The 115,343-nt window shown below is 45.0% G+C and carries 97 protein-coding genes, 1 tRNA gene, 1 pseudogene and 1 other annotated feature (2 of these 100 running past the window's edge); of the genes and pseudogenes, 44 read left to right on the forward strand and 55 right to left on the reverse strand.

From position 1 onward, the window contains the following. Together serC and N5E84_RS07000 are read right to left on the reverse strand one after the other, a co-directional pair. Positions 1-260 carry the 5' portion of a 3-phosphoserine/phosphohydroxythreonine transaminase gene (gene serC / locus N5E84_RS06995; RefSeq protein WP_029388168.1) on the reverse strand. The gene continues 838 nt to the left of window position 1, outside the view, so the window shows 260 of its 1,098 coding nt (coding positions 1-260); the start codon lies at positions 258-260; its stop codon lies beyond the left edge, outside the window. Positions 261-403: 143 nt separating this feature from the next. After that, positions 404-1,663, reverse strand: a complete 1,260-nt coding sequence (locus N5E84_RS07000) for a DUF945 family protein (protein ID WP_019281974.1) — start codon at positions 1,661-1,663, stop codon at positions 404-406. Between the two features lie 174 nt (positions 1,664-1,837). On the opposite strand from N5E84_RS07000, the gene N5E84_RS07005 reads away from it, so the two are divergent. The 3 genes from N5E84_RS07005 to N5E84_RS07015 all read left to right on the forward strand — a co-directional run bounded on the left by N5E84_RS07005 (position 1,838) and on the right by N5E84_RS07015 (position 5,022). Then, entirely contained in the window at positions 1,838-3,763 is a 1,926-nt protein-coding gene (locus tag N5E84_RS07005) for an ATP-binding protein (protein WP_206499660.1), read from the forward strand. 30 nt (positions 3,764-3,793) lie between these two features. Further along, on the forward strand, positions 3,794-4,291 hold the full coding sequence (locus N5E84_RS07010; RefSeq protein WP_026028033.1) for a response regulator: 498 nt from the start codon (positions 3,794-3,796) through the stop codon (positions 4,289-4,291). Positions 4,292-4,473: 182 nt separating this feature from the next. After that, positions 4,474-5,022, forward strand: coding sequence for a hypothetical protein (locus N5E84_RS07015; protein WP_026028034.1), 549 nt, complete (start codon positions 4,474-4,476; stop codon positions 5,020-5,022). An 88-nt stretch (positions 5,023-5,110) separates the two neighbouring features. On the opposite strand, the gene N5E84_RS07020 is transcribed toward N5E84_RS07015, so the two are convergent. Continuing rightward, a complete protein-coding gene (locus N5E84_RS07020; RefSeq protein ID WP_013857112.1) occupies positions 5,111-5,704 on the reverse strand; it encodes a TfoX/Sxy family DNA transformation protein in 594 nt (197 codons plus the stop codon). 370 nt (positions 5,705-6,074) lie between these two features. Here N5E84_RS07020 and N5E84_RS07025 point away from each other — a divergent pair, with 370 nt between their 5' ends. The 5 genes from N5E84_RS07025 to N5E84_RS07045 all read left to right on the forward strand — a co-directional run bounded on the left by N5E84_RS07025 (position 6,075) and on the right by N5E84_RS07045 (position 11,432). After that, positions 6,075-6,995: an HDOD domain-containing protein gene (locus tag N5E84_RS07025; RefSeq protein ID WP_026028826.1), complete on the forward strand. Its 921-nt coding sequence runs from the start codon at positions 6,075-6,077 to the stop codon at positions 6,993-6,995. A 23-nt stretch (positions 6,996-7,018) separates the two neighbouring features. Next, positions 7,019-7,924, forward strand: coding sequence for a lysine exporter LysO family protein (locus N5E84_RS07030; RefSeq protein WP_017047741.1), 906 nt, complete (start codon positions 7,019-7,021; stop codon positions 7,922-7,924). 86 nt (positions 7,925-8,010) lie between these two features. Next, positions 8,011-8,523 (forward strand): hypothetical protein, encoded by a 513-nt coding sequence (locus N5E84_RS07035; protein ID WP_013857115.1) that lies wholly within the window; start codon positions 8,011-8,013, stop codon positions 8,521-8,523. Positions 8,524-8,622: 99 nt separating this feature from the next. Next, a complete protein-coding gene (gene panP / locus N5E84_RS07040; protein WP_019281975.1) occupies positions 8,623-10,266 on the forward strand; it encodes a pyridoxal-dependent aspartate 1-decarboxylase PanP in 1,644 nt (547 codons plus the stop codon). Positions 10,267-10,577: 311 nt separating this feature from the next. After that, positions 10,578-11,432 carry a MurR/RpiR family transcriptional regulator gene (locus tag N5E84_RS07045; RefSeq protein WP_010320194.1) on the forward strand — a complete coding sequence of 285 codons (855 nt, stop codon included), beginning with the start codon at positions 10,578-10,580 and terminating at the stop codon, positions 11,430-11,432. Between the two features lie 57 nt (positions 11,433-11,489). Here N5E84_RS07045 and N5E84_RS07050 read toward each other — a convergent pair whose 3' ends face one another. Beyond that, a complete protein-coding gene (locus N5E84_RS07050; protein WP_069211934.1) occupies positions 11,490-12,731 on the reverse strand; it encodes an iron-containing alcohol dehydrogenase in 1,242 nt (413 codons plus the stop codon). 294 nt (positions 12,732-13,025) lie between these two features. Between N5E84_RS07050 and N5E84_RS07055 the strand changes: the two genes are divergently transcribed. The 3 genes from N5E84_RS07055 (at position 13,026) to N5E84_RS07065 (ending at position 16,566) form a co-directional block, all read left to right on the forward strand. Next, entirely contained in the window at positions 13,026-13,292 is a 267-nt protein-coding gene (locus N5E84_RS07055) for a GrxA family glutaredoxin (RefSeq protein ID WP_010320195.1), read from the forward strand. A 185-nt stretch (positions 13,293-13,477) separates the two neighbouring features. Beyond that, a complete protein-coding gene (locus N5E84_RS07060) occupies positions 13,478-15,160 on the forward strand; it encodes an aspartate:alanine antiporter (RefSeq protein WP_013857120.1) in 1,683 nt (560 codons plus the stop codon). 302 nt (positions 15,161-15,462) lie between these two features. Beyond that, positions 15,463-16,566 (forward strand): phosphoribosylaminoimidazolesuccinocarboxamide synthase, encoded by a 1,104-nt coding sequence (locus N5E84_RS07065; RefSeq protein ID WP_017042032.1) that lies wholly within the window; start codon positions 15,463-15,465, stop codon positions 16,564-16,566. A gap of 50 nt (positions 16,567-16,616) precedes the next feature. Here the strand turns inward: N5E84_RS07065 and N5E84_RS07070 are convergent, their stop codons facing one another. Next, positions 16,617-16,994 (reverse strand): hypothetical protein, encoded by a 378-nt coding sequence (locus N5E84_RS07070; RefSeq protein WP_026028825.1) that lies wholly within the window; start codon positions 16,992-16,994, stop codon positions 16,617-16,619. A gap of 438 nt (positions 16,995-17,432) precedes the next feature. Here N5E84_RS07070 and N5E84_RS07075 point away from each other — a divergent pair, with 438 nt between their 5' ends. The 3 genes from N5E84_RS07075 (at position 17,433) to N5E84_RS07085 (ending at position 20,229) form a co-directional block, all read left to right on the forward strand. Then, positions 17,433-19,121 (forward strand): NAD-dependent malic enzyme, encoded by a 1,689-nt coding sequence (locus tag N5E84_RS07075; RefSeq protein ID WP_017044631.1) that lies wholly within the window; start codon positions 17,433-17,435, stop codon positions 19,119-19,121. A gap of 62 nt (positions 19,122-19,183) precedes the next feature. Continuing rightward, positions 19,184-19,507, forward strand: coding sequence for a DUF3392 domain-containing protein (locus N5E84_RS07080; RefSeq protein WP_017042030.1), 324 nt, complete (start codon positions 19,184-19,186; stop codon positions 19,505-19,507). Beyond that, a complete protein-coding gene (locus N5E84_RS07085; RefSeq protein ID WP_026028037.1) occupies positions 19,480-20,229 on the forward strand; it encodes a vancomycin high temperature exclusion protein in 750 nt (249 codons plus the stop codon). The genes N5E84_RS07080 and N5E84_RS07085 overlap by 28 nt, the downstream gene beginning before the upstream one ends. Positions 20,230-20,284: 55 nt before the next feature. Here the strand turns inward: N5E84_RS07085 and N5E84_RS07090 are convergent, their stop codons facing one another. After that, on the reverse strand, positions 20,285-21,523 hold the full coding sequence (locus N5E84_RS07090) for a cysteine desulfurase-like protein (protein WP_019281976.1): 1,239 nt from the start codon (positions 21,521-21,523) through the stop codon (positions 20,285-20,287). Further along, positions 21,498-22,154, reverse strand: coding sequence for a 2OG-Fe dioxygenase family protein (locus N5E84_RS07095; RefSeq protein WP_029388170.1), 657 nt, complete (start codon positions 22,152-22,154; stop codon positions 21,498-21,500). The genes N5E84_RS07090 and N5E84_RS07095 overlap by 26 nt, the downstream gene beginning before the upstream one ends. A gap of 520 nt (positions 22,155-22,674) precedes the next feature. On the opposite strand from N5E84_RS07095, the gene N5E84_RS07100 reads away from it, so the two are divergent. The 4 genes from N5E84_RS07100 (at position 22,675) to cydC (ending at position 29,437) form a co-directional block, all read left to right on the forward strand. Beyond that, positions 22,675-24,705: a sensor domain-containing diguanylate cyclase gene (locus N5E84_RS07100; protein ID WP_019281978.1), complete on the forward strand. Its 2,031-nt coding sequence runs from the start codon at positions 22,675-22,677 to the stop codon at positions 24,703-24,705. A gap of 133 nt (positions 24,706-24,838) precedes the next feature. Then, on the forward strand, positions 24,839-25,798 hold the full coding sequence (gene trxB / locus N5E84_RS07105; RefSeq protein WP_029388171.1) for a thioredoxin-disulfide reductase: 960 nt from the start codon (positions 24,839-24,841) through the stop codon (positions 25,796-25,798). A 137-nt stretch (positions 25,799-25,935) separates the two neighbouring features. Then, positions 25,936-27,723, forward strand: coding sequence for a heme ABC transporter permease/ATP-binding protein CydD (cydD, locus tag N5E84_RS07110; RefSeq protein ID WP_013857131.1), 1,788 nt, complete (start codon positions 25,936-25,938; stop codon positions 27,721-27,723). Continuing rightward, a complete protein-coding gene (gene cydC / locus N5E84_RS07115; protein WP_069211935.1) occupies positions 27,716-29,437 on the forward strand; it encodes a heme ABC transporter ATP-binding protein/permease CydC in 1,722 nt (573 codons plus the stop codon). The genes cydD and cydC overlap by 8 nt, the downstream gene beginning before the upstream one ends. A 98-nt stretch (positions 29,438-29,535) precedes the next feature. Here the strand turns inward: cydC and rluB are convergent, their stop codons facing one another. The 3 genes from rluB to rnm all read right to left on the reverse strand — a co-directional run bounded on the left by rluB (position 29,536) and on the right by rnm (position 32,187). Further along, entirely contained in the window at positions 29,536-30,579 is a 1,044-nt protein-coding gene (gene rluB, locus N5E84_RS07120) for a 23S rRNA pseudouridine(2605) synthase RluB (protein ID WP_019281980.1), read from the reverse strand. Positions 30,580-30,700: 121 nt separating this feature from the next. Then, positions 30,701-31,321 (reverse strand): L-threonylcarbamoyladenylate synthase, encoded by a 621-nt coding sequence (locus N5E84_RS07125; protein WP_013857139.1) that lies wholly within the window; start codon positions 31,319-31,321, stop codon positions 30,701-30,703. Continuing rightward, positions 31,318-32,187 (reverse strand): RNase RNM, encoded by an 870-nt coding sequence (rnm, locus tag N5E84_RS07130; RefSeq protein ID WP_019281981.1) that lies wholly within the window; start codon positions 32,185-32,187, stop codon positions 31,318-31,320. Before rnm ends, N5E84_RS07125 begins: the two co-directional genes overlap by 4 nt. 64 nt (positions 32,188-32,251) lie before the next feature. Here rnm and N5E84_RS07135 point away from each other — a divergent pair, with 64 nt between their 5' ends. The 13 genes from N5E84_RS07135 (at position 32,252) to N5E84_RS07195 (ending at position 43,332) form a co-directional block, all read left to right on the forward strand. Continuing rightward, on the forward strand, positions 32,252-32,389 hold the full coding sequence (locus tag N5E84_RS07135) for a hypothetical protein (RefSeq protein ID WP_010318233.1): 138 nt from the start codon (positions 32,252-32,254) through the stop codon (positions 32,387-32,389). Next, positions 32,336-32,438, forward strand: a sequence feature (Trp leader region). Its footprint overlaps the gene before it by 54 nt. 124 nt (positions 32,439-32,562) lie before the next feature. Beyond that, positions 32,563-34,128, forward strand: coding sequence for an anthranilate synthase component 1 (locus N5E84_RS07140; protein WP_029388172.1), 1,566 nt, complete (start codon positions 32,563-32,565; stop codon positions 34,126-34,128). 5 nt (positions 34,129-34,133) lie between these two features. After that, positions 34,134-34,724, forward strand: coding sequence for an aminodeoxychorismate/anthranilate synthase component II (locus N5E84_RS07145; protein ID WP_069211936.1), 591 nt, complete (start codon positions 34,134-34,136; stop codon positions 34,722-34,724). 20 nt (positions 34,725-34,744) lie between these two features. Continuing rightward, on the forward strand, positions 34,745-35,743 hold the full coding sequence (gene trpD / locus N5E84_RS07150) for an anthranilate phosphoribosyltransferase (RefSeq protein ID WP_013857143.1): 999 nt from the start codon (positions 34,745-34,747) through the stop codon (positions 35,741-35,743). Between the two features lie 5 nt (positions 35,744-35,748). Next, a complete protein-coding gene (gene trpCF, locus N5E84_RS07155) occupies positions 35,749-37,158 on the forward strand; it encodes a bifunctional indole-3-glycerol-phosphate synthase TrpC/phosphoribosylanthranilate isomerase TrpF (RefSeq protein ID WP_019281984.1) in 1,410 nt (469 codons plus the stop codon). Between the two features lie 131 nt (positions 37,159-37,289). After that, on the forward strand, positions 37,290-38,480 hold the full coding sequence (trpB, locus tag N5E84_RS07160; RefSeq protein WP_013857145.1) for a tryptophan synthase subunit beta: 1,191 nt from the start codon (positions 37,290-37,292) through the stop codon (positions 38,478-38,480). After that, the gene (trpA, locus tag N5E84_RS07165; protein ID WP_019281985.1) at positions 38,480-39,286 is read left to right on the forward strand and encodes a tryptophan synthase subunit alpha; all 807 of its coding nucleotides are present in this window, start codon (positions 38,480-38,482) and stop codon (positions 39,284-39,286) included. The genes trpB and trpA overlap by 1 nt, the downstream gene beginning before the upstream one ends. Before the next feature lie 326 nt (positions 39,287-39,612). Next, a complete protein-coding gene (locus N5E84_RS07170; protein ID WP_038171785.1) occupies positions 39,613-40,872 on the forward strand; it encodes a dicarboxylate/amino acid:cation symporter in 1,260 nt (419 codons plus the stop codon). 228 nt (positions 40,873-41,100) lie between these two features. After that, on the forward strand, positions 41,101-41,352 hold the full coding sequence (locus N5E84_RS07175; RefSeq protein WP_013857149.1) for a hypothetical protein: 252 nt from the start codon (positions 41,101-41,103) through the stop codon (positions 41,350-41,352). A 102-nt stretch (positions 41,353-41,454) separates the two neighbouring features. Beyond that, complete coding sequence (locus N5E84_RS07180) at positions 41,455-42,021, forward strand: septation protein A (RefSeq protein ID WP_017042013.1); 567 nt, start codon at positions 41,455-41,457, stop codon at positions 42,019-42,021. Positions 42,022-42,152: 131 nt separating this feature from the next. Continuing rightward, positions 42,153-42,554 (forward strand): acyl-CoA thioester hydrolase YciA, encoded by a 402-nt coding sequence (gene yciA, locus N5E84_RS07185; RefSeq protein ID WP_019281986.1) that lies wholly within the window; start codon positions 42,153-42,155, stop codon positions 42,552-42,554. 90 nt (positions 42,555-42,644) lie between these two features. Beyond that, on the forward strand, positions 42,645-42,941 hold the full coding sequence (locus tag N5E84_RS07190) for a YciI family protein (protein ID WP_013857153.1): 297 nt from the start codon (positions 42,645-42,647) through the stop codon (positions 42,939-42,941). A 1-nt stretch (position 42,942) separates the two neighbouring features. After that, positions 42,943-43,332: a GspS/AspS pilotin family protein gene (locus tag N5E84_RS07195; RefSeq protein WP_017049902.1), complete on the forward strand. Its 390-nt coding sequence runs from the start codon at positions 42,943-42,945 to the stop codon at positions 43,330-43,332. An 83-nt stretch (positions 43,333-43,415) separates the two neighbouring features. On the opposite strand, the gene metE is transcribed toward N5E84_RS07195, so the two are convergent. After that, positions 43,416-45,710, reverse strand: a complete 2,295-nt coding sequence (gene metE, locus N5E84_RS07200; protein WP_069211937.1) for a 5-methyltetrahydropteroyltriglutamate--homocysteine S-methyltransferase — start codon at positions 45,708-45,710, stop codon at positions 43,416-43,418. 311 nt (positions 45,711-46,021) lie between these two features. Between metE and metR the strand changes: the two genes are divergently transcribed. Continuing rightward, on the forward strand, positions 46,022-46,933 hold the full coding sequence (metR, locus tag N5E84_RS07205; protein ID WP_043004290.1) for an HTH-type transcriptional regulator MetR: 912 nt from the start codon (positions 46,022-46,024) through the stop codon (positions 46,931-46,933). 73 nt (positions 46,934-47,006) lie between these two features. Here the strand turns inward: metR and N5E84_RS07210 are convergent, their stop codons facing one another. From N5E84_RS07210 to N5E84_RS07220, 3 genes are all read right to left on the reverse strand, one after another. After that, positions 47,007-47,207 (reverse strand): DUF4250 domain-containing protein, encoded by a 201-nt coding sequence (locus N5E84_RS07210; protein WP_010316942.1) that lies wholly within the window; start codon positions 47,205-47,207, stop codon positions 47,007-47,009. Positions 47,208-47,276: 69 nt separating this feature from the next. Then, complete coding sequence (locus N5E84_RS07215; RefSeq protein WP_019281988.1) at positions 47,277-47,957, reverse strand: hypothetical protein; 681 nt, start codon at positions 47,955-47,957, stop codon at positions 47,277-47,279. 70 nt (positions 47,958-48,027) lie between these two features. Further along, positions 48,028-50,502, reverse strand: coding sequence for an EAL domain-containing protein (locus N5E84_RS07220; protein ID WP_019281989.1), 2,475 nt, complete (start codon positions 50,500-50,502; stop codon positions 48,028-48,030). A gap of 381 nt (positions 50,503-50,883) precedes the next feature. Between N5E84_RS07220 and N5E84_RS07225 the strand changes: the two genes are divergently transcribed. Both N5E84_RS07225 and N5E84_RS07230 read left to right on the forward strand, forming a co-directional pair. Further along, positions 50,884-52,518, forward strand: coding sequence for a S1 family peptidase (locus N5E84_RS07225; RefSeq protein WP_231494628.1), 1,635 nt, complete (start codon positions 50,884-50,886; stop codon positions 52,516-52,518). A gap of 213 nt (positions 52,519-52,731) precedes the next feature. After that, a complete protein-coding gene (locus tag N5E84_RS07230) occupies positions 52,732-55,026 on the forward strand; it encodes a YgiQ family radical SAM protein (RefSeq protein WP_069211942.1) in 2,295 nt (764 codons plus the stop codon). Between the two features lie 44 nt (positions 55,027-55,070). Here the strand turns inward: N5E84_RS07230 and N5E84_RS07235 are convergent, their stop codons facing one another. The 9 genes from N5E84_RS07235 to htpX all read right to left on the reverse strand — a co-directional run bounded on the left by N5E84_RS07235 (position 55,071) and on the right by htpX (position 62,220). After that, positions 55,071-55,598 carry a DUF3833 domain-containing protein gene (locus N5E84_RS07235; protein ID WP_013857161.1) on the reverse strand — a complete coding sequence of 176 codons (528 nt, stop codon included), beginning with the start codon at positions 55,596-55,598 and terminating at the stop codon, positions 55,071-55,073. Next, positions 55,595-56,173 carry a chalcone isomerase family protein gene (locus N5E84_RS07240; protein WP_019281991.1) on the reverse strand — a complete coding sequence of 193 codons (579 nt, stop codon included), beginning with the start codon at positions 56,171-56,173 and terminating at the stop codon, positions 55,595-55,597. Before N5E84_RS07240 ends, N5E84_RS07235 begins: the two co-directional genes overlap by 4 nt. Further along, positions 56,151-56,648: a DUF2878 domain-containing protein gene (locus N5E84_RS07245; protein WP_019281992.1), complete on the reverse strand. Its 498-nt coding sequence runs from the start codon at positions 56,646-56,648 to the stop codon at positions 56,151-56,153. Before N5E84_RS07245 ends, N5E84_RS07240 begins: the two co-directional genes overlap by 23 nt. Continuing rightward, positions 56,648-57,895: an SAM-dependent methyltransferase gene (locus N5E84_RS07250; protein ID WP_019281993.1), complete on the reverse strand. Its 1,248-nt coding sequence runs from the start codon at positions 57,893-57,895 to the stop codon at positions 56,648-56,650. Before N5E84_RS07250 ends, N5E84_RS07245 begins: the two co-directional genes overlap by 1 nt. Before the next feature lie 57 nt (positions 57,896-57,952). Further along, entirely contained in the window at positions 57,953-58,693 is a 741-nt protein-coding gene (locus tag N5E84_RS07255) for a DUF1365 domain-containing protein (protein ID WP_019281994.1), read from the reverse strand. Beyond that, complete coding sequence (locus tag N5E84_RS07260) at positions 58,693-59,967, reverse strand: NAD(P)/FAD-dependent oxidoreductase (protein ID WP_029388174.1); 1,275 nt, start codon at positions 59,965-59,967, stop codon at positions 58,693-58,695. Before N5E84_RS07260 ends, N5E84_RS07255 begins: the two co-directional genes overlap by 1 nt. A 30-nt stretch (positions 59,968-59,997) precedes the next feature. Next, entirely contained in the window at positions 59,998-60,720 is a 723-nt protein-coding gene (locus N5E84_RS07265) for an SDR family NAD(P)-dependent oxidoreductase (RefSeq protein ID WP_013857166.1), read from the reverse strand. After that, on the reverse strand, positions 60,717-61,136 hold the full coding sequence (locus N5E84_RS07270; protein ID WP_026028585.1) for a nuclear transport factor 2 family protein: 420 nt from the start codon (positions 61,134-61,136) through the stop codon (positions 60,717-60,719). Before N5E84_RS07270 ends, N5E84_RS07265 begins: the two co-directional genes overlap by 4 nt. A 220-nt stretch (positions 61,137-61,356) precedes the next feature. Next, the gene (gene htpX, locus N5E84_RS07275; protein ID WP_017044602.1) at positions 61,357-62,220 is read right to left on the reverse strand and encodes a protease HtpX; all 864 of its coding nucleotides are present in this window, start codon (positions 62,218-62,220) and stop codon (positions 61,357-61,359) included. Positions 62,221-62,526: 306 nt separating this feature from the next. Here htpX and N5E84_RS07280 point away from each other — a divergent pair, with 306 nt between their 5' ends. Continuing rightward, a complete protein-coding gene (locus N5E84_RS07280; protein WP_017041998.1) occupies positions 62,527-62,694 on the forward strand; it encodes a hypothetical protein in 168 nt (55 codons plus the stop codon). A 105-nt stretch (positions 62,695-62,799) separates the two neighbouring features. On the opposite strand, the gene N5E84_RS07285 is transcribed toward N5E84_RS07280, so the two are convergent. Beyond that, a complete protein-coding gene (locus N5E84_RS07285) occupies positions 62,800-65,685 on the reverse strand; it encodes a DNA translocase FtsK (protein ID WP_019281998.1) in 2,886 nt (961 codons plus the stop codon). 187 nt (positions 65,686-65,872) lie between these two features. Then, positions 65,873-66,367: a leucine-responsive transcriptional regulator Lrp gene (gene lrp / locus N5E84_RS07290; RefSeq protein ID WP_010317439.1), complete on the reverse strand. Its 495-nt coding sequence runs from the start codon at positions 66,365-66,367 to the stop codon at positions 65,873-65,875. Between the two features lie 156 nt (positions 66,368-66,523). On the opposite strand from lrp, the gene ald reads away from it, so the two are divergent. Then, positions 66,524-67,648 (forward strand): alanine dehydrogenase, encoded by a 1,125-nt coding sequence (gene ald / locus N5E84_RS07295; protein ID WP_019281999.1) that lies wholly within the window; start codon positions 66,524-66,526, stop codon positions 67,646-67,648. Positions 67,649-67,707: 59 nt separating this feature from the next. Here the strand turns inward: ald and N5E84_RS07300 are convergent, their stop codons facing one another. Together N5E84_RS07300 and cysB are read right to left on the reverse strand one after the other, a co-directional pair. Next, the gene (locus N5E84_RS07300; RefSeq protein WP_029388175.1) at positions 67,708-68,904 is read right to left on the reverse strand and encodes a methyltransferase; all 1,197 of its coding nucleotides are present in this window, start codon (positions 68,902-68,904) and stop codon (positions 67,708-67,710) included. 78 nt (positions 68,905-68,982) lie between these two features. After that, positions 68,983-69,957, reverse strand: coding sequence for an HTH-type transcriptional regulator CysB (cysB, locus tag N5E84_RS07305; protein WP_010317444.1), 975 nt, complete (start codon positions 69,955-69,957; stop codon positions 68,983-68,985). A 299-nt stretch (positions 69,958-70,256) separates the two neighbouring features. Here cysB and N5E84_RS07310 point away from each other — a divergent pair, with 299 nt between their 5' ends. Next, positions 70,257-71,021 carry a hypothetical protein gene (locus N5E84_RS07310; RefSeq protein WP_013857174.1) on the forward strand — a complete coding sequence of 255 codons (765 nt, stop codon included), beginning with the start codon at positions 70,257-70,259 and terminating at the stop codon, positions 71,019-71,021. A gap of 80 nt (positions 71,022-71,101) precedes the next feature. Here the strand turns inward: N5E84_RS07310 and pyrF are convergent, their stop codons facing one another. The 13 genes from pyrF to tig all read right to left on the reverse strand — a co-directional run bounded on the left by pyrF (position 71,102) and on the right by tig (position 85,259). Beyond that, the gene (gene pyrF / locus N5E84_RS07315) at positions 71,102-71,797 is read right to left on the reverse strand and encodes an orotidine-5'-phosphate decarboxylase (protein ID WP_043004292.1); all 696 of its coding nucleotides are present in this window, start codon (positions 71,795-71,797) and stop codon (positions 71,102-71,104) included. An 87-nt stretch (positions 71,798-71,884) separates the two neighbouring features. Next, on the reverse strand, positions 71,885-73,054 hold the full coding sequence (lapB, locus tag N5E84_RS07320) for a lipopolysaccharide assembly protein LapB (RefSeq protein ID WP_026028046.1): 1,170 nt from the start codon (positions 73,052-73,054) through the stop codon (positions 71,885-71,887). Positions 73,055-73,073: 19 nt separating this feature from the next. Continuing rightward, on the reverse strand, positions 73,074-73,349 hold the full coding sequence (locus tag N5E84_RS07325) for a LapA family protein (protein ID WP_017044598.1): 276 nt from the start codon (positions 73,347-73,349) through the stop codon (positions 73,074-73,076). A gap of 141 nt (positions 73,350-73,490) precedes the next feature. Then, positions 73,491-73,775 (reverse strand): integration host factor subunit beta, encoded by a 285-nt coding sequence (gene ihfB / locus N5E84_RS07330; RefSeq protein ID WP_010317449.1) that lies wholly within the window; start codon positions 73,773-73,775, stop codon positions 73,491-73,493. 75 nt (positions 73,776-73,850) lie between these two features. After that, positions 73,851-75,521, reverse strand: a complete 1,671-nt coding sequence (gene rpsA, locus N5E84_RS07335) for a 30S ribosomal protein S1 (protein ID WP_013857179.1) — start codon at positions 75,519-75,521, stop codon at positions 73,851-73,853. 103 nt (positions 75,522-75,624) lie between these two features. After that, entirely contained in the window at positions 75,625-76,305 is a 681-nt protein-coding gene (gene cmk / locus N5E84_RS07340) for a (d)CMP kinase (protein ID WP_013857180.1), read from the reverse strand. Positions 76,306-76,468: 163 nt separating this feature from the next. Further along, on the reverse strand, positions 76,469-76,768 hold the full coding sequence (locus N5E84_RS07345; protein WP_017044597.1) for a ComEA family DNA-binding protein: 300 nt from the start codon (positions 76,766-76,768) through the stop codon (positions 76,469-76,471). A gap of 136 nt (positions 76,769-76,904) precedes the next feature. Then, positions 76,905-78,764: a peptidylprolyl isomerase gene (ppiD, locus tag N5E84_RS07350; protein ID WP_019282002.1), complete on the reverse strand. Its 1,860-nt coding sequence runs from the start codon at positions 78,762-78,764 to the stop codon at positions 76,905-76,907. Between the two features lie 157 nt (positions 78,765-78,921). After that, complete coding sequence (locus N5E84_RS07355; RefSeq protein WP_026027116.1) at positions 78,922-79,194, reverse strand: HU family DNA-binding protein; 273 nt, start codon at positions 79,192-79,194, stop codon at positions 78,922-78,924. 195 nt (positions 79,195-79,389) lie between these two features. Further along, positions 79,390-81,741 (reverse strand): endopeptidase La, encoded by a 2,352-nt coding sequence (lon, locus tag N5E84_RS07360; RefSeq protein WP_013857184.1) that lies wholly within the window; start codon positions 81,739-81,741, stop codon positions 79,390-79,392. A gap of 120 nt (positions 81,742-81,861) precedes the next feature. Further along, positions 81,862-83,142 carry an ATP-dependent protease ATP-binding subunit ClpX gene (gene clpX, locus N5E84_RS07365; protein WP_013857185.1) on the reverse strand — a complete coding sequence of 427 codons (1,281 nt, stop codon included), beginning with the start codon at positions 83,140-83,142 and terminating at the stop codon, positions 81,862-81,864. An 83-nt stretch (positions 83,143-83,225) separates the two neighbouring features. Then, on the reverse strand, positions 83,226-83,852 hold the full coding sequence (gene clpP, locus N5E84_RS07370) for an ATP-dependent Clp endopeptidase proteolytic subunit ClpP (RefSeq protein WP_010317461.1): 627 nt from the start codon (positions 83,850-83,852) through the stop codon (positions 83,226-83,228). 105 nt (positions 83,853-83,957) lie between these two features. Beyond that, positions 83,958-85,259 carry a trigger factor gene (gene tig / locus N5E84_RS07375; protein ID WP_013857186.1) on the reverse strand — a complete coding sequence of 434 codons (1,302 nt, stop codon included), beginning with the start codon at positions 85,257-85,259 and terminating at the stop codon, positions 83,958-83,960. A 581-nt stretch (positions 85,260-85,840) separates the two neighbouring features. Here tig and N5E84_RS07380 point away from each other — a divergent pair. Continuing rightward, positions 85,841-87,628, forward strand: a complete 1,788-nt coding sequence (locus N5E84_RS07380; RefSeq protein ID WP_069211939.1) for a sensor histidine kinase — start codon at positions 85,841-85,843, stop codon at positions 87,626-87,628. A gap of 49 nt (positions 87,629-87,677) precedes the next feature. Further along, a complete protein-coding gene (locus N5E84_RS07385; RefSeq protein ID WP_069211940.1) occupies positions 87,678-89,018 on the forward strand; it encodes a sigma-54-dependent transcriptional regulator in 1,341 nt (446 codons plus the stop codon). A 49-nt stretch (positions 89,019-89,067) separates the two neighbouring features. Here the strand turns inward: N5E84_RS07385 and N5E84_RS07390 are convergent, their stop codons facing one another. The 7 genes from N5E84_RS07390 to N5E84_RS07420 all read right to left on the reverse strand — a co-directional run bounded on the left by N5E84_RS07390 (position 89,068) and on the right by N5E84_RS07420 (position 97,880). Beyond that, a complete protein-coding gene (locus N5E84_RS07390; RefSeq protein ID WP_019282004.1) occupies positions 89,068-90,429 on the reverse strand; it encodes a TRAP transporter large permease in 1,362 nt (453 codons plus the stop codon). 3 nt (positions 90,430-90,432) lie between these two features. Next, a complete protein-coding gene (locus tag N5E84_RS07395; RefSeq protein WP_026028632.1) occupies positions 90,433-91,119 on the reverse strand; it encodes a TRAP transporter small permease in 687 nt (228 codons plus the stop codon). Between the two features lie 133 nt (positions 91,120-91,252). Next, positions 91,253-92,248 (reverse strand): TRAP transporter substrate-binding protein, encoded by a 996-nt coding sequence (locus N5E84_RS07400; RefSeq protein ID WP_116285032.1) that lies wholly within the window; start codon positions 92,246-92,248, stop codon positions 91,253-91,255. Between the two features lie 458 nt (positions 92,249-92,706). Beyond that, positions 92,707-93,960 (reverse strand): ABC transporter substrate-binding protein, encoded by a 1,254-nt coding sequence (locus N5E84_RS07405; RefSeq protein WP_026028820.1) that lies wholly within the window; start codon positions 93,958-93,960, stop codon positions 92,707-92,709. A gap of 147 nt (positions 93,961-94,107) precedes the next feature. After that, entirely contained in the window at positions 94,108-95,562 is a 1,455-nt protein-coding gene (locus N5E84_RS07410; RefSeq protein ID WP_019282006.1) for an ATP-binding protein, read from the reverse strand. A 2-nt stretch (positions 95,563-95,564) separates the two neighbouring features. Next, on the reverse strand, positions 95,565-96,293 hold the full coding sequence (locus N5E84_RS07415) for a response regulator (RefSeq protein ID WP_029388179.1): 729 nt from the start codon (positions 96,291-96,293) through the stop codon (positions 95,565-95,567). A 117-nt stretch (positions 96,294-96,410) separates the two neighbouring features. Further along, positions 96,411-97,880, reverse strand: a complete 1,470-nt coding sequence (locus N5E84_RS07420) for a protein adenylyltransferase SelO (protein WP_019282008.1) — start codon at positions 97,878-97,880, stop codon at positions 96,411-96,413. Between the two features lie 123 nt (positions 97,881-98,003). Between N5E84_RS07420 and N5E84_RS07425 the strand changes: the two genes are divergently transcribed. Next, positions 98,004-99,371: an L-serine ammonia-lyase gene (locus tag N5E84_RS07425; RefSeq protein ID WP_029388180.1), complete on the forward strand. Its 1,368-nt coding sequence runs from the start codon at positions 98,004-98,006 to the stop codon at positions 99,369-99,371. Between the two features lie 47 nt (positions 99,372-99,418). On the opposite strand, the gene N5E84_RS07430 is transcribed toward N5E84_RS07425, so the two are convergent. Next, positions 99,419-100,192, reverse strand: coding sequence for a hypothetical protein (locus N5E84_RS07430; RefSeq protein WP_019282010.1), 774 nt, complete (start codon positions 100,190-100,192; stop codon positions 99,419-99,421). A gap of 324 nt (positions 100,193-100,516) precedes the next feature. Here N5E84_RS07430 and N5E84_RS07435 point away from each other — a divergent pair, with 324 nt between their 5' ends. Then, positions 100,517-101,755 carry a DEAD/DEAH box helicase gene (locus N5E84_RS07435; RefSeq protein WP_029388181.1) on the forward strand — a complete coding sequence of 413 codons (1,239 nt, stop codon included), beginning with the start codon at positions 100,517-100,519 and terminating at the stop codon, positions 101,753-101,755. Between the two features lie 197 nt (positions 101,756-101,952). After that, complete coding sequence (locus N5E84_RS07440; RefSeq protein WP_019282012.1) at positions 101,953-103,734, forward strand: alpha-amylase family protein; 1,782 nt, start codon at positions 101,953-101,955, stop codon at positions 103,732-103,734. Positions 103,735-103,831: 97 nt separating this feature from the next. On the opposite strand, the gene N5E84_RS07445 is transcribed toward N5E84_RS07440, so the two are convergent. From N5E84_RS07445 to N5E84_RS07455, 3 genes and pseudogenes are all read right to left on the reverse strand, one after another. Further along, the gene (locus tag N5E84_RS07445; protein ID WP_069211941.1) at positions 103,832-105,367 is read right to left on the reverse strand and encodes a BCCT family transporter; all 1,536 of its coding nucleotides are present in this window, start codon (positions 105,365-105,367) and stop codon (positions 103,832-103,834) included. After that, complete coding sequence (locus N5E84_RS07450) at positions 105,354-106,253, reverse strand: homocysteine S-methyltransferase family protein (RefSeq protein WP_010317152.1); 900 nt, start codon at positions 106,251-106,253, stop codon at positions 105,354-105,356. The genes N5E84_RS07445 and N5E84_RS07450 overlap by 14 nt, the downstream gene beginning before the upstream one ends. 202 nt (positions 106,254-106,455) lie before the next feature. Beyond that, a pseudogene (locus tag N5E84_RS07455) lies at positions 106,456-107,794 on the reverse strand (ferric reductase-like transmembrane domain-containing protein). A gap of 332 nt (positions 107,795-108,126) precedes the next feature. On the opposite strand from N5E84_RS07455, the gene N5E84_RS07460 reads away from it, so the two are divergent. Next, entirely contained in the window at positions 108,127-108,540 is a 414-nt protein-coding gene (locus tag N5E84_RS07460) for a VF530 family DNA-binding protein (protein WP_013857204.1), read from the forward strand. A 118-nt stretch (positions 108,541-108,658) separates the two neighbouring features. On the opposite strand, the gene N5E84_RS07465 is transcribed toward N5E84_RS07460, so the two are convergent. Together N5E84_RS07465 and N5E84_RS07470 are read right to left on the reverse strand one after the other, a co-directional pair. Beyond that, positions 108,659-109,765: a M23 family metallopeptidase gene (locus N5E84_RS07465; protein ID WP_029388182.1), complete on the reverse strand. Its 1,107-nt coding sequence runs from the start codon at positions 109,763-109,765 to the stop codon at positions 108,659-108,661. Between the two features lie 233 nt (positions 109,766-109,998). Beyond that, positions 109,999-110,075 (reverse strand) — tRNA-Arg (locus N5E84_RS07470). A gap of 201 nt (positions 110,076-110,276) precedes the next feature. On the opposite strand from N5E84_RS07470, the gene folD reads away from it, so the two are divergent. Next, a complete protein-coding gene (gene folD, locus N5E84_RS07475; protein ID WP_029388183.1) occupies positions 110,277-111,137 on the forward strand; it encodes a bifunctional methylenetetrahydrofolate dehydrogenase/methenyltetrahydrofolate cyclohydrolase FolD in 861 nt (286 codons plus the stop codon). Between the two features lie 105 nt (positions 111,138-111,242). Here the strand turns inward: folD and N5E84_RS07480 are convergent, their stop codons facing one another. Next, on the reverse strand, positions 111,243-113,783 hold the full coding sequence (locus tag N5E84_RS07480) for an Ig-like domain-containing protein (protein WP_029388184.1): 2,541 nt from the start codon (positions 113,781-113,783) through the stop codon (positions 111,243-111,245). Positions 113,784-114,161: 378 nt separating this feature from the next. After that, on the reverse strand, positions 114,162-115,343 hold the 3' portion of the coding sequence (locus tag N5E84_RS07485; RefSeq protein ID WP_019282015.1) for a NupC/NupG family nucleoside CNT transporter. The gene runs 24 nt beyond the window's last position; only the last 1,182 of its 1,206 coding nucleotides appear in the window; the start codon falls outside the window, past its right edge; the stop codon is at positions 114,162-114,164.

The raw sequence follows: 115,343 nt of genomic DNA on the forward strand, positions 1-115,343 counted from the left end.
GCCGCAAACTGAGCGCGCGCTCCACCCTGACAAAATAATACTTTGTAATTACTCGGGATATTAAGCAAATCTCGCAGATCTTGCTCCGCTTCTTGAGCAACATGAATAAAAGGTTTACTGCGATGACTAATTTCCATAACGGACGTGCCAAGCTCGTTCCAGTTAATAAACTCGGCTTGCGCTTTTTCCATCACGGCTTTAGGTAAGGCTGCTGGGCCTGCGCTGAAATTATAGACTGGGCCCGCTTGATTTGATTCCATGAGTTCCTTGCTCCTGCTATCGACAATTAATGTGATTAATACCACTTTTTGATGTGGATAAAAAGCGAGAAAAGAGCTTCTATCGGCTCTTTTCTCTTACTGATTGCTAAAACTCGCGAAATCGTTTGCTTGAGCGCCGTTCGCTATCGCATCAATGCCGGAAGTAATAGTGTCAATAGCGGCATTTGATTGCCATTTTCAAATTCCAAGTTGCCCTGTTTCAGTTCAGCTTGGAGTCGATATCCTTGATCGGTTTGCTGCATAATTTCCATCACAACAAGCTCATCAATACCTTGTTGGATAAAAGGAAAATCTTCAACCAGCTGGTTAGAAATGAAGGTATCAATGTGGCCGGTTAAGGCTGGTAAAATGGTACTCGGATCTTGCACCACATTATTTGTCCCTTCAGGAACCGCTATCTTCCAGTTTGATTCAAACTCACCTTGGCCAACTTTTAGCGCCATTTTATTCATCGATAGATAAAAACCTTTCTCGAATAATGATTGCACATAAGGTAGTGCTTGCTGAATGTCCTCATCAGAAAGTTCTGGGCTGTTTTGGTACAGCGTTGAAAGCTTCTCAAAAGCGTCACCATCTAAATCACCCAAGGTAAAATCAAGATTGAGGTCCTTCACCTCGCCTTCGCTATAAGTTAATTTATCCATCTCAATCAAGTGATTACTATCAAAACGAGAAGGCTCTCCTTTTAATACCGAATCAAAGGAATAACGCATGTTGTCCATACTCAGCGTATTTTCACCTAGGCCATCGACAAGATTAATTTTTGCTAACGCCAATGACTGTTGTCCTAGCCAGAAGCCTTTATCTTGTTTACCTATACCTTGACCAGTTAGCTGTGAAAGCATCATTTTTTCACCACTGGTAAAATCCAACTCAACAGAAGGAACATTCAGTTGATAAGTGATTTCACCTAGCACCGAAATATCACCTTTCAATGTGGCGGGCGTTGTCGAGAACGTCATCTCGCCATCTTCACTTTGGTAGTGCCAACTGTCTAGCGCCACAGTGTATTGAGTATTGCCATTCAACTGCGTGATACTGGTCATCGTCAATGGTAGATTTTCTTGATCAGCTATAACGGATGTTGCTGTTAAACTCAACAGGCCATGCTTAACCTCGCTATTGACTAAAACTTGGGTCGGTAAACCATCGGCAACCAACTGTTGTTTGAGCGTTTTATCTGCAATCTGATAGCGGGTTTGCACGGTTGATGAAAGGTAACCGCGCTTATAACTGACAATGTCCGCCTCGATTGAACCTGAAGAGATATTTGCAATACCGTTAGTGATCACCTTTTCACCGATTTGCCCGACAGCCAACGGCCAGCATGCTGCTAAGACGATAGCACCACCAACCGCACCAATGATTTTTAACTGTTTCATAGTGTTCTATTCCTGAAGATTTTACCCAGTCTACCGTAAACAATTGAAAATCAAAACATGGTGTTAGGTCAGAGTATTGCTAAGATGTGATGAGAAATTCTAAAACCTAGCTCTCAAACCCACTGCGTAATACTTGCTACAGTAGCCAAAACAGCGATGACAGTAGAGGCTTGTGTGAACCATTACGCACTACTTTGTTTAGACAATAACCCAATCAGCACAGAACAGTTGCGAGCTGAGTTAGCTCCGTTCGCCGCTAAATTTGATCTTCATACAGCGGACACCATAGATGAAGCTGAGCAAGCCCTAGAATATTTGCACGAACAGCAACAAACGATTGCATTGGTCATTGCCAGTCACCATGAGCAGTTTGATGGTGCGGATTTTTTGACTCAACTCGATAAATCAACCCACACGCGTTCAGCGCGGAAAGTGCTGATAAGCTGCGGACAAGATATTCAAGCCATTCTCAACGCCGTCAATGAGGGGCGATTAGATCACTGTCTCACTAAGCCACTACAAAATAACGTGCTCTATAAAACCGTCCAAAAAGAGCTCACGACCTACATCTTAGATCACGATAAAGACAACATTCTCAACTACAGCACAATACTTGATCAACAGCGCATCTTACGCGCGCACATCGATAATAAAATGCGCAGTTATCGAGATGGTTTTATCTCCGATTACCACAAGCTTTCTGATACAGAACTGGCTGAGCAAGTAATTGGTGCTTTACACCAATTTTTTGAAAATGAAGATGAAACTCGCGCCTGCCGTACATACTCCACTAATCACTTTCTTACCAAAGAGGGAGAAGAGAACCGCTTTCTTTGGTTCATCACTGAAGGTGAAGTGGCCTTGTATAAAAAAGATGATTTAGGGCAACAAAGAGAAGTGGTTCGCCACAAAAAAGGCAACATTGTTGGTGGTATGTCTTTTGTGACTGGTGAGAAATCTTTTTCTACTGCCGTCACCCTGACTAAAACCGATGTGATTAAACTAGACCGAGATGTGTTTGCAAAAGTCATGCATTCGGATTCTCGGCTATTGCCCCTATTTACTAACTTGCTGCTCCGCCATTTTAACCGCCGCTTACAACGCAGTATTAACACTAAATTGCAACTACAAAAAACGCTCGAATCACTTGAATCAGCTCATCAGCAATTAATCGAGCGGGAGAAAATGGCCATGCTCGGTCAGCTTGTTGCCGGTGTCGCTCATGAGCTAAACAATCCTATCGCCGCAATTTTACGTGGAACCGAAACATTGTCAGACAAGATTGAGCACTTAGTCCAAGAGACTGAACATAAAAATCTGCAACATAAAGGCAGCCAACTATTAAGGAATGCACTTTCAGCCAAACCTACTTCTACATCAGAAGAGCGGGAACGCGCTAAAGCCATAGAAAATGAAATTCATCATCGTTTGATCGCGAAAAAATTGGTCAAACTCAATCTAGATGATGATCTTGCGCTCCGACAATCGGCTAAACACGATCCCGAAAAAACGTTAGAAACACTGGAACAGTTAGAAAACTATTTCCTAACAGGTAGTACACTTCGTTCTATCAATGTTTGTGCACAACGCATCGCCGATATGGTACGAAGCCTCAAAGGGTATGCTCGCCCTGATGATGAAGCGCTGCACAAGGTCAATATTCATGAAGGTATTGAAGACACTCTGGTTATTTTCGAAAATCGTCTTAAGCGCCACAAAGTCGAGAAAGAGTATGCCGACTTACCTTTGATTACCTGTCAGCCGATTGCATTACAACAAGTATGGACAAACCTCATTTCCAACGCTATTGATGCCTTCCCAGCCAATGGCGTACTGCACATTGCAACCACATTAGCAAAACAGGGTAATCAATCTTTTGTGACCATCAGTTTCACGGATAATGGTTGTGGGATCCCGTACGAGCAGAAAGAGCGTATCTTCACATTAAATTACACGACGAAAAAAGAAGGTAACTTTGGACTCGGTATTGGGCTTTCTGTCTGCCAACAAATAGTCCACCAGCATCAAGGTTGGATCGATGTTCAATCTGAACAGGATAAATACACGACAATGACGGTATGGCTGCCAGTTAGTCGATAACTTGTCGTGCTGATGATTAAGGAGAATATCATGAACAAATTTTTGATCTTATGCGTGGACGATGAACGTGAAGTATTGGACAGCGTCATACAAGACCTCGACGAATTTGAAGAGTTTTTTATCTTAGAAGCCGCAGAGTCTGTTGCAGAGGCAAAAGAAGTGATTGCCGATCACCAAGCTCAAAATATCAAGCTGGCTTTAATTTTGTGCGATCACATTATGCCCGAACAAACAGGCATTAGTTTCTTAATTGAATTAAGCCGCAATGAAGAGACGCAACATACACGCAAAGTACTACTAACAGGCCAAGCAGGGCTAGAAGACACCGTAGAAGCGGTGAATCATGCCAGCCTACATTTTTATGTAGCCAAACCTTGGGATGGGAACAAACTTCGCGATGTTATCAAAGATCAATTAACACAATATATGATTGAAAACGAATCAGATTTAATGCCTTGGGCCAGAGTCTTGGATGCCGAGAAAATCTTCAATGCGATCGCACAAAACCGCATCAGTTTTGGTGAATAAAATATCCTAACGAAGAAATGGCACTCTCTTTGCTTATTTTTTGCGAAGACAACAAAAGAATGACACTTTTTAATGGCGACAATGTCAATCTATGCACTATGATGTCTAAATTCTTTAATGTCACCGCGGGTATTCCGCGACTGACCATGGAAATAAACTAAAAATATAGGTTTATAGTGACTATGCGTAAAACAATCATTGCAGCCGCTTTGCTGCTAGCCTCAGGCCAAACACTGGCAGAAATAGACCGAAATAGCCCATCCGTCATGAGCAATTTTAGTTACGACTATATCGAAGCTCGTATTGGAGCAAGTCCAGTCACCTTTGGTGCTGCGATGAGCAAATCAATTCACCCAAATGCACATGTTATTGGTCGTATAGACTCTGAGTTTGAAGGTGATTTTGACGCAGCCGCAGGTTTTGGCTTTCATGCTCCTATTAACAACTGGGCTGACTTCACGGGTGAAATGCTATTACGCGTCGTAGATACCCGCGATAATAAAAGCACCGATACCGGAATGGAATTAAACCTTGGCGTACGTCAATGGCTTGGACCACAGTTAGAAGTTGGTGGCAAAGGTGGCTTTGTTTCTATCGATGACAATGATGACTGGATTGCGTCTGTTTATGCCCGTTTTCATTCTACAGAACTTTTCTCTCTCGGTGCCGAGGCTCGCATCAATGATGCTTACGGCGATCAACTGATGTTTACGACTCGTTTTAAGTTCTAGGTGTAAGCTAAATACAATAAAAAGCCGAGACGTAAGACTCGGCTTTTTATTTGATAACTATTTATTTGATAACTGTGCTACAAAACTGTCAGCGTAATGAGCAGCTTTCTAATAATTGACGCTTGCGAGGCTCTTGCAGCAATTTCCAATGAATACCTTCGATCGCACCAGCAAACTTCCACAGTAGTTTTACATCGACGTCACTACCGTACGTTTTTCTCACTTTAGAAAATATCGTAGGAGCACCTAAGCGCATGAACGTTTCCACATCATTGATGCCCGCTTTTTTAACCATACGCTCTAACGTTAACTGCATGTTTGGTAAATCACGTAGTCGACGGCTTGCAGAGGATTTTTGAAAACTACGTTGCTCAACAGAATAGCGAATGGAACGTTCAATGATCGTATCTAGGCTCTCATGATTGCTCACAAAAAGCTCAGTAATATCATAATAATTAACGGTTGCTGTAGTCTGCTTTTTAACGTGTTTGTATTTTTCGCAGCCTAATTTTGTGAGTGCATCATCGAGCTCTTCACCTCCACGAATAAAAACAGACTCTTCACTAATCAGTGAATACATCGCTTCTTTTTGGAAAAGCCCAACACCGCCAAACATTGAACGCTTTTGAAATGCGCCAAATTTAATAACGTAATTGAAAAATGCATGCTCAATCATATCCATTGACCCTTAATCAAGTTCCCCGATTAATAGTGATCACCAGATAGCAGCGTATTTTTGCGAATAAAAAGAGTAAGTTAGTAACAAGCTTGTAGTAGTTTAGTATTAGCTTGCTTAATATGGGTACTATCATAGTTAACGATACAAAATAAGTCTGGGCATACATCACATCAATAGACATATCTCAGCAGAGTTATGAGATAGAAATCACATCATTGTGTTTATGAATAAATTTTTTTGACACATACGCTTTCCATTAACGTATTAAGATTAATGCATCAAGAAAACAAATTAATGCGATTGATGGTGAATTGATTGCTTATTTGGGTTAGCAGACGGTAAAATGCCTTCAGTACAGATTGAGCACAAATTTATGAATCATCTATCTTTTTACTGGCTTCCAGATCATCATCAAATGCTCATCCAAGGGTTAGAAAGTGAATTTTCTCAATTGGTTGAACACTCACTCAGCACAGGAAAAATTTCACTTCCTCCTATTCCGGATGTTGTTCTAAAAATACAGCGCTTATGCACATTAGAATCTACTGAAATTTCAGATGTCGCCGATTGTCTACTTGAAGATCCCGGACTGACTGCAATTGTAGTACGCGTAGCAAACTCTGTTGTCTTTAATCGTCGAAATATTACCTGTACGGATTTAGTCACGGCTGTATCACGCTTAGGCATACTACGAGTACGCGACATTGTAACAGCTCAAGCGATTGAGCAGTTAAAGCACTCCGTAAACTTAAGTAAAGAATGCAATAAAATATTGGTTAATAGCGCCGCCATATCGCGAGAGCTTGGCGCAACCATGGTGATGGTAACTCACGCATTTAAACAGCTAGAACCAAGCCGATATCAACATTTAGAGCAAGAAAAAGCCTTACTTGTCGGTCTACTTGCGGATATTGGCTTGTTTTGTCTTGTACACGAATATCATTTATATCTTGAGAAAGGCAACTATCTCGATCAAGACATCGCCCTACAGATTTTTCAGTCGCGATGTTCAAAAACCAGTCAGCTTGTGTTAAGAAGTTGGGGGTTCGACTCAGATTTCCTTGAAGTAGCAGGAAATCAATCTTTAGTCGCATCTTCTCACGAAGTCAGTTACCTTGATGTGGCACGTATTGCTCACCATCTTTTACTGTTTCGTCGTCAAGATGAAGAGATTGAAGAGCATGACGTCGAAATTAATGCGACCGGAGCTGAGGTGCTATACAACTTAAGTAACCTTAGTGAGCTTGAATTCAAATCAAAACTCAATGATGTGATCAACGCAAGCGGCTTCTAAACCCAAAATAATCAGAGGATGAGATGTTCTCAGGGATGTTATTTATTTTTGCCCCACTAATAGTGGGGTATCTATTTTCTATTGCCAATCAACAGTGGCTAGCAGCATTAAATAAAGCCACGTCTTGGTTAGTTTACGTCATTCTGTTTCTGATGGGTTTAAGCTTGGCAGCCCTCGATAACTTGGGCAGTAACCTACAGTTGATACTCAAATTTACCACCGTATTTTTCTTGATGATTGGTGCTTGCAACTTATTGGTCTTGCCTTTTATTGACAAATTTCTACCCATAAAAACCGATGCGAACCATTCAAAACTGCCACTATCTAGCATGGCGTTAGAATCCGTAAAGCTGATTGTGGTTGTCGGTGGAGGATTGGCGCTTGGGGTTGTATTAGGATTCGATTTAAGTTGGGTGAGCACCGCCAGTGAATGGATCTTGTTCGTATTACTTTTCTTTATTGGTATTCAGTTGAGAAATAGTGGTTTAACTCTACGACAAATTTTGCTCAATAAATACGGAATGGTCATCGCATTAGTCATTATATTGACCTCTTGGATTGGGGGGATCATTGCGGCCATGATTCTTGATATCCCAATTTATCGAGGACTAGCCATGGCTTCCGGTTTTGGATGGTATTCACTTGCCGGGATTTTAATGGGTGATGCTTTCGGCCCAGTCTATGGTGGTGCCTCTTTCATGATAGAGCTACTTAGAGAACTGGTTGCTTTAGTGATGATCCCCATGCTAATCCGAACCAAACCTTGCTCTGCCATCGGCTATGCTGGGGCAACCGCGATGGATTTCACCTTGCCCGTGATCCAGACAACTGGCGGGGTTCGTTGCGTACCGATCGCGATTGTCAGTGGGTTTATTCTCAGCCTACTGGTGCCTATTCTTATGCTGTTCTTTGTATCACTTGCAGGCTAGATCTCAGGAATCACTCTAGCCTTCATTTAAACTAACAATAGGGAGTAGAAAACTCCCACACAATAACAAAGCCCAAAGGAAGATTTATGAAACGTGTTCTCGTTGCCCTACTGCTCTCAACTTCAGCGAATGTTGCTCTCGCTGCTGATAACCAATGCTTATCCGAAAAATATGACGCTTATGTCGACGCGTCTCTCCATTGGTATAGTGATCTCGCAGACTTAACGACCGCGCAATATCCTGAACTTACTGAAGTTAGCCAATGGTTTCTGCAAGGACGCCAGCATCACTTTGAATTAAGCCGTGCGGCAGTCCATTATTACCTAAGCAACGATCCTTCGAAAGTCGCCACCTCGCAACCTGTAGAAGCTTGGTTAAAACTAGAACAGCACGACATTAAAGTATTGGCCTCACGCAGTGATGATCTCGGCCACATTGCTAAAATTACCTATGAAGATCGCCAAGCAAAGCCTAACGAAAAAAACTATGAATTACGTTCAGCTTTAGCCGAATTGCTCAGTCATCCGAAGCAGATCGAAGCTGCGTTGAATAAATATAACGATGCCATCGCCTTGATCGAAAAGAAAGTCTGTAACTAGTCGCCGCCTCTACTCTAGCCGAATTAAGACGGGACAACTGTCCCGTTTTCGTTTAGATTGTGCCGCTCGCATTCCATAAAATCAAAATAACGAAGCTGTATGGTATCAGAACAAAAAACTGCAAATGTGAGTTTCGAGAGCTTGTTACGGATCTTCACTGTGCCCGAAGGCCCCGATTCAACACTGACAAAAATAGACCAAGAGCTATCGCGCAATTTGAACCTCTTCTTGCGTGAACATATTGTCGCTGAAGAAAAACCACTCAAAGAGATCGAAAAAGATTTCTCTAATCCGGAAATTCCAGAGTCACCGGAGTTCGTTTCAGAACATACTCAGCATTTGTTGGATAATTTAGTCGCTCATTCAGTGCATACCTCGGCTCCTAGCTTTATTGGTCATATGACATCTGCACTGCCATATTTCTTGATGCCGTTATCAAAGATCATGATTGCGCTGAATCAAAACTTAGTCAAAATTGAAACGTCAAAAGCGTTTACACCGCTAGAACGGCAGGTTTTGGGTATGTTGCATCGTTTGATCTATCAAAAAAACGACGTTTTTTACAGCCAATGGATGCATAGCGCTAATCATTCGCTCGGTGCATTTTGCTCTGGCGGAACAATTGCCAATATCACGGCATTGTGGGTGGCTCGTAATAATGCTTTGAAAGCCGATGGTGATTTCCAAGGCGTCGAAAAAGAGGGGCTGTTTAAAGCCATGCGTCATTATGGTTACCACGGGTTAGCCATTTTAGTGTCTGATCGTGGCCATTACTCTTTAAAGAAAGCCGCTGACGTATTGGGTATCGGCCAAGAAGGCTTGGTTTGTGTAAAAACCGACCACAACAACCGCTTATGCCCACAAGATTTGAAAGCCCAAATGGCACACCTAAAAAGCCAGAAAATTAAAACTTTTGCGGTTGTTGGCGTCGCCGGAACGACAGAAACAGGCAACATTGATCCCTTAAGAGATATCGCCAATATTTGTCAGCAAGAAGGTTGTCATTTTCACGTAGACGCCGCTTGGGGCGGTGCAACATTAATGTCGAATAATCACCGACACTTACTCAATGGTATTGAGTTGGCTGACTCCGTCACAATTGATGCACATAAACAGCTCTACATCCCTATGGGTGCAGGCATGGTACTATTCAAAAAGCCTGATGCTATGCATTCAATCGAGCACCATGCGCAGTATATTTTGCGGAAAGGTTCAAAAGATCTAGGCAGCCATACGTTAGAAGGTTCTCGTTCAGGTATGGCCATGTTGGTGTACGCTAGCATGCACATTATTAGTCGCCCTGGCTACGAATTATTGATTGACCAAAGCCTAGCTAAAGCTCGCTATTTCGCCGATCTAATTAAAGAACAAGACGACTTTGAGCTGATTTCTGAACCCGAACTGTGTCTTTTAACCTATCGTTATATTCCTGCTTTTGTTCGCCAAGCACTGCAACAAGCCTTGCCCAATCAAAAAGCAGAACTGAACGCGTTGCTAAATGAAATCACCCAGTTTGTGCAGAAAAAACAAAGGGAAACGGGGCGTTCATTTGTCTCTCGAACCCGTTTAAACCCAGAACGCTGGGACAAGCTTGATACCATCGTATTCCGCGTGGTACTAGCCAACCCGCTAACAACACATGCTATCTTGCACTCGATATTAGATGAGCAGCGACATATTGCCACGCTAGCCCCTAATTTGATGGCCAAAATTGAGCTGCTTGCTCAAAGAATCATCAGCTAGAATCCCTGTAAGTTACAGCGAATTGAAAATTTATTTCTTTTTGCTGTAACTAATACATCATTAATGAGCTGGAAATTTCCATTAATCATCGATTTAAATCTAAATTCTGTAGTTTTCATGAAATTTTGTTTGAGGCTTGTCATGTTCTCATCAATTGTTAACTTGAATTGTTACGGAAATCTACATCCTAGGTTTATACTCATTGCATGGCGTTGGTTTAACTTACCTTTTTGGAAATGTGTTATTTCCAATCCCCCCAAAGGGCGACCGGGTAAAACCAACGAGTTGTTCTCTTCGCCCGCGTGAACACTATGAATACATTAGAAAAAATTCAAAAAAATCTGGAAAACTTTAGCAAGTCGGAACGTAAAGTCGCCGAAGTAATTATGGCTTCGCCCCAAACCGCGATTCACTCAAGTATTGCGACGCTCGCCAAAATGGCCGATGTCAGTGAACCAACGGTAAACCGCTTTTGTCGACGACTCGACACCAAAGGCTTTCCCGACTTTAAGCTTCATTTAGCGCAAAGCCTTGCTAACGGAACTCCGTACGTAAACCGAAATGTAGAAGAAGATGATGGCCCAGACGCCTACACCCATAAGATTTTCGAATCGACTATGGCGTGTTTGGATGTGGCTAAAAACAGCTTGGATCCAATGCAAATTAACCGTGCAGTTGACTTACTCACACAAGCAAAACGGATCTCTTTCTTCGGTTTAGGAGCCTCTTCTGCTGTAGCAAAAGATGCCCAAAACAAATTTATTCGCTTTAACATTCCGATCACTTGTTTTGAAGATATCGTGATGCAACGCATGAGTTGTATCAACTGTACCGATAATGACGTAATTGTTTTGATTTCGCATACAGGTCGTACTAAAAGCCAAGTGGAAATCGCCAATCTTGCGCGCGAAAATGGTGCGACTGTCATTGCGATTACGGCAAAAGATTCACCGCTGGACAAAGCAAGCTCGTTGTCGATCTCTCTTGACGTACCTGAAGATACTGACGTCTATATGCCCATGGCAAGCCGTGTGGTGCAAATGACGGTAATTGATGTACTGGCTACCGGTTTCACCCTGCGCCGTGGCTCTGGTTTTCGTGAAAATCTTAAACGCGTCAAGGATGTACTAAAAGACTCGCGCTACGATAAGCTGTCACAGTTCTAAGATAATCGCGATCCTAAAATAATCGTTAAAACGGAGCTCAATTGCTCCGTTTTTTTATCAACTTTGCTTGCTACTTTCAGGCGCGACTGGATCATGCCTAACTTCTACCTGATTGGATGAATTCGGTTGCCACTCCTCACACTCACCTTGGCACTCGCAAACTTGATTTAATATATGGATTAACCTTTCTTGTGTTAAAGGCAAAGGGTTACCTTTAATCGCGACCGACTTTAAAGCATCTAACGCCACGCGATCAAACGAGGTATTGCACACACCAAACTGGTTGAGTTTAGGCAGTTGCAACTTATCTAACATCATTTTCACCCACAGCACGCCATCTTCAACGTGAACATTTGTTCTGCCAGTCACGATTTGAGCGATTTTTTTATAACGTGTAAGTACATCATTTCGCCCTGCTTTTTGCGCTGATCGAATGTTTTCTCGCATAACATGAGGGGCCAAACGCGCCGTGATCACGCTGTGTGGGGCATCAAGTTTCCCTCCCAATGCCGATGCCAAGCCATGTGCAGCGCCAAGCTTTGCATTGGTAATTGCCATTCCTCCAAGCATTGCTGCAAAAGAGAGATCCGCTCGCGCTTTATGATCATCTTTTCGGCACGCTGGCAATATAGAACGACTGAGTTTGCGCAACCCCTCTTCACACACCATATCGGTGAGTGGATTGGGTTCACCACACACATAGGCTTCCATTAAATGCGTAAAAGCATCCATTGCGCCTCTGCCAGATGTGTAACTGTCGGTACCATAGGTCAACGTGGGGTCAACAATCGCAACATCTGCCAGCATATCTGGGCTGCGCAAGCTTACTTTTACTTTGTCTTGTCCCGATTTCAAGACGGCATTACGCGTGACTTCGGATCCCGTACTGGCGGTGGTTGGAATAGCAATAAATGGCAGCGGTTTTGTCTTTAACGGCACATTTCGGCCAACCACTTCCACATAATCATAAACGTTACCTTGGTTAGGAATGATTGCCGCGAGTGCCTTGCCCATATCAATCACACTACCGCCACCAATAGCAACGACCATGTCCGGTTGAAAACGTCGGCCTAAAATGGCCGTTTCCTCCACCATGGTAATATTAGGTTCACCAACAATAGCTACATGCTGATAGCGCATATTCTGCATTTTCAGGTATTGAACAATAGGGGAAGCTCGTTGTTGTTCTTTTCCCGAAACCAGCAGTACGCTATAACCATATTGGTTAAGAACAGAAAGTGAATTCAATAACGCTCCTTCTCCAAAAATGATCCGCGTCGCCGTCATAAATTGGAACATGAATAACTCCCTTTTCTCTCATCTAGATTAGCTCTGTTTAGAGTGCACCTATCGTTAAAAAAATTTTTTGATGCAGTGCAATGTGGAGCAAATAACCACATAAAAAACACAAGTTTATGCGGCATGTCACAGCCAAGCCATTGTTGAACTATTCCCAACACCATCGAGAGGTAAGCTTGCTTTGATTAAGGAATAAGTAATAGCTTTTACCTATTGAAGTAACTGGTGAATGCCACTTTATTTCCGACCTTGAATCGGGCATAGTTGCATGCAACAAGAATGAAGGAGAAAGCTATGTTCGTTGTTATTTTTGGCCGCCCTGGTTGCCCCTACTGTGTTCGCGCAAAAGAACACGCTGAAACATTGAAATTAAAACGCGATGATTTTAACTATCGTTATGTCGATATTCACGCGGAAGGCATCAGCAAAGCTGATTTAGAAAAGACAGTGGGTAAACCGGTTGAAACTGTGCCACAAATCTTTATTGATCAAGAACACATCGGTGGTTGCACTGATTTCGAAGCTTATGCGAAAGAACATTTAGGCTTATTCGACGAATAAAACCAAGAAACATAAAAACCCGCTGATTTTTAGCGGGTTTTTGCTATTTATAGATAAATGGCTCTTTCTCTCAAATTAGGTCAATGAAATGTCAATTGTCACAAATTTCACTTATCTTTTTGCAATATTCAGATACAATTCCCACACTTTACCTACCCCACTTGGCACACATAACGAGTTGAGCCGTGAATATCGACGTCGTACTTTTGCTTGATCAGAACCCTATTCTTCTTATTTTTGTTGTCTTAGCGATTGGCCTTGGTTTTGGCAAAATTCGTTTTGGTAGCTTACAACTGGGCAACTCTATTGGGGTGTTAATTACATCACTCATCATGGGGCACCTTGGTTTTTCCTTCAATGCTGAAGCCTTAACCATAGGTTTCATGCTGTTCATCTATTGTGTCGGCATTGAAGCTGGCCCTAACTTTTTTGGCATATTTTTCCGTGACGGAAAACATTATCTCATCTTAAGTTTAGTGGTGCTCATTACCGCCACTTGGATCACCTATTTTGGCAGTTATTATCTCGGCCTCGATTTTGGCTTAGCTGCTGGTATGATGGCAGGCGCATTAACCTCCACCCCCGTATTAGTAGGCGCACAAGATGCGTTAAACTCCGGGCTAGCCACCATTCCAAGAAATATGGATTTATCCCTTATTTTAGATAATGTTTCGGTGGGTTATGCGATGGCTTATCTAATTGGCCTTATCAGCATGATCATGTTTGCCAAGTTACTGCCTAAGCTGCAAAAACAAAACCTCTCTGATTCTGCTCAACAGATTGCTCAAGAGCGTGGTTTGGGTGGTAGCGGTCAACGCAAAGTCTATTTACCCATCATCCGTGCCTATCGTGTTGGTCAAGAGTTGATCAACTGGATTGATGGGCGCAATTTACGTGAGCTTGGTATTTATCGTCAAACGGGTTGTTATATTGAACGCATTCGACGTAATGGCATTCTTGCCCATCCTGACGGTGACGCCATCTTGCAAGAAGGGGATGAAATTGCACTGGTCGGCTTCCCTGACAGCCATGCAAGACTAGACCCTAGCTTTCGAAATGGCAAAGAGGTGTTTGATCGCAACTTACTTGATTTGCGCATCTCTGAAGAGGAAATCGTCGTAAAAAGTGACAGTATTGCCGGTAAACGCCTATCGGATCTGAATTTATCCGAATATGGTTGTTTCCTGAACCGAGTGATACGCGCACAAATTGAAATGCCAATGGACTTAGACATTGTGCTTGCCAAAGGCGATGTATTGCAAGTCAGTGGTGAAAAAAGCCGTGTTCAAGGCTTGGCCGATAAAATCGGTTTCATCTCTATCCATAGTCAAATGGCCGATTTACTCGCCTTCTGTAGCTTCTTTATTCTCGGCATTTTGTTTGGTTTGATCACCATGACCTTTGGACAAGTCTCCTTCGGTTTAGGCAACGCGGTTGGGCTACTGCTTTCTGGCATTATGCTTGGTTTTTTACGAGCCAACCACCCCACTTTCGGCTATGTACCGCAAGGGGCATTAAATATGGTGAAAGACCTAGGTTTGATGTTCTTTATGGTAGGCATTGGCTTAAGTGCTGGCGGAAAAATGTTCCAGCACCTCTCAGAAGTGGGCGTACAAGTGATCGGCCTTGCATTTTTAGTCAGCGTGGTGCCAGTCGTCTTTGCCTATTTGGTCGGTGCGTACATTTTGAAAATGAACCGCGCGCTTCTATTTGGTGCGATTATCGGTGCACGAACTTGCGCACCAGCGATGGATATCGTTAACGACTACGCAAAATCGACCATTCCCGCATTGGGTTATGCCGGCACCTATGCTATCGCCAATATACTGATGACACTGACAGGAACTATTTTAATTTTACTCAGCTAAACCTAATAATCCTCAGTGCTACTCGCCCAAAGTCACATGTGTGGCTTTTGGCGAGCCATCGCCCCTCTATTTACTTCGCTTTTATCTCAATGTTTGCCGCTTTATCGACTCAGAACTGCATCTTTTCTCCTGAATTCAACTCACCACTGCTTAATTTTTCAAACAAAAGGCAATCGTTTGCTTTTTGTCTGGCAGCAGAAAATAGTTCTGGTATGATGCGCACAGTTTATCGATATCCTTACTAGCGTTGAGCTAAGCGATATCTTCTCTGTATGACGTTTGAAAAAGATAGGAATGTCTAAATGAGCCTTGCTGATCAAATCCTTGCCGTCAATGACGACCTCCCAATTCGCACTCACCAACCTGTTCATAGCGGCAAAGTTCGCTCTGTTTATTGGCTAACTCCAGAAGATAGCCAGCGTTTGATCAAAGAAAAAGGTTACAACGTTGCTCCTGATGCACCTTTAGCCATTATGGTAATCAGTGACCGTATTTCCGCTTTTGATTGTATCTGGCATGCCGAAGGTGGCATCAAAGGTGTACCGGGTAAGGGCGCGGCATTGAACGCGATTTCAAACCACTGGTTTAAGCTATTTCAAGAGAGCGGGTTAGCCGATAGCCATATTTTAGATATTCCCCATCCTTTTGTATGGATTGTGCAAAAAGCCAAGCCAATCAAAATTGAAGCGATTTGTCGCCAGTATATTACCGGTTCAATGTGGCGTGCTTACGAAAAAGGTGAACGAGATTTTTGTGGTATTCAATTACCAGAAAGCTTGCAGAAAGATAAAAAACTGCCAGAACTGCTCATTACACCATCAACCAAAGGCATCTTAAAAGGCATTCCCGGTGTTCCAGAAGCCGATGATGTCAATATCTCACGTCATAATATTGAAGAGAATTTTGCCGCTTTTAACTTCAGTCGTGTCGAAGATATTGCCTTGTACGAAAAGCTATTAAAAGAAGGCTTCGGCGTCATTAGCCATGCACTCTGCCAAGTAGAGCAAATTTTCGTCGATACCAAGTTTGAGTTTGGTTATGTCACCGATGCCAACGGCGTTGAGAAACTCATTTATATGGATGAAGTGGGTACGCCGGACTCTTCTCGTATCTGGGACAGCGCTTCCTATCAGCAAGGACGTATTGTGGAAAATTCGAAAGAAGGTTTTCGTCAATTCTTGCTCAACTACTTCCCTGACCCAGATATTTTACTCAACAAAGAACGGATGGCTGAGCGAGAAGCGCTTGCACGTGATAATGCGCTGCCTTTGGCTGCATTAATGGATATTTCCAACACCTATCTTGCGATTGCAGAGAAAATTGTTGGCCAACCGATCGTATTAAGCCAAAATCCAAAGCAAGAGATCATTACGATCCTGCGTTCTCAATATGGCTTGATTGACTAGCACTCAACAATAACGGGGCATTAAATATGCCCCGTTATCTGTTTATCCCCTTACAGGGTGATAATAAATTCGTCTGGTTTTGTATTTTTTATCAAAGATTGGCTTTTATTTTGAATCAATTGGATCTGTTCAGAATCCAACGCATACGGCATTACTAATTTTAGCTCTTCAATCCCCTCTAATTTCGCCAATCTCACCAGTGAAATTAAATTCGCTTCATCACTACGGCGTGTTGATAACGACTTCAACGCCATTTCCCATAGGCGATCCTCTGGGCTTGATAATTCTTTAATGCTGTCTTTCCATACCGTACCAAAAATCGGTGCAAATGACGTCATAGCTTCGAGGAATGTCCATTTCTTATTACATGACGCGCCAAGAAATGTAGTGTAATCAAACACCACTCGTGTCCTTTCTTGTGTATTCATTTTGTCCCCCGACAAATTGGCACCACACTGTACTCAATATCATCCATGATTGTTCATATAGCAATAGGATATAAAAAAACAGTCTTTTATGCCTTAAAACCGAATGGATTGGCTATATCAAAACCAGGTTTGTAACAAGGCATAAACAGACTTACTGACATATGTGTCTGATTGATTAATATTTCAAACCGTGAACAAAAAGTCGCTTTATCACTTAAAGTGATCATCGCTCAACACTACTTTTGAAATCTCTGCTTAAGGAGACCAATAGACAAACATGTGTACATTGATGCCCTCAGCAATTAACACGGAGAATTCTACCGTTTTTATCGGCATTCTTCAGTATTCTGTGCCATGTGTCGCCGCTCGTCTATTTACAATCTCATGAGTAAACCGTTATCATTTTTGAGTTCCCTTCTACCCTAAAATAGGCCGACAATGAATAATGACAAACGCCCTCTTTATATTCCCTATGCGGGCCCCGCTCTACTCAGCACGCCTTTGCTCAATAAAGGCAGTGCATTTTGTGCTGAAGAGCGCAGTTCCTTCAACTTAGAAGGCCTGCTTCCTGAAACGACGGAAACGATACAAGAACAAGTTGTTCGCGCATACCAACAATACTGCAGCTTTGAAAGTGATATGGATAAGCATATCTATCTGCGTAATATCCAAGATACTAACGAAACCTTATTCTATCGTTTAGTGCAAAACCACATCACTGAGATGATGCCCATCATCTACACGCCAACGGTGGGTGCCGCGTGTGAAAACTTTTCAAATATTTATCGTCGCGGCCGCGGTCTGTTCATTTCCTTTCCGAATCGAGATCGCATCGATGACTTACTTAATAATGCAGCGAACCATAACGTAAAAGTTATCGTAGTGACCGATGGTGAACGCATTCTCGGCTTGGGTGACCAAGGAATTGGTGGCATGGGTATTCCTATCGGAAAACTGGCACTTTATACCGCATGTGGTGGTATTAGCCCTGCTTATACTTTACCGGTCGTGCTCGATGTTGGAACCAATAACCCACAGCGCTTGGCTGACCCGATGTACATGGGCTGGCGTCACCCTCGGATTACCGGGGCCGAATATGATGCATTTGTAGAAGAGTTCATCCAAGCGGTGCAACGTCGCTGGCCTGATGCATTGATCCAATTTGAAGATTTTGCGCAAAAGAACGCAATGCCACTATTAGAACGTTATAAAAACCGTATTTGTTGTTTTAACGATGACATTCAAGGCACTGCGGCGGTGACTGTAGGTTCGCTATTGGCCGCATGCAAAGCCGCAGGCAGTCAACTCTCCGAGCAACGTATCGCTTTTCTTGGTGCGGGCTCTGCAGGCTGTGGTATTGCCGAAGCAATCATCGCGCAAATGGTGTCAGAAGGTATTTCAGATGCTCAAGCTCGTTCTCAAGTCTATATGGTTGACCGCTGGGGTCTGCTGCAAGAAGGAATGCCTAACCTACTTGATTTCCAACAGCGCCTAGTGCAAAAAAACAAAGACACACATGATTGGAACACAGAAGGTAATGGTTTCTCATTATTGGAAGTAATGAAAAATGGCAAGCCAACGGTGTTGGTCGGTGTTTCTGGGGCTCCGGGATTATTCAGTGAAGAGATTATCACTGAGATGCACAAACACTGCCCACGCCCGATTATTTTCCCACTATCGAACCCAACCAGCCGTGTTGAAGCGACGCCCAATGACATTATCCGTTGGACCAACGGTGAAGCACTCGTCGCCACAGGCAGCCCGTTTGCTCCCGTGTTGCATAACGGTAAAACCTACCCAATTGCGCAATGCAACAATAGCTATATTTTCCCTGGTATCGGCTTAGGCGTACTGGCGGTCAATGCACGTCGAGTTACTGATGAGATGCTGATGGAATCAAGCCGCGCACTCGCCAACTGTTCACCTCTGGCGCTTAATGGGCATGGTGCGTTACTTCCACCACTGGAAGCCATTCACTCCGTTTCCAAGAAAATTGCGTTTGCGGTAGCGAAAAAAGCAATTGAGCAAGGCGTTGCACTGGAGATCCCAGATGATGTGTTAGAAACCGCCATTGAGCAGCATTTTTGGCAGCCAGTATACCGCCGCTACAAACGCACTGCTTTCTAAGCTACTACTCTGCTGTCCCCTAAGCTTCGGCTGATGTTTAGGGGCTTTTTCTGTGAGTCAATATGATGAACTTTTTAGCGCCCGCAGGGCATTACTTATCACCGTATTTAACGGAGATATCAACCGCATTGATCGCTTGTTTGCTCGTGATGCTCGGTGGGGAGATTAACGCCGCGATGCGCAAGCTAATGCGCAACCAACACTTTGTCGTTCGCACATTTACGTTTATATTGATTAACGCTTTCGGCTACGGTTTGGTGATCATCAAAGCGAGCCCTTACCTTGCTCGGACACTTTCGCAGTTAGAATCAGGCATGATGTTTAGCATTATTATGCTCTGCTTTATTGCTATCGGGATCTGGGCACAAAGGAACCGTCAAATTTAGTGTTAAAATTTTCATCTTCAAATCACTCTCGCCCTGTTTGGAAAAAGCGGGTTCACACGCTGCTTCGCTACGTGTCTGTACTGTTGTTCATTTCAAGCCTTTTTGTGCTTGGCATTGATCGCTGGGTCAGTTGGCAAGCCGAAAAACAAATCGTCACCGAGCAAAATCAAGTCGGTCAATTCCAAGTCGCTGTTGTACTTGGAACCAGTAAGTACTTGGGTAAAACGCTCAATGACTACTATACCCACCGAATTGAAGCCGCGATCGCTTTGTATGAGCAAGGCAAGGTAAAAGGGTTTTTACTCAGTGGTGATAATGCTCACCGTTCGTACAATGAACCGTGGACGATGAAACGCGATCTGCTGCGCGCTGGGATCCCGAGCGAACATATTTACTTAGATTATGCAGGGTTTCGTACTTTGGACTCCATTGTTCGCGCAAAACGTATCTTCGAAACCGACAATTTTTTGATCATTTCTCAACAATTTCATTGTGAGCGAGCACTCTTTATTGCCAACTACCATAACATTAATGCTCAGTGTTTAGCGGTTGCAGGGCCAACAACTCGTTCTGGTTTTAAAGTGAGGCTGCGTGAGGTCTTTGCTCGTACGAAAGCATTCTTAGATCTCTATATCACGAATACTCAACCTAAATTTTTAGGTCCCAAAGAGCCAATTGTGATCGAAGAGTTACCCTTAGAGCCAACCGAAGATGAAAGCTAAAAGAGGCACTGCGCCCCAGAAACCTTTCCTTCGACAGATTTCCGGGCCACTTTGGTTACGCTAATGTGGATAAGACATCAAACAAAGCGTCAATTTCACTGCGCGTGTTGTAGTGCATAAAACCGATACGGACAACTCCACCGCTGTTTTCAAGATCTAACTGACGCACTAAACCAAGCGCATAGAAATGCCCATTCCACACACAAATATTATGCTCGCCCAATGTTTTGGCCACAAATTCTGGGTGGTGATTAGCTAAGCGAATGGCAAAGGTCGGTGTACGTAGTTCACTGTTAGCCTTGGTCAGGCCATAGAGCTTAGCCGAACTCAATCCTTTAAGTTTATACAGAAAATACTCACTCAATTGGCGTTCATGCTGGTTGTATTGAATGAAACTATCGCTCAAACGTTCTCTTAACGAGCCACTCTCGTCTCCCCATTGCGCCAAATATTCCACTGCAGCAATCACGCCGGCCAAACCTTCAAAACTCTGTGTACCGGTTTCAAAACGTCCCGGACCAATATTGGTTGCTGGTTCAACTTTGTAGGGTTTAAGTGCATGTAACCACTGCGAAGCGATATAAGCGATACCAACGTGTGGACCAAAAAACTTATATGCCGAACAGGTTAAAAAATCACAGCCTAATTCTTGTACATCAATCAAATGGTGCGGAGCATAGTGAACGGCATCCACATACACCATCGCGCCGACTTGATGCGCCGCATCCACAATGCGTTTAACATCGACAATAGATCCTGTGGTATTCGAAGCATAAGTGACCGCGACCAGCTTTGTTTTAGGATTGAGCAATGACAGTAAGTGCTCAATATCCAAAGTACAATCTTGTTGGTTCACCTTTACCTGGTGCACTGTAACGTGCTTATCCTGCGCCGCTTGCTGCCAACTGGAGACATTGGAGTAATGGTCAAGCGCAGTAACAATCACTTCATCGCCCGCTTGCCAATCTCGGCTAATGGCTCGACTTAGCTGAAAAGTCAACGAGGTCATATTCGCGCCAAATACAATATTTCCTGATGACTCAGCGTTCAGAAGTGCTTGCACCGACTCACGAGCCTGCTGCATTAAATCAGTGGTGATTTGGCTTGAAAAATAGTGTCCGCCCAAATTAGAGTTAAAATGGCCCAGATATTCACTCATTTTTTCTATTACCGACTTAGGTACTTGCGAGCCACCTGGACCATCTAAGAAACTCACTGACTTACCATGATATTTTTGCGACAAAGCACTAAACTGCGTACGCACTTTTTCAGGAGTGAAGATCATTTCGGCCATCCTTAGCGGTTAACACAAAAACATCCATATGACCTTCTTGCCCATGCTCAATCGAGCGAATAGGGCAAGCGTTATGCCATAACTTACTGTCCGCGAGCATCGCAATCTCACCATTTTCTAACACTTTCCGAAAGAAAGGGGCTTCATGGCAGTCTTGATACAGCATAATTTCACCGCCGACGATGTTGTGGCGATTCACCCCCACCAACGCAATATGATCAAAACCATCTTGATGGACACCTTCTGGCGCGACTTGCGTCTCATCAAACACAGCAGCAATTCGGATCTGATGGATTTCAATCTCTTGCCCATTAGGCAGACCATTCATACTCACAAACACCTCGCACACTTCTCTCATCCCTTCACTTTGTAGCGTGGAGGGTAAAATAGGATCGAAATGACGCTTAATGTTGCCTTGAAAATGATTGATTTGATCGATTTGCATAAAGTCATGCTTGTCCAACGCCTCGACTTTCCCTTTGTTAAATTGAACCACAGAGTAGCGCCGTAAACGATACTGACCATCAGCATGCTCCGTATGTGGTAATTGCGCAAAGGAGGGAGCAAGTTGTTGAATCGCTTTTTGACTTAATTGCGTAATCTGTAAAGTGTTTTCGTGTACAGCTAACATCACCAGCTCCTTAATTAAATGATTGGACACATGAAATTAACAATTAATTTACATTAAGGATACGCACTAATATTGCACATTCAAGTAAAGATGAATGTTATATCTGTATGTGACTAGCAATATAAAATTTAATACTTAAATAATCACAAAAATAAGAATTAACATCCAATAGCGAGCATGACACATAGCGATTTTTAGACAAGCTCACTACTTCAAGGTTAATAAGCTTTTAAAAACAATGAATTACCAACATTAGGATGATGTAGGAATGGTATGTAGACCATGGGCGGGTTTAAAGGAAATATCAGTAACTAATTTATCAGCTCGATTCGACTAAATTTAGCAAGTATTAATCCATGAGCCATATAGCATCTCATTAACTCGAAATTAGCACCATTTAAGTAGTAAGCCATGCCAAAAATTAGACTAAAGTTAATACTAGATCATCAAACTAATTGATATATTTGACTATTAAGACTTAGTTGAAACATCGCTCAGCTGATAAGGAGATCCTCAACTCGTGAACTCTAGTATTAAAGTCACACTGTGGACTTTCATCGCATTAGGTTTCAGTGTAATCAATGCCTATGCGGCTATGGATCCTAAAGATAAATTTCTCCAAGCATTGGAGGGCATTGAGCAGATCACCTATTCACTACCGATCAAGGCAAAAGCACAAATTAGTGAACTAGAAGAAGACTACATCATATTGTCACAGCCTTCCGCTCTCGTTGTACGTTACTATTTGGCCAAAGCCACTGTATATGGGCTACTAGAGGAATATGATAGGAGCTTAGAAGCGGCACAATTAGGATTAAAGCGAACAGAACACACCAACGTTGAAACGCTCACTCTCAAACTAAGAGAGATTCAAGCTTTACGGCACCAAAAAGTCGACGTGTTGCCGAAACTTGACGCACTGTTAGTTGAAGCAGGAAACGATCACAATGCACAAATCGAATCAGAAGTATTACTAGCTAAAAGCCTCTATTACCAAGAGCAAGGCGAGTTTAAAAAATCGTACGCCGCAATAATGACCTCAATTGATACAGCAAAATCAATAGATAACAAAGAGTTAATGGAGAGAATATCTCACGGTCTAGGTCAAATACTGGTTCAGCTACAAGATTTTGATCGTTCACAGCTGTTACTTGAAAATTCCTACAGTTACTTCAAGCAGCGTAAAATGTCCTATAGCCAGTTGGTTAGCTTACTCGACATCTCTAAGTTGCAAGAGTCACGTAATCAAATCACGGCGGCGATCGAAACCTATAAAACAGCACTCAAGCTGGCACAAATACTGGGTGACGGGCGACATCGCTTTCGTATTAACATTGAACTTGCACGGCTTTATCGAGATACCAACAACCGTGATCAAATGCGCTTTTTCTTGAAAAAAGCGGAGGAACTGCAGTACCGAGAAAGCCAACCAGGCTACCTTGCCACTTTTCAGCTATTACAAACACAAGATCTATTGGAACAAAAACGCTACGGTGAAGTGATTGAATTTGTAGAACCACTCATTGCGCATATCAAACAAAGATCAAATCTACTTATTCAACAGATAGAGTTGTTAAAAGTGGCAGCACAGGCTTATGCTGGGCAAAATAACTACAAACAAGCCTATGAAACTTATGATTTTTATCATTTACGTTCGCTCACACTTCGCAATGTTGAACAGATAGAGAACTTACAGAGACAACAAATGTTGTTTGATCTTGAGCGTCTACAATATGAAAATCAGGATCTAAACTGGAACAACGTACTTCAAAAGCTAGAAATTGAAAACCATCAGAAAACGTTTCATCTATTAGGTGAAATCGTCTTTTTCCTTGCCCTTGCATTAATCGGATTATTGGTCATATTTATCTGGGCCAACCGCTCTCGCATCAAAATGGGCATGCTTGCCAAAACGGACACCTTGACTGGCTTGTATAATCGACGCTACATGGAAGAACGATTTGCAAAACATCAATCCAACTCTTACCAAAATAGTAGCGAAGCGCTTATTAAACTCGCACAACGGATTTTGATGTGGCAACAGACTTGGTTCAAAGGTCAATCTTCACCTAAAAAAAACGCCGAACCATTCGATTCAGCGCAATTAGACGAACAGATCCAACATAATGAAGATGCAAAACCGATTAGCCTTATTTTGACCGATATTGATTATTTTAAAGTCATTAATGACACTTATGGTCACGCCTTCGGCGATCAAGTATTAGTGGAAACTGCGGCTATCTTTAAGTCATCGGTACGCTCTTCCGATGTTGTCGCTCGCTACGGTGGGGAAGAGTTTCTCATCTTACTACCCGACACTGACTTAAGCGTCGCTAGCGAAATTGCCGAAACCTTACGCCGAAAAATTGAAGACCACGATTTTGTAACCGAATCACGAGAATCGGTATCCGTCACTTCGAGTTTTGGCGTGTTGAGCGCAACGAATACGGATTTAGATCTCCAAGCATTGTGTGAAGAAGTCGACCAACTGCTTTATGCGGCTAAAGCCAGCGGCCGAAATTGCTTAAAAACACGTTGGCTGACTTATTAGCCAAGTCCCATCATTGCTTAGTTTGGCTATATAACGATTATTTCTAAGCTAGCCCATGTAATCGCTTTAATTGACTCGAGATATTCCCTACAATCGTGTTAAATTTTCGAGCATTTTCGATACTGGAGTCCCCATGAGCAACGTGAAACATTGCAAACTTCTTATTCTTGGTTCTGGCCCGGCTGGTTATACGGCAGCCGTTTACGCCGCTCGCGCTAACCTTAATCCAGTTCTCGTTACCGGTATGCAGCAAGGTGGTCAGTTAACGACCACTACAGAAGTAGAAAACTGGCCAGGAGACGCCGAAGGCCTCACGGGCCCTGCTTTAATGGAGCGAATGAAAGAGCATGCCGAGCGCTTCGAAACCGAGATTGTGTTTGATCATATTAATGAAGTTGATTTTTCACAGCGGCCATTCCGCCTTAAAGGCGATAGTGCAGAATATAGCTGCGATGCTCTGATCATTTCAACAGGTGCATCCGCACGTTACCTAGGTTTAGGTTCAGAAGAAGCCTTTAAAGGACGAGGAGTTTCCGCTTGTGCTACTTGCGATGGTTTTTTCTATCGTAACCAAAAAGTTGCAGTAGTGGGCGGCGGCAATACCGCGGTGGAAGAAGCGCTTTATCTATCTAATATTGCGGCACAAGTTCACCTCATCCACCGCCGTGATTCGTTCCGCGCAGAAAAAATACTGATTAACCGTCTGATGGATAAAGTCGCAAGCGGCAATATAGTGCTACACACTGACCGTACCTTAGAGGAAGTCTTAGGTGATGAGACTGGCGTGACGGGTGTTCGTATGAAACACACCCAATCAGAAACGACAGAAGATCTGGACGTGATGGGCGTCTTTATCGCGATTGGTCACAAACCGAATACCGACATGTTTGCTGGTAAGCTAGAGATGAAAGAAGGCTATATCGTGGTCAGATCTGGCCTTGATGGTAATGCAACTCAAACTAGTATTGAAGGTGTGTTTGCTGCTGGTGATGTGATGGATCACAACTATCGCCAAGCGATCACTTCGGCAGGAACAGGTTGTATGGCCGCCTTAGATGCGGAACGTTACCTAGATAGCTTGAACGATAAGTAGGCTTGAACGACAAGTAAGCAAAAGGTTATTTTCCAGTTTTATAACAAAACCCTACAGCCCGGTGGTATATCCATCGGGCTTTATTTTGTATACTACCGCCCTTCCGTTTACATAATAATTCTCATTAAGCCTTCGAAATGGATAAGAAAAAGCAACGTAGCTTGAATAATTGGCTCAAACAGCAAAGTAAACTGGCAAAACGCTGGTTAATGATTGCTGTTGGCCTTGGCGTATTATCAAGTGTGTTTTTGCTGGCTCAGGCCGCACTCCTCGCCTCCATTCTGCATCAACTGATTATTGAACAAGTTGATAAAGCAGAGCTCATTCCCTATTTTCTTGGTTTGGTGGTGACGATTGCCGCACGTGCCGCGTGCGCATGGGGGCGTGAAATTGCGGGTTTTCGCTGCGGAGAGCAGATCCGCATTTATATCCGTCAGTTAATACTGGATAAAGTTCGCGAGTTGGGCCCTGCTTACATTAAAGGTAAGCCTGCCGGTGCATGGGCAACATTACTGCTTGAACAAGTCGAAAACATGCAGGACTTTTTTGCGCGCTATTTACCGCAGATGTCATTATCTGTGTTGATCCCGTTTATGATTTTGATTGTGGTCTTTCCCGTCAACTGGGCGGCGGGTTTGATTTTCTTAATCACCGCACCCTTAGTGCCGCTGTTTATGGCCTTAGTCGGTATGAAAGCAGCCGATGCTAATCGTAAAAATTTCAAAGCTCTGCAGCGGTTATCTGGTCACTTTTATGATCGCCTGCAGTCGATGACCACAATACGCCTATTCAACCGCACACAAGCCGAAGCCGATCAGCTTAAAGGCGCTTCTGAAGTCTTTCGCACTCGCACAATGGATGTATTGAAAATCGCCTTTCTATCATCAGCAGTGTTAGAATTTTTCACCTCGATATCGATCGCCATCACCGCCGTTTACTTTGGTTTTAGCTTTATTGGCGAGTTGAATTTCGGCTACTACGGTACAGCCGTAACTCTATTTTCCGGCCTATTTATCTTGATCCTTGCGCCTGAGTTTTATCAACCATTACGTGATTTGGGCACCTTTTATCACGCCAAACAACAAGCTGTCGGCGCGGCTGAAAGCATTGTCGAGTTTTTGGAAACAGACATCAGCAAAGTGAAATCAGGATCTATCTCGCTCGACGGTGCACAGCAGATTGACATTGTAGCGCAAGATCTCGAAGTGTTTAGTCCAGAAGGAAAACGCTTGGTCGGTCCAATTTCATTTACGTTAGATAACCATTCAACCACTGCGCTTGTCGGGCCAAGCGGCGCAGGTAAAACCAGCTTAGTAAACGCCATTTTAGGCTTCATGCCTTACCAAGGCAGTTTGAAAATTAATGGTATTGAACTGAGCGATCTTGAGCATACCAGCTGGCGTAAGCAGATCAGTTGGGTTGGGCAAAACCCACTATTGGTGCACGGAACCATCGTTGAGAATATCAGCCTCGGCAAGCATGACATGAGTGACGAAGCGCTTCATTCGGCTTTAGACAATGCCTATGCGGCTGAATTTGTCGACAAACATGGTTTGGATTACGCCATCACCGATCGATCCGGTGGATTATCTGTCGGACAAGCTCAGCGAATTGCACTTGCTCGAGCGCTGCTACAAAACGGCAATTTTTGGCTACTTGATGAACCAACCGCCAGCTTAGATGCACGCAGCGAACAGTTAGTGATGCAAGGTTTGAACCGCCAAATTCAACACCACACCGCTTTAATCGTGACGCACCAATTAGCACCATTAAAATCGGTGCAACAGATTTTGGTGATGCAAAATGGGGCGATAGTTCAAACAGGCGATTACAACACACTCAGCCAGCAAAAGGGCCTGTTTTCCGATATGTTACAAGCTAATCAAGCGCTTGATGAAGCCAATAAGGGGAACCTTGATGCGTGATCTCATCCCTTACCTTAAATTGTATAAAAAGCACTGGTTTGGTTTATCTCTCGGTATGCTGCTGGCCTTTTTAACCCTGTTTGCCTCGATTGGTCTACTGACCTTATCCGGCTGGTTTTTATCCGCAGCGGCCATTGCTGGCTTAACCATTGCTCGTGAAACATTTAACTACATGCTACCGGGCGCGTTTGTACGTGGGTTTGCCATGGGACGCACTGCAGGACGTTGGGGTGAGCGTGTTGTCAGCCATAATGCTACATTCAAGCTGCTGACGGATCTGCGTATTTTTTTCTTCCAAAAACTCGCGCCACTGATCCCAGGTCGTGTGTCAAACCTCAGAGACGCTGATTTACTCAACCGTCTAGTGGCAGATATCGATGCTATGGATCACGTCTATTTACGCTTAATCAGCCCAGTAACCGTGGGTGTACTGGGCATTAGTGCGTTAACGGCATTCTTATGTTGGTTCGACCCTGCCATTGGCTTAACCCTTGGTGCAATTCTTCTAACGCTACTACTCGTGTGGCCAGTCCTCTTTTATAAACTGGGTCAGCGTAATGGTGCCGAGCTCACCCAGCACAAGGCGGATTTGCGTATTGCAACGCTTGACTGGTTGCAAGGCTACAGTGAACTGACCCTGTTTGGTGCAGAAAACCGTTACCGTGAAGCGATTCTTAGCGCGCAGCAAAAATTGCTGGTCAATCAATTGGCTAACGCTCATTTTTCTGGCCTTGCACAAGCACTGCTCATGCTCGCTAATGGCTGGACGCTTGTGTTAGTGATCTGGCTTGCCGCCGATGGTGTGGCAGGTAATCAACCCGACCCGATGATTGCACTGGTGGCTTTTGCAACTGTGGCAAGTTTTGAACTGCTGATGCCGATTGCTGGTGCATTTCAACATTTAGGACAAACACTCACTTCTGCTCGCCGCCTCAACGATATTATTCTGGCTGAGCCTGAAGTCCAATTTCCTACCGCTTCAACTCAGCACTCAGGTCAATTCGATATTGAATTTTCAGACGTAACCTTTCACTATCCTGACAGCAGCCAAGATGTGCTACGCGGTGTCAACCTCCATATTCCCGCAGCGCATCGCGTTGCGATAGTGGGGCAAACAGGCTCTGGCAAATCGACCTTAATGCAACTGCTGTCACGCTATTGGGATCCACAGCAAGGTAGCGTGTCCATTGCAGGTACCCACTTAACAGCATGGAATGAGAGCGAACTTCGCCAAACCATCAGTGTGGTTAGCCAACGTGTAGATGTACTCAATGGCACGCTGCGAGACAACCTCGCGATGGCCAATCCAAGCGCAAACGATCAACAGTTAGCTCACGCCTTAACGCAAGTCGGTTTACATACTCTATTGGACGATCTAGGTTTGGACGCATGGCTGGGTGACGGCGGCCGTCAGCTCTCTGGTGGAGAGAAACGCCGCATTGGTATCGCGCGCGCGCTGCTCCACAACGGTTCAATTTTATTACTCGATGAACCCACGGAAGGCTTGGATAAACAAACCGAGCAGCAAATTCTAGCTCTATTTAAGCAGCATTTTGCGCATAAAACGGTCCTCTTTATTACGCACCGCTTGGTCGAGTTAGAAACAATGGATGCTATTTGCCTGATTGAACAAGGTGAAATCGTGGAATACGGTAGCCACCAAGCATTACTGGCCAAACAAGGCCGCTATTTCCAACTACAGCAAACCTTGTAATTCCGCATCTATTAGTGCGAACGATAATCTACAAAAGAAAAATCCCGAGCTTAGCTCGGGATTTTAATATCAATTAACAGGCAACGAGAAAGTTTCGCTTATCGACGTGGCGCTTTCACTTTACCAGTTTGAGGCCGACCAGTGCCGCGGCTACCATCGGCACCACTGTTACGGGTACTTGAAGCAGGCTTGCGACGGCCAGTAGTTGTGCCATTGGTTGTCGTACCGTTAGTTTTCTTACCATTCGTCGTTGTACCATTGGTCGTACGACTTTTAGGCTTGCCCGTCGTCGTTACGCGCTCTTCATGGCGCTTAACGGCACGGCGAATTTTTTGGCTACGCGCACGCTCACGAGTACGTGAAGTGTTGTCTTTGCTCAAATCTAGCATCGTCTCTTTTTCAGGACGCAGTTCAACCAATTCACGTAAATAGTTTACATCTTTAAGATCCAGTTCCATCCAACCGCCGCGTGGCAGTTTTTTGTCCAAATAGATCTCGCCATAACGAACGCGTTTCAAACGGCTCACTGTGGTATCTTGAGATTCCCAAAGACGACGAACTTCACGGTTACGGCCTTCGTTAATCGCGACGTAGAAAGTATGGTTCATACCTTCACCACCAGCGTAAACGATATCTTCAAAGCGTGCCAAGCCATCTTCTAGCTCAACCCCTTTAACGAGGTTACGCACTTTCTGTTCGTTCACTTCGCCAAAAACACGCACTAAATATTCGCGTTCTACTTGACGGCTTGGGTGCATAAGGCGATTCGCCAATTCACCATCGGTAGTAAAGAGAAGTAAGCCTGAGGTGTTGGCATCTAAGCGGCCAACTGAAATCCAACGCGAACCACGAATTTTAGGTAGACGATCAAATACCGTCCGACGACCTTCTGGATCATGACGGGTACAAAGCTCACCTTCCGGTTTGCAGTAGGCAAGCACTCGACAAATAACCTCTTCTGGCGCTTTAACGGAAACAGCATGTCCATCAATACGCACAACTGCGTTATCATCTTCTAGACGCTCGCCCAACATAGCTACCTTGCCATTAACACTGACACGTCCTGCTCTAATCAAAGCTTCTAACTCACGACGAGAACCATGACCAGCTCGTGCTAAAACTTTTTGTAACTTTTCGCTCATTTATCTACCTATGTGTCGTCTTCACAGACGTCGAATGAAAAAATGCGACCCCAAAATCGCGGCCGCATAGTATCTCAAATTCTACGCCAAAAAGCACTCGTTTTGATGGCCTACTCAAAAGCTATTCAAAAGGTGTTGGATCGCCCGCTCCCACGCGAGCAACCACCATCTCATCTTCACTGAAATCAATCACTGTCGTCGGCTGTTCACCTAAATAACCCCCGTTTAAAATGACATCCACGGCATGCTCAAGGCGATCCCGAATCTCTTCTGGATCCGATTCTGTATGGGTGTTGCCGGGCAAAATAAGTGAAGTGGACATTAGTGGCTCACCTAACGCTTCAAGTAAATCAAGTGCAATACGGTTATTAGGCACGCGGATACCGATCGTCTTACGCTTCGCATTCATCAACCGACGTGGCACTTCTTTGGTCCCTTTAAAAATAAACGTATAAGGGCCAGGTGTATTATTCTTTAGCAAGCGAAAAGCGGTATTATCCACACGCGCATAAAAAGAGAGCTCTGACAAATCACGGCACAGCAAGGTAAAATTATGCTTATCATCAAGGCGGCGAATTTGGCAAATACGCTCTAATGCTTGTTTATTTTCTAGTTGGCAGCCTAGTGCATAACCAGAATCCGTTGGGTACACAACAACTCCGCCATTGCGGATAATAGCAACCGCTTGAGTAATCAAGCGAGTCTGCGGGTTTTCTGGATGAACGTAAAAAAACTGGCTCATTGTAATTCCTCATTATTGAGTCTATCTACGGGGCTTAAACCCCAATCTTTCCAGACAGGATCGATGCCAGAAGGCAACCAAAGATTTCGCCCCAGTTCCATCCAAGGTGAGGGGTAATGAAAGTCACTGCCTTGAGAAGCTAATAGATTGTATTGTATGGCATAATCAGCCAAATTACGTCTTTCTTGTGGCGCTTGTTGTGGCTGTGCCACTTCCATAGCGTCACCACCCGCTTCTACAAACGCCGTTATTAAGCGCTTGAGCCACTTGGTCGTCAAGTCATATCGTCCAGGATGCGCTAATACCGCTTGGCCACCAGCGGCGTGTATTGCTTCAACGGCATCGGTCATCGAGCACCAACTTGGTGGTACATACCCGGGATTATCGCGGGTGAGAAACTTTTTGAACACCTGCTGCATGTTCTTCGCAAAACCCTGTTCAACCAGCCATTTTGCGAAATGCGCACGAGTAATCGGTGCTTCTCCGGCGATGGCTTGCACCTCTTCTAACACCCCTTCACGTGTCACTTTTTGCAATCGTTGTGCAATCAATTGTGCGCGCTGCACACGATGTGCCTTTTGCTGCTCAATTAACTGCTGCAGAGCTTGAGCGTTTGAGTCGATGTTGAGCCCAACAATATGAATATCTTTATTTTGCCAAACCGTGGAAATCTCGATGCCATCGATCAAGGTGATGGGTAATTGTTGCTGATTAATATAGTCATGAGCAATAGTTAATGCATCAGTCGTATCGTGATCAGTGATCGCCAATACCTCAATATCAAAGCTTAGCGCCCTATCGATTAACGCTTGCGGCGATAACCTGCCATCTGAAGAAGTGGTGTGGCTATGTAGATCAATTCTCATAATTTTATTTTGGCCATCTTTTAGGCTTGACTTTTTACTCTCGCACTAGTTAACTAGTACACAAATGCAAGGCACGTATTTGAGGTTGACCATGTTACAAGAATTTAACCAAAACCATAATCACAATTTAAGCGCAGCTTCATCTGAGCTCAATTGGTGGCACACTTGGACAAGTTCTTGGTGGGCAACCGTGTACTTTTAAAATAGAACACGAATTCACAAAGCCCGCCTCAATGAGCGGGCTTTTTATTTTGTCGAATAGCTCACATTACATTGCGCAATAAAACAGCGAAACCCCCAAAGCGAAGATTGGGTCTCTAAGAGGATTATGCGAGTATGGACGACAGGAACATTAAAATTCATCAAGGAGGTCTTGTGAATAAGACCATTGAAATTAAAAGCTTAGGCCAAATTGACGTAATCAATATGTCCGTGCCTTATACCCAAGATCCAACACGTCTATTTCATACGCTATGTGAGTCAAAAACAGATTGTTTGCTATTAGAATCCGCCGAGATCGACTCAAAACAGGATCTCAAAAGTCTATTATTGGTTGATGCTGCCGTGCGCATCACTTGCTTTGGTCACGTTGTCACTTTTCACGCATTGACAGACAATGGTCAACAGCTCATCGAACATCTACAGCGTAATATTAAAACGGATATTGAACATCAGTTACAACAAAATACCTTAACACTTCAATTTCAAGCACCATGTGACACGCTAGACGAAGATTCTCGCCTACGCGAAGCCTCTTCTTTTGATGCACTACGTCTCGTGCAGCACAGTTTCGATCTTCGTCATCACGATAAACATGCCCTCTTTCTAGGCGGTTTATTTGCCTACGATTTGGTGGCCAACTTCGAACCGCTAGGAAATGCCGATACGACTAATCAGTGTCCAGACTACGTTTTTTATATCGCAGAAACCTTGTTGGTGATTGACCATAAAACTGAGCATTGTCAGTTGCAAGCCAGTGTTTTTAACCCCACGCCAACAATGCGCGAAACATTAATTACTCGTTTACAAGAGATCGCGCAGCAATGTGCCGCACCCAAATTACTACCGCAAGCCAAAACCGTAGCTAACGTAAGCGTGACAACGAATATTTCTGACCAAGAGTTTTGCAAGACCGTTCAAGCGTTAAAAGAATTTGTCGTGAAAGGCGATGTTTTTCAGGTGGTCCCTTCTCGCCGATTTACTCTGCCTTGCCCTTCACCACTTGCTGCTTATAAAAAACTGAAAGAGAGCAATCCAAGCCCTTATATGTTTTATATGCAAGACGAACGCTTTACTCTGTTTGGCGCTTCTCCTGAAAGCGCATTGAAATACGCCACCGAAACCAACCAAATTGAGATTTACCCTATCGCAGGGACTCGCCGCCGTGGTAAACGCACCGATGGTTCAATTGATTTTGATTTAGATAGCCGCATTGAACTTGAGCTACGTTGCGACAAAAAAGAGAACGCTGAACACATGATGTTGGTCGACCTTGCGCGCAACGATGTCGCACGTATTGCACAAGCAGGAACGCGCCACGTCGCTGATTTATTGAAAGTGGATCGCTACAGTCACGTTATGCATTTGGTTTCTCGCGTGGTGGGTCAACTCCGAAGCGATCTCGATGCACTGCACGCTTACCAAGCGTGCATGAATATGGGCACACTCACTGGTGCGCCGAAGATTCGCGCCATGCAGCTTATCCGTAACGTGGAAAAAGCCCGCCGTGGCAGTTACGGTGGCGCGGTAGGCTATCTTACCGGGGAAGGCGATTTAGATACTTGCATTGTGATCCGCTCGGCTTATGTCGAACAGGGTATTGCGCAAGTTCAAGCGGGCGCTGGGGTCGTTTATGATTCAGACCCTCAATCGGAAGCCGACGAGACACGTGGTAAAGCACAAGCCGTGATCTCTGCAATTCAAGCCGCGCATCAGGAGTAGCAGACATGGCCAACATTATTTTTATCGATAACTTTGATTCCTTTACCTACAACCTTGTTGATCAATTCCGCTCACTCGGCCATACGGTGACGGTTTATCGCAACAACATCGCCGCACAGAGCATTGAACAAGCGGTCTTTCAATTGAATGAACCGCTGCTGCTGCTCTCCCCCGGACCGGGCGCGCCCGCAGACGCGGGATGCATGCCACAATTAATCCAACGCCTTAAGGGCAAAGTGCCGATCATTGGCATCTGTTTAGGTCACCAAGCGATTGTTGAAGCTTACGGCGGCACCGTCGCGGGTGCTGGCGAAATTATCCATGGCAAAATCTCGATGATGGAGCACCAAGATCACCGTATTTACCAACAGCTACCGTCACCACTAGCCATTGCTCGTTATCATTCCCTAGTGGCTACTGAAGTTCCGGATAGTTTAACCATCACGGCTGAGGTTGATGGGCTCGTGATGTCCGTGGTGCAAGAGCAAGATAAAGTGTGCGGCTTTCAATTTCATCCAGAGTCCATCATGACTACTCATGGTGCAGCATTGCTTGCCAATGCGATCGATTGGGCTTTAGAAAAAAGTACCCACTAACGGATTTATAGGGATATTTTATGGAAAACATCATTAATAAACTTTACGCGCAGCAGTCGCTCTCGCAAGCAGAAAGCCAGCAACTGTTTGATGTCATCATCCGTGGTGAACTCGACTCTATTTTGATGGCAGCGGTATTGACGGCACTGAAAATTAAAGGTGAAACACCCGATGAAATTGCTGGCGCAGCCAAAGCATTATTGGCTAACGCGGCCCCGTTTCCAAGGCCAGACTATGATTTTGCAGACATAGTCGGCACTGGTGGTGATGGCTCAAATACTTTTAATATTTCAACCACCGCAGCATTTGTTGCTGCTGCCTGTGGCGTAAAAATTGCCAAACATGGTAATCGTGGAGTATCGAGCAAATCAGGCTCTTCTGATCTACTGGATTCATTTGGTATTAACCTTGCGATGAGCGCTGAAAATACTCGCCAAGCCATCGATGACTTGGGCGTCGCTTTCCTATTTGCGCCGCAATATCATGGTGGCGTGCGTCATGCGATGCCCGTGCGCCAAACCATGAAAACGCGCACTATCTTCAATATATTAGGACCGCTAATTAACCCTGCTCGCCCCAACATTGAACTGATGGGTGTTTACAGTAAAGAACTGGTTCTGCCTATTGCCCAAACCATGTTACAAATGGGATTGAAACGTGCAGCGGTCGTTCATGGCAGTGGTTTAGATGAAGTGGCGATTCATGGTGAAACCTTAGTGGCTGAAATTCGTGATGGACACATCATCGAATACACCTTAACACCTAAAGATTTTGGTGTTGAAAGCTACCCACTCGAAGCTATTCAAGGTGGTGAGCCTGCGGAGAATCGCGCCATTATCACCAACCTGCTGACAGGGAAAGGCACGCCAGCGCAACTGGCTGCCGTCGCTGTTAATGTGGCGCTGCTGCTGCGTCTTTTTGGCCAAGAAGATCTCAAAGCCAATACACAACAGGCCATTAGTGTAATGAACTCGGGCAAAGCCTATCAGCTTGTCCAACAACTGGCACAAAGAGGTTAAGCCCCATGCCTGAGCAACTTTCTGACCACATTTCAACCCAGCATACTCAAATGGCTGAAGTGTTGGCCAAAATCGTCAATGACAAATATGAATGGGTCGAGCAGCGTAAAGCGCAGCAACCATTGGGCAGCTTCGAACATTTATTAACCGCATCGGATCGCTCGTTTTATGATGCGTTAAATACGGGTAAAACCGCTTTTATTTTGGAGTGTAAAAAAGCGTCCCCTTCCAAAGGACTCATTCGCCAAGATTTTGATTTGGATTATATCGCCTCGGTTTACCATCAATATGCAGACGCCATTTCAGTTTTGACTGATGAAAAATATTTCCAAGGCAACCTCGAATTTCTGCCACGCGTTCGCGCGCAAGTAAGCCAACCTGTGATTTGCAAAGACTTTATGGTTGATGTTTATCAGGTTTATTTGGCTCGTCACTACAGTGCAGATGCCATTTTATTGATGCTGTCGGTCCTTGATGATCAACACTATCAAACGCTAGCCAATGTGGCTCACCTACTGGGTATGGGTATTTTAACCGAAGTGAGCAATGAGGAAGAGCTGCACCGGGCAGTCGCCCTGCAAGCGAAAGTTATTGGCATTAATAACCGCAACTTGCGCGATCTCTCAACCGATCTAAATCGCACTAAACAGCTGGCACCTTTACTCCCAGAAGGAACCATGATCATCTCGGAGTCTGGCATTTATACCCACCAACAAGTACGTGAACTTTCACAATACGCCAACGGATTTTTAATCGGCAGCTCGTTAATGGCCGAAGAAAATTTAGAGCTAGCGGTACGCAAAGTGACGCTCGGCGAAAACAAAGTGTGCGGCTTAACTCATGCTGACGATGCGGCCAAAGCCTATCAAGCTGGAGCCGTATTTGGTGGCTTAATTTTTGTACCGCAATCCAAACGTTATGTCGACTTGGACAATGCACGTTTGACGATGAGCGGTGCGCCGCTGCGCTACGTGGGCGTGTTTCAAAATCACACTATTGAAGCCATTACGCAGATTGCTACGACGTTAAAACTCTTTGCGGTGCAACTGCATGGCGAAGAAGATCAAGCCTATGTTGACCAATTGAGAGCTCACTTAACTAGCCAGATTGAAATCTGGAAAGCTTATGGCGTGAGCGACTGCCTGCCGACCAAACTTGAGCGCCACATTGACCGTCACTTATTCGATGCCAAAGTAGGAACGCAATCTGGCGGCACTGGCCAACGTTTTGACTGGCAATTACTAACCGAGGTAAACGATGTCATGTTGGCGGGTGGCTTATCCCCTGAAAATGCTCAGCAAGCAGCAAACATCGGTTGTTTAGGGCTCGATCTCAATTCAGGTGTTGAGAGCGAACCGGGGAAAAAAGACTTACACAAGCTAACCCTAGCGTTCGACGCTATTCGGCAGTACTAACACTAAATCGATTCCCATTGGCTTGAAAAGAGAGTGACTCACCCAGCCGCAAGGTCAAGTAGCAAGGGATAACAACAGATTCATTACCGCTGAATCACTCAGCAGTAACACAGAGGCTAAGGATACGAATCATGGCAAAACTCGATGCCTATTTTGGCGAATACGGTGGTCAATACGTTCCACAAATTTTAGTACCAGCGCTTGACCAATTGGAACAAGCTTTTATTGATGCGCAGGAAGATCCTGAATTTCGTGCTGAATTCATGACGTTACTACAAGAGTATGCAGGTCGGCCAACGGCGCTAACTTTGACGCGAAACCTCACGAAAGGCACAAAAACCAAATTGTACTTAAAACGTGAAGACTTATTGCACGGTGGCGCACACAAAACTAACCAAGTACTTGGTCAGGCACTGCTTGCTAAGCGTATGGGTAAACATGAAATTATTGCCGAAACAGGCGCAGGGCAACATGGTGTTGCAACGGCGTTGGCCTGCGCACTACTGGGGCTAAAATGTCGCGTTTATATGGGCGCAAAAGATGTTGAACGCCAAAGCCCCAACGTGTTTCGTATGAAGCTGATGGGCGCAGAAGTGATCCCCGTTCATTCAGGATCAGCAACACTTAAAGATGCGTGCAATGAAGCGCTACGTGACTGGTCTGCCACCTATGAAACCACCCACTATTTATTAGGTACAGCAGCGGGTCCTCACCCATTTCCAACCATAGTCCGTGAATTTCAACGTATGATTGGCGAAGAAACGAAACTGCAAATTTTGGCTCGCGAAGGTCGTTTACCAGATGCGGTGCTTGCTTGTGTCGGCGGCGGTTCGAACGCGATTGGCATGTTTGCTGACTTTATTGAAGAAAAGAATGTCCGTTTGATTGGCATTGAGCCAGCAGGAAAAGGCATTCATACCCACCAGCATGGCGCGCCATTAAAGCACGGCAAGACAGGTATTTTCTTCGGTATGAAATCACCTTTGATGCAAGATGAAAACGGGCAAGTGGAAGAGTCTTACTCGGTGTCCGCTGGGCTTGACTTCCCTTCTGTTGGCCCTCAGCACGCTCATCTTTATGCGACAGGCCGCGCTGAGTACGAAAGCATTACCGATGACGAAGCACTCGATGCTTTCCAATCGATCGCACGTAACGAAGGCATTATTCCCGCGCTGGAATCATCACATGCGGTTGCTTACGCCGTGAAGATGGCGTATGCCGAGCCAGAAAAAGAGCAGTTATTGGTCGTAAATCTATCCGGTCGCGGCGATAAAGATATTTTCACCGTCCATAAACTATTAGAAGAGAAAGGAGCGCTGTAATGGATCGCTATCAAACCCTATTTCAGCGTTTAGCTGACAACAATCAAGGTGCGTTTGTTCCATTTGTGACCATCGGGGACCCAGATCCAGAGCAATCACTGCGCATCATGCAAACGCTAGTGGAAGCAGGAGCAGACGCATTAGAACTCGGTATCCCTTTCTCTGATCCGCTCGCTGATGGCCCTACCATCCAAGGGGCGAATATTCGTGCACTGGATGCAGGGACGACTCCAGATATCTGCTTTGAGTTGATCACCCAAATTCGCGCGCAATATCCTGACCTGCCTATCGGACTACTCATGTATGCCAACCTCGTTTATTCACGCGGCATCGAGAACTTCTACCAACGCTGTAAAAATGCAGGTGTAGATTCAGTATTGATCGCCGATGTTCCGACTAATGAAAGCCGTGAATTTGTCGCGGCGGCAGACAAATACGGGATTCAACCCATTTTCATCGCACCACCCACCGCCAGTGATGAGACCCTAGCAGCGGTCGCCAAACTTGGCCGTGGCTATACTTATCTACTGTCTCGATCCGGTGTGACAGGAGCAGAAACAAAAGCCAATATGCCAGTACATGCCTTGTTGGAAAGACTGAACCAATTTGATGCCCCACCCGCATTGCTTGGGTTTGGGATATCAGAACCTGAGCAAGTCAAACAGGCCATCAACGCCGGTGCCGCTGGCGCAATATCGGGATCCGCAGTGGTGAAAATTATTGAACAACGACTTAATCAGCCAGATGAAATGTTAACGACTCTCAGCCATTTCGTTTCCAGCATGAAAGCAGCGACGTTGAAATAAATTGGTTTACAGCAAAAACCAACCCGATCGATTTCTGAGTCAAACCAAGAAATCGATCTTTTTTTTAACATTTACGCCTCGCCAAATTCATTCATAAAACACAAATCAACCACTCATTGAATTGACAAAACAAATAGCAAACGTTTTCTTTTTGAAAAAACCACGTTTCATGTCAATGAACTATCAATAATCTTGTCAATTTACCTTGTTACCATATTGCTAAATGTAAAATATCCGTGTAAAAAGCTAGTCGAGATATTTATCCACCGATTGATATTTATGTAGTGGGTAACACTAGGAATTTACAATTAATTAGCACAGAGGTTATGGAAGTGTTAAACAAAAAGAGTTTGTTAAGCAACATTGGCGTGCAAGTCGTCATTGCAATGATCATTGGTACTGCCGTTGGTGCCATGATGGGACACGATGCGGCCGTCTTTTCGCCACTGGGTGTCATTTTTATCAACTTAATTAAGATGCTGGTGATCCCACTGGTGGCCGTTGCGCTTATTTCCGGTGCTGCGGGCCTTGGTAATAGCCACGCGGCGGGTAAAGTCGGTTTTGTCACACTCAGCTTTTTTGCGGTCACTTCCGCACTCGCCGTGACGCTGGCACTGGTAATGGGCGAAGTCTTCCAACCGGGTATCGGCGTCGATATTTCGGGCGTTGAAGGTATGTTTTCTGCCGAATACGCAGCAAAAGGTGAACTACCTACTTTTTGGGCAACCATTACGGGTATGATCCCAACCAACGTTTTCCAGTCACTGAATAATGCCAACATTCTACAAATTCTTGTTTTTTGCTTGTTCTTTGGCATTGCCATTTCTAAACAGAGCAAAGAAAAACGTGACCCGATCATCAATGGCGTAAACACTATTGTTGATGCCATGGTGTGGATGATCAACAAAGTGATGATCATCGCGCCTATCGGTGTATTCGGTTTGATGGCTGAAGCCGTCGGCACGTTTGGTTTTGGTGCATTGATGGTGGTATTTAAACTGTTTGTCGTTTATGTCGCGGCCATTTTAATTTTCGGCTTTATTGCTTACCCGCTGATGATTCAGGTCTTAACCAAGACTTCGGCTAAGAAATTTATCCTTGCGATGAAAAAGCCTCAAGCCGTAGCCCTTTCAACCGCTTCATCAATGGCGACACTCCCTGTCACTATGGATACCGTAGAACACGACCTTGGCGTACGCAACTCAACGGCCGCCTTTGTTCTGCCGTTAGGTGCCACCATCAACATGTCTGGCAACGCCATCTATTACGGTTTAGTTGCGATTTTCTTCGCCCAGCTATTCAATATTGATCTCTCGATGGGCGCTTACATTGCCATCATCGTAACAGCGACACTGGGCGCCGTCGGTCAGGCAGGTGTTCCTGGTCCTTCTTTCCTTGTAGTAGCCGTTTTGCTAGCGGCTGGAATTCCAATTGAAGGTTTACCACTACTCTTCGCCCTAGACCGTATCTTCGACATGATCCGTACCGCGCTCAACATCACAGGGGATGCCGCGTGTGCCGTTATTGTTGATGCTTTGATTGAAGAAGAAGCCACTGAGGCCTCATTGAAGCAGCAAAAAGCCTAACTCATCACAGAGCATCATTGATCCAATACAAGCCGCATCCTATGCGGCTTTCTTTTTGCATCGCAATTTGCAAAAAAAACAGTTCTCATACTAAAGTTAATCATTAAAGCGCCCTATGACTGACGATAAAGTTGGCATTGCGATTGCTATAATAAACGACACCTCTTTCGTGCCACATAGCAGCGGCAAACTTTTGGCGTTAGCACGAATCGACTTGGAGTATGAGTAATGGATATTGATCGTGATACTTATTATGGTTTGATTCACCACGGGATCCGAGAATTGGTTATCGATCGGATTGGCCATTTCAGTGAATTTGAATACCACCAATATCTAGGCTTAATTACTGGCAAAGATTCCTGTTTTTCAATGACAGATGAAGAATTGCAGATAGCTGTCGCCAATTTAAAAAGTGAAGGCTATTTAGAAGATATGAAACGAGCAATACCACAACTTGAAACCAGCGGCTGGGAACGCTGATCCATTTCTAGTTAATTTGTTTCGAATTGTCTCTTTCTATTTAGCTCTGACACGGTTTTGGTTAGACTGTGCTCAACGTTTAAATCGGAAGCATGAATACGAATGAAGCAACTTATTGATTTTATACCACTTATCATCTTTTTTGCCCTTTTCAAGATGTACGACATCTATGTCGCCACAGGGGCACTTATCGTAGCCAGTGCGGTACAGATTGCCCTGACCTACGCACTGTATAAGAAAGTTGAAAAAATGCAGATCATCACGTTTTTGATGGTGACTATCTTCGGTGGTATGACGATTTTCTTTCACGATGACAATTTCATTAAATGGAAAGTCACCATTGTTTACGTTGTTTTTGCCTTGGGCTTGACCATCAGCCACATCATGGGCAAATCAGCCATTAAAGGAATGCTTGGCAAAGAGCTAACCTTACCTGAACACGTATGGGCAAAAATCAACTGGGCATGGGTTTTCTTTTTCAGCGTTTGCGCTGTACTAAACATCTACATTGCATATCAACTGCCATTGGATGTTTGGGTCAACTTCAAAGTATTTGGCTTATTAGCCGCAACTTTTGTTTATACCTTATTAACGGGTGTTTTTATCTACAAACACCTGCCAAAAGAGAAGCAAGTTTCCGAGAGCAAACCCTCCTCGCACGAGCACTGATTACACTAACCTTCTCGCTAGGACTCATTCAGAGGACTCTTTGAGTGCAAAACAGGCTGTCTTTGGTATAATCCGTCCCTATTTTTCAGCGACCACTTTGGTCGCTGTTTTGTTGTTGTGGATGTCGAAAAATGAATCAGGAAAATAGCGCCCCAAGGGGCCAATTATTGCTACGCACCTTAGCCATGCCAGCAGATACTAACGCCAACGGTGACATTTTCGGTGGTTGGATCATGTCTCAACTCGACTTGGCTGGCGCAATTTTAGCCAAAGAGATCTCATTTGGTCGCGTTGTCACTGTATCTGTTTCTAGCATTACGTTTAAAAAACCCGTCAAGGTAGGTGATGTGGTGTGTTGTTATGGTGAATGCACCAAAATTGGCCACACTTCAATGTCCGTCAATCTTGAAGTATGGGTAAAACCCATCAAATACGACAGCGTGGGAGATCGTTTCCAAGTATGTGAAGCAACCTTCAATTATGTCGCCATTGATACCGATGGCCGCCCTCGACCGATTAAGCCTAGCAACTGATCACAGAAATTCAGTTTGGTTGCTTTCAATACGCGCCAGTTTCAGTACAGTAAGGCCTCGACTTTATTATCAAACAATAAGGATATCAATATGTGGTACGTTATTTTCTCTCAAGACGTAGAAAACTCGTTGGAAAAACGCATGAGTGTCCGGCCACAACATTTAGAGCGCTTACAAACCTTGCAAGATGAAGGTCGTCTATTAACTGCAGGGCCAATGCCAGCAATTGATTCGGAGAATCCAGCAGAAGCTGGGTTTACGGGGTCAACAGTCATCGCTGAGTTTGATTCGTTAAGACAAGCTCAAGCATGGGCGGATGCCGATCCTTATGTTGCTGCCGGTGTGTATCAACATGTTATCGTTAAACCCTTCAAGAAAGTGTTTTAAGATGAAAGTCATTCTCTGTGCTCTGTTGACAACGCTGGTACTGGTGGGTTGTAGCTCGAATGGTGATCAGCAAAAATATTTGGAAGCCGTAGCCAGTAATCGCGCGAATGTGATTAGTGCTGAGTTACCCTTAGAGTTTGGGCCTTTGTCCGTGATGCGTGCCAGTGCTAAAGGCAGTACGGTGGAAATTATGATGATTTACAATGAGGATCAAAAAGGAGCAAAGCCGATTGATCAAGTGTTGAAAACCAGCATCAATACCTACTGCTCGGATTCAACCACACGCGCTAACCTCGACCTCGGCTTAACTTATCGAATTAAAATGCGCAATACGCGGGGCCAACTTGTTGTGGACCAATTCATTAGTAAAGCAACTTGTTCGGCACAATAGTCCTCCCCTTATTAGTGATGACCACCACTTTATTCGTAAAAAACAGAGGCTTCATTTGAGGCCTCTGTCAAGATTAATGTGGCTTAACTTTGCTGGGGTTTAAGCTCTTTGCGCAGCGCTTTAGCTGCTGACACTAAGTTGGTCAGTGCTGCCTCCACTTCATTCCAATTGCGCGTTTTTAAGCCGCAATCAGGGTTAACCCATAATCTCTCTGCTGGAATTTTTTCCGCCGCTTTACGCAACAAACCTTCAATCCACTCTTGAGAGGGAATGTTTGGCGAGTGAATATCGTACACACCTGGGCCAATTTCATTCGGGTAGTTAAACTCTTCAAACGCTTTGAGCAGTTCCATATTCGAGCGAGAAGTTTCAATCGTAATCACATCGGCATCCAGTGCCGCTACTGAGTCAATGATTTCATTAAATTCGCTGTAACACATGTGAGTGTGGATCTGCGTTTCGGGTTTCGCACTCGCCGCCGCAATTTTAAATGCCTCAACCGCCCACGCCAGATATGCTTGATGGTCACGCTTCTTCAATGGCAACCCTTCACGAATCGCAGGTTCATCAATTTGGATGATGTTAATGCCCGCTTGCTGCAGGTCTGCCACTTCATCACGCAAAGCAAAAGCCAACTGCTGAGTGATGGTTTGACGAGAAACATCTTCACGAGGAAACGTCCAGCATAAAATCGTTACAGGTCCAGTCAACATTCCTTTCATTTGCTTCGCAGTCAATGATTGAGCATAAGTAGACCACTCCACCGTAATCGGTTTTTCACGTTCAATATCGGCCACCACGATAGCCGGTTTTACGCAGCGTGAACCGTAACTTTGCACCCAGCCAAATTGCGTAGTCTGGAAACCGGCTAAGTTTTCAGCAAAGTACTCCACCATGTCGTTACGCTCAGCTTCACCGTGCACTAACACATCGAGATCAAGTGCCTCTTGACGTTTTACTGCATCGGCAATGTGCCCTTTCAATGCATTGATATAATCAGCGTGTGCCAGTTTACCTTGGCGGTAAGCACTGCGCTGATGGCGGATCTCACTCGTTTGAGGGAATGAGCCTATGGTTGTCGTTGGCAAAAATGGCAACCCTAACACTTCAGCTTGGTGATGAGCGCGCTCTGAATAAGGTGCACTGCGCTCAGAGAGTGCCGCCGTTATGCTGTTGACTCTCGCCTGTACATGCGGTTTATTAACGTGAGTTGCCGTTTTACGTGCAAGTATCGGTTGGCTATAAGTTTCACAGGCCAGAATCGCCGCGTCATCACCGTCCAGTGCCTTACCAAGTAAAGCAACTTCTGTCACTTTTTGTTTGGCAAATGCAAACCAACTTTGTACTTCATCACTGAGCTGCTGCTCAAGATCTAAATCGACCGGGCTATGCAAGAGTGAACACGAGCTCGCAATCCACAGACGATCCCCCAGTTGCTGCTTCACTGGCTGTAAACGAGCCAATAACGTCGCAAGATCGGCGCGCCACACATTGCGTCCATTGACCACACCTGCCGAAAGTACCCAATTTTTTGGCAATTTCTCTAGTACCGCGTTCAATTGATCGGCAGAAGCGGAGAGATCGATGTGCAATCCATTTACTGGTAGCTCAATGATTTTATCGAGCGTATCAAGCACCGAATCAAAATAAGTAGTCAGTAACAGTTTTGCATCACCAGCGATCACTTGATAAGCCAACTTAAATGCATCTTGCCACTTTGGTTCTAGCTCTAACGCTAAAATAGGCTCATCGATTTGTACCCATTCCACTCCTTGTTTAGCAAGCTTAGCTAAAATTGCTTGATAAGCGGTCAATAAACGAGGCAGTAAGGTCAGGCGATCAAATCCCTCTTCGACCTCTTTACCCAAGTAGAGGTAGCTCAGCGGGCCAAGCAGTACAGGCTTAACTTGGTGGCCTGCTTTCGACGCTTCATTGACTTCCTCAAACAGTTGGGGCCAGCTGACTTCGAACGTATCGTCTTGGCTGAACTCCGGCACAAGGTAGTGATAATTGGTATTAAACCATTTAGTCATATCAGAAGCTGCACTTCCGCTACAGCCGCAACCCGCTTGTGATTGACCACGTCCAACGCGAAAGAGTGTATCTAAATCAGGAAAGCCGTTTTTATGGCGTTTAGGAACGTGTCCAAGGAGCAATGTGGTTGTGAGTACGTGATCGTACCAAGCGAAATCGCCTACGGTTGAAAAACTCAGACCCGCTTGTTGCTGCTCAGCCCAGTTTTTCTGACGAATGTCATGCCCTACTTGCAGTAACTGCGCTTGATCGCTTTCGCCACGCCAATATTTTTCTAACGCAAATTTCAGTTCGCGTTTTTCACCAATGCGTGGATAACCTAAGATGTGAGTCGTCGTTGTCATGTCCCTAGTCCTTTTGCTGTTGATCGTGTCTGATTCTTTATCGCATTAGATAAAGATGTCTGGATGGCCAGACTATCCATCTAAACTGACCCACAGACAAGGTGCAATTATTCAACTTGTTTATTAAAAAAATTCATGTTGATTGCAGAGAGCTTTAATTGACATCAGGATAAATAGACGTCTAGATGTTTACAGCTCCATATTAAAAGCGTAACTTAGCTCAGAACAGCAGAATGGTCACCGTGTTGATGCGACCCACGATATTGGTATCAACCACCGTTCTCTCAAAGGAATGAAGGAAAATAATGGCAATGATTGAACTTAAGCATCTGAAGACTTTAGTTTCTTTAAGGGACAGCGGCTCACTCACCTCAACAGCTACCGCGCTCCATTTGACGCAATCGGCCCTTTCACATCAGATTAAAGATCTCGAAACACGCATTGGCGGGCCACTGTTTCTACGTAAAACTCGCCCAGTGAAATTTACCTCAGAAGGAGAGATCCTACTGAAACTGGCTGACGAGATCCTGCCAAAGCTGGCCAGAGCTGAAAATGATTTAGCCAGTTTGAAAGAAGACGTCAATGGGCGCTTACACATGGCGATTGAATGTCACTCTTGCTTTCAATGGTTGATGCCAGCGCTGCGCGAATATCAGCTTGCTTGGCCAAGTGTGACGTTAGATTTTTCGTCCGGCTTTGGCTTTGAACCTTTATCCGCATTGCTGGCCGGCGAACTTGATTTGGTCATCACTTCCGATATTTTGCCTCGCTCAGAGGTACATTACGAACCACTCTTTGATTTTGAAATGCGCCTTATCACCTCTACAACTCACCCGCTTGCGGGAAAATCGGTGATTGAACCAGAGGATCTCGCCTCACAAACGATACTCACTTACCCCGTACAAAAGCAGCGTTTGGATGTGGTGAAACACTTTCTACAACCTGCTAGTGTTGAACCCGCGAAGTGGAAACAAGCCGACAACACTTTGATGCTAGTACAAATGGTCTCTGCTGGATTAGGTGTGGCAGCACTGCCAAATTGGGCCATCAGCGAGTTCTCTAGGCAGGGGCTTATTACCAGCAAGCCACTAGGGAAAGGTTTATGGCGTCGACTATTTGCCGCAACACGCCACAGCGAAAAAGATCGCCACTATTTACAAGCTTTTTTTGCCACCGCGCGCCAACAATGCAAAAGCCACCTTGACGGGATCAAGATGGCTTAAACTATTCGTCGTGTCGACATGGCTATTTGAATGACAGTGTGGTTGGTTAACTGTCACTGCACGCTGCTTAGCACTAGCGTTGGTTCGCTTTAAATTGGTTGGTCAGTGGGTCGTATTGGTAACCTAAAACATCCAGCTTACCGACTACATTTTCTCTATCCATTTCATACATACTGGCAAGCTCTTCGAAGCTGTCACACTCTAAGCGTAGCTTCTCATTGACGATGCCAAGTAATATATTGCTATCAAAACGGCTGACGTTACTCAAATCCATGGCTCACTCCTATAGCAAAGAGACCACTAAAGACTAGCGGTAAAATTCGCACTAAAGAGTGACCCAGGTCTAGAGATTAAACAAACCTTGAAAACAAATACTGGCTGCCAGCATCAATAACAAGGCTGCCGTTAATTGAATTTTCTCAGCGCTTTTGGCAAACAAGATATGCAAGCACCACACGATAATACCTGCAATCATGAAACCGAATGTCGTTAGTAACGGCAATGTTGCTTGAGCCAACGTTTCGTCATCTAACCCGTACGCGTGCGGCACAACGCATAAAGCGATCCCCATCGAGCAGAGAATGCCCACAACGGGTAGAACTCGATGGAAAGCTTGTAAACGCGAGCGCGCTATCGTTAGTAGAAGGTGCGAGAAACTCGCGCCCAACAAACCAACCAACAGCAACATGGCGATAGAAGCTGACCAATGACCCTGCTCTGATATCTGAATCGCGACATAAGCCAAGGCAAGGCCATTCGCCAAATACAGTGCCCATAACGGGCCTTCATCTCGAGTTTTCTTGGTTTGAACTTGTGAATAGAAATAGAAGATGGAAAAGACGACCAAAAAGGCTTCAATTTTTAGTGAAGCCACTGCCAACCAAAGCACACCAATGGCTGGCAATACGCGATGAATACGGCCACGTTGTCCAGGACAAATATCCCCTTTGACCAGCACTAACGTCAGTAAGATTTGCGCACCGAGCAGCATGGGTGAAAAAACAGAAAGTAAGGTTTGAATCATAATCTAAACATCATCTGGAAACATCTGGGCGCGATAATAGCAAAGAGTAAGCGCGGATGCCCAGAGAAGGTTACTGACTTTCGGCCAAATACCTCAGCACGTCCGCTTGAGTCAATAAGCCTTTGTAACGAGTGTTATCGACCAGTACCCATGGAAACGCATGTCCTTTTTCGATCAAATTCACCACTTGATTCAGCTCGGTGTACGCGTCAAGCTGAGTGAAATGAAATTTCATGATCTGATTCACGGGCTTACGCCATACGGCCGCTTCACGCGTGGTTTCAAGATCGGTCCCCATGTTCGGCGTCAGATATAAATTGAGTGAGGCTACATCGACGATGCCGACACACTCTCCTTGATTGACGACTGGCAGCACATCAACTTTAGTCGCTTTAATATACTGATAAGCAAGAGAGATTGGCTCACTGGGATCCAGATGTGGTTTCCCCTCTTTGAACAGATTGAGCAAACAGTTGGGCTTTCGCTCTTGTTCCACTTTAGCGCCTGAATACACAAAACGGTTACGATACTCCTTGGCCCGAACCAGTTCCTTAAGCGGTAGTGGTTTTGAAAAAATATAGCCTTGTATGTAGTCAATGCCCAATGATTTAAGCCCCCAAACCTCATGCTCTGTTTCCACCCCTTCAGCAACCACTTTCACGCCGAGTGTGTGCGACAGCTCAGTGATCATTTTAACAATGCTGTACTTATTGCTGTTGACCTGAATGTCCGTGACAAACTCGCGATCTATTTTTAAATAATCAAAATTGCAATCACTGAGGTAGGTAAAAGAGGAATAACCCGTACCAAAATCATCAATCGCAACCGTTACGCCACGCGATCGAAGAGCATTGAGGGCATCAACCTGATGAGATTGGCTATCAAAATAGGCGCTTTCAGTTAGCTCAATGGTGACTGATTGAGGCGTATCCGTGTAGCGATCAATGATCTCCATGGTATTGGTTAAAATCTGCGTCGCATCCATTTTGGTATTGAAAGAGCGGTTGATTGTTACCCCAACACCTTGGCCAAACAAGGTTTTTATCTTTGGTAAATCTTGCAAAGACAAGATACTGACACAACGATCAAGCTCGGCAATCAAATCCAGATCTTCCGCGATACCAATCATTTCTTGCGTGGTAAAAGGTAAATCGGGCACAGGCTTAAAACGGCATAACGCTTCGAATTTCGCAATGTTCCATGTTTTAGTATCGACAATCGGTTGGTAGTGTATCTCCAAGTCCTTCTGCGCAATCGCTTTAGCGACTCTGTCTTCCAAGTTTTTTCTACGTTTCACTTGTTGATGTATTTCACTGTGATAGAAACTGATGTTACGCGCTTCCCCTGCATGTTGTTCAAGCATTGCTTGCATCGCATGCGTCACCATTCGAGCTGGCGTTTTTGCATCGAACCCTAAAACAGACACACCAATTCGGCCATTAATAATCGCGGCGTGCGAGCTCGATTCGTTCTTTAACTCTTTCATAAAGCGACGGATCGCATGTTGAATGAGGCGAAAGTCGGTAGTTTTTTTGCACTCTGAACAGCTCAAACTGACCAAATAAATATCTTTTCCCACATAGCCCACCAGCTTTACTTCTTTACTGCGCGCCAAAAAGCTAGAAAGCATCAAAGTTTCTGTATGATGTAGCCCTGATTCAAACGCAGGTTGAAAAGCCAAAACAATTTGTGTTTGGCCTTTGGGGTACTCCATGCAATATGTTTCGAGCAAGGCTTTAAACTTTTGTTCGGTGGGTAGTTGCGTCAAAAGATCGATATCCCCGAGCGCCGTATCGGCTACGCGATGAAGATTATCGGCTAAATCGAGCGTCATCCCTACAAAGAAAACTCGGCCATCTTGCAGTACGATTTTTTGAATCGTTAATTCTTGTGGTGCAACCAGCCCAGATGCCCGACGATTGAGAATGACACCGCTCCAATGATCTTTGGTGTTGATGTCATGCCACATCGATTGGTAAAACTCTTTGGAATGCTTGCCTGCATTAAATAGGTTGGCTTTTAATCCAAGTAGCTCATTTTGTTTGAAACCTGAATGCTGCTCAAAATAGTGGTTACAAGCCAAAACCCGCGTTTGATCGTCGGTTAGGATCAAACCATGATGTGTATTATCAAACACTCCTTCAAAAAGCTTGGCCACCTCTTGCAATGATTCCAGTTTGAGCAGCGGTCGAATCGTACCTTGCAACTGCGTGAGAGAGGTACGCTCGATAAAAATCTCCACATAAGTTAACGCCTGATCCGAAATAACAAGGTTGCAATTTAAGGCATGGCTTTTGCCACTTTCAATCACATACTTGAAGCAGCGCTTCATCTCTGCAGCTTTGCTCGGCGTCATATAACGCAATAATTCTTGAATATTGGCTATCGAAACACGGGAATGAAGTAACGCATTCGCCGCTTTCAGATCACAAATAAATTCGGAAGTCGTTAGGTTAAACGACCAATCAATCGCATCATATCGAGCCACTGGCGGTTCTCGAAGGTCTGCCTTTTCTCGTAGCTCTTGAGACTTCACCTGTGCCATATAGACTCCAACTCATTCAAATGATTTACCATTAATGGCTACAGCATAGAGCAAAACTTAATCACAAGCCGTGAGTTAGCACTAATGATGTAAATGCAGTTGCTTATTTATTATTTTAGGCCAGACAAGCCATATAAAAAACGCCGAACATCAATACACCTCAAAAGGAGTAGCCTAGAACTATCGTAATCGAAAGAAAATAACGAACATAAAATGACCAATACGTTCGTTTTATAAGCTACTGAAATACATTAACTTGCCTTATTTGATTAATATATCTTGTCGATATGATAATTATTACTGATTGACGAGATTCACTAGCCCCTACATGGTACCGTTCCCACACCCAAGAGGTGCTGGAAAAACTAATCCGAGGTACTCATGAACAAACCCCTTTTTTCAGTCGCGCTAGGAGCGCTTCTGTTTACATCTTTTCAGTTCAGTGCTTCTGGAACGGAATCCGGAATATCAACTAGAATCATCAATGGAACCCCTGCTGACGCGGGTAACTTTCCCTTTATGGTTGCCTTACACTATTCAACTCTTAAAAGCTCTTTTTGTGGTGGCAGCTACTTGGGTGATAAGTATGTACTTACCGCCGCTCACTGCGTAGCAGGAAAAAACCCGCTCAATGCAGAGGATATTGAAGTGACGGTTGGAGCGTATGACTTACGTACTAATGCTGGTCGCCGGGTAAAAGTCAAACAAATCTATTATCATGAAGCTTATGATGATGAAACTCATGCTGACTATAACGAAAGATCCAACGACATCGCCATTCTTGAATTAGAAAACTCATTACCAATACAAGCAGTCACTCGCCCTAATACTGGTGCACTTGATACGCTAGCCGCTGGCACGGCTTTAGAGATAATTGGCTTTGGGGCAACGAGTTACAGCCAACTGTTGAATAAATCGAGCAATCCTTCTCAAATCTTGCGTAAAGCCGAAATATCGTTAATTGGTACTGCACAGTGCAGAACTTTGGGTGGCGGCTATTTAGATATACAAAATGATGCTTTTTGTGCGAGCAGTTACCCGCAAGATACCTGCCAAGGTGATAGCGGTGGCCCCGTTTTTATCAATGACGGCGGTAATTTTATTCAATATGGTGTCGTTAGTTGGGGGCGTGGTTGCGGCTTACAAGACGCGGCTGGCGTTTATGCCAAAGTCGACCATTTTAATGATTGGCTGACTCAAAGAACATCAAAGGTTTCTTTCCGACAATCTCAACACAAAAACGAGATTAAGTATGGGCTTCATACCCATCGCTTTAATTTTGTAAACGGCTCTGATGAGATTATTACCGCAAACAACGTCACACTGTCTCCAGCTTCTGCAAATATCACAGCCGAAAACTGTTCACAAGGCTTGGCTCCGAGTAGCCAATGTTATGTTGATGTTTCTTATACCATTGATTCAATGATACCTGCTGATGTGCGCTTAGAGATTGACACTAACAGCCCACTAAATTTAGGAACCGTCACCTCGTCACTAAAGCTCAATACGGTTCTACAACCTGCTTCAAAATCACTAGAGGGGTTAATTACCGTACCCAATAGCAGTCTTAGTGTGAATGTAAACCCTTGGCTAGAAGAAGATGGTTGGCTACGTTCTGCCATTATGAACGATAAAGCGAGATCGGTTTTGTTTCTTGAAAACGTCCCTAAAGGAAAAGTAAGTTTTGATTTCCAAGTCTCCTCTACTTTTATTTATGATTCCTTAATTGTGAAAGTGAACGGTAGCACTTACATAATCGAAGATGGTGAACGTAGTGGCAGCAGAACGTTATATTTGAATGAAGAAGTCAACGATATCCGCTTTGAATACGTAAAGACATCAAGCACACCAACCGGCAGTGATGCGGCTTACATCAAAAATTTGAAATATGAAAAGCCTTACTCCTTTACCTTACCCCCACTTTCAGGAGGTTCAGGCGGCGGTAGTACTGGTGGAATGACTTTATTGTCAATGCTGGCCGCCTTATTGATTCGACGTCGTTACTTGAGCCACTAACTCTTGTCTAAAGGTCAACCCGTTTTATTACTGGTTGACCTTTTTACTATTGGTGCATCCTTTTTATCACATATCACTTAGTATCTCTCCGACACACTTACCGCTCACTTTATTAATAATTTTCTTTATAAATAGAACGCAAAGCCAATGTTCCGCTAGATACTACCAGTGCAAGTCGTTATAATGCGCGGCTCATTAATCAGAGGTCAAAATATGCACAGCAACGTCACTCCCATTCATCAATATAAAAAATACTGGGCAGAGTGCTTTGGAACCGCACCTTTCCTGCCAACCAGTAAAAAGGAGATGGATGCCCTAGGATGGGACAGCTGTGACATCGTGATCGTCACGGGTGACGCTTATGTGGATCACCCCAGTTTTGGTATGGCGATCATTGGCCGTTTACTCGAAGCGCAAGGCTTTCGCGTTGGGATCATTGCCCAGCCGCAATGGCAAAATAAAGACGCTTTCATGGCGCTGGGAAAACCTAACCTGTTTTTTGGCATCACGGCCGGAAATATGGATTCGATGATCAACCGCTACACCTCTGACAAAAAATTACGTCATGATGATGCGTACACACCCAATAATGAAGGTGGCAAACGTCCAGATCGCGCCACACTTGTCTATTCGCAGCGTTGTCGTGAGGCTTATAAAGATGTGCCACTGGTACTCGGTGGTATTGAAGCAAGTTTGCGCCGCGTTGCCCATTATGATTATTGGTCAGACAAAGTGCGTCGTTCTGTGCTGTTTGATGCCAAAGCTGACATACTGCTGTTTGGTAACGCAGAGCGCGCATTGGTTGAAGTAGCGCACCGCTTAGCCAATGGCGATAACATCGCTGATATGACCAATATTCGCGGCACGGCCGTGAACCTGGCCGCTGAGCCTGAACATTACACCATCATTGACTCATCACGTATTGAGAAACCGGGTAAAGCGTTTGTTCCCGTGAACCCTTACGCGGTGGAAACGCAGTGTGAAACCAATCAAGAAAAAGAAGCCGAAGCAAAGCCAATAACCATTCGTCCTTCTCGCCATGATGCCGCCACAACAGCGGTTCGTTTGCCTGCTTTTGAAAAGCTCAATAATGACCGGATTTTATACGCGCATGCAAGCCGTGTACTGCATTTAGAAACCAACCCCTACTCTGGCCGGGCGCTGATCCAGCGTCATGGCGACCGTGAGTTGTGGGTCAACCAAGCCCCGATCCCACTCACCACAGAAGAGATGGATTACGTGTTTGGCCTGAGCTACGCACGCGTGCCTCACCCTATGTATGGCAAAAGTAAAATTCCTGCTTATGACATGATCAAAACCTCGGTTAATATCATGCGCGGCTGCTTTGGTGGTTGTTCATTCTGCTCGATTACCGAACATGAAGGGCGCATTATCCAAAACCGTTCAAAAGAGTCGATTTTGAATGAGATGGAAGAGATCCGCGATAAAGTTCCCGGCTTTACTGGAACCATTTCGGATTTGGGTGGGCCAACGGCGAACATGTACCGTTTAGGTTGTAGTGATCCTAAAGCTGAGATGAACTGCCGCCGCCCATCGTGTGTTTTCCCCGGAATTTGCCATAAGCTCAATACCGACCACAAACATACGATTGATCTCTATCGTGAAGCGCGCAAAGTCAAAGGCATTAAAAAAGTGATGATCGCCTCTGGTGTGCGTTATGACTTGGCGATTGAATCTCCTGAATATGTGCGTGAATTGGTCACGCATCACGTAGGAGGCTATCTCAAGATCGCCCCAGAACATACCGAGAAGAATCCGCTCGATCTGATGATGAAACCGGGTATGGGCACCTATAATCGCTTCAAAGAGATGTTTGAGAAGTACAGTGCTGAAGCAGGTAAGAAACAGTACCTCATCCCGTACTTTATTTCCGCGCATCCCGGTACGGAAGATGAAGATATGCTCAATTTGGCACTGTGGCTAAAATCAAACAATTTTGAGTGTGATCAGGTGCAGAACTTCTATCCATCGCCAATGTGTAATGCAACCGCGATGTATTACTCAGAGACTAACCCGCTCAAACGTGTGAAATACAAAAAACGTGAAGAAGTGACTGTCGCGAAGGGAGAGCGTCAACGCAGGCTGCACAAAGCGCTGTTACGCTACCATGACCCATTAAACTGGCCGATTATCCGTGAAGCCTTGATCAACATGGGTAAAAAGCATTTGATTGGTGATAAACCTAACTGCTTAGTGCCTGCGAATGATGTGGATGCACTCACGCCTGCGCAGCGTCGTAAATCTGGCCGTCACGGAGCGAACCGTTTTGCGACCAAACACACCAAAACTCAGCCGGGTTTTGATGCTCTTAACCCGCGTAAAGAGAACGCTACTTCACCAAACAAACCACGCGCTAGCAGCGCGGCAGACAACGGTAAGAAAAACCAAGGCGGCGCATCTAAACCTGCGCACTCTCGCCCGACAAGTAAAGGCAAACCGTTTGCTCAAGCCTCTAAGCCAAGAGCGCCACGCGCAGAACAGAGATAATTCCAAAGCCATATGATCAGCACAATAAGGCTCCTTACGGAGCCTTATTGTTTTTCAAAGAACAGCGTTAGTTTACCGACCTCGATACCAAATTTTTTAATTTTAGTCAGGTTAAACACCCGCTTTTCATCTTGCCGGTAAAGCCAGTCGTCAAAGGTAACGGTTAGCGTAGAATCACCATAAGGTAAGGAAAAATCATATTGCCAGCGCAAGACGTTACCTACTTCTTCACCTTGGGCTTGGCCTAATACATCATCCGCTTGACCGATATATTTTCCATCAGCAAAACGTTCAATCACCCATACTCTTTGGCTTTTTTCACCATCATCAAAATTGAAGTCTTCAACCAAAGTGAGTTTATTCCCCTCAACTGTTCCGTCGATGGCAACCTCGAAACGACGCGTTTGCATCCCCGTATAATCTTGCACCATCCCCCATGCGAACGTTCGACCAGAGAAGTATTCAAATAGATCAAACTTAGGTTGCGTGGATTGGTATTGAGTGAGATCAGCGCTGCACCCCACTAACCAAAGTAGAAGTAACAGATAACTGCGTCTGGCTATCGCTTTCATGGTTGCATTCCTATCAATTGTTTGCGTAAGTGTGGGTATTGCGTCTGTGGCGACAGCCATATCGCGAGAAAGGCGTCATTTAACGCTTCGTCGACTACTGTACCAACCTGAGCTTGAACACCATTCTTAGGATGAAAAATAAAAGCGCCCTGCTGCCCATCGGAGGTGTAAATCAAGCGGTCGCCCTCAGTAACGCTGGGAAAAATGGACGATAGGTGCACCAACCATGGTGCAATTTGTTGCTCGGCTAATTTGAGTTTTTGCCACTGCTCTGCGGTCGATTCCACCAGCTGTTTACTACTGATGTCGCGCTGATATTCAATTTCAAGCGCCAAGGGATGGGGCGATAAATCGCTTCCTTGCTCGTACTGCCCTGATGGGGTACGCAGCTGCGAGGAATAAATATCTAGCCATAACCAGCTTAAATTCGCTTGGCCAATCACTGGCCAAGTTTGCCACTCGGTCAGTTTATCGTCGGCCACCGCCGCAAAAGCGTTATTCACCAAGCTGTGAAAGGCAATCACTATCAGTAACAGGTTGAATTTTCTTAGCCTATTTCTCTTTGCTAACATCATCGCTAAATATCCTAAGTATCAATGCACCGATCATCACCCACTGCAGCCACAAGATGGCCATAGTCAAACCCAATGGCCAATCAAAATGTACAGCGCCTAAACGTTCTGCCGCCCAATAACTTAAACTACCTAACACGCCGACCACCAAACAAATGAGTTTGGATGGATAACGTTTCATCAGCACCACTAAATGGGAGGCATACCAAGAAAAAGCGCCCCACAACACCATTAACCAAATGGGAAAGTCATTGGTCGCAAAGCGTAATAATCCGAAATACTGATTAAGGGCATCGATAACAATACCCACTATGGTTAACGCAATCACCCTTTCCAAAGGATAAGAGAACTGCCGCAAGGAAAACATCAATGCGGCTAACATCATGGCCAATGCCAACCACTGCAAACGTTCTGTCCCCAACACAGCAACAAACCAGATCGCTTGAAACCAAAGAGAGACAGCAAACAGCGTTTTCATTACATCGGCCTTTGCAAGGTCATATGTACGGTACTGATGGATTTTGCTAAAAAACCACCCTCGCAGTAGCAGAAATAGTAACGCCACATACGCGTGAATCGCTCATCATACCCGAGTTGTGAAACTTGATGTTTTGCGACCTCAAAACGGTGACGCCAATGGGCAAGGGTATGCGCATAGTCAGGACCAAGATCAAACAGGTTGCGAACCACTAAATCACTGTGCTGTGTCGCCGCCGTTGTCAATGCAGTAATTGAGGGTAAAAAACCGCCGGGGAAAATGTATTTCTGAATGAAATCGACATTATTGCTGTAATAATCATAACGTTGATCAGCAATGGTAATGGCTTGAATCGCCATCAAACCATTGGGTTTTAGTAGTGACTGGCACTTTTCAATATAAGAGTCGAGGTACTCTTTACCGACCGCTTCGATCATCTCTATCGAGACTAATTTATCGTACTGACCTTGTAGCAGGCGGTAATCTTGCTTAAGCAAGGTGATTTGACTCTCCAGCCCCTGCCGCTCTATTTGCTGTGCGGTGTAGTAATGCTGCTCTTCAGAAATGGTCGTCGTCGTGACCTGACAGCCGTAAGTTTTGGCCATGTAAATCGCCATCGCACCCCAACCGGTGCCAATCTCAATCACGTGGTCGCTTGCTTTGAGTTGCAACTGCTGGCACAAACGTTCCATTTTATTAACTTGCGCCTGCTCTAACGTTTCATCCGGATGCAGAAACAACGCGCTGGAATAGAGCATATTGCTGTCTAAAAAGGTGTGGTAGAGATCATTACCTAGATCGTAGTGGGCATGAATATTCTCTTTGGCTTTATCGATTGAATTTCGGTTGAGCCAGTGGCTGACTTTATAAAAAAGTTTGGTCAACACACTACTGCGAGCTTCAATACCATCTAATGCACTGACATTACGAGCCATCAGTTCCATTAGGCTAGTCAAATTCGGGCTATCCCACCAACCATCCATGTAAGCTTCACCCGCTGCAATACTACCCCCTTTTAATAAACGAGCATAAAAATGAGGGTGATGTATTTCAATAGTTGCATGGGGTTGATGCTCTTTAAGTACGCCAAAAGTCTCCTGACTGGACGCGCCTTCATTGGAAAAGGTTTCAATGATGGTTAAAGTGCCTACGTCTAAACGCTGTAGACAGCGAAAAATGAAGCTTCTTGCACTCTTTTGCAACCCTGTCAGTTGCTTGGGCAATGCGAGAGTTTGTGAATTAAGCATTGAGCCTTCTCCTTGTTATTGTTATTTAGACACTGTCTCTGTATAGATCTTGCGTATTTATGAATGTGGGTTGGAGTAGAAAGGTGCTCCTTTAAGCCACAGCTTTAAAGCATGCCAGTAAATACCGATTGTCACTTTTACGGCCATCACGGGTGTTTTGATCAATAACTTGAGTAAATTTTTTGAATTAAATGGTTGTGCCTTCATCGATAAAGTCGCATCGAAAACTTTACCTTCTTTGTGACATTCCAAATGCACACTCAATGACGAACCAAGCGGCTTCAACTTCCAATGATATTGCTGATCAATAGGATTGAAGGGAGAAACATGAAACGCCTTTTGATGACGCCACTGTTGCTGCTCTTCTCCCGCTTGTGCTTTCACCGCGTAGTAGTGCCGTTGATTCCAAGGTGTATTACTCACTTCGGCCAACAAATATTGCCATTCACCTTGTTGATCATAAAGATAATAGAAATTAACCGGGCTGAAATAGATTCCTAAATAACGAAGGTGACATACTGCCATCACCTTTCCAGAGCAGCGGTCGCCCGTCAGCTCATGAACTTTATCTTGTATGCACTGTTTTAAATCCCCTTCACCAAGATAATCGGCGCGCTGAAAACGCGCCCAGTGCCACCATTTTTCGCCAAACCCCCAAACTGAATCACTCAGTTGATCCAGTTCATCGAGATCAATACACGGCATAAACAATGGATAATTGAGCGCATGTTCAATCGGAGTAAAGCGTCGATGACGTACCATGCCAACCATCAAACAACTGTTGGGCTCCGTCTCCATCACGCCGCGCCTTTTAACTGCTGCGCTTGCGCTTCAAGCTGTGTCACCACATCCAGCGCACTGGTCACGCCATCTTCATGAAAACCATTGCGCCAATAAGCGCCACAGTACCAAGTGTTATTCACACCGTTGACTTCAGGCTTGCGTTGCTGAGCCGCGATAGATTGCGTGGTAAATACCGGGTGGTGATAAGTAAACTGTCGTAAAACTTTCTCATCAGCAATGCGGTCACCGCTGTTGAGCGATACACAAAAAGTATGAGCGCCTTTAATATGCTGCAAGATATTCATATTGTAGGTCAGCGCTGGTAAACGCGACTCTTGATCTGGACTGCCATCAAGCCAATAGTTCCAAGCTGCCCAAGCGGCTTTTCGCTTAGGCAGCAGTGATGTGTCGGTATGTAAAGTGACTTCATTGGCTTGATAGTGCATTACGCCGAGCACTTCTTGCTCAGCCTCTGTCGGTTGCTCTAACATACCTAATGCCTGATCGCTGTGACATGCAAAAATTACATGATCAAAGTGGTGTGATTGCCCATTAACAACGAGCTCGACACCCGACGAGCTGCGTTTGACTTGTGTAACTGGGCTATCAAGATGAATCTTATCTTTAAAACCTTGCGTTAAGGGTTCGATGTACGCACGCGATCCGCCTTCAACCACATACCATTGTGGTCGGTTAGTGATCTCTAGCAGGCCATGGTTGAGGAAGAAACGCAAAAAGAAACTTAACGGAAAAACCCGCATATCAGCCAAGGAAGATGACCAAATCGCCGCTCCCATCGGTAAAATATAATTTTCACAAAAATAGTCAGAAAATTGGTGCTCAAATAAGAAATCACCTAAGGTTTGCATCGATTGATGCGCTTGTTCTGCTTGCTGTTTCGCTAACCGATTGAAGCGAATGATTTCAAAAATAAAGCGATAAAAGACAGGGTTTAACCAGTTCCGCTTTTGTGCAAACAGCGTAGTTGCAGTATGACCGTTATATTCCAGCCCATTCGCATCATTACGCACACTGAAGCTCATTTGAGTCGGAATGCCTTTTACGCCAATTTCATTCATCATTGCGATGAAATTTGGGTAGGTCCGGTCGTTGTACACGATAAAACCAGTATCAACCGCGTGATTTTGACCATCGAGCTCAATATCGACGGTGGCGGTATGCCCACCAATGTAATGATTGGCTTCAAACACGGTAACATCATGATGTTTATGCAAATAATAACCGCATGTTAAACCGGAAATACCGCTACCAATAATGGCGATTTTCATACTCAATTCCTTTAATTACAAAACAGCTCGTTATTTAAGTAATGCCGCAACCAATTTGCCTTGCCATGCGTAAGGTAAGCTGCCAATCAAACGTAATAAGCTCGTAAAACGGGCCGGAAAATAGAGGGTGGTTTTGCCTTTTTCCAACCCACGGCGAATCGCCTGCGATGCATACTCGGCACTGACCATCATTGGCATCGAAAAACTATTTTTATCAGTCAAAGGCGTGGCAACAAACCCAGGATAGATCATCGTCACAGCAACACCTTGCGCTCGCCAATCTTGCATGAGCGAGCGTGCTAGGTAACTAACCGCCGCTTTAGAAGCGCCATAGGCTTCTGCTCTTGGCAGCGCGATTTCACTGGCGATGGAACCAACGATCGCCACACGGTGGTTAGCAACAAAGTGATGCTGTATCGCCTCAATGCAATGAGCTAAACCCAAAACGTTTACGTCAAACACACGCTTAAACCGGAGTGAATCCATTTGACCATGATCGATGTATTCGCAATCGCCAGCGTTGAGGATCCACAGTGAAGGAGTAAAAGGCAGTTGCGATAAAGCCGATTTCGTTTGCTCAAAATCGGTAATATCAAACGCAATACCTTGGATCTGCGGATACTCTTGATGCATTTGATTAAGCTTGGCTTGGTTACGCCCACAAGCAATAACTTGCCAACCCGTTTTTGCATAATCAACAGCTAGCTGATAACCAATACCAGAAGTGGCTCCCGTGATAAGTACACTCTTCATTGCCCTAACCTCTGTTTGATCGAACGAATAACACTTCCCAGCAGCGGAATGTGTTCATAGAGCATTTCTCCCAAGTCGAAGTAATCACGGTGATAAATGACTTGGTTGTCTTGAAACTTGAGATGGCTCATCCCTTGCACTTGTATAAGTTTTCCACGAGCTAGCCGAGGATGCTGCAAAGACATAGTCCATGTGAGAAAGCCGCAGTCACCGACTTGCTGGTGATCATGGATGGTAAAATCACAACGCTCTACGTTCTGATACAAACGAGCAAAATAATCCGATAGCGCACGCCAACCTTCTATTCGATGAGCGGCATCCTCAAAAAGGACATTGTCGTGATAAACCTGACGTAATAAAGGCAAGTTCTCTTTGTTGAGTTGACGATAAACTTGAGCAACCGATTCGACATCCATTGTACGTTTCCATAAGTTATACAAAAACTTCACATGTACAAAATAGTACAAGTCACTTAGTTATACAAAATATTTCTTGTATAACTTTGTATCTTTTCAATGCATACGTGGTTGCAAGGAATTAAGATCAAAAAAGAAAATAAAGACCAAAATTCCAATAGTTACGACGATCAAAAAGGCCAGCGTAATTCGCTGGCCTTCTCTTTTTAGTTAGCTTAGATTAACTATTGCGCAAAGCGGCGATGCGTTTATCAAGCGGCGGGTGACTCATCAATAATTCCGTCATTGAACGTTTACCGTTGATACCAAAAGCCATCATGGAACCTTCTAATTGAGATTCTTGCCCCATTTTTAAACGCTCTAACGCCGCAATCATCTTGTGTTTACCCACAAGCTTTGCTGCACCTGCGTCGGCGTGGAATTCGCGATGACGGCTATACCACATCGTAATAAAGCTCGCGAGGAAGCCAAATACCAATTCCAGCACCATAGAGATGCCAAAATAAACCATCATATTGCTACCGCCACCCTCTTCTGAATCACGAGACGAGACGATGTTTGCGATAAAGCGCGATAAGAAAATAACGAAGGTGTTAACCACTCCTTGCATTAAAGTCATCGTAACCATATCGCCATTGGCAATGTGGCTCACTTCATGCGCCAATACCGCTTCGGCCTCGTCACGCGTCATGCTGTGCAATAGCCCCGTTGAAACAGCGACGAGAGAATCATCACGTTTAGCGCCGGTTGCAAAAGCGTTGATGTCCGGTGAATCATAAATTGCCACCGTTGGCATGCCAATGCCCGCCTGCTGAGCTTGACGACTCACAGTTTGCAATAACCAATGCTCAGTTTCGTTACGTGGACTTTCAATCACCATTCCACCTACCGAGCGCAGAGCCATGCTCTTTGACATCAATAATGAAATAAATGAGCCGCCAAAACCAAACAACGCGGCCATGACGAGCAAGCCAGATAAACTGCCCGGCTGCATCCCCGTCACAGCATAAACAATATTTAATACAAGGCTAAGAACCAGAACCACCGCAAGGTTGGTTGCTAGAAATAACATGACTCGCTTCATTACTTATCTCCGAATGAAAAGCTTATTATGAGTGTAGGCTGCAAGCGACGCTAGCATGAACCTACACAATTTTTCATATACATATAGTCTAAGATTTGAAAAACAAGGTTAAGCGATAAATTGAAACATTTAATGTCTGACACCGAGTTTTCTAAAATCTGTTGCTGGACAGCAAGATGGTTAACCTACCCTTACAGTACGTGATGGGCAATTGAACGCATAAGACTTTGGTCGTATTGAGAGTCCCAGCTAAAGTGACTACATTGCATGGGCAACAGACATTTTCGACTGACAAAGGACAGCATCATGGCTGAAACGAGCAACTATCAAATGGCGATCGATTTACTGTGTTGCCACTTAGGTCTCTCTGAAGATGAAGCTAAACAACAATTGGGAATTGGCAGTACACCATCCGCGCAGCAACAAATATCTGACACGCAACAAGCACTGATGGGGCTGATGCAAGAAAAATAGCCGTTAGCAAGGCTGGCGAGAGTTTATGCTAGCTAAATTGAAACAGCGCCGCTCATGGCATTATGGGTGGCGCTGTTTTGTTTGTATTGCCTACAATGACCGTGATTAATCTCGCGGCGGCGCTGGCGATAGTACTTCGCGATTACCATTATGACCGGGAGCGCTCACAATACCTTGTGCTTCCAACTGCTCTACAATTCTTGCTGCACGGTTGTAACCGATTTTAAATCGGCGTTGCACTCCTGAAACTGAACCTCGACGCGTTTCCACTACATGTTCAACCACTTGATCAAATAGCGGATCCACTTCTTCATCACTTTCCATCTTCTCACCGGGTAGCAAGGCTTCTGGTCCTTGGTCACCATAAGTGATCTCTTCTATGTAGTTAGGCTTACCGCGTGCTTTCCAGTTGTTTACCACCGCATGCACATCTTCATCCGAGGCAAACGCACCGTGAACCCGGATCGTGTGGCTAGAACCCGGTGGTAGATAGAGCATATCGCCCATACCGAGCAGTGATTCTGCACCACTTTGGTCCAAAATAGTTCTTGAGTCGGTTTTAGTCGAAACGGTAAACGCAACGCGGGTCGGAATATTCGCTTTGATTAAACCGGTGATCACATCAACCGATGGGCGCTGAGTGGCCAAAATAAGGTGAATACCCGCAGCACGAGCCTTTTGTGCCAAACGCGCGATCAACTCTTCTACTTTTTTACCCACCACCATCATCAGATCAGCAAATTCATCAACAACCACGACAATGTAAGGCAGTTTTTCCAGCAGTGGCGGTTCACTCTCCATACTGTCCCCTTCTCTCCACAAAGGATCGTGGATAGGGTGACCAGCAGCAGCGGCCATTTTTAGCTTATCATTGAAGCCTTTGATGTTACGCACACCAAGCACAGACATTAATTTATAACGACGTTCCATTTCACCCACACACCAACGTAAAGCATTTGATGCGTCTTTCATGTCAGTCACGACTTCAGCTAACAGGTGAGGAATGCCCTCGTAGATCGATAGCTCTAACATTTTCGGGTCAATCATAATAAAACGAACGTCTTCTGGGCTCGCTTTATAAAGCATGCTGAGGATCATCACGTTGACCCCAACTGACTTACCTGAACCTGTTGTACCAGCCACCAACACGTGCGGCATTTTGGCTAAATCCGCGACCAGTGCTTCACCTGCAATGTCTTGCCCTAAAACGATGGTCGTCGGTGATTTTGCTTCTTGGAATTGACGACTTTTTATAACATCTGACAAATAGACGGTTTGACGACTCATGTTTGGCAGTTCAAGGCCAACATAAGGTTTGCCAGGGATCACTTCAACCACCCTCACCGCCATCGCCGACAAAGAACGCGCCAAATCCATCGATAGGCTAGAAATACGGCTCACTTTTACGCCTGGAGCTAAATCTAGTTCAAAACGAGTGATAACCGGCCCCGGAAAGATATCAACCACTTGCGCTTGGATTTTGTAATCCGCGAGTTTAGATTCAACCAAACGAGCAACCTCCTCTAATGCCTCTCGGTCAATAAAGTGTTCACGCTTTTCTGGGTGATACAGAAGTTCTAACGTCGGTAGTGGCTCCGTCGGTTTAGGCAGGTTAGTTTCTTTTTGCATTAAAAATGGATTTTGCTTGGCCGCCATATTGGCCTGAGCCGAAGACACCATGTTCTGAAAAGCCGTCACATCGCTATCTTGCTGGCCTAACGGTGGCTCGTCATCTTCTGACATCACATCAAGATCAGCAGCCAACGCTTGATCTGATTCATCTTCATCCAGCACATCCAAATTGGAAATAACCGGTTCAACACGCGACACATCAAGATCAACTTCTGTCATCGTAAGCGACGGATCGCTTACCTCTTCGTCCTCTGCCCATGCATATTGCTGAGCCTCTTGACTGGCATCGAGGTCGGCACTGGCTAATGCTTGGTGCTCATTAGCTCTTTCATCTACCCAGTTTGCCGATGAAAGAGCAAGGTCATCCTCTTCCAACGCAACAGATTCTAACTCTTCAATCGTTGCACTAAGTTGCTTGCTGCGATCAAATGGCACTTCATCTGAGTGAGTTTCACTGAATTCAGGAGAAGTGTTAGCCTGAGTTTTGGCCGCTGGCATGTGAATATTAAAACGTCTTGGCGAGTGAGTCTGTTCCAGCTCTTCTTCAACCTCTACCGCAGGCGTGTATTGCTCGGCCCCAAACGCATCGAGGGCTGATTTGACATATTCTCCATTTGGCGAACTAGACTCAACAACGGCTAAGTCTGCGGATGATGATTCAAGCGGCGACAATTCCATTGGCGACAAAACGGGCGCAATATCTTCATCTTTCTCACCACGTAATCGATTGATCAACGCAACGCCAAGAGAAATACTCATCGTGCCTAACCATTCCACGATGCTTAGCCAGGAGATACCCGTTAGCAGCGTAAAACCAGCGCCCCATAAAAAGAGCAAGACTAAGGTTGAGCCTAGTAAATTAAGCGTTGGCAGCGCCAAACTGGTTAAGACATCCCCAATCACACCACCAGATGAAAAATACCAAATATCGTCAAAGTTGATGTCCGCAAGGCCACAACTGGTCAAAATCAAGATAGTTAAGCCGAGTAAACGCGTTCCCCACAGCACAAAATCAAGGGGTTCATTCTCTTCTCTTTTACGCAGAAAAACCCATGCTAGCACAGTAATCATGAGCGGTATTGGGTAGGCCAGCGATCCAAAAATAAAGAACAAGGTATCGGCAATCCATGCGCCAATAATACCGCCTGCATTTTCAATATCGCCTCCCCACGCGGTTTGTGACCATGAAGGATCGGCGGGACTAAATGTTAATAAAGCGATGGAAAGAAGCACAGAGGCAAGCACAGCGACAATAAGCCCGCACTCTTTCAGACGTTGCGATCCATTGAGGCGTGAAGACTGAGGCTCTTCGCTGGTCTTAATAATGGTCTCAACTTTATTTTGGTTCTCTTTGAACATAAACCTAGATTCTGATTAACGCCAACACTCAAGGTTTATTGCGGCTTGATGTGTTGGTTTGGGTGAAAACAGTCCGAGCGGCAAAAGCCGCTCGGTTTGTTGTGTGATTTAACCACATCAAGGTTAAAAACCCAATTGGCGAACGTCAGAATGTGGAAAGAAGTACCACTATTCAGACAATCTGGCGTTATCGAGTTTTGATAACCAACTGGTTACTTTGCTTCACTTCTTCCATTACAACATAAGTGCGAGTGTCATTGACTCCGGGCAAACGCAATAGCGTATCACCCAACAATTTACGATACGCCCCCATGTCAGAGACTCGAGTTTTGAGAAGATAGTCAAAATCACCCGAAACAAGATGGCATTCTTGAATGTCATCCAGTTTTTGAACCGCAGTATTAAACTGTTCAAACACATCAGGTGCACCGCGATTCAATGTAATTTCCACAAATACCAACAGCGAAGCATCAAGATATTGTGGATTCAACAACGCGGTATAACCGGTAATGAAACCTTGACGCTCTAAACGACGTACACGCTCTAAACAGGGGGTTGGAGATAAACCCACTCGTTTTGATAATTCTACATTCGAAATACGACCATCTTTCTGCAATTCATTCAAAATATTGCGATCGATACGGTCTAAATCCTTGGACGGCCTTTTATAGTTGTCTGCCATTTTTTATTCCACCTTATTACTTCCTTGCAAAAATATATACTACAACTTTTTAATATTCAGTATCAAATTTTACACATTCACATCTATACTAGTCACAAATTCGAAACAACAACCCTACATATAGTTATAACAACCAAAAAAACCTAAGGAGTCAGGATGATCATTGGAGTTCCTAAAGAAATCAAAAACCACGAATATCGTGTGGGCATGATTCCCGCAAGCGTGCGCGAACTTGTCTCACACGGTCACCAAGTTTATGTTGAAACAAATGCCGGTTCCGGCATCGGCTTTTCAGACGATGATTACATCGCTGTAGGCGCATCCATTCTTCCTACTGCTTCTAACATTTTTGCGAAAGCAGAAATGATTGTTAAGGTCAAAGAACCTCAGGCTGCTGAACGAGCAATGCTCCGCGAAGGCCAAATTTTATTTACCTATTTACATCTAGCTCCAGATTTTCCACAAACTGAGGAGCTAATCAAGAGCAAAGCTGTCTGTATAGCCTACGAGACTGTAACAGATAATATGGGTCGCTTGCCACTATTAGCACCAATGTCTGAAGTCGCTGGTCGAATGTCTATTCAATCAGGTGCGCAGTGTTTAGAAAAATCACACGCGGGCTGTGGTTTGTTACTGGGTGGTGTACCCGGAGTCGCACCAGCAAAAGTGGTGGTGATTGGCGGCGGCGTAGTCGGTGCCAACGCAGCCAGAATTGCCGTCGGAATGCGTGCAGATGTGACGATTCTCGACCGAAGTGTTGATATGCTGCGTAAACTCGATGAAGAATTCCAAGGTCACGCCAAAGTCGTGTATTCAACAAAGGATGCGATTGAAAAATACGTCCTCGAAGCCGATTTAGTAATAGGCGCAGTACTGATCCCCGGAGCAGCAGCTCCTAAACTCGTTACTAAAGAGCTGATTTCTAGAATGAAACCTGGCTCTGCGGTCGTTGATGTGGCAATTGACCAAGGCGGCTGCTTTGAAACCTCACATGCTACCACTCATGATGACCCGACCTATATCGTTGATGACGTCGTTCATTACTGCGTCGCAAACATGCCAGGCGCTGTGGCTCGCACATCAACTTTCGCCTTGAATAACGCTACGTTGCCTTACATTGTTAAACTGGCCAATAAAGGTTATCAACGTGCATTATTAGAGGATAAAGGATTCCTAGAAGGTTTAAACGTGATACACGGTAAAGTCACCTGTAAAGAGGTCGCCGAGAGTTTCAACCTTGAATATCTTGACCCATCTGAAGCTATCGCTCTGTTTAACTAACGATAACAATTTGCGGTAAAGCTCTCAATTCTTAGCCAAGTGCGTCATGCGCTTGGCTTTCATTTTTTAAAAGCGTGAACCAATATATTGCGTGGCGTTACTTTCCTAGCGCAAAACTGCTCAATCTGCACCTCATAGCCTTGCTCTTGAAGATAAAGTGCCTTATCCAATACCAACCAAAGCTCAATCATGCGGCGAAATGCCTGTTGTACTAAGCCTATCCTTTCCATCTGCCAAAAACGCTGCTCGCCTTTACGTTCATAAGCAGGCCAATCCACTTCTGGTAATGCGATGCCTTTTTGTGCCGCCGCCCAATAACAAAAAGCTAAAAATCCTTCGGCTAGTTGTGATTTTTTGAGGCTCGGAATTGGGCAATATTGATGATGCCCAAGCTCAGATCTTAGCAACAAATCAAAACCCAAACGAAACGTCATTTCTTGCAAACGATGACGGCGAACCCGCTCTCCCCCCGTAACGGTTTCTTGTAGCGGAATACGCAGCTCTTCTTTGGACAAGGCAAGAGAAGAAGTACGACCGTAGCTGGACATGGGTTGGTAGCTATCGGCTTTGATTAAATGGTAGCAACATGGTGAAAACGTAATCGCAGGCAAGCGATGAGCAACGGAATATTCGAGTAGGCGAACATGGAGATCACCACAGGCATGTAAAGCGACGGCATGCTGATTGGTATTGAAAACGCCAAACGCTTGCGGCTCAAAAGCGTCCCCTTGAATAAATTGCATCGGAAGATCATGTTCATCGGCGCATGCTTGTCCTGCATGGCAGAGCTGCGACTGATATTCAAAACTAGTGACTTTTTGTTTTGACTGCGCTGCGATAATTCGACCTAAAAAGCCTTTACCCGCGCACCACTCTAGCCATGCCGTTCCTGAATGCCTAGAGAGGAGTGATTCGCTCATTAAACGAATTTGTTCTAGCTTTCTGCCAGGGATCCCCTGCTCTAAGTAAGGGCTGAGTGCTTGCTGAGTATTACGAGGGGCATCTTGAAGCCTAATCATGATATCCGCTTCTTTTAACCCCTCGATATACGGATGAAGTTGCTCAATGAGCGCTTGCGGCGATGACTTTAAGCTATCGATACTGTCCAAAGATAGCGTTTGCAACCACTGATCCAGCCTATGATCTGAATGTTTCCAAGGTGAACTGTCTAAGCCACTATGATGAAAGGGCTCAAATCGCCAAAAACGTTGGTTTTCAATTAAAAAAGCATCGATATGTTTGAAAAGCGCGCGCATACATCCCCCTAGAAAGGCCAATTCTAGGAGGTGATGGTTTAATTAGGAAGTGTTTCGTTTTAAATGATCAAAATTTGCTTAACGAACTGGCAATTCAATGTCTTTAAACATCTCTTCTATTTCGATATTCGATTTTAACGAGGTAGCCCGTTCGACGACAGGGCGAGTAAGATGAGGCGCGAAACGTTCCATAAAGTCAAACATATAAGAGCGCAGGAATGTACCTCGGCGAAACCCAATGCTAGTCGTGCTCGCACCAAAAAGATGGCTGGCATCAATCGCGATAAGATCGGTGTCGCGTGATTTATCTATCGCCATACTTGCGATAACACCCACCCCAATTCCCATCCGGACATAAGTTTTTATCACATCCGCATCGGTGGCGGTAAAGACAACTCGCGGCGTTAACCCTACGCGATTAAATGCAGTGTCTAACTCTGAACGGCCAGTAAAACCAAACACGTAAGTGACCAATGGATACGCGGCTAAATCCTCAATCGTTACTCGTTCTTTTTTTGCAAGAGCATGATCTTTGGGAACAACAATGGAGCGGTTCCAGTGATAACAAGGCAGCATGATGGCATCTTGGTACAGATGAAGCGCTTCTGTTGCTATCGCAAAATTAGCGGTGCCTTTTGCAACCGCTTCCGACATCTGACTTGGAGTGCCTTGGTGCATGTGTAGCGACACTTTCGGATAACGCGCAGTGAATCCTTTGATTACATCAGGTAACGCGTAGCGAGCTTGTGTATGAGTCGTTGAAATATTCAGCGTACCCATCTCAGGGTGCGTATGCTCCCCTGCCACGGCCTTAATGCTTTCCACACGTGAAAGGATCTCTTGTGAGATACGAATAATATCTTCACCTGCACCCGTGACTTGTGTCAGGTGCTTACCGCTACGCTCAAAAATTTGAATACCCAATTCATCTTCGAGTAAACGAACCTGTTTACTAATGCCTGGCTGAGAGGTATAAAGGCTTTCCGCAGTTGCTGAGACATTCAGGTTGTGATTAACCACTTCAACAATATATTTTAACTGCTGTAACTTCATTATTGGCCCCGTAATCCATTATCAAAGATCCAGATCTTTCAATCATAGTTTATAATTATTAGTTATAACGCTTAACACTCTCAATTCAAAGCTTGATGATTCAAGAGCGAAGAAAAAAGTAAGTATTTTGCGTAGCTGACTAAATTTTTGCCAACTATCGCCCAATCTAAGCAATAAAAGGCAGTTTTTAGGGGTCAAAACAGGAATAATAAAAATAGTCAATTTGAAGGTGTAGTGATAACTAAGGATCGTGTATTCTTAATTGCTAGCCACTGAATTCTAATAAAGATACGGATTATATGAATATAGGTTTAATCATTGCTCTTGTAGCAGTCTTGCTGGTGTTAGTCCTTGGCTATAACATCATGCTTCAATACAAAGTAAAGGTCGAGTCAGCTAAAAAGCAGGAGTCGACTCGATATATCGCCATTATTGATGCGACAGAAGACCTTATCGGCAACGCACACCACATGCCGTTTAGTAAAGAACTCTTAGTGTGTTTAAATACCCGTATCCTTGATGCCCTACTTAGTATGTATGAGCTTGACCCGAAAAATAAGCAGTTGGCACAACGCATTGAGCATATGAAAGGGCAAATTAAGCATTTACAAGAAAACCACCCAGGTGGTGACAGTACAACGTTTAAAGTACCCACCAGCGATAAACAAGCTTTGATTATGCTTAAACTAGTGAAACGTTTAAGAGACACGATTCGTAGTGAGCACAATAAAGGACGTTTTGAAACACAATCTTACGTCGCTGAAAATGCGCGTCTAGAAACAATACAAATTCGAATCAACATTGAAAATGTTGTTAAGCGGGCAAATGATTCGATCGTTCGTGGGCAACCCGGAACTGCGATTCAGCTATTGCGTAAAGGGATCGATGTTCTGAGCTCAAAAAATGATGCTTATTCCAATCAAGCTCGTGAAAAACTTCAGTCAATGTATGATGACTTAGAAAAACGACGCCAAACAAAAAGTGCAACCGATCTTCAACAAATTGAAGATAACGAGAGAAATAGTGATATGGAAGCACTGTTTGGTGAAAAGAAAAAATGGTAGCCCATTATTTTTGATTAGGAAGTATTTTTAAGGTCGCATAAGCGACCTTTTTCATACAACAACGTAAAGAAAACATTAATTTAAATTAACGTATCATTTATCGCTTTTAGGACTTCATCCGGTCTTGTTGCCTGAGTAATTGGGCGACCGATGACTAGATAATCTGAACCAGCTTTTATGGCCTCACTCGGAGTCATAATACGTCTTTGGTCTCCTGTTGCAGAACCAACAGGACGAATCCCTGGCGTAACTAATTTAAACTCTTGACCAAGATGGCTCTTAAGCATGTGCGCTTCTTGAGCTGAGCATACCACTCCATCTAACCCTGCATTTTGAGTTAGGCTAGCCAGACGCATTACATGCTCTTTAGGCGCAACATCGATGCCAATACCACGAAGATCAGGTTGTTCCATACTGGTTAGTACTGTGACAGCAATAAGTAGTGGTCTATCGTTGCCATAAGGTTCAAGAATCTGGCGAGACGCCGACATCATTCTCTCCCCACCACTGGCATGAACATTCACCATCCATACGCCAAGCTCAGCCGCCGCACGTACGGCTTTAGAGCACGTGTTGGGAATATCATGAAACTTTAGGTCTAAGAATACCGAAAAACCTCTTTTGTGTAGCTCACGCACAAAATCGGGACCAAACAGGGTAAACATCTCCTTACCCACTTTTAATCGACAGCTGCTGGGGTCAATTTTATCAACAAAAGCTAACGCTTCCGCTTGTTGCTCATAATCCAACGCGACAATTACTCTCTGGTCTTTCATTTTCACTCCTAAAATAATTAAGCTAAAAAAATGCAGCTTTCATAAGCTGCAGTTTTCGAGTCGATCAGTAACTCCAGTACATGAACTCTATTCACCATCCAAACCACGGATAGGTTTAATTGAACCCCAATTCTTACATGATGGGCAGTGCCAGTAGAGAGAATGAGTTGAGAAACCACACTTTCTGCATCGGTAGTGAGGTTTTACTTTTAGTTGCTCACCTACCAATTTTTGCAAGGTCGACAAGCTCTCTTTCGCTCGACCTTCCTCCGCTTCGATGAGATGGTAGTCAATTAAACGGTAGAAGCCCTTCATGGTCGGATTTTTAACCAATTGCCGTGTCAAAAGTTCCTGTGCTGCTCCAGCACCATCATGTTGTGCCACCAACTGTGCGAGCATCAGTTCAGCTGACACTCCAGCTTCATTGATAATGCACTCGCGTAAAAACTCAACAAGTTCACCCTCTTTCCCAATATGGTGATAGCACTCAGCAAGCGTAGGCAATACCTCGCCGATAAAATCAATGTCCTGCTCCAAGACCATTTGCATATACTGGATTGTATGACGGTAGTCATCATTTTCAAGATACAGCTTACCTAAAGAGATCGTTGCGCGTACACATTTCGGATCTTCAGACAGCGCTTTTTTAAGATATTGAATCGCTTTGCTATCGCGTCCTTCAGCCTTCTCTTGCATTGCAAGTTCACACCAAAAATGGGCTATAACACTGTGCATCCTTTTTCTGCCTAATTTTACCAACGCATAAGCGTAATCGATAGCTTTATGCCACTCTCGAGTCTGTTGGTAAATAGAAACCAATTGTTGCAACGCCGCTTCTTTGTGTTCGGGCTCTTCAATCAGTTGTTCAAATATTTTTTCAGCGCGGTCGAGAAAACCTGCCACCATATAATCTTTTGCCAATTGTTGTAAGGCGAGATTTTTTTGGTCAATAGTAAGACTTGAACGAGATATGAGATTTTGATGGATGCGGATAGCACGATCAACCTCTCCTCTTGAACGGAATAAGTTGCCCAGCGCTAAGTGGGTGTCAATCGTTTCATTGTCTACTTGGAGTAGCTCGATAAAATGGTCAACGGCCTTATCTGATTGATCAGAAAGCAATAAGTTAAGACCCGTCACATACTGACGAGAAATTTGGTGAGAGTGTTTCTGCTTGTCTTGCTGAGCACTACGATTTCCCATATACCAGCCGTAGGCGGCGGCAATCGGTAATAGCAAGAAGAGAATTTCTAACATCAAGTCAGCCTTTATTTCACTACGCTTTACTTGTTACAGAGCTGTTCTCTGCTGTTTGCTTTTTCAGTTGCTTATTCAACTTTCTAACTTGCAACTGAGACTTGAAGTAGAAGCTACTGCCAAGCAAACAAGCAAGTAAAAAACCAGAGACAAAGACAGTGCCAAGTAAAGTAGACAGGTGAAATTCGCCTTGAGCGATCAAATAGTTAAACGTCACAACTGCTTGATTTTGAGCCCCTAATGCTAAAGCAATCAAAAAAAGTGCAAGAATTAGAACGATTTTTATAATTTTCATATGCCACTACCTATCCAGTATTGATCTGGTCTGATTATGCAGGAAAATGGCCTTACAAACCATGTCTATTATGGATTCCTTTCTTAAAAAAACGGCATACTTAAACTGTATGCCGTTTTTTAGAATACTCTCTAAATCGCTTTAGATATTCTCATTAACTCGCTCACGTAACTCTTTACCTGGCTTGAAATGAGGGACGAATTTGCCATCCAACACCACTTTATCACCGGTTTTAGGATTACGACCTACTCTAGGCTCACGATAGTGCAAAGAGAAACTACCAAATCCGCGAATTTCGATTCGCTCTCCGCTTTCTAAAGTTGATGCCATATGTTCAAGAATATCTTTCACAGCGTCTTCAATTTCTTTAGCAGATAGGTGCGTTTTCTCAGCACAGAGTCTTTCTATCAATTCAGACTTAGTCATAGTTTCCCTCATTACTTATCAAAGTAGGCACTAACTGAAAAAAAGGAGCCTTACGGCCCCTTTTAGCGAGTTAGATTATTCGCCTTTAGCAGCCTTGAATGCATCAGCCATAGCATTACCAAACGCACCTTCATCAGCTTTGTTCAGAGTAGCCATTGCTTCTTGCTCATCAGCTTCATCTTTAGCTTTGATAGATAGGTTGATTACGCGGTTTTTACGGTCTACACCAGTAAATTTCGCTTCAACGCTGTCACCAACGCTTAGGACTAGAGACGCATCTTCAATACGGTCACGAGATGCTTCAGAAGCACGGATGTAACCTTCAACGCCGTCTACAAGTTCAATTGTAGCACCTTTCGCGTCAACTGCAGTAACAGTACCGTTAACTAGAGTACCTTTTTTGTTATCAGCAACATATGCGTTGAACGGGTCGTTTTCCATTTGCTTAACGCCAAGAGAAATACGCTCACGCTCTGCATCTACTGCTAGAACAACTGCAGAGATTTCATCGCCTTTCTTGTAATCACGTACCGCTTCTTCTCCAGGAACGTTCCAAGAGATGTCAGATAGGTGAACTAGACCGTCGATGCCGCCGTCTAGACCGATGAAGATACCGAAGTCAGTGATAGACTTGATCTTACCAGTAACTTTGTCGCCTTTAGCTTGCGCTTCAGCGAATGACTGCCATGGGTTAGCTTTACACTGTTTAAGACCTAGAGAGATACGACGACGCTCTTCGTCGATATCAAGAACCATAACCTCAACTTCGTCGCCAACATTAACAACTTTAGATGGGTGGATGTTCTTGTTAGTCCAATCCATTTCAGAAACGTGTACTAGACCTTCAACGCCTTCTTCGATTTCAACGAAGCAGCCGTAGTCAGTTAGATTTGTTACACGGCCAGATAGTTTATGACCTTCTGGGTAACGCTTAGCGATAGCTACCCATGGATCTTCGCCAAGTTGCTTAAGACCTAGTGATACGCGAGTACGATCACGATCAAACTTAAGAACTTTAACTAGGATTTCGTCACCAACGTTAACGATTTCTGATGGGTGTTTAACGCGTTTCCAAGCCATATCTGTGATATGTAGAAGACCATCAACACCACCAAGGTCAACGAATGCGCCGTAGTCAGTAAGGTTCTTAACGATACCTTTAACTTCAGTGCCTTCTTGTAGAGTTTCAAGAAGTTCGTCACGTTCAACGCTGCTTTCTGATTCGATAACAGCACGACGAGAAACAACAACGTTGTTACGTTTCTGGTCTAGTTTGATAACTTTGAACTCTAGCTCTTTGTTTTCTAGGTGAGTAGTGTCACGGATAGGACGCACGTCAACAAGAGAGCCTGGAAGGAAAGCACGGATACCGTTTAGTTCAACAGTGAAGCCACCTTTAACTTTACCATTGATAATACCAATAACAGTTTCAGCTTCTTCGTAAGCTTTCTCAAGAACGATCCAAGCTTCATGACGCTTAGCTTTCTCACGAGAAAGTTGAGTTTCACCGAAACCATCTTCAACAGCGTCTAGAGCAACGTCTACTTCAGAACCAACTTCAACTTCAAGTTCGCCAGCAGCGTTCTTGAACTGTTCAGCAGGGATAGCAGACTCAGACTTAAGACCAGCGTCAACAAGAACGAAACCATTCTCGATAGCGACTACAGTACCTTTAACGATTGTACCTTGTTGAAATTGTGTTTCGTTTAAAAACTCTTCAAAGAGTTGAGCAAAAGATTCAGTCATTTATTTAATCTTCAATAATTAAACTTCCATGGGTATCCTACCGCATGGGGTTATTAAATTCGCCAGTCATCATCCTTGCGACCGACGCTCTTACCTAGCAGAACTACTCTGCCAGCTTAGATTCTACATATTGTAATGCTTCTTCTACAACTTCGTCGATAGACATTGAGGTTGAGTCAAGCAATAGCGCATCCTCTGCAGGGCGTAATGGGGCCACTGGGCGGTTACGATCTCGGTCGTCACGCTCTTGGATCTCGCTTAAAAGGGCGTCAAATTTAACATCTAGCCCTTTGAGTTGCAACTGCTTAAAGCGACGTTGGGCTCGCTCTTGCGCACTGGCATCGAGGAATATTTTCACTTCTGCTTGAGGAAACACAACTGTGCCCATATCACGTCCATCAGCAACCAGTCCCTGCCCTTTCGCAAAGGCTCGTTGGCGACGTAATAATGCCTCACGAACTCTAGGCAATGCCGCTACTTTTGATGCCGCCATTCCTGTCTCTTCTTTGCGCAATTCTTTCGATACGTCCTCACCTTCAAGAATCACTCTAACCAAGTCGCCTTCTGCGATAAATTGGACATCTAAATGTGTCGCCAGAGGAACAAGCGCTTCTTCCGACTCCGTATCCACACCGTGGTGAATCGCCGCCAATGCAAGAACGCGGTAAATAGCTCCAGAATCGAGCAAATGAAAGCCTAATTTCTTAGCCAACAACATACAAAGAGTGCCTTTACCTGCACCACTTGGTCCATCTACGGTAATTACCGGAGTGTGAGAGGACATGATTTACTCCACTTAGTTTTTATGCGGCTTGCTTGCTCGCTTTTGTCGGCGACAAATTATAGTGCTTATCCGTTACAGGCGCTAGGAAGGAATGGTGATATGACTGAAATTTCACAGTGATACAAGCGTCGCTTTTAGGGGGCGACGCTTTTGATAGAGACTTTTATAAAATGATACGCTCAGCGTTTTGCCTGACAGTAGCGGCACCAATGCCTTTCACCAAGCTCAGATCTTCTTTGGTTTTAAAATCGCCATTTTGTTGACGATATTCAACAATCGCTTGTGCTTTTTTAAGTCCAATACCTTTCAACAAAGTAGCAATTTCCTCAGCGGAAGCCTGATTTATATTAACCGTAATTTCAATGCCTTGGTGCGTTTCTACCACCTTTTCTTCTGCTAATGTCGGTGAAAGAGGCAATACGATACTTAGAAGTAACAACCCGAGTTTTGTTTTCAATTTCATATGAACATTTCCTTGTTTATTAATGGGTACCAATATTAATTGAGCTTGGAAATGAGAGGGAATCAAAAAGGTAGAAATTGAAATGGGCTGCATAAGCAGCCCATTTTGAGTTTCATATCAATTACATTACTAGCCTTTATTGGCTCACAACATAATATTCAATGTCTGTATTTTTACGCAAAGTTGTAAGTATCGCAGCCAAATCACGTTGGCTACCGATGCGCTCTAACTGAGCCGTAATTTGATCGTTGTACTGAGGTGTGACTTTAGCCTCAACCTTATGTAGTTCAACAAGAACAATATCACCGTTCATTGCTTTCGCTTGACCGTAAACCACACTATCTGTAGCGGGTTTAGGGAGAGAAAACACCGTACTCGCCAATGGAGAGCTACGATCAATCATTTCCAACTCAGCAAATTTTAACCCACGCTGTTCCAATAAGGATTGGTCACCTTGCTTTAGCGTATCAATCAATTTTGTGGCTAACTCAATCGCTTGTTGTTCGCCTTTGACTTTAGAAAGCTGAGTAACCACTTGCTCTTTCACTTCAGCCAAAGGAAGAACTATTTGTTCCCGAGCATCATCAACACGAACAACGATAACATGTTCTGGGGCAACTTCTAATACCTCAGAATTGAGCCTATCTTCTTTTACCTCTGGGCTTAGAATAGCTTGAAGAACAGCTGGATTTTTAAGAATTTCAGGCGCATCTTGCTGAGAAATAAAATCGGTTTTCTGAATCTTAGCTGAGATAGCGTTTGCTGCTTCATCCAGAGAGTCAGGTGATTCAAATGCCACTTTTTCTAGCTTAGTCTGCAACTCATAAAACTGATCTGCGGCCTTTTGGTCTACCATTTCAGCTTTGATTTCAGAGGCAACCTGTGCGTAGGGCTGTGCGATAGGGGCTTTAACATCATCAAGACGGATAATGTGATAGCCAAATTCAGATTTGACCAACCCTGTGATATCCCCTATCTGTTCGATAGCAAAGGCTGCTTGTTCAAAAGCTGGGTCCATCACATCATGTTCAATCCAACCTAGCGAACCACCCTCTTCTGCGCTTCCTACGTCTTCTGATTTTTCTTTCGCTAAAGTCGCGAAATCAGCGCCAGCATTCAGTTCATCGAGAATCGCCTGCGCTTTAGTTTTATCATCACCTTGAACCAAAATATGGCTTACTTTACGCTGTGCTTGAGTGGAGTATTTGTCTAAATGCTCTTGGTAGTACTGCTCGGCCTGTTCATCAGACACTACAATTTGGTCTTTCAATTGTTGGGCAGAAAGCTCGATATAAGCCACTTTAACCTGCTCTGGACGGGTATAGCGCTCTGCATTTTGTTGATAATATTGAGTAATTTCTTCATCACTCAACTCAACATTTTTAGCAAAGTCGCTGAGTGACAATGTGAGCGCACGGATATCACGGGTTTGAGAGATCAGTTCACTTTGCTGATTAACCTCACCCTGCAACGTAAATTCACTACCTTGGATAGCACTAAGTAACTGGTTACGGATAAGATCACGACGTAGATATTCTGCAAAGCTTTCAGCAGAGAAACCTGCACGGCGAAGAGCCGCTTGATAGATTTCTTGGTCAAACTTACCGCCAGTCTGGAATTGGGGCATGTCTAAAATCATTTTACGAACCTGATCATCGCTCACTCGTAAACCTAGTGATTGTGCATGCTGCTCCAACAATAAATCGTTAACCATACGATCAAGCACTGACTTACGAAATGACTCGACATACTGAGGATCAGCGAGCAAGTTAGCAAAATAATCCCCTAATTGGGATTGCATGCGATTGCGCTCGTTCTGGTACGCTTGTTCAAATTCACCACGGCCAATCTCACTATTGCCAACTTTAGCCGCAGCATTACTGCCACCGCTGACCAAGTAGCTACCGACACCTGCGAATACGAATGATAAGATAATCATTCCTAGAATAATTTTCACCGCGATGCTGTTCACGCCTTCGCGTAATCGATCCATCATAATCTAACTGCTCTCCGGATAAGAAGCTTCACACTTCAGCCTAAAAATTGAATAGCGCGATAATATCAGAAAAAGAAATGCGCATCAGTAGGATGCGCATAATTTCAAAAGGTTCGAATTAATTTTGCGCTTAAGCCGCAAAAAATAACGATTTTGATTAGTTGCAAGCGTCTTTAAGCGCTTTGCCTGCTTTGAAAGCAGGTACTTTTGCTTCTGCGATTTGGATCTCTTCACCCGTTTTAGGGTTACGACCCGTGCGCGCTGCACGAGTGCGAACGCTAAATGTACCAAAGCCAACAAGCGCTACTTGATCGCCAGATTGAAGAGTGCCACTAACGGCTTCGATGAATGCATCAAGAGCACGGCCTGCCGATGCTTTAGAGATGTCAGCGTTTTCTGCGATTTTTTCTACTAATTGTGTTTTATTCACTGTGATTCCCCTTTGCGTCACCCATTATTATTTTTTAACGGTGACTTTTCGTTCCATTAAGTTCCCAAACTAGCTTGAAGCCTTATTACATCTGGGCTGCAAGCTATAGGGGCTTACGTTAGCGCCCAAAAAAAACGCTGACAAGCCTTTTTAAGCCTATCAGCGTGATCTTTTACTTATTTTTGCTGCACATCACTATTTTTTAGCTTCAAATTCAACCCCAGAAGGGTCTCGTTCAAGTGCGATCTTCAAAACTTCATCAATCCATTGAACGGGAATGACTTTTAGATCAGCAATCACATTTGCAGGGATCTCTTCCAAATCACGCTCATTCTCTTTTGGGATCAATACGGTGGTGATACCACCACGATGTGCTGCGAGCAGTTTTTCTTTCAAACCGCCGATAGGTAATACTTCACCACGCAACGTTATCTCACCCGTCATCGCGACTTCCGCTTTCACAGGATTACCCGTCAAGCTAGAGACAAGCGCCGTACACATAGCAATACCCGCGCTTGGGCCATCTTTTGGTGTTGCGCCTTCTGGCACGTGAACGTGAATGTCACGCTTTTCATAGAAATCAGCGTTAATCCCTAATTTCTCGGCGCGTGCGCGAACCACAGTCATCGCAGCTTGAATGGATTCTTGCATCACCTCGCCCAGAGAACCAGTTTGCGTCAACTTGCCTTTGCCAGGCATTGATTCGGTTTCAATAGTCAGCAAATCACCGCCTACTTCTGTCCATGCTAAACCCGTAACTTGGCCAATTTGGTTACTGTCGTCGGCTTTGCCAAAATCACAACGTTGCACACCTAGAAACTCTTTTAAATTCTCTTGGTTGGCTACCACGGTTTTTATGTCTTTATTCAACAAGATTTTCTTCACCGCTTTACGGCAAATTTTTGAAATCTCTCGCTCTAAGCTTCGTACGCCCGCCTCACGTGTGTAATAACGGATAATACCAATAATGGCTGAATCTTCGATAACAATTTCATGAGGCTTCAAACCATTCCGCTCAACTTGCTTAGTCACTAGATGGCGTTTAGCAATATTCAGCTTTTCGTCTTCTGTATATCCGGAAAGGCGGATAACTTCCATACGGTCAAGCAGCGGACCTGGGATGTTCATTGAGTTTGATGTCGCAACAAACATGACATCAGACAAGTCATAGTCCACTTCTAAATAGTGATCGTTAAAGGTGCTATTTTGTTCAGGGTCAAGCACCTCCAACAATGCGGAAGATGGGTCACCACGCATATCTGAAGACATTTTGTCGATTTCATCAAGCAGGAACAGTGGGTTTTTCACACCAACTTTCGCCATTTTTTGAATCAACTTACCCGGAAGAGAACCGATGTAAGTACGGCGGTGACCACGAATTTCTGCTTCATCACGCACTCCACCTAACGCCATACGGGTATATTGTCGACCTGTTGCCGCCGCTATCGAGCGGCCAAGAGACGTTTTACCAACGCCCGGGGGACCAACAAGACACAAAATTGGCCCTTTCAGCTTGTTGATACGACTTTGTACCGCGAGGTATTCTAAAATACGCTCTTTGACACGATCTAAACCGTAGTGATCGGCATTTAAAATCTCTTCAGCTTTTGCCAAATCTTTCTTAACTTTTGAACGTTTTGCCCAAGGAACATTGACCATCCAATCAATATAGCTACGCACAACGGTTGCTTCTGCAGACATTGGAGACATCATCTTCAATTTCTGCAGCTCTTGTTCCGTTTTTTGGCGCGCTTCCTGCGGCATTTTGGAATCGTCAATCTTCTTCTTCAGCATTTCAAATTCATCAGGTGCGTCATCCATCTCACCTAATTCTTTCTGAATCGCTTTCATCTGCTCGTTGAGGTAATACTCACGCTGAGATTTTTCCATCTGCTTTTTAACACGACCACGAATGCGTTTTTCAACCTGTAATAGGTCGATCTCCGCTTCCATTTGTCCCATTAAAAATTCCAAACGTTCACTGACATCAACAATTTCGAGAACTTTTTGTTTTTCAATCAATTTCAATGGCATGTGAGCGGCGATGGTATCAGCCAAACGCGCTGCTTCATCAATCCCATTTAACGACGTTAATACTTCAGGCGGGATTTTCTTATTGAGTTTGATAAAACCATCAAATTGGTTGATTGCGCTGCGAACGACGACTTCCTGCTCTTTATCATCCAACTCAGGAGTGACAAGATACTGCGCTTCTGCGGAGAAAAATTCACGCTCGATGAAGCGATCAATTTTCGCTCGCTGTTGGCCTTCAACCAACACTTTCACGGTACCGTCAGGTAATTTCAGAAGTTGTAAAATCGTTGCAACTGTCCCGACTTCAAAAAGATCTTCAATTTTCGGTTCGTCGGTTTCCGCTTGCTTTTGTGCCACAAGTAACACTTGCTTGTTGTTATCCATCGCCGCTTCAAGGCATTGGATGGATTTTTCTCTGCCAACAAACAAAGGAATGACCATGTGAGGATAAACCACCACGTCACGTAGAGGTAGTACGGGGATCTCGATACGCTCGGAACGTTCCAAGTTCATATTATTCTCTCTTCCGCTTCAACTGATTACCGAGTATATGGGGGCTAACTCACTGGATTCAATAACAGAATAAAAAAAAGGAGGTATTTGCTACCTCCTTTAAATATTTCTGATTGAGATTTACTCTGCGCCAGCCGCTTGGCTCTCATTTCCGCTGTAAATTAGTAGCGGTTGTGATTCACCATTAATGACTGATTCATCGATAACCACTTTGCTGACATCGTTTACCGATGGCAGTTCATACATGGTTTCGAGTAGTACACCTTCCAATATTGAGCGTAAACCACGTGCGCCCGTTTTGCGGTTCATTGCTTTTTTTGCAATGGCGCGCAATGCGTCTTCACGAAACTCTAGGTCAACGTTCTCTAACTCAAACAAGGCTGCGTACTGTTTCGTCAGCGCGTTTTTCGGCTCACACAAGATTTGAATCAATGCTTCTTCATCCAGCTCTGTCAAGGTAGCCGTTACGGGAAGACGACCGATAAATTCAGGGATCAACCCATATTTTACCAAATCTTCAGGCTCTACTTGATTGAACAACTCACCGATAGTTTTGGTTTCATCTTTAGAGCGAACTTCCGCACCAAAGCCAATACCTGAACCTGTCGCAACACGTTGTTCAATCACTTTATCTAGGCCCGCAAATGCACCACCACAGATAAAGAGGATTTTGGATGTGTCTACCTGTAAAAACTCTTGTTGTGGATGCTTACGGCCACCTTGCGGCGGAACCGAAGCGATAGTGCCTTCCACCAATTTCAACAGCGCTTGCTGAACCCCTTCACCTGAGACATCTCGGGTAATTGAAGGATTTTCTGCTTTACGAGAAATCTTATCAATTTCATCGATGTAGACGATACCACGTTCCGCTTTTGCAACGTCATAATCACATTTTTGCAGCAGCTTTTGGATGATGTTTTCAACATCTTCGCCGACATAACCTGCTTCAGTTAATGTGGTGGCGTCTGCCATTGTGAAAGGTACGTCTAGGAAACGAGCTAATGTTTCTGCAAGCAGTGTTTTACCACTACCTGTTGGGCCAATAAGAAGAATATTACTCTTACCTAACTCAACCCCATCGCTCGTTTTATCACCGTTTCGTAAACGCTTGTAGTGATTATATACGGCCACTGCGAGCACTTTTTTTGCATGTTCCTGGCCAATCACATAGTCATCAAGATGTTCACGGATCTTATGCGGCGTAGGTAACGCCTCAGATTCCTTTTTTGGCAGAACATCCTTAATCTCTTCACGAATGATGTCGTTACATAAATCAACGCATTCATCACAGATGTAAACAGAAGGACCGGCGATCAGCTTGCGAACTTCGTGCTGGCTTTTGCCACAGAAAGAGCAATACAACAGTTTACTACTACCGCTCTCTTTGCTTTTGTCTGTCATTCGCTAACCTCTTAGCCTTTACTTTTAATCGTTTGAGTGTAACTCAAATTACGCCAAAATGCGTTAAACAATTCTGAGAACTGTTATTCGCCGCGGTGACGCAAGACTGCATCGACTAAACCGTATTCCACAGCTTGGTCAGCAGACATAAAGTTATCACGGTCGGTATCACGCTCGATAACTTCAAGCGGTTGGCCTGTATGCTCAGCAAGCAATTTGTTGAGTTTTTGCTTGATGGTAAGGATCTCTTGAGCATGGATCTGGATATCCGAAGCTTGGCCTTGGAAACCACCTAACGGCTGATGAATCATCACGCGTGAGTTAGGTAACACATAACGTTTCCCCGGAGCGCCACCAGCCAATAGGAATGCTCCCATTGAACAAGCTTGGCCCATACAAACAGTGCTAACATTCGGCTTGATGAACTGCATGGTGTCATAAATTGACATACCAGCAGTCACACTGCCTCCTGGCGAGTTGATGTAGAGGAAAATATCTTTATCAGGGTTTTCCGATTCTAAAAACAACAGCTGCGCTACAACAAGGTTAGCCATGTGATCTTCAACTTGACCCGTTAAGAAAATCACTCGTTCTTTGAGTAGGCGAGAATAAATATCGTATGAGCGCTCACCGCGGGAAGTCTGCTCAACCACCATGGGTACTAGCGCGTCAAAAATTGGCGACATTGCGTTTTTTTCTTGGTAGCTCATATTGTTATGTCCCTAAAATAAATGGCCCGAATGATGGGTATCACACGGACCATTGTTAGCAGAATAGTTAACCTGTAGTCAACCACCTACGCTACATATTGCTTATTAAGCAGGTTGCTGGTTCATTAGCTCATTGAAGCTAACAGCCTTTTCAGAAACCTGTGCTTTAGCAATGATCGCGTCGATTGCTTGCTCTTCTAGAGCAAGGTTACGCATGTTGTTCATCATTTGCTGATTTTGAGAATAGTATGCCATTACTTCAGCTGGATCTTCGTACGCTGTTGCCATCTCTTCGATCAATGCTTTCACTTTATCTTCGTCAGCTTTTAGCTCTTCAGACTTGATCACTTCACCAAGAAGTAGGCCAACCACTACGCGACGTTTTGCTTGTTCTTCAAACAATTCACGTGGTAGTTGAGCGGCCGCTTCTGGGTTACCGCCAAAGCGTTGCGCAGCTTGTTGACGCAGTACGTCGATCTCTTGATCGATCAGTGCAGAAGGAACATTGATATCGTTCTCTTTTACTAGACCTTCAATCGCTTGCTCTTTAATGCGGTTTTTTACTGCTTGCTTAAGTTCACGTTCCATATTCTTGCGAACTTCAGCTTTCAGCGCTTCAACGCCACCTTCAGCGACACCAAATTTGGCAACGAACTCGTCGTTTAACTCTGGTAATTCACGCACTTCAACTTTGTTGATTTTAATTGCGAATTTCGCCGCTTTACCTTTTAGATTTTCCGCGTGGTAATCTTCAGGGAAGTTAACGTCGATTTCAAATTCCATACCTTTGGTTTTGCCAACGATACCGTCTTCAAAACCAGGGATCATGCGACCTGCACCCATTTCTAGAGGGAAGTTTTCAGCTTTACCGCCTTCAAACTCAACGCCATCAATAGAACCAACGAAATCGATCGTCGCGCGCGAACCCGCTTCCGCAGCTGCGTCTACTTCTTTCCACGTTGCTTGTTGCTTGCGTAACGTTTCTAGCATCTCAGCAACGTCTTCTTCCTTCACTTCAACCGCTGGTTTTTCAACAGTGATGTTTTCTAGACCTTTTAACTCAACTTCTGGATATACTTCAAAAGTTGCATTGAAAACAAGGTCTTGGCCTTCTTCGATAGAAACTGGTGCGAATGTTGGTGCGCCTGCTGGGTTGATTTTCTCTTTTACGATAGCTTCAATGAAGTGGCGTTGCATCACTTCGCCCATGACGTCTTGACGTACCGCTTTACCGTACATTTGCGCAACCATTTTCAAAGGCACTTTGCCTTTGCGGAAACCATCGAAACGACGATTCTTAGCGATATTGCGTAGCTCTTTTGTAACTGCATCTTCGATGTTAGCAGCAGGAACAGTAATATTCAGACGGCGCTCTAGGCCTTCTAGCGTTTCAACAGTAACTTGCATTATTTATAAACCTCAAAACTGGCCCAGTATTTCTGAGCAATATGAGCCGCAACTTAGGCGATGCCTTGTGCTTGGCTGCATCCTTGTGTTGTGCTCTATCCGAACACTTATATTAAAACCAGCATCAACATTGGCCAAAAGACCCAATATTGGACTAATAAGCGATATCTTTAGAGACTCTAATGCATCACAAAAGGTATCTCTGATTAGTCTCAGGACAGAAAATTTAGACGCGACATTCTACCGACCAGAATCAGTGCTGTCGAGCCAATCACCGCAGAGAGATGATTCCGTACCCTAAATTGCTTTCTAAGTGCTAAAAATTCCACCAACGTGAAAAAGCACAGTTTTGAAATGGGGACAATAAAGGCTTTTTCAAGGGAATCGAGGCTTTTTTTACCCCAAAAGCGTAAAAAGAGATCTTGCTCCTGTTTTGCACCCCACAATTGCGCTCTTTTTAAACATCACCCAAAGGAAAACCAGTAGAATTATGAGTCAATGCTGGGAGCATTATCACTTGCAAAAATGGATATCTCTCGCAAAAGAACTGCCCTTGTCGCGCCGCTGAACATGGAGAAAGGATGCTACATATTCGCCGAGTAAACCTTATTTTTGTAACGTTATTCCTTTTGTCTACCGCGGCTGGGGCGCATTTTGTTTGGCGGCACAACTACCAAAGTTTATTGATTGAACATCAAGCTCAGCTAGAGCGATTCTCTAGCCACATCACCACAAAACTTGATAAATATGCACATATCCCAAGATTGCTAGCCAAAGATAAAGAACTCATTGACGCTTTACACAGCCCCAGCAATAGCGCCCAAATTGAAATCACTAATCGCTATTTAGAACAGGTCAATGAAGTAATTCAAGCCGCTGACACCTACCTCATCGACCAATATGGCAACACGATCGCAGCAAGTAACTGGCACCTCACTCATTCATTTATTGGCCGAAACTTCGCTTGGCGACCTTACTTTAAAACGGCCATAACTGGGCAAGAGAGCCAATATTTTGCGTTAGGATCAACATCGGGGCAACGAGGATATTACTACTCCTACCCTATCGTTTATGCCGCGGATGTCATTGGCGTAGTGGTAGTGAAGATGGATCTTTCCGCGATTGAGGAAAACTGGCAGAGCAAACAAAGCTATTTTGTCGCCACCGACGACAACAACATTATTTTCATGTCCAGCCAACCGGAGTGGCTGTTTAAAAGTGTTGCCATGCTGAGCGAGAGCGATCGAATTGCGGTTCAAAATAGCCGCCAATATCTTGATACCTCCATTCGCTCACTCGGATTGATCGGCGATTTCAGCGCATCCGTTGCCGAATGGGAAAATCCTTATCAAACTTGGATTAAAGGCGATTTCATCGTTTCAACCAAACCGCTGCCCAGTATCGGGCTCAACATTCGGGTTTTATCGCCCAAAATAAACATTTTCTGGGATAGCTTTGGATTTACTCTGATCAACAGCATGCTGTTTTCCATCGTCTACTTAGGGCTATTACTGGTTCATCACCGCCAGCTCAAACAGCGCCAAATCGAACAGTTACAGTCTGAAGCAAAACAAAAATTAGAGTTTCTGGTGATGGAGCGAACCTCTGCACTGCACGCGGAAATTGCGGAGCGAAGTAAAACAGAGAGCATGTTACGCCAAACTCAAGATGAATTGATTCAAGCAGCGAAACTGGCTGTGCTTGGGCAAATGTCCGCCAGTATTAGTCACGAGCTGAATAATCCACTGGCCGCTATCCGCAGTTTTGCCGACAATGGGCGGCGTTTTTTAGCCAATGGTAAGCCGGAACGGACCGATGACAACTTGACTCGCATTTCAGCGCTCACCGAACGCATGGCTAAAATCAGTGAACAGCTCAAATCGTTTGCGCGAAAAAGTAACACCGATGAGAAAGTGAACGCGCAATTATTACCGATTATTTTGTCGACAAAAGAGTTGATGCAACCGCAATTTAAATCGAATTTGATTCAGTTTGAAATGGAATTACCCGCGATGGATCTTTGGGTGCGTGTCAATCCAATCCAACTAGAACAAGTCTTGATTAACTTGCTAACCAACGCGATGCAGGCCCTTGAGGAACAACATCAAAAATGTGTTCGTTTGAGCACTCAGTGCAAGGCCTCTCAAGTGTTGATCCATATTGATGATAACGGCCCGGGAATTACACAAGAAAAAATAGCCCATCTTTTCGAACCGTTTTTCACCACGAAAAAAAATGGCTTAGGCTTAGGCTTGTCGATTTCACAGCAGATAATACAAAGCATGGACGGTGAGTTAACGATAGCCAGTTCACCGCAGTGTGGGGCGCGATTTTCAGTCTCTCTACCGATCGTTACGCCAAGCGCGTGATTTACAGACAAAGTATGGTTTAAAGATAAAAAGCAGTTAAGGACAACCAATGTGTGATGTATTTTTTATCGATGATGAGGCGGATATCCGTATCGCCATTGCGCAAAGTTTCGAGCTCGCCGACCTCACAGCGCGGTTATTTTCCAGTGCGGAAGAAGCCTTACTGGCGGCCAAAGCCGACGGGCTGCCTCTTGTGGTGGTGAGTGATATTTGCTTACCTGGCCTCAGCGGCCAGAGCTTACTCAACTCGATTCATCATCAAGATGCTGAGGTCCCTGTTATTTTGATCACAGGACATGGCGATATTTCGATGGCCGTACAAGCGATGCACGATGGCGCATACGATTTTATCGAAAAACCTTTTGCTACTGAACGCTTGATAGAAACCATCCACCGCGCGATAGAAAAACGCCACTTAACGTTAGAAAATCAGCAGCTAAAACGCAGCTTAAAAGCGAGCCAAACTCTTGGACCACGCATTATCGGTAATACTGGCAACATCCAAGCGTTAAGGGACACCATCACTCATGTCGCCGACACTCAGGCTGATATTCTACTGTTTGGCGAAACTGGCACAGGAAAGGAGCTGGTTGCTCGATCGTTACATGAGCAGAGTTCTCGCCGCGAGCTCAATTTCGTCGCACTGAACTGCGGCGCAGTGCCTGAAAATTTGATAGAAAGTGAACTTTACGGCCATGAAAAAGGCGCCTTTACTGGCGCTGAAACCAAACGCATTGGCAAATTTGAACATGCACAAGGCGGCACCTTATTTCTGGACGAGATTGAATCAATGCCGATGCAGGCACAAATTCGTTTATTACGCGTATTGCAAGAAAGAGTCATTGAACGAGTTGGGTCCAATACCTTGATTCCTCTGGACATTCGAGTCATCGCCGCAACAAAAGTCGATTTAAAGCAAGCAGCTCAAGCAGGCACCTTTCGTCAAGATCTCTACTATCGCTTAAACATTGTCACATTAGATATTCCACCACTTCGCCAACGTAAAGAGGATATTCCTGCGCTTTTCCATCATTTTTTGTTAGTGGCCGCGGCTCGTTACGGTAAAGCGGCAACCGCACTCTCTCAACCTGAAATGCAGCGCTTAATCAGCCATGACTGGCCGGGAAACGTGCGCGAACTACGCAACGCCGCAGAGCGCTATGTGCTATTGGGGAAACTGGCTCAGTTAGGCGACAACGAGCCATCACAAAAATTACCCACCCATTTAGTCGACCAAGTGGCCGAATTTGAAAAATCAGTGATTGAACAAGCATTGATTGAGTGTGGTGGGCGTATCAATGAAACAATGGAAAGACTCAACGTACCGCGTAAAACGTTGTACGACAAAATGCAGCGTTACGGATTAGACAAAGAGCTCTATAAAATATAGAGCTCTAATAACATGCCGCAGCCATAGAAATTTCAGGTCAGCATTTTGGTTACTTAGTGATGATTTCCGGCCCCATTAAGGTGGTTGGTAACCAAGTGGAAATCCAAGGCACGTAGGTCACAATCATCAAAAATAGGAACATAATCGCCACCCACGGTAGCGCCGCTTTCACCACATTCATCATCGACATTTTGGCTACCCCTGCGGTGACAAACAAGTTTAACCCGACGGGCGGTGTGATCATCCCTATTTCCATGTTCACCACCATCATGATCCCAAGGTGAATGGGGTCAATACCGAGTGCGATGGCGATGGGGAAGACCAATGGAGCAACAATGATCAGCAGCCCTGATGGCTCCATAAACTGACCACCAAGTAGCAGTAATATGTTGACTACAATCAAAAATGTTATAGGCCCGAGACCGGCAGAAAGCATCGATTCAGCAATAATTTGCGGAATGCGCTCTTCGGTCAGAACATGTTTCAATATCAATGCATTGGCGATAATAAACAGCAGCATGATGGTCAGTTTGCCTGCATCAAACAAAGTCGCTTGCGTATCTTTATGGAAAAAGGCTTGCACAATTTTGACCAAGGCTGGTTTGGTATTTTCTTTGTCGGCGAACGGCCCCATATCTTTGTAAACAAAATTGGCAATCAAGAAAGCGTATACCGCTGCCACCGCAGCCGCTTCGGTTGGCGTAAAGATACCACCGTAAATCCCGCCGAGAATAATCACCACCAGCAACAAACCCCAGCTGGCATCTTTGGCGGCGAAGATCGCTTCTTTCCAACCCACAAAAGGTTGTTTCGGCAGGTTTTTAATTCGTGCAAAAATGTAGATAGCAACAATCAGCATCAAACCCGCTAATAAACCGGGGATCACACCGCCTAAAAACATGCGCCCTACCGATACATCAGTGGCAGCGGCGTACACGACCATTACAATCGAAGGTGGGATCAAGATGCCCAATGTACCAGCATTACAAATAACCCCCACAGCAAACTCTTTGCTGTAGCCATTTTTGACCATTCCAGCAATAACAATACTGCCGATCGCCACCACTGTCGCCGGTGAAGAACCTGACAGCGCTGCAAACATCATACAGGCCACTACCGAAGCAATCGCCAGCCCTCCCCGAAACCAACCCACCATAGCGATAGCGAAACGGATAATGCGTTTTGCCACACCTCCGGTTGACATAAAGCTGGAAGCCAAAATAAAAAATGGAATCGCAAGCAAAGTGTAATGGCCTTCAAAAGCGTTAAACAAGGTTTGAGCCACTGACGCTAAAGAAGTATCGGAGTGCCAAAGTAGGAACAGAACGCTGGATAATCCGAGCGAGATAGCAATGGGTACACCGACTAACATAAAGCCGATGACCATAACAAACAGCAGTAAAATATCCATGAATTAACGCTCCTTGCGAGAATCAATAGGCGGGGTCGCTTCGCGGTTCGGCTCTAACATGGTCTCGCTCACTTGTGCCATTTCCGCTTTGAGCGCTTCAAGATCTTCCTCGGCTTCATGGCCAGAAATCATTCTGTCTAACTTACCGCTGAGAATTTGATAGGCGATTTGTAAAAAGCGAAAAGTGAGTAATCCCATCCCGATAGGCAATGCCATGTATGGAATAAAGCGCGGCATTTTTTCATAGCGCTCCCCTTCATTGAGCCAATCGGAGAGAAATTGCAGCATTTCCGGCATAGGAATATCGTCGGTTTCATACCAAGCACGCTCAGTCGCAAACGGATACCAGTAATTCCACGAACCGATGAGCAGTAAAATAGAAAAGGTTAAACAACAAGCCACCGCGACTAGTGCAGACACTTTTCGCATGGTTGCAGGCACCATATTAATGACCACATCAACTCCGATGTGAAAGTGTTTCTTTACCCCATAGGACGCACCAACCAGTACCATCCATGCAAACATGAACACGGTTAATTCCAATGCCCATAAAATGTTGCCGTTAAAAACATAGCGATAAACAACGTTAACGAACGTTAATAAGGTCATCGAGCCCAAGAAGAATGCAATCAGCATTTCTTCAATCGCATCGGTAAATCGGCCGACTTTAGAGAAAAAAGAGTGTTCCATGTGATACATCGCTCTCATAGTAATTATCGGAATTGACTCAAGGTCACCGCACGGCTTCAGGTTAGTTATCAATGAGACGAGCAATAAACGCGTTGAGTCCAACCCCACCACGCAAGGTGGGGTTGGAGGCTGATTATTTGTTTGAAGCCAGCGCTGCCTCAATCAAATCTGAACCGATGTCTTTTTCAAATTTCTGCCACACAGGCTTCAGCGTTGTAACCCATTGCTGGCGCTGTTCAGGTGTGAGAGTGCGGATCACGCCTCCGGCTTCCAACACGTATTGTCTATTTTGGAGCTCGACTTTATTTGATTCCGCATTACGCGCTTCAGTGACTTCTTTTAAAATGGTCGCGAACTGGTCACGCACGTCGACTGGTAGGCTGTCCCACCACTTGCTCGATGTCACCACTAGGTAGTCCAAAATGCCGTGATCGGTTTCGGTAATGCCATCTTGCACTTCAAAGAATTTCTTACCGTAAATGTTGGACCATGTATTTTCTTGACCATCAATAACTTTAGTTTGCAAACCGCCATACACTTCTGCAAAAGACATTTTTTGCGGGTTTGCACCAAGCTGCTCAAACTGAGCCACCAGTACATCAGATGCTTGCACGCGGAACTTTAATCCTTTTGCATCCACTGGAACGAGTAGAGGTTTATTGGCTGACATCTGTTTCATACCGTTATGCCAAAACTCCAACCCTTTCACACCACGACGTTTCATTGAATTCTTTAGTTTTTCACCGTCAGCCGAGCTTTGGAAACGGTCAACTGCGTCCACATCCTCAAATAGGAATGGCAGGTCAAAAATACGGAATTTTTTGGTGAATTTTTCAAATTTTGATAATGAAGGCGCCGCTAGCTGCACATCGCCGTTGAGCATGGCTTCCAATACTTTGTCGTCATCGTATAAGGTTGAATTAGGGAAAACTTGTAGGCAAGCCTTACCATTCATCTCCTTATTAACACGCTCTTCAAGCAGCGAAGCCGCAATGCCTTTAGGGTGCTTATCTGTATTCGTGACGTGGCTAAACTTAATGACGATTTCGCCGGGGTCGCAATTTGCGGCCGCATTAAAACTGGTTACAGCAAGAATGGAAGCGGTCAGCAAAGTCAGTGGCTTTAACATTATTATTCTCCTTGATTGAACATATCAGCCCCATCAATGGGTGCTGGTTGTTTTCTATAAGGCAATTAACAAGCCAACATGACACATTTCATTAACAAGCCAGTAACCATAAGGTGTCGCCAACTATTCAGTTAACAACAACCCATAGAATCTTATGATAGAAAGCAAAAATGGGTAGAAAATGACCCAAGGAATATGAATTTTGGGTGAGAAATGACACCCAGCTAAATCCATCAAAGGGCGGCGATGAGAATGACAAAAAAATGTGAAACAGGAAGGAAGCGCACCCTCCGCCCAAACAGCAAGCCTAGTTTGGGCACTCCCCCCGAGCTCTTTATCGGAGAGCGCGCTAATTGGTTAGAACCGACAGATTATGTTAGTAGCACACAGAAAGTGGTGTGCTACAAGAAGAGGGTGAGCAGGCAGGCTAAAAAACCTACCCACTCTGGGGGTTAGGGCTACATCGCAGCTTTCACCGCTTTCGCTAGTTTTTGTGCTGCTTGTTTTGGATCCGCTTTCGGATCATTGAAGAAGTTCGTTACGACATCAAAAATCGCGCCTTGGGCATAGCTAGTTGTCGACATACCATGGGCAATACTGGGCACAAGGTTGTTGGACTTAGCCGTCGCTTTAAAGGCCGCCATTGAGTCCAACGCGCACTGGTCAAATTTTGACATATTCATATCTGTGCGTACCGGGATCGAGCCTTTGTTGAGGTTAAATACCTCTTGGAATTGAGGATCTAATATCGTAGCGGCTAACGCTTTTTGCGCCTGCTTATTGTCTGCATCAGTTAGCTCAAAAAAGACAAAACTATCGACATTATGGATAAATTGATCGGCCGTACCTGGCGCGGCCACGCACAGGTAATCTTTACCCGCAACTTTGCCCGCTGCGGTAAACTCCCCTTTTGCCCAGTCGCCCATGATCTGCATCGCCGCTTCACCATTTATCACCATTGAAGTCGCAACGTTCCAATCACGGCCTGGAGAGTTAACATCAATGTAGTCATGAACTTTTTTAAACTGGCTGAACACGTCAACCATTTTGTCGCCCGCGAGCACAGCCATATCGAGCTCAACAAACGCTTTCACGTAATCTTGTGAGCCAAGAACGCTCAACGCCACCGTTTCAAAAACCGTCGCGTCTTGCCAAGGTTGGCCACCGTGCGCCAGTGGCACATAACCCGCGGCTTTGATCTTATCGCCCGCAACAAAAAACTCGTCTAACGTGGTTGGCACTTTAGCACCCACTTTAGCCAGTACCGCAGGGTTAACCCACAACCAGTTGACGCGATGCACGTTAACTGGCACGGCCACATACTGGCCATTCCACTTCATGACATTGGTGATCATCGGTGGTACGACTTCATCCCAACCCCCCTGTTTGGCTACGTCATTAAGGTTCGTGAGAAAACCAAGCCCCGCCCATTCTTGAATATCGTGTCCTTTAATTTGAGCCGCCGACGGTGGGTTACCCGACACCGCGCGCGTTTTCAATACCGTCATGGCACTTTCACCACCACCACCTGCGACAGCGAAATCTTTCCAACTATGGCCTTGCTGCTCCAACATTTCGGTGAGCACTGCTATCGACTTGGCTTCACCACCGGAAGTCCACCAATGGAGTACTTCCACTTCACCAGCGTGAGTCGAAGGGATGAAAGAGACAGAGAGGAAAGATAAAGCAAGCAGAGTGTTATGAAATTTCATCATCATCTTCCTTGGTTTTGATTCGGCAAACCTGATTCGCAAACTTTTATTAACCATTAAAGTGCTGATCGTTTACCTACTAGTCTAATCAAAGAAAATTTTTTTCGTTGAAACAAACCGTAATTTTAACGTAACGAAAGCGTTACACTACACCGCTAACGTAGGTGGGATAAAGACTTGTGCTTCCAGACCACCATGAGCTGGATTGCGTAAAATGAGATCTCCGCCGTGTCCATGTAAAATACTTCGGCATATTCCAAGGCCAAGACCGTGGCCTTGGTCATCATCGGCAAGGCGAAAATAGGGCTCAAAGACAGCTTCTAATTTATCTATCGGGATCCCCGGGCCTTGGTCTTGAATGGTGATAACCACCCACTCTGGATTTTCTTCCAACTTCACCCACACTTGCTGACCATACTTCACGCCATTGCCAATCAAGTTTGTCAATACTCGTTGAATAGCTAGAGGCTTAGCGATTATCGGTTCAAGCTGTGTAGGCGTAAAATGGACCACTTGGCGAGTTAAGTTGTACCCTTCAACAATCGTCTGAATCATCTCATTGAGATCAATACTGCTGTTATTTTCGTGTAAATCGGTATCTCGCACGCACTGCAATGCCCCTTTAACCATCATCTCTAGCTCATCGAGATCGCGGTTAAATTTTTCGCGCTTAACATCGCTTTCGAGCAATTCAGCCCTTAGGCGTAAGCGGGTGATGGGTGTTTTTAAATCATGAGAGATGGCAGAAAACAGATGCTCTCTATCGGCCACGTAACGTCGAATTCGTTGCTGCATACGATTGAATGCGCGGGTCGCCGTGATCAATTCTGTCGCCCCCTCTTCACGCAAGGGACGCTGGGCAATATCCATACTCATCTCATTCGCCGCTTTGGCTAAATTTCTCAGTGGCCGAACTTGGCGGCGCATAAGCAAGTAGGTCAACGCTAACAAAATGGTGGTGGAAAAAAAGAGAAATAAGATCTGCTCTTTTCTTAGTAGAGTGTCATCCAATTTCACGTATGGAGCGGGAAGTAGCGCCGCCACGTAAACCCATTCATGGCTTGATAGTTCGATTTGCACCACCAGCACTGGCGGGTTTAGCGGTTCAAGTGTGAGTGTATGGTAGGCCCAGGACTTGGGTAAGTCGCTGAGAAAAATATCGTTTTTTAGTAACCGCAAATATTCTGGTTTGGTAAATTCAACTTGAATACTCTCAACGTTATTGAGCTTTTGTTGCAACACTTCCCTCACCGCGTCGACTGAAGCTCGCTTGAGCGGCGTATCGATAATCGGCTCCACAGTCAATGGCTCTTTATTGAATGAGACAAAAAAACGGGTTCCCCCCATATTGCGAATTTGATCCAGCACGATATGCCGATACTTGACGGGTAGTGATTGAAAAAAGGTCACGGTGGAAGCAAACATACCAGCCATGCTAGAAGAAACGGAACTGATCCCTTCCAACTCTTTTTGTTTAGATTGACTGTACCAAATCGCCGTTGCAATGCCCTGCGCTATCACCACCGCCAACAAAGTCAGCAGCAGTGTTCGTGAGACAAGAGAGTTGGGTTTTAAGCGTGAAAAGAGACGTCTTAGCGTCATTTTTAATGGCCGTAACTGACCGGAACGGCCAGAATATAGCCGTTGCCACGCATAGTTTTAATGTAGTGAGGGTATTTTGCACTATCACCCAATCGCTGACGTAAACGGCTAAGTTGCACGTCGATACCTCGCTCAAAAGGGAGCGCTTCACGTCCACGAGTAGCAAATGAGATGGTATCGCGATCAAGCACTTCCTTAGGCCGGGTTAAAAACAGCATCAGTAGTGCAAAATCACTGCCCGACAAGTCATGCTCATCGGCACGCTCTAGATGTGTAATTCGGTGTGACAAGGTATCGAGTTGCCAATCACCAAACGTAATTTGTTTGGGCAACGCATCGGTTATTTTTTCATCATTGACTTGTACCCGGCGCAGCAAAGCCTTGATGCGCGCCATTAACTGACGAGGGTTAAAAGGTTTCGCCACATAATCATCCGCACCAATTTCTAAACCAATGATTTGGTCAGTTTCATCAGAAACCGCGGTCAACATAATAATAGGAACGTTCGAATGACGACGGATTTTTTGGCATAAAGTAAAACCATCGTCTCCGGGCATCATCACATCCAACAAAATAAGATCGGGATAACTGTTACGTTCCAAATAGGCTAATAGCTCGATGCCATCCGCGGTGGTGACGATATCAAAACCAGACTTCGTCAAGTACTCATCTAATAATTGCCGAATCTCTTCGTCATCATCCACGACTAGAATGCGCGTTCTTGCCTGCATGTCCACTATCCATATTTTCAACTGATCGGCCTAGTGTAGCTATAGGTCATTTTTTTGATTATTGATATTTATGTAAAGTTTGAATTCTGTCTAGATAGAGATCACAAAATGCGTTACTTATGAGGAACAACTGATTTCCATTTTTTTCCCCCATTCAGGAGGAAGCTGGGCAAAATGACTCTTTTCCGGCTGCTCGGCATATGGGTTGGCTAACAATTGTGCTAATTGGTGCACTTGTTGGTAATCACCTTGTTCTGCCTTATCGATCGCTTGTTGAGCCAAATAATTACGCAAAATATATTTCGGATTCACTTTTCTCATCTCTGCGCAGCGCTGCTCAATCGAAATCGCGTTCCCCGAACTGTCGATTTCTCGCTCACAACGAGCCAGATACTGTTCAAGCCAAACTTGTGCCGCGCCGCGGTCAATGAAGAGATCCAATACAGGTTGCTCCCCTTCGTGATCCAAATTGGATAATTGCCGGAAAAAACGAGTGTAGTCGGTGTGATTTTTGGTTAATAACTCAAACATTTGCTCAAACAACACCGAATCACCGGGTAGAGAGGTCAGCAACCCCAGTTTACGACGCATTTGCTGGCTAAAATAACGGCCGAGCTGCGCTTCAAACTGAGCGAGAGCCGCTTCCAGATCGCTTCTTTCCACTAACGGTGACAATGCATGTGCTAAAGCGGACAGGTTCCACAACGCCACGCGCGGCTGCTGATCAAACGCGTAGCGGCCTTGATAATCGGAGTGATTGCCAATATAAGTCGGTTCATAATCGTCGAGAAAAGCAAAAGGACCGTAGTCAAAGGTTTGACCGAGGATAGACATGTTGTCGGTATTCATTACGCCATGAGCAAATCCAACCGCTTGCCAATCGGCAATCATCTTAGCGGTGCGATCAACAATGTGACTAAACATGGCCGCATAAGGTTTTTCTTGTGTAAGGCAATCAGGGTAATGCCACTCAATCACTTTATCAGCCAGCTGTTTTTGTTCTGCTAATTGGTTGGTATAGAAAAAATGTTCAAAATGGCCAAAGCGAATATGGCTCTGCGCTACACGTACTAGCAGCGCACCTCGCTCTTGTTTTTCTCGATAAACAGGCGTGTCACTGCTCATCATCGCTAATGCTCTTGTGGTCGCAATCCCAAGACCCGTCATCGCCTCACTACACAAGTATTCGCGAATAGTGGAGCGCAGTACGGCGCGGCCATCCCCCATACGCGAATAAGGCGTAAGCCCTGCACCTTTCAAATGCAGATCATACACTTCACCCGTTTTACTCTCGATTTCGGCCAACAGTAACCCACGGCCATCACCTAAATCAGGGTTATAAATACCAAATTGATGGCCCGCGTATTTCATCGCTAATGGCTTAAATTGCGCGGGAATAACTTGGCCAGACAGGCCGTGCAGTAGCTCATCATTAGGTTGTGCTGGTAAAGACAAATCGCCAGCCAGTGAGGCATTCCAAGCAACCCAACGCACATTGTCTAAAGGCGCTGGGTTCACTTGAGAATAAAAAGCCGAGGGTAATTCACCATAGCGAGTGTGCAGTGTTACTTCATCCCAAATCGACATGCGAAGTCCTCATAATATGGTTTTTGGTTAGACTTTTGCACGTTAGCAAATACTTGAGCTCTAGACTAGGGTATTATTAGGCAAAGTTGTCACCTATTACAGGTCACATTCAAGGTGAAGTCGATGTTATCCATTTTTGATATTTTTAAAATTGGTGTGGGCCCTTCTAGCTCACACACCAATGGGCCAATGATTGCGGGCTATCAATTTAGCCAAATCATTGCTGATTTAACGCAAGTGGCAAGAGTGCAGATTGACCTTTACGGTTCATTATCACTTACAGGACGTGGCCACCACACGGATCGCGCCGTGATATTAGGCCTGCTGGGCAATAAGCCTGACACCATCAAAATCACCAGCGCCAATCAAGCGCTAGCGCATGCTATTGAACACGGCGAGCTTAATTTAGCGGGAAAACAGCTCATTCCATTCCAGCTAAAAACAGACCTCCTCTTCCAAAATACTAATCTTCCCTTGCATGAAAATGGCATGACGATTACCGCTTTGGGAGCGCAAGGAGAAACGTTAGCCTTTGAAACTTACTACTCAGTGGGAGGCGGCTTTGTTGCTACTGCCAAAGAGTTAGAACACGGTAGTGCAAATGCACCCGTGGAGGTCGAATTTCCTTTTACTTCTGCTGATGAATTACTCTTTAAAGCCGAAAAACATGGCTTAAGTTTAGGCAGTCTCGTTTTGCGCAATGAAATAGCGTTTCATGATCTTGAAACGATTAACCACAAAGCCGATCAAATTTGGAAAGTGATGTCACTCTGTATGCAGCGCGGCTTTGAAACGGAAGGCATTCTCGAAGGTGGATTGCATGTCACGCGCCGCGCACCAGCACTGCTCAAAAAGCTGGAAGCTAACGCGGCGATTGAGAGTGACCCAATGGAGATCATGGACTGGATTAACCTGTTTGCTTTCGCGGTCAGTGAAGAAAATGCAGCGGGAGGGCAAGTGGTCACCTCGCCAACCAATGGCGCGGCAGGAGTGATACCCGCCGTATTAATGTATTACCACCGCTTTATCCGAGAGCTTGACACTAAGCAGTTGAAAGATTTTCTCGCCGTGGCTGGCGCTATTGGTATTTTGTACAAAACCAATGCTTCTATTTCGGGGGCCGAAGTAGGCTGTCAAGGGGAGATTGGAGTCTCTTCCTCAATGGCAGCGGCAGGGTTGACCGCGCTAAGAGGTGGCAGCAACGAACAAATTTGCATGGCGGCTGAAATTGCCATGGAGCATTCATTGGGTATGACATGCGACCCAATGGGTGGCTTAGTTCAAGTCCCTTGTATCGAACGCAATGCAATGGGAGCCGTGAAAGCGATTAACGCTTCACGCATGGCCCTAAAACGGACCAGCAAATGCTTAATTTCTCTAGATAAAGTGATTGAGACCATGTACCAGACGGGGAAAGATATGAATCGGAAATATCGAGAAACCTCGTTAGGCGGCTTAGCGTTAATCCACCTATCACCACCTTGTGAATAGTAATACCGTTCAATCCTCATCAAGCCCTGTGTGAATACAGGGCTTGTTTAAGCGGTAAATTCAGGAATGCGTAACTCTTGGTTCTGGGTAATCGCTTCTCGCTGCACAATCCACTGAAAGCTGAGCGACAACACACAAATCTCAACCGCACAAACCACTAACCAGACGAGTGACAATAGTAATGTCAATGGCAGAAAATGCAGATTAAACAAGGGCTGTAGTAGTGCGTTGATAAGCATGGGGATCACACCTATCAGCACAAATAGTGCTTTGGCGTGGGGCTTTGACATTTGCCACGCGACACTCAAACCTCTAGGTTGATGATCTAGTGCTGTTGCTGGCAAAACTAATGACCAGCGGGAGATAAACCAGCCAATAGGCAGCATTGCGGCATAGGTACAAAGCTGGATTAACCACATTGGCATAGTCACTATATTTGCCAGCGAGCCAATGATAAACATGGGTATGATTAGAATGGCAAACAGCATAGCGCCTAACGCGGCCCACCATCCAATAAAGCGCAATTCACGCGAACTTAAGTAAAAAATCGTGCTCAAACGGCAAGATTTTTCACCCAACAGAACCAAACGATGCAAGCGCACTGTCGCCATCGCCGCCGTTACCGTATAAAGCACATAAACAATGACATTCGTTAATGTGAACAACTGTTGTGGATCATCAAAATCAACAACACCAATCGTGAAATAGAGATTCACCACCAAAAAAGGTGAAGATTGCAGCATGAGAGTCAGCCAATTTTTTTGGACTAATTTTAACGCACTCACCACAGTATACTGGATCGGTAGCTGCTGATATTCCATGAATCTATTCCCTGACAAATAAGTAAGGTTAATATATCGAAAATAGATCCCACTTGTTCTAAAAGCTCTGTGATGCCAATCCAACTCCCTGCACTCATTGATAACAATCTTATTGGTATCTCAGAATAGCGACTCGGCAACGAGGTGCTATTCTGAATAAAGAGACAATCGCTGACACTGAGGTATCTCACCGCATTTGAAGAGTTCATGCTAGAATGCGCCGAATTTGCGATGAGTTGCACTCAAAGTATTAGGGCGTAGCGCCTTACGATGAGAAAGCCATCGCTTGCTAACTGTTTTGACTTTTTAACTCTGAGAGCCCGCATGCCATTTTCCAACCTAGGATTGAGCGATCCAATCTTAAAAGCCGTTCACGAACTCGGCTATTCTGCCCCAACACCGATTCAAGAACAGGCAATCCCTGCCATTTTGACGGGTAAAAATGTCATTGCGGCAGCGCAAACCGGCACGGGTAAAACCGCTAGCTTTGTACTGCCCATTTTGCAGATGCTTAGTCAAGGAACAACTCAGCGCGCCAAACGTGTTCGTGCATTAATTTTAGCGCCCACGCGCGAACTGGCTCTGCAAGTGGAAGAGAACGTCACTCAATACGCCAAGTATCTGCCCTTAACCTGCCTTGCGATGTACGGCGGTGTCGATTCGCAAAAACAAAAACAACGCTTGATTGAAGGGGTGGATATTTTGATCGCCACGCCGGGGCGCTTGCTTGATATGTATGGCCAACGCGCCGTTCATTTTGATGAGCTTGAAGTGTTGGTGATGGATGAAGCTGACCGCATGCTCGACATGGGTTTCATTGAAGACATCAATAAAATTGTTGATCGCCTACCACTAAACCGTCAGAACTTGCTGTTTTCGGCGACCCTTTCTCGCCCAGTGCGCGAGTTGGCCAAATCAGCCATTAATGATCCGATTGAAATTGATGTCGCTGGTTACAACCGCACGCCAAATCAAATTGAGCAGTGGATTATCACTGTCGATAAAGATCAAAAATCTGCACTACTGAGCCATTTGATTACTGAAAACCAATGGCAACAGGCGATGATTTTCATCGAAACCAAACACGGTGCGGCAAAGCTGGCGAGCCAACTGGAAAAGCGTGGCATTGCGGCAGAGGCGTTTCACAGTGGCCGTAGCCAAGAAGTTCGTGAAAAATTATTAGCCGATTTCAAAGCAGGTAAACTGCAATTTTTGATTGCAACGGGCGTTGCCGCGCGCGGTATTGATATTGATAACTTAGAAAGAGTGGTGAATTACGACTTGCCTTATCCTGCGGAGAACTACATTCACCGTATTGGACGAACCGGTCGTGCTGGTGCAACCGGTGAAGCAATTTCTCTCGTATCACGCGATGATTTTAAAAACTTGTGCATGATTGAAAGCCGCTTAGGACATTTGCTTGTGCGTAAAGAAATTGAAGGTTTCACACCGAAAAAAGACGTGCCTATTTCCATTTTAAATTACCACTTGAAAAAGCGTGATAACGAGCACTCAAGTGTACCGCGTCGTAGCCCTCGCCCTAAACAAGAAAAACGCTCATAAGCATAATGCTTCTTTACAAATCCCACCGCCCGGTGGGATTTTGTTGACTAAACCATTCCCGCATCACACTTTTACGCCTTCTTTCTCTCTACGCCCCAAAATCACGACTCAAGGATGATTCTGTCTTCATCAACTTCTATTAGCCTGCAACTCATCTCCTATTTCTCGCATCCCATCATCGCTTAGGTTGACACGTTATGGCTTACAACAAATACACTATCTATCAAGTTTTCACGCGCTTATTCGGTAATACAAACCGTTGCAACACACCTTGGGCAACGAAAGAACAAAATGGCGTCGGTAAATTAAGTGACTTCACTGACGATGCACTCAATGCAATTAATCAACTTGGGATCACTCATATTTGGTATACCGGTGTCTTACATCACGCACTGGTGGGTGATTACCGTGCATGGGGAATAGAGAATGATCACCCAAGTGTTGTCAAAGGTAGAGCGGGCTCGCCTTACGCCATTAAAGACTACTATTCGATAAACCCTGATTTAGCCGACGACCCAGCTCAGCGTAATCACGAATTTGAAGCCTTGATTAAGCGTACACACCAAGCGGGCATGAAAGTCATCATCGACATTGTCCCTAACCACGTGGCGCGCCAATATCAAGGGCTCAATAACCCTGTCGGAGTCAATGATTTTGGTGAAAATGATGATACCAGTATGCAATACGCCAGGGACAATAACTTCTATTACCTACCCGACACCCCCTTTAAACTGCCAGATATGCACACCTCATTACTACCGTTGGGCGGTGAATGCCACCCAGATTTAGCCACCCCGTTTTACGAACACCCAGCAAAATGGACAGGCAATGGATCTCGTTTAGCCAAGCCGAACATCGATGATTGGTATGAAACCGTCAAAATAAACTACGGCATCAAACCTGATGGAAGCAAAGATTTTGCCGAACTTCCGCAGCAATACCGTTTTCTATCTCACTTTGAACACGCCGTTTTCTGGCAAGACAAAAGTGTCCCGGATTCATGGCGTAAATTTCGGGATATCGCCCTTTATTGGATCGATAAAGGCGTGGATGGCTTTCGTTATGATATGGCCGAAATGGTACCGATTGAATTTTGGAGCTATCTCAACTCGGCAATTAAACTACACAACCCCGATGCTTTTTTAATGGCAGAGGTGTATCAGCCAGATTTATACCGCGATTATATCCAGCTCGGCAAAATGGACTATCTGTACGACAAAGTTGACCTTTACGATTGTCTCAAAGCCATCATACAAGGACACGGTTCAACTAAAGAGATTGGGCGTATTGAATATCAACTGCGCGACATTGAGCATCACATGCTGCATTTCTTGGAAAACCATGACGAGCAGAGAATTGCCTCGCCTGAATTTGCAGGGGAAGCACATAAAGCACGCCCAGCCATGTTGATTTCAGCCTGTTTATCCAGCTCACCGACCTTGCTTTATTTTGGGCAAGAAGTGGGCGAACCGGGAGCGGAACATGCCGGCTTTGGCCAGCCTTCTCGCACCTCTATTTTTGACTATATCGGTGTTCCACAACACCAAAAATGGATGAATAACGGCGCATTTGATGGTGGCCAATTAAACGAGAGCGAGAAGCAGCTGCGCCATTTCTACTCAACATTACTGAATTTAGTCAAACAGAGCCCCGCACTGACCGGTGAATATCATGATCTGTACGCCGCCAATGTTGAACACTTCTCCGACCAACAAGATTACTTATTTGCCTTTGCTCGCTCTAACCCGTCACAAAAGCTGATCATCGCGGCGAACTTCAGTGCCACAAGTGGCAAAACCGTAAAACTGCATTTACCTAAAGCATTGACCACTTATTGGCAGTTAACCTGTGGTGAGCACACTCTATTCGACCCGCTAAATCAACAAACGCTGACGCTCTTCGTCAACGAACAAGAGAGCTATGTGATGATCGACTTCACCCCACTTTCGACCCATTTCATGGTTCTCAATAATATTTAAACCTCAAAGAGAGTCATTGGTCTTATTTCAATACAACAAGCCAGCATCTTCATCGTGCTGGCTTGTTTTGCTAAACGCTATAAGGTTAAGGCTTGCTTTAAGTGACTTTCATTAACACGGGTTCTTGATCAGATTCCCGCTCATGCTGATTGGGCAAAATACCTAAAGTATGTAAAAAGGTTTTGAGCATGATGGCGTAAATGAACATCATAGGAAGGCCTGCGACCACACAAAGCGACTTAATGGTTTCAATCCCTCCCCCAGCCAAAAATACACTTAAACTGATCAGCCCAATCGCACAGGCCCAAAGTAATTTTACTCGGTTATCGGGATCACCATTCAAAGCCAATTCATTGGTGGTGAGCATCGCCGTCGCAACACTCGCACTGGACATAGTGGTCAGCATCAATAAAAACTGAATGAGCAAAAATAGCCCAAGCACCCCATTTCCCCCAGGCAAGGTTTTTATCAATGAAACCACTGCGTAGGTTAAGCCACCTTCCGCCATCCAGCCCTGAACGGGTAAACCGCCCAACATTTGAGCCCACACCGCATAGCCACCAAAAATGGAGATAAAAAATGCGCAGCCCAAAGCGCCCATCGAGATGGTGTACAAAACTACTTCACGAATCGTTCGTCCACGAGAAATTCGCGTGATGAATAGGCCCATCATAATCAAGTACGCATAATACCAAAACCAATAGTACTGAGTCCAGCCTTGTGCAAAACCACTTTGCTGAACAGGGTCTGTCCACAATGACATTCTAAAGAAATTATCCAACATCACGCCCAATGAGTCAGTGAAACTATTAAGAATGAAAGAAGGTTGAGTCGCCAATAATACAAACAGGGCAAACAACACCGCCATGCTGACTGTCCAGTTAGAAATCGCGTTGATGCCTTGGTTAAAACCAACCCCCATCACAGCCACTAACGCAGCCACAAAAAGCACAATGATTGCGCCTTGTAAGCCAAGGCTATTCTCAATCTGTAACAGCTCTGCCACACCGGTGCTGACCAAGGTCACAGTTAAGGCCAGCGAGCTAGCAAACGCGGCCAACGTACCAAAAATCGACAATAGATCGATACTTTTTGCCACCAAAGGATGGTCACCCACTACCGAAGAACACAAACTGGAAACTTTTAACGTGCGCTTTTTTTGTACATAAAATGCGTAAGCAAACGGAATCGCTGGAAAGCAGTAAATCGCCCAGCCTGTAATGCCCCAATGAAAAATAGAGTAGGTAACGGCCCATGCCGCAGCAGGATAACTATTGGGCTCAGCAAATAACGGCGGCGATTGTAAGTAATACATCGGTTCACCTATCGCCCAGTAAATGAGTGACGCCCCGACGCCAGCGGTAAAAATCATCCCGCCGTAAGAAAAATTACTGTATTCGGTTTTTTCTTCACCTAAACGAATACGGCCGTATTTCGAACACGCCAGCCACAGTAAAAAAACCACTAACGCCAAACTTGCCATCTGTACTAACCAGCCAAACCAGTGGCTCACCCAGCCCATAGCTTGCGCCGCCATCGCTTGAGAGGTGGCTGGATAAAGCGCAGATACCGTTAACAAAACAAGCACTAACGCAATCGCAGGAAAAGCCAATCCATAATTAAGATTTTTCAAAACTGCGCCTCCATTCATAAAGTGCTTGAATATGGCGAGGGGTGATGCCACAACATCCGCCGATCACGGTTGCACCGAGGGCATACCACTGCTTGGCAAATGCGAGATAATCTTCTGCACTAAACTCACGCATGGCTTGTACGGTTTCGTTGGCAGCGTGATCCGATTTAATCGGCGTAAAACTGTTTGCATAAACGCCGATTTCAATCTTTTGCGCTCGGCCTTCCAACACGGTTTTCGCCTGTTGAATGGCATCAGCCATCACCTCAGGTATTGAGCAGTTAAAGAAAATGCCCGCCCCACCCGCAGAGCAGATTTGTTCTGCCGCTTCAGAGACCGACTGCCCAGAACGCAATTGTGCGATATTAGTGTCATCTTTCAGAGTCAGTGCGTAATAGCAAGGCTTGGTTGATGAGGCAAACACCGATTGAATCATGCTCAACTCTTCTAAACTGGCAATCGTCTCCGCCAACCAGACGTCCACATAAGGATCTTGTGCTTGATACAAAGTGAGTGAAATCGCTCGCGCGACTTCGGCTTGAAAGAGATCAGGCCGATAGCTTCCCATCGCCGGTGGCATAGAACCCGCCACTAAAATCGGACGTTCTGACTGTTGTGCTACTTCCGCAGCAATCTGCGCGGCTAAGCTCGCTAACCTTGCACCATCGGTTTGATATAGTGACTCGCCCAAGTGAAAAGGGACACACGCATAGCTATTCACCGTGATGATGTCGGCACCGCTATCAATAAATCCTTGGTGAGCTAAACGAACATGTTGTGGAGATTCAATCAGCGCTTGCGCGCTCCAAAGTGGCTGAGAAAAAGGGGCGCCAATTCTTTTTAATTCACGCCCCATACCACCATCAAGAAGAGTTAATTTGCTCATAATATCGTATCCATAATGCTTTATTGGTCAGTGCCATTGAAACATTCTGTGAGCAAAATCATAGTGAATAACATTGAAGTGCAATATGAATTTTATTCAAGTAAGTAACTTGATTTATCTATTCTTTTTCGCAAGGCCACTATCTGTTATTCATGCTGTCATTCGTAAAAAACATTGGGCTTGGTCATTTCACAAACCATCCTTAACGCATCATAAACAACTCTTCATGGAACTGAGTTTCAACGTCTACATGGTAAGGCTTCAACGCCTGTTTTAAAGTCCGTGAAAAGGCAACAGGGCCACAAAAGAAAAACTCAAAACCGCTTAAATCACCACACTGGCGAGCAATAGTCTCGGCAGACAAATGCGGCGCAATGCTTGAATCAATCACGGTGAGGGAGACACCTGCACGCAATGCTTTCTGCTTAAGCTCATCACACAGGGCTTGCTCTGCATGGTGGCAGCAGAAAAACAGATAAGTAGCCGGATGCGCTTTTACCGTGTGTAAATAATCTAACCCAGCCATAAATGGAGCGATGCCGACACCGCCACCAATCCAGACTTGTGGCCTATCACTATAAAACTCAAATCGTCCATATGGACCTTCGACCTCAATCGGCTCACCCACGGTAATTCTCTTATAAAGGCCTGTGGTAAAATCGCCGAGCTCTTTGATCAAAAATCGCAGCTCATTAGCCTCGTTGTACGAAGCAATAGTAAACGGATGTGGCTCTTCGCCAACAAAAGTCAAATAGGCAAACTGCCCTGCTTTATGCCCGGGCCAAGGTTTCTCCATCTTAACTCTTAACTCTTAACTCTAACGTTTGGCTCGCTGCGCAGTAGTGGCATGCGCTAATCTTCGCTGAATAACGTGCATTTCGGCCCACAAATCCAAACAAACTGTAGGTTGCTGCCGCGGAGCCAAGCGCAATAAACATCAACACTAACCAATAAATCGGCCAGCCCCAATACGCCTTTTTCAACAATAATACCGAATGCCCAGCCAGCAAAAGGTACACCACCGCCATCAAACGGTGCGATAAGCGAAACGGTTTGTATTTAATGGTTAGCCACAGTGATACACCCACCAGCAGTAATAATGAGTAGAACCCCCATTCGCCAATGGCTAACCCAATCGGGCGCATCTCTTTTACCCAAAGCGCAAAACCCGACAAGTTCCCCTGTGGACCAGAGCCATTGAGCCGATTAGGTTTAGTCAGGAGCTCAAGTGCAATCATCCATTTCGGTATCTGGTAACAAAGCCAGTGAAATAAACCAAGCAACGTGGCCGAAATACCCAGCCATTTGTGTATCCGATAGCCTTTATCGATTCCTTGTGTCCACTGTTCAACAAGGGGCAAACGAAGCGCCAGCACCATAGCCAATGACATCGCCACAATGGACAAAATGCCTGACCACTGAATAAAAGCCGATCGCCACTTGAAGAGGTTTTCAGACACCAAAAGCGTTGGCTCGGCTTGCATCCATAATACCGAGACAACCACCATCACAATCAATACCGTTTTGCTTACTCTGCTCATCACAATAACCACTTAAATAGAAAGGTTATCTAAGAGTAACAAGCACAACGTAAAGTAGATGAAGTAACAAGTAAATCTGTGTAAAGACGGCAATCCAAGCTCTTTAAGCGCTATATCCTTTTTATTGAACGCAGAAAAATCTGACCAATCAAACAACGCTGATCTTCCGCACGATAATCTTAGGGAGGGTCACTGAATTCTGTTAGAATGCGGCCCCTTCAACTAGCGTGTTAAGAGATGATCATTCGTGATGCCACGTTGTTTGAATAAAAAACCAACGAAAACCATACACCACTGCTGGCCTCGGTTAGTGAACTACTTAGGAACTCGTTATGATGACTGAAGAAGAAAGAATTGAATTACAAAGAAATAACCCATTACACGGTCTTAAGTTAGAAACATTACTGCAAGAACTAGTGGATTTTTACGGTTGGGATATTCTCGATACGGCAATGCGTTTTAACTGCTTCCATACCAACCCATCGGTTGCCAGCAGCGTGAAATATCTCAATAAAACCGATTGGGCGAGAGAGAAAGTAGAAAACTTCTACCTATATCGCTTTAAACGTATGCCACGCGCTTCAGCTGAAGAATATGATCTGCCACCGCGCGCGCGCACTTTCCCACATGGCCTCAAACCTAAAGAGCCAATGGAGCTGACGGTTGATTCCATTTTAAACTCACAGGCTAAAGCGGCTTCTGCCCATAAAGAGCGTTCCGCACGTAACCGTTCGTTTCGTCGTTAAAGAACGATAAGTCAGTGATCGGCTCACGACACAACAAATCGGTTGAGCACAAAATGAATGTTGGTGTAAGAGAGAACCTTGCACCAACATTTTCCATCACAACATTTCAGCGTGAACCTTAATTATAAATAGGTTGCCATAAGCAGACTTTCTGCTGCTTACGTTGGTCATACAGCCATGTATATTGGCAATGATTATCGTAACTATATCGCCCAGTCTGAACCTTATATGGCCCAAAACTCACACCTTGTAAAGATTGAAAACGCCCTTGATAAAGCAATGAGAAGTGCAAGTGAGGGCCGGTGGGCGATCCACCTTCACACAAAGCAATGGAGCGCTGGTTAGCATAAACACCCAACTTACTGTCTTTCGTCACCCACTGATTATTCGCGACTTGGATTCCGTCCATATGGTAATAGTTCGTCGCCCAACCGTTTGGATGCGTCACGCGCAGTTGGCACCGAGACATCACCGACACGTAGCCATCATGCGCGGCCGTTACACTGTAAGTTGGCGCGCCCCAAGCTGGCCAATCGTAAGAAACGTCGATTGAAGAAAGCGGAAAGCCTGAACCACTGTGCGCATGCGTACCGTTAGGTATCCACTGATACCCTTTGCGCCATGGCCACTGCATAAACCCCTCACTAGGCGAAGCAATGAGGTTTCCCATACGCATAGGAGCTGGTGTGTTTTGTGGTTCGCTGAAAGCACCAAACCAAAGCTCATATTGCGATTTCCATAATGCCCAATCATCCACCCGATTCAATTGCTGCATGACCGCTAACGTCGCAGCATTGTATTGAAGAGCCGATGAACTTTCTTGATAGTGATAGAAACGCTGAGACAGTTGATTCGCAATATCTTTGATCTGCCGCTGTCTATCGTCCAAGCTTTGCTCCGAAGCACTCTCTTGTTCTAATAACGCTAAAGTGGTCAATAACACTCGAGGATCAACCCCCGTTGCCCCAGCCCAATGGCTAACTGACTCGACAAGCTCAAGCCAATGTGGCTGATGGGTACCAATAAAATCTTCAATATTGAAAGGACGTTGATGAGGTCGAAAAACAAACTCATCATCGCTAATCAGAGAAAATGGCAGTTGACTCTCTGCAAGCTGCGCTTCGTTAAGCCGTGGAGTATCGACATCAGGATACAACTGATGGCTTACCACCATTGGGCTAAAACAGATAAACCATGTCACTAAAGAAGATTTGGTTAGATTCATTACGCACCCTTCATATGAATTAAATTTCACATAGAGTGTGGCACAAAATATTCGTGGGATAGCTAAGAAGGTGCGTTTTGCGAGGCCAGTAGGAGCAAGATGTAATAAGATGAAAGCGATGAAATTATCAACACTCTGCACAAAAGTACCATCGGAGTAAAAAACCGAACGGATGAACATGAAAAACAAAAACCCCGACAACTTTTTGAGTTATCGGGGCTTTCTTGAATAAATGGCGCGCCCTGTAGGATTCGAACCTACGACCACATCCTTAGAAGGGACGTGCTCTATCCAGCTGAGCTAAGGGCGCGCTACAGGGACAGGATTATACGAGTTGAACTCCGTAAATCAATCGCTTTCTCTAACATTCTGTTTCAAATGCCTAAAAAACTGCCATTCGCTAACCATGTGACGAAAAACAGAACAAAGCAAACGTTTGCTTATGGATGTTACTTTAAATATCTGCGACAATGCGCCCAAAAATATTTGCGACCAATGTGTAAGGAAAGCCATGACTGCTCAAAATATTGATGGGACACTCATCTCCCAGACGGTTCGCTCTGAAGTAGCGGCGCGGGTAAAAGCTCGCACTCAAGTGGGCCTTCGCGCTCCGGGGCTGGCGGTGGTACTGGTGGGAGAAGATCCTGCGTCACAAGTGTATGTCGGCAGCAAACGTCGTGCTTGTGAAGAGGTGGGTTTTGTTTCTAAATCCTATGATCTTCCAGCAACTGCAGGTGAAGAGGAGCTACTGGCGTTAATCGATAAGCTCAATGCCGACCCTGAAATTGACGGCATTTTAGTGCAACTGCCCTTACCTGCTGGGATTGACACAACCCATGTGCTTGAACGCATTTTTCCTGAAAAAGATGTCGATGGTTTTCACCCTTACAATGTGGGCCGTTTAGCCCAACGCATTCCTAAACTGCGCTCTTGCACGCCCAAAGGGATCATCACTTTGCTTGAGCGCTATAACGTTCAACTGCGTGGTAAGCATGCAGTGATTGTGGGCGCATCCAATATTGTCGGCCGACCAATGACGTTAGAGCTGCTACTGGCTGGTTGCACCACAACCACATGCCATCGCTTCACTAAAGATTTAGAGCACCATGTTCGCCAAGCTGATTTGTTGGTGGTGGCCGTTGGTAAACCCAATTTTATTCCCGGTGCATGGATTAAAGAAGGTGCCGTGGTGATTGATGTGGGCATCAACCGCTTGGAGTCAGGCAAACTGATTGGCGATGTCGAGTACGATGTAGCGCGCACCAAAGCAAGCTTGATCACCCCTGTTCCGGGTGGTGTCGGGCCAATGACGGTTGCCAGTTTGATTGAAAACACCCTGTTGGCGTGCGAACAATTTCACCCCAATAACTGATCTTGTTATTGATTATTGCTAGTAGTTATTGATAGCTATGATCAGCGAGCCAAAAAGAACCCCAGCACTGCGCTGGGGTTCTTGCGTTATAAACCAACTTAGCCTTTATTGGGCATTATTCATTTGCGTCAGTTTGTTGCCTATTGGCCTAGAGAAATTGTAGCCGTCGTGTTCGTCCCAGTTAATAGACCATGTCATCACACCACCGTAGTTAGGGTAGTTGAAACTCGGTTTCACCGTCGCGCAAGAGGTTCCCTTGGTTAAGCAGTCCAACGCATCAAGAATGTTTTGCGTGGGCGCTTGCCCAGAGTTGGCAGAGCTCGGGCCAGAAGGCAAACCGATTGCAACTTGATCGTCACGCAGTGGTTCAAAGCGTGAACCATCGGCCAAATCAAACCCTTCTAACAGCATTTTTGATTGAGCGACCATCATATCCACCGAACCTTCAGGAGCTGCACCCGGTAGATAAGGGTTTGGTAACCCACCGTTGTTATAAAGCTGAACATGAAGTAGATCGAGTGTGTCACGAACCTCATTGATGATAGGAATATACGCACCCCAAATGCCGCTATAAGCCACCATTCCTCCTTGAACATAAGGGTGTTCTGGTGCCATGGTCAGGTACATATCACCGCCGATGTTGGCTTCAATTTGCTTTAATGCCCGGCCCAAGCGCGCTTGAATTTGCGAGCCATGCATTAAGTTAGAACCACTTTCTAAATCAACATCCAAGCCATCAAAACCCCACTCTTTGATCAACGCCGTCAAACTATCAACAAAGTGCGCTTCATCACTGTCAGTATTGAGCGTAATGTTGCCTTCCGCGCCACCAAGTGACAAAACAAAAACTTTGCCTTTGGCTTGCAAAGCCGCCATATCTTGCTTGAACTGGGTAGCATCTAAAGCGGGACAGCTACTATGCGCATCGCCTGCGAAAAGATTGAAATGCACGGTTCCATTACTGTTGCGGTCATTATCGGCAAATGCAATATCGATCACATCCCACGCATCAGACATATCAGCGAGACGCATTGGGCAGCCAGCAGCATTGACAAAATTATGCCAGTAACCGATCAATTTGTGCTTTTTCTGTGTCTGTTCAACCACCTTCACGGCAGCTGCGTCTGACAATACACTACTGCCTGCATCATAAGCTTGCGCAGCCACTGTGTATTCGCCGATAGCCGTAGGTGTCCAAGTGTAGGCATAAGGCGCACTGGTATCAGTTGCGACCACCGCTCCATTCACTAAGAAATTGACTTTAGAAACAGCACCAGTGAGTGACGTCGCATTGGCAGCAATATTGACTGGTTTACCCAAACCGACGGTTTGCCCTGACGTTGGCGATGTTAACGACACCACTAACGCTTGATCGCTCACTGAAACGTTAATCTGACTTTCAGCGCTATTATTGTCATTATCGGTTGCGATGGCTTTGAGTGTGGTACTTCCGACCTTGCTCGCAACCCACTCAACCGAGTAAGGCGCTTGGTTTACTACGCCAAGGCTCGTGCCATCAACAAGAAATTCCACTTGTATTACACTGCCATCGGCATCATTAGCTTGTGCGCTGAGCAGGATGGTAGAACCAGCCAGAATCACTTCATTATCAACAGGGCTTGTCAATGAAACGGTAGGTGGCGTGGCACACGCGCCCATTCCGGTCCACGCTTCTTGCCAATAACTTCCTTTGCCCGGCTCATAGGCCCACGCTGAGCTGGAAGAGCACCAACCTGCGATATCACAACGGAACTTTTGATTATTGTTTTGCACCAGTTCGCCTGCAGCGTAACTGCTACCCGCCACATAGGTTGCTAAACCTGCACAACCACCACTTGAGCCTCCAGATACAACCAAGGCGACCTCTTGGCTATGAGTCGTTTGGTTATCATTATCCGTCGCTTTGGCTTTAAAGGTGTGAGAGCCTGAGACAGCAGTCCAATCGTGGGCATAAGGTTCTGAAGTATCTGAAGCGACGAGTTGTCCATCCACATAAAAATCAACTTGCGTGACGGTTCCATCCGAATCGGTGGCATTAGCGCTTAGCGTCAATGAGTCACCAGCCGCTAGCTGCTCAGCACCTGTTGGGCTGGTTAAGGAGATGGAAGGAGGCACTAAACCACCAACAGGCGTAACCGAGATGGTTGACGCTGTTGACGTAGTCGCACCCTGATTATCAGTGGCAATTGCAGTCACTTGAGTTGCGCCTAAAGCGGCAGTCCAATCGGTTTGGAAAGGCGCTTGTGTGATGACGGCGATCGACACGCCATCAATCAAAAATTCAACCTGTGCCACGCTACCATCGCTATCAGACGCCGTGGCTTGCAGCGTGATTAAGCTGCCTTGTGGGATTTGTGCATTATTGGCAGGAGAAACGAGATTTAGCGTGGGTGGAACATTGCCACCACCGCTGTCACACTGCCCGAGTGATAGCCAAAATGCCCAGGGGCCGTTATTGCTTGCAGGATCATTTCCCTGCGTCCAATAGTTAGCTTGATAGGCTGCGTTAGATTGCGTCACTTTATCGCCGGACGTATAAATGGCGGCCGTATCCCAAGAGCCCAAGCCATCACAGTTATAGGCTTGAGCTTGGTAGCTTATCCCTAACGTTGTAATAATGGCGGCTCTGAGTAGATAAGAACTCATTGTTCTCTCCTTTGCTTATGAATAATTAACCCGTTCCCAAGTAACTTGACGTGGTGGCCTGCAATACGCGAGATAAAGACAAGGCAACATCAAGTAGGCAGGGTATATAACTAATAAGCTAGAGGACGAGAATTGCACTCTAAATAACTGATAATTTTAATTATCTCAGCTCAAAATCACGGCATAATTTCAACATCAACACCGCTTGCAAATCTTTTTCGGCGGACTTCACGAACTTACCTAATCACACGTCGTTGAGAAATTGATATGGTCAATATTATTTTGGTGAGATGGATGGATAAAAATGCCGGCTCTGTCAGCCGGCATCGAAGATACAAAATGTATGGTGGGTTTTCGTAACCAATAGAAACGCTACGTTTATAGCGACAAAATAACCCCAGCAAGTGCAGCACTCATCAAGTTAGCCAGCACGCCAGCGCTGATCGCTCGAAAACCATATTGAGAGATGAAGCTGCGACGCTCTGGCACCAAACTGCCCAAACCACCGATCAATACTGCCATGGTCGAAATATTGGCAAAGCCGCACAGAGCAAAAGTTACAATCGCTTGAGAATGTTCACTGAGCGAATCTTTTACGTCCATCAATTGGATAAAAGCGACAAACTCGTTCACGACAATTTTATTACCAATCAGTGAGCCTGCCGTCATCGCTTCGCTCCATGGAATGCCCACCAGCCACGCAACTGGAGCAAATAGGTAGCCTAAAATCAATTCAAAACTAAGGGTTAAGCCAAACAGACCGCCCACCCAGCCCAATAGGCCGTTGAGTAGCGCAATCACACTGATAAAGGCCAGTAACGTTGCCCCAACCGCAACCGCGATACGAAGCCCAGACATTGCCCCATCAGCCACGGCTTCAACCACATTGGTTGCTTTTGGTATCTCAACCTCTTCGTTGGCCACCTGCTGACTTTGCGCTTCGGTTTCCGGCACCAAAATTTTCGCCATCAACAAACCGGCTGGAGCTGACATAAATGCCGCCGCAATAAGATAGTTAAGGTTAACGCCCAGTGAGGCATAGCCAACTAACGTTCCGCCCGCAACCGAGGCTAAGCCACACGTCATCACCGCAAAAAATTGCGAATCACTCATGTGCTTTAAATAGGGCTTAACGACTAACGGCGCTTCAATCATGCCGACAAAAATGTTCGCCGTGGCTGACAGTGACTCTGCACGCCCCGTACCCAATAATTTTTGCAAACCACCGCCAATCAAATTAATCACTTTAGGCATCAAACCAATGTGGTACAAACCGGAGATCAAAGCGGAGAAGAAAATGATGATGCCAAGCACATTAATCGCAAACACAAAACCAACGCTACCATTGGCTAAACCGCCAAAGAGAAAGCCAATTCCCTCTTGCCCATAATTGATCAAATTCGATACCGCACCCGTGACACTGTTGAGCACTTCTTTCCCCATAGGGACATACAGAACCAATAGTGCAAAGCCTACTTGCAATAAAAAAGCGAGCGACACGGTTCTAAATTGGATGTTTTTTCTATTGGTAGAAAGTAGCCAAGCCGTAAATAAGATGGC

The organism is Vibrio sp. J502 (assembly GCF_025397955.1).
GTDB classification, from domain to species: Bacteria; Pseudomonadota; Gammaproteobacteria; order Enterobacterales; family Vibrionaceae; genus Vibrio; species Vibrio anguillarum.

What these genes read in the sequence shown, in the direction of transcription:
- N5E84_RS07000 (WP_019281974.1), bottom strand. Translation starts at nt 1,663, where the DNA reads ATGAAACAGTTAAAAATCATTGGTGCGGTTGGTGGTGCTATCGTCTTA.
- N5E84_RS07010 (WP_026028033.1), top strand. Translation starts at nt 3,794, where the DNA reads ATGAACAAATTTTTGATCTTATGCGTGGACGATGAACGTGAAGTATTG.
- N5E84_RS07015 (WP_026028034.1), top strand. Translation starts at nt 4,474, where the DNA reads ATGCGTAAAACAATCATTGCAGCCGCTTTGCTGCTAGCCTCAGGCCAA.
- N5E84_RS07020 (WP_013857112.1), bottom strand. Translation starts at nt 5,704, where the DNA reads ATGGATATGATTGAGCATGCATTTTTCAATTACGTTATTAAATTTGGC.
- N5E84_RS07025 (WP_026028826.1), top strand. Translation starts at nt 6,075, where the DNA reads ATGAATCATCTATCTTTTTACTGGCTTCCAGATCATCATCAAATGCTC.
- N5E84_RS07030 (WP_017047741.1), top strand. Translation starts at nt 7,019, where the DNA reads ATGTTCTCAGGGATGTTATTTATTTTTGCCCCACTAATAGTGGGGTAT.
- N5E84_RS07035 (WP_013857115.1), top strand. Translation starts at nt 8,011, where the DNA reads ATGAAACGTGTTCTCGTTGCCCTACTGCTCTCAACTTCAGCGAATGTT.
- panP (WP_019281975.1), top strand. Translation starts at nt 8,623, where the DNA reads ATGGTATCAGAACAAAAAACTGCAAATGTGAGTTTCGAGAGCTTGTTA.
- N5E84_RS07045 (WP_010320194.1), top strand. Translation starts at nt 10,578, where the DNA reads ATGAATACATTAGAAAAAATTCAAAAAAATCTGGAAAACTTTAGCAAG.
- N5E84_RS07050 (WP_069211934.1), bottom strand. Translation starts at nt 12,731, where the DNA reads ATGTTCCAATTTATGACGGCGACGCGGATCATTTTTGGAGAAGGAGCG.
- N5E84_RS07055 (WP_010320195.1), top strand. Translation starts at nt 13,026, where the DNA reads ATGTTCGTTGTTATTTTTGGCCGCCCTGGTTGCCCCTACTGTGTTCGC.
- N5E84_RS07065 (WP_017042032.1), top strand. Translation starts at nt 15,463, where the DNA reads ATGAGCCTTGCTGATCAAATCCTTGCCGTCAATGACGACCTCCCAATT.
- N5E84_RS07070 (WP_026028825.1), bottom strand. Translation starts at nt 16,994, where the DNA reads ATGAATACACAAGAAAGGACACGAGTGGTGTTTGATTACACTACATTT.
- N5E84_RS07075 (WP_017044631.1), top strand. Translation starts at nt 17,433, where the DNA reads ATGAATAATGACAAACGCCCTCTTTATATTCCCTATGCGGGCCCCGCT.
- N5E84_RS07080 (WP_017042030.1), top strand. Translation starts at nt 19,184, where the DNA reads ATGATGAACTTTTTAGCGCCCGCAGGGCATTACTTATCACCGTATTTA.
- N5E84_RS07090 (WP_019281976.1), bottom strand. Translation starts at nt 21,523, where the DNA reads ATGGCCGAAATGATCTTCACTCCTGAAAAAGTGCGTACGCAGTTTAGT.
- N5E84_RS07095 (WP_029388170.1), bottom strand. Translation starts at nt 22,154, where the DNA reads ATGTTAGCTGTACACGAAAACACTTTACAGATTACGCAATTAAGTCAA.
- trxB (WP_029388171.1), top strand. Translation starts at nt 24,839, where the DNA reads ATGAGCAACGTGAAACATTGCAAACTTCTTATTCTTGGTTCTGGCCCG.
- cydD (WP_013857131.1), top strand. Translation starts at nt 25,936, where the DNA reads ATGGATAAGAAAAAGCAACGTAGCTTGAATAATTGGCTCAAACAGCAA.
- cydC (WP_069211935.1), top strand. Translation starts at nt 27,716, where the DNA reads ATGCGTGATCTCATCCCTTACCTTAAATTGTATAAAAAGCACTGGTTT.
- rluB (WP_019281980.1), bottom strand. Translation starts at nt 30,579, where the DNA reads ATGAGCGAAAAGTTACAAAAAGTTTTAGCACGAGCTGGTCATGGTTCT.
- N5E84_RS07125 (WP_013857139.1), bottom strand. Translation starts at nt 31,321, where the DNA reads ATGAGCCAGTTTTTTTACGTTCATCCAGAAAACCCGCAGACTCGCTTG.
- rnm (WP_019281981.1), bottom strand. Translation starts at nt 32,187, where the DNA reads ATGAGAATTGATCTACATAGCCACACCACTTCTTCAGATGGCAGGTTA.
- N5E84_RS07135 (WP_010318233.1), top strand. Translation starts at nt 32,252, where the DNA reads ATGCAAGGCACGTATTTGAGGTTGACCATGTTACAAGAATTTAACCAA.
- N5E84_RS07145 (WP_069211936.1), top strand. Translation starts at nt 34,134, where the DNA reads ATGGCCAACATTATTTTTATCGATAACTTTGATTCCTTTACCTACAAC.
- trpD (WP_013857143.1), top strand. Translation starts at nt 34,745, where the DNA reads ATGGAAAACATCATTAATAAACTTTACGCGCAGCAGTCGCTCTCGCAA.
- trpCF (WP_019281984.1), top strand. Translation starts at nt 35,749, where the DNA reads ATGCCTGAGCAACTTTCTGACCACATTTCAACCCAGCATACTCAAATG.
- trpB (WP_013857145.1), top strand. Translation starts at nt 37,290, where the DNA reads ATGGCAAAACTCGATGCCTATTTTGGCGAATACGGTGGTCAATACGTT.
- trpA (WP_019281985.1), top strand. Translation starts at nt 38,480, where the DNA reads ATGGATCGCTATCAAACCCTATTTCAGCGTTTAGCTGACAACAATCAA.
- N5E84_RS07170 (WP_038171785.1), top strand. Translation starts at nt 39,613, where the DNA reads ATGGAAGTGTTAAACAAAAAGAGTTTGTTAAGCAACATTGGCGTGCAA.
- N5E84_RS07175 (WP_013857149.1), top strand. Translation starts at nt 41,101, where the DNA reads ATGGATATTGATCGTGATACTTATTATGGTTTGATTCACCACGGGATC.
- N5E84_RS07180 (WP_017042013.1), top strand. Translation starts at nt 41,455, where the DNA reads ATGAAGCAACTTATTGATTTTATACCACTTATCATCTTTTTTGCCCTT.
- yciA (WP_019281986.1), top strand. Translation starts at nt 42,153, where the DNA reads ATGAATCAGGAAAATAGCGCCCCAAGGGGCCAATTATTGCTACGCACC.
- N5E84_RS07190 (WP_013857153.1), top strand. Translation starts at nt 42,645, where the DNA reads ATGTGGTACGTTATTTTCTCTCAAGACGTAGAAAACTCGTTGGAAAAA.
- N5E84_RS07195 (WP_017049902.1), top strand. Translation starts at nt 42,943, where the DNA reads ATGAAAGTCATTCTCTGTGCTCTGTTGACAACGCTGGTACTGGTGGGT.
- metE (WP_069211937.1), bottom strand. Translation starts at nt 45,710, where the DNA reads ATGACAACGACGACTCACATCTTAGGTTATCCACGCATTGGTGAAAAA.
- metR (WP_043004290.1), top strand. Translation starts at nt 46,022, where the DNA reads ATGATTGAACTTAAGCATCTGAAGACTTTAGTTTCTTTAAGGGACAGC.
- N5E84_RS07210 (WP_010316942.1), bottom strand. Translation starts at nt 47,207, where the DNA reads ATGGATTTGAGTAACGTCAGCCGTTTTGATAGCAATATATTACTTGGC.
- N5E84_RS07215 (WP_019281988.1), bottom strand. Translation starts at nt 47,957, where the DNA reads ATGATTCAAACCTTACTTTCTGTTTTTTCACCCATGCTGCTCGGTGCG.
- N5E84_RS07220 (WP_019281989.1), bottom strand. Translation starts at nt 50,502, where the DNA reads ATGGCACAGGTGAAGTCTCAAGAGCTACGAGAAAAGGCAGACCTTCGA.
- N5E84_RS07225 (WP_231494628.1), top strand. Translation starts at nt 50,884, where the DNA reads ATGAACAAACCCCTTTTTTCAGTCGCGCTAGGAGCGCTTCTGTTTACA.
- N5E84_RS07230 (WP_069211942.1), top strand. Translation starts at nt 52,732, where the DNA reads ATGCACAGCAACGTCACTCCCATTCATCAATATAAAAAATACTGGGCA.
- N5E84_RS07235 (WP_013857161.1), bottom strand. Translation starts at nt 55,598, where the DNA reads ATGAAAGCGATAGCCAGACGCAGTTATCTGTTACTTCTACTTTGGTTA.
- N5E84_RS07240 (WP_019281991.1), bottom strand. Translation starts at nt 56,173, where the DNA reads ATGATGTTAGCAAAGAGAAATAGGCTAAGAAAATTCAACCTGTTACTG.
- N5E84_RS07245 (WP_019281992.1), bottom strand. Translation starts at nt 56,648, where the DNA reads ATGAAAACGCTGTTTGCTGTCTCTCTTTGGTTTCAAGCGATCTGGTTT.
- N5E84_RS07250 (WP_019281993.1), bottom strand. Translation starts at nt 57,895, where the DNA reads ATGCTTAATTCACAAACTCTCGCATTGCCCAAGCAACTGACAGGGTTG.
- N5E84_RS07255 (WP_019281994.1), bottom strand. Translation starts at nt 58,693, where the DNA reads ATGGAGACGGAGCCCAACAGTTGTTTGATGGTTGGCATGGTACGTCAT.
- N5E84_RS07260 (WP_029388174.1), bottom strand. Translation starts at nt 59,967, where the DNA reads ATGAAAATCGCCATTATTGGTAGCGGTATTTCCGGTTTAACATGCGGT.
- N5E84_RS07265 (WP_013857166.1), bottom strand. Translation starts at nt 60,720, where the DNA reads ATGAAGAGTGTACTTATCACGGGAGCCACTTCTGGTATTGGTTATCAG.
- N5E84_RS07270 (WP_026028585.1), bottom strand. Translation starts at nt 61,136, where the DNA reads ATGGATGTCGAATCGGTTGCTCAAGTTTATCGTCAACTCAACAAAGAG.
- htpX (WP_017044602.1), bottom strand. Translation starts at nt 62,220, where the DNA reads ATGAAGCGAGTCATGTTATTTCTAGCAACCAACCTTGCGGTGGTTCTG.
- N5E84_RS07280 (WP_017041998.1), top strand. Translation starts at nt 62,527, where the DNA reads ATGGCTGAAACGAGCAACTATCAAATGGCGATCGATTTACTGTGTTGC.
- N5E84_RS07285 (WP_019281998.1), bottom strand. Translation starts at nt 65,685, where the DNA reads ATGTTCAAAGAGAACCAAAATAAAGTTGAGACCATTATTAAGACCAGC.
- lrp (WP_010317439.1), bottom strand. Translation starts at nt 66,367, where the DNA reads ATGGCAGACAACTATAAAAGGCCGTCCAAGGATTTAGACCGTATCGAT.
- ald (WP_019281999.1), top strand. Translation starts at nt 66,524, where the DNA reads ATGATCATTGGAGTTCCTAAAGAAATCAAAAACCACGAATATCGTGTG.
- N5E84_RS07300 (WP_029388175.1), bottom strand. Translation starts at nt 68,904, where the DNA reads ATGCGCGCGCTTTTCAAACATATCGATGCTTTTTTAATTGAAAACCAA.
- cysB (WP_010317444.1), bottom strand. Translation starts at nt 69,957, where the DNA reads ATGAAGTTACAGCAGTTAAAATATATTGTTGAAGTGGTTAATCACAAC.
- N5E84_RS07310 (WP_013857174.1), top strand. Translation starts at nt 70,257, where the DNA reads ATGAATATAGGTTTAATCATTGCTCTTGTAGCAGTCTTGCTGGTGTTA.
- pyrF (WP_043004292.1), bottom strand. Translation starts at nt 71,797, where the DNA reads ATGAAAGACCAGAGAGTAATTGTCGCGTTGGATTATGAGCAACAAGCG.
- lapB (WP_026028046.1), bottom strand. Translation starts at nt 73,054, where the DNA reads ATGTTAGAAATTCTCTTCTTGCTATTACCGATTGCCGCCGCCTACGGC.
- N5E84_RS07325 (WP_017044598.1), bottom strand. Translation starts at nt 73,349, where the DNA reads ATGAAAATTATAAAAATCGTTCTAATTCTTGCACTTTTTTTGATTGCT.
- ihfB (WP_010317449.1), bottom strand. Translation starts at nt 73,775, where the DNA reads ATGACTAAGTCTGAATTGATAGAAAGACTCTGTGCTGAGAAAACGCAC.
- rpsA (WP_013857179.1), bottom strand. Translation starts at nt 75,521, where the DNA reads ATGACTGAATCTTTTGCTCAACTCTTTGAAGAGTTTTTAAACGAAACA.
- cmk (WP_013857180.1), bottom strand. Translation starts at nt 76,305, where the DNA reads ATGTCCTCTCACACTCCGGTAATTACCGTAGATGGACCAAGTGGTGCA.
- N5E84_RS07345 (WP_017044597.1), bottom strand. Translation starts at nt 76,768, where the DNA reads ATGAAATTGAAAACAAAACTCGGGTTGTTACTTCTAAGTATCGTATTG.
- ppiD (WP_019282002.1), bottom strand. Translation starts at nt 78,764, where the DNA reads ATGATGGATCGATTACGCGAAGGCGTGAACAGCATCGCGGTGAAAATT.
- lon (WP_013857184.1), bottom strand. Translation starts at nt 81,741, where the DNA reads ATGAACTTGGAACGTTCCGAGCGTATCGAGATCCCCGTACTACCTCTA.
- clpX (WP_013857185.1), bottom strand. Translation starts at nt 83,142, where the DNA reads ATGACAGACAAAAGCAAAGAGAGCGGTAGTAGTAAACTGTTGTATTGC.
- clpP (WP_010317461.1), bottom strand. Translation starts at nt 83,852, where the DNA reads ATGAGCTACCAAGAAAAAAACGCAATGTCGCCAATTTTTGACGCGCTA.
- tig (WP_013857186.1), bottom strand. Translation starts at nt 85,259, where the DNA reads ATGCAAGTTACTGTTGAAACGCTAGAAGGCCTAGAGCGCCGTCTGAAT.
- N5E84_RS07380 (WP_069211939.1), top strand. Translation starts at nt 85,841, where the DNA reads ATGCTACATATTCGCCGAGTAAACCTTATTTTTGTAACGTTATTCCTT.
- N5E84_RS07385 (WP_069211940.1), top strand. Translation starts at nt 87,678, where the DNA reads ATGTGTGATGTATTTTTTATCGATGATGAGGCGGATATCCGTATCGCC.
- N5E84_RS07390 (WP_019282004.1), bottom strand. Translation starts at nt 90,429, where the DNA reads ATGGATATTTTACTGCTGTTTGTTATGGTCATCGGCTTTATGTTAGTC.
- N5E84_RS07395 (WP_026028632.1), bottom strand. Translation starts at nt 91,119, where the DNA reads ATGGAACACTCTTTTTTCTCTAAAGTCGGCCGATTTACCGATGCGATT.
- N5E84_RS07400 (WP_116285032.1), bottom strand. Translation starts at nt 92,248, where the DNA reads ATGTTAAAGCCACTGACTTTGCTGACCGCTTCCATTCTTGCTGTAACC.
- N5E84_RS07405 (WP_026028820.1), bottom strand. Translation starts at nt 93,960, where the DNA reads ATGAAATTTCATAACACTCTGCTTGCTTTATCTTTCCTCTCTGTCTCT.
- N5E84_RS07410 (WP_019282006.1), bottom strand. Translation starts at nt 95,562, where the DNA reads ATGACGCTAAGACGTCTCTTTTCACGCTTAAAACCCAACTCTCTTGTC.
- N5E84_RS07415 (WP_029388179.1), bottom strand. Translation starts at nt 96,293, where the DNA reads ATGCAGGCAAGAACGCGCATTCTAGTCGTGGATGATGACGAAGAGATT.
- N5E84_RS07420 (WP_019282008.1), bottom strand. Translation starts at nt 97,880, where the DNA reads ATGTCGATTTGGGATGAAGTAACACTGCACACTCGCTATGGTGAATTA.
- N5E84_RS07425 (WP_029388180.1), top strand. Translation starts at nt 98,004, where the DNA reads ATGTTATCCATTTTTGATATTTTTAAAATTGGTGTGGGCCCTTCTAGC.
- N5E84_RS07430 (WP_019282010.1), bottom strand. Translation starts at nt 100,192, where the DNA reads ATGGAATATCAGCAGCTACCGATCCAGTATACTGTGGTGAGTGCGTTA.
- N5E84_RS07435 (WP_029388181.1), top strand. Translation starts at nt 100,517, where the DNA reads ATGCCATTTTCCAACCTAGGATTGAGCGATCCAATCTTAAAAGCCGTT.
- N5E84_RS07440 (WP_019282012.1), top strand. Translation starts at nt 101,953, where the DNA reads ATGGCTTACAACAAATACACTATCTATCAAGTTTTCACGCGCTTATTC.
- N5E84_RS07450 (WP_010317152.1), bottom strand. Translation starts at nt 106,253, where the DNA reads ATGAGCAAATTAACTCTTCTTGATGGTGGTATGGGGCGTGAATTAAAA.
- N5E84_RS07460 (WP_013857204.1), top strand. Translation starts at nt 108,127, where the DNA reads ATGATGACTGAAGAAGAAAGAATTGAATTACAAAGAAATAACCCATTA.
- N5E84_RS07465 (WP_029388182.1), bottom strand. Translation starts at nt 109,765, where the DNA reads ATGAATCTAACCAAATCTTCTTTAGTGACATGGTTTATCTGTTTTAGC.
- folD (WP_029388183.1), top strand. Translation starts at nt 110,277, where the DNA reads ATGACTGCTCAAAATATTGATGGGACACTCATCTCCCAGACGGTTCGC.
- N5E84_RS07480 (WP_029388184.1), bottom strand. Translation starts at nt 113,783, where the DNA reads ATGAGTTCTTATCTACTCAGAGCCGCCATTATTACAACGTTAGGGATA.